91 protein-coding genes, 10 tRNA genes, 2 rRNA genes and 2 pseudogenes (1 of these 105 running past the window's edge) are annotated in these 115,343 nt (G+C 49.2%); 83 read left to right on the forward strand and 22 right to left on the reverse strand.

Going from position 1 to position 115,343, the window contains the following annotated elements; translation table 11 throughout:
- Window positions 1-212: 212 nt before the first annotated feature.
- The 13 genes from LDO05_RS05570 to LDO05_RS05630 all read left to right on the forward strand — a co-directional run bounded on the left by LDO05_RS05570 (window position 213) and on the right by LDO05_RS05630 (window position 5,681).
- Window positions 213-3,140, forward strand: a 23S ribosomal RNA gene (locus tag LDO05_RS05570).
- Window positions 3,141-3,306: 166 nt separating this feature from the next.
- Window positions 3,307-3,423 (forward strand): 5S ribosomal RNA (gene rrf / locus LDO05_RS05575).
- A gap of 12 nt (window positions 3,424-3,435) precedes the next feature.
- Window positions 3,436-3,511, forward strand: a tRNA-Asn gene (locus LDO05_RS05580).
- 51 nt (window positions 3,512-3,562) lie between these two features.
- Window positions 3,563-3,637, forward strand: a tRNA-Glu gene (locus tag LDO05_RS05585).
- A gap of 142 nt (window positions 3,638-3,779) precedes the next feature.
- Window positions 3,780-3,855: transfer RNA gene (locus LDO05_RS05590), tRNA-Val, on the forward strand.
- A 14-nt stretch (window positions 3,856-3,869) separates the two neighbouring features.
- Window positions 3,870-3,943, forward strand: a tRNA-Met gene (locus LDO05_RS05595).
- A gap of 37 nt (window positions 3,944-3,980) precedes the next feature.
- Window positions 3,981-4,057: transfer RNA gene (locus tag LDO05_RS05600), tRNA-Asp, on the forward strand.
- Between the two features lie 19 nt (window positions 4,058-4,076).
- A tRNA-Lys gene (locus LDO05_RS05605) sits at window positions 4,077-4,152 on the forward strand.
- 36 nt (window positions 4,153-4,188) lie between these two features.
- A tRNA-Leu gene (locus LDO05_RS05610) sits at window positions 4,189-4,272 on the forward strand.
- 3 nt (window positions 4,273-4,275) lie between these two features.
- Window positions 4,276-4,350: transfer RNA gene (locus tag LDO05_RS05615), tRNA-Gly, on the forward strand.
- 6 nt (window positions 4,351-4,356) lie between these two features.
- A tRNA-Arg gene (locus LDO05_RS05620) sits at window positions 4,357-4,433 on the forward strand.
- Window positions 4,434-4,453: 20 nt separating this feature from the next.
- Window positions 4,454-4,532, forward strand: a tRNA-Leu gene (locus tag LDO05_RS05625).
- A 186-nt stretch (window positions 4,533-4,718) separates the two neighbouring features.
- The gene (locus LDO05_RS05630) at window positions 4,719-5,681 is read left to right on the forward strand and encodes a tyrosine-type recombinase/integrase (protein WP_251377893.1); all 963 of its coding nucleotides are present in this window, start codon (window positions 4,719-4,721) and stop codon (window positions 5,679-5,681) included.
- 193 nt (window positions 5,682-5,874) lie between these two features.
- Here LDO05_RS05630 and LDO05_RS05635 read toward each other — a convergent pair whose 3' ends face one another.
- The 3 genes from LDO05_RS05635 to LDO05_RS05645 all read right to left on the reverse strand — a co-directional run bounded on the left by LDO05_RS05635 (window position 5,875) and on the right by LDO05_RS05645 (window position 8,732).
- Entirely contained in the window at window positions 5,875-6,456 is a 582-nt protein-coding gene (locus LDO05_RS05635; RefSeq protein WP_251377894.1) for a hypothetical protein, read from the reverse strand.
- A gap of 48 nt (window positions 6,457-6,504) precedes the next feature.
- A complete protein-coding gene (locus tag LDO05_RS05640) occupies window positions 6,505-7,785 on the reverse strand; it encodes a S1 family peptidase (RefSeq protein ID WP_251377895.1) in 1,281 nt (426 codons plus the stop codon).
- Between the two features lie 599 nt (window positions 7,786-8,384).
- On the reverse strand, window positions 8,385-8,732 hold the full coding sequence (locus LDO05_RS05645; RefSeq protein WP_251377896.1) for a restriction endonuclease: 348 nt from the start codon (window positions 8,730-8,732) through the stop codon (window positions 8,385-8,387).
- Between the two features lie 38 nt (window positions 8,733-8,770).
- Here LDO05_RS05645 and LDO05_RS18960 point away from each other — a divergent pair.
- A pseudogene (locus tag LDO05_RS18960) lies at window positions 8,771-9,334 on the forward strand (M15 family metallopeptidase); the annotation flags it as partial.
- A gap of 2 nt (window positions 9,335-9,336) precedes the next feature.
- A complete protein-coding gene (locus LDO05_RS05655; RefSeq protein WP_251377897.1) occupies window positions 9,337-9,516 on the forward strand; it encodes a hypothetical protein in 180 nt (59 codons plus the stop codon).
- 59 nt (window positions 9,517-9,575) lie between these two features.
- Here LDO05_RS05655 and LDO05_RS05660 read toward each other — a convergent pair whose 3' ends face one another.
- Both LDO05_RS05660 and LDO05_RS05665 read right to left on the reverse strand, forming a co-directional pair.
- Complete coding sequence (locus LDO05_RS05660) at window positions 9,576-9,917, reverse strand: hypothetical protein (protein WP_251377898.1); 342 nt, start codon at window positions 9,915-9,917, stop codon at window positions 9,576-9,578.
- A gap of 489 nt (window positions 9,918-10,406) precedes the next feature.
- Window positions 10,407-11,648, reverse strand: a complete 1,242-nt coding sequence (locus LDO05_RS05665; protein WP_251377899.1) for an alpha/beta hydrolase family protein — start codon at window positions 11,646-11,648, stop codon at window positions 10,407-10,409.
- A 318-nt stretch (window positions 11,649-11,966) separates the two neighbouring features.
- On the opposite strand from LDO05_RS05665, the gene LDO05_RS05670 reads away from it, so the two are divergent.
- The 8 genes from LDO05_RS05670 (at window position 11,967) to yajC (ending at window position 19,645) form a co-directional block, all read left to right on the forward strand.
- A complete protein-coding gene (locus LDO05_RS05670; RefSeq protein ID WP_251377900.1) occupies window positions 11,967-12,650 on the forward strand; it encodes a BofC C-terminal domain-containing protein in 684 nt (227 codons plus the stop codon).
- 148 nt (window positions 12,651-12,798) lie between these two features.
- Window positions 12,799-13,302 (forward strand): crossover junction endodeoxyribonuclease RuvC, encoded by a 504-nt coding sequence (gene ruvC, locus LDO05_RS05675; protein ID WP_251377901.1) that lies wholly within the window; start codon window positions 12,799-12,801, stop codon window positions 13,300-13,302.
- Window positions 13,299-13,916 carry a Holliday junction branch migration protein RuvA gene (gene ruvA, locus LDO05_RS05680; protein ID WP_251377902.1) on the forward strand — a complete coding sequence of 206 codons (618 nt, stop codon included), beginning with the start codon at window positions 13,299-13,301 and terminating at the stop codon, window positions 13,914-13,916. The genes ruvC and ruvA overlap by 4 nt, the downstream gene beginning before the upstream one ends.
- A 30-nt stretch (window positions 13,917-13,946) precedes the next feature.
- Window positions 13,947-14,951 (forward strand): Holliday junction branch migration DNA helicase RuvB, encoded by a 1,005-nt coding sequence (gene ruvB, locus LDO05_RS05685; protein WP_251378623.1) that lies wholly within the window; start codon window positions 13,947-13,949, stop codon window positions 14,949-14,951.
- A gap of 41 nt (window positions 14,952-14,992) precedes the next feature.
- A complete protein-coding gene (locus LDO05_RS05690; protein WP_251377903.1) occupies window positions 14,993-17,086 on the forward strand; it encodes a SpoIID/LytB domain-containing protein in 2,094 nt (697 codons plus the stop codon).
- 9 nt (window positions 17,087-17,095) lie between these two features.
- Window positions 17,096-18,124, forward strand: coding sequence for a tRNA preQ1(34) S-adenosylmethionine ribosyltransferase-isomerase QueA (queA, locus tag LDO05_RS05695; RefSeq protein WP_251377904.1), 1,029 nt, complete (start codon window positions 17,096-17,098; stop codon window positions 18,122-18,124).
- Window positions 18,125-18,141: 17 nt separating this feature from the next.
- Window positions 18,142-19,287: a tRNA guanosine(34) transglycosylase Tgt gene (gene tgt, locus LDO05_RS05700; protein ID WP_481857021.1), complete on the forward strand. Its 1,146-nt coding sequence runs from the start codon at window positions 18,142-18,144 to the stop codon at window positions 19,285-19,287.
- A gap of 37 nt (window positions 19,288-19,324) precedes the next feature.
- Window positions 19,325-19,645: a preprotein translocase subunit YajC gene (gene yajC / locus LDO05_RS05705; protein ID WP_251377905.1), complete on the forward strand. Its 321-nt coding sequence runs from the start codon at window positions 19,325-19,327 to the stop codon at window positions 19,643-19,645.
- A 68-nt stretch (window positions 19,646-19,713) separates the two neighbouring features.
- Here yajC and LDO05_RS05710 read toward each other — a convergent pair whose 3' ends face one another.
- Window positions 19,714-20,526 carry a phosphatase PAP2 family protein gene (locus LDO05_RS05710; protein ID WP_251377906.1) on the reverse strand — a complete coding sequence of 271 codons (813 nt, stop codon included), beginning with the start codon at window positions 20,524-20,526 and terminating at the stop codon, window positions 19,714-19,716.
- 97 nt (window positions 20,527-20,623) lie between these two features.
- Window positions 20,624-21,013: a TIGR04086 family membrane protein gene (locus LDO05_RS05715; protein ID WP_251377907.1), complete on the reverse strand. Its 390-nt coding sequence runs from the start codon at window positions 21,011-21,013 to the stop codon at window positions 20,624-20,626.
- A 221-nt stretch (window positions 21,014-21,234) separates the two neighbouring features.
- Here LDO05_RS05715 and LDO05_RS05720 point away from each other — a divergent pair.
- A pseudogene (locus LDO05_RS05720) lies at window positions 21,235-21,420 on the forward strand (YetF domain-containing protein); the annotation flags it as partial.
- A gap of 37 nt (window positions 21,421-21,457) precedes the next feature.
- On the opposite strand, the gene spoVB reads toward LDO05_RS05720, so the two are convergent.
- On the reverse strand, window positions 21,458-23,035 hold the full coding sequence (spoVB, locus tag LDO05_RS05725) for a stage V sporulation protein B (protein WP_251377908.1): 1,578 nt from the start codon (window positions 23,033-23,035) through the stop codon (window positions 21,458-21,460).
- A gap of 240 nt (window positions 23,036-23,275) precedes the next feature.
- On the opposite strand from spoVB, the gene LDO05_RS05730 reads away from it, so the two are divergent.
- From LDO05_RS05730 to LDO05_RS05755, 6 genes are all read left to right on the forward strand, one after another.
- Window positions 23,276-23,533 carry a post-transcriptional regulator gene (locus LDO05_RS05730; RefSeq protein ID WP_251377909.1) on the forward strand — a complete coding sequence of 86 codons (258 nt, stop codon included), beginning with the start codon at window positions 23,276-23,278 and terminating at the stop codon, window positions 23,531-23,533.
- Between the two features lie 97 nt (window positions 23,534-23,630).
- A complete protein-coding gene (secD, locus tag LDO05_RS05735; protein WP_251377910.1) occupies window positions 23,631-24,887 on the forward strand; it encodes a protein translocase subunit SecD in 1,257 nt (418 codons plus the stop codon).
- Complete coding sequence (gene secF, locus LDO05_RS05740) at window positions 24,877-25,791, forward strand: protein translocase subunit SecF (protein WP_251377911.1); 915 nt, start codon at window positions 24,877-24,879, stop codon at window positions 25,789-25,791. Before secD ends, secF begins: the two co-directional genes overlap by 11 nt.
- A gap of 95 nt (window positions 25,792-25,886) precedes the next feature.
- Window positions 25,887-26,846, forward strand: coding sequence for a cation diffusion facilitator family transporter (locus tag LDO05_RS05745; RefSeq protein ID WP_251377912.1), 960 nt, complete (start codon window positions 25,887-25,889; stop codon window positions 26,844-26,846).
- A 34-nt stretch (window positions 26,847-26,880) separates the two neighbouring features.
- Complete coding sequence (recJ, locus tag LDO05_RS05750; protein ID WP_251377913.1) at window positions 26,881-29,289, forward strand: single-stranded-DNA-specific exonuclease RecJ; 2,409 nt, start codon at window positions 26,881-26,883, stop codon at window positions 29,287-29,289.
- Window positions 29,290-29,349: 60 nt separating this feature from the next.
- Window positions 29,350-29,862, forward strand: a complete 513-nt coding sequence (locus LDO05_RS05755) for an adenine phosphoribosyltransferase (protein ID WP_251377914.1) — start codon at window positions 29,350-29,352, stop codon at window positions 29,860-29,862.
- 147 nt (window positions 29,863-30,009) lie between these two features.
- Here LDO05_RS05755 and uraA read toward each other — a convergent pair whose 3' ends face one another.
- Entirely contained in the window at window positions 30,010-31,299 is a 1,290-nt protein-coding gene (uraA, locus tag LDO05_RS05760) for a uracil permease (protein WP_251377915.1), read from the reverse strand.
- Between the two features lie 346 nt (window positions 31,300-31,645).
- Here uraA and LDO05_RS05765 point away from each other — a divergent pair, with 346 nt between their 5' ends.
- The 15 genes from LDO05_RS05765 to LDO05_RS05835 all read left to right on the forward strand — a co-directional run bounded on the left by LDO05_RS05765 (window position 31,646) and on the right by LDO05_RS05835 (window position 52,893).
- Window positions 31,646-33,820: a RelA/SpoT family protein gene (locus tag LDO05_RS05765; RefSeq protein WP_251377916.1), complete on the forward strand. Its 2,175-nt coding sequence runs from the start codon at window positions 31,646-31,648 to the stop codon at window positions 33,818-33,820.
- 16 nt (window positions 33,821-33,836) lie between these two features.
- Window positions 33,837-34,283 (forward strand): D-aminoacyl-tRNA deacylase, encoded by a 447-nt coding sequence (gene dtd, locus LDO05_RS05770; RefSeq protein WP_251377917.1) that lies wholly within the window; start codon window positions 33,837-33,839, stop codon window positions 34,281-34,283.
- A 186-nt stretch (window positions 34,284-34,469) separates the two neighbouring features.
- Complete coding sequence (locus LDO05_RS05775; protein WP_251377918.1) at window positions 34,470-34,979, forward strand: type 1 glutamine amidotransferase domain-containing protein; 510 nt, start codon at window positions 34,470-34,472, stop codon at window positions 34,977-34,979.
- A 50-nt stretch (window positions 34,980-35,029) separates the two neighbouring features.
- The gene (locus LDO05_RS05780; protein WP_251377919.1) at window positions 35,030-35,512 is read left to right on the forward strand and encodes a hypothetical protein; all 483 of its coding nucleotides are present in this window, start codon (window positions 35,030-35,032) and stop codon (window positions 35,510-35,512) included.
- Window positions 35,513-36,342: 830 nt separating this feature from the next.
- Window positions 36,343-37,587: a histidine--tRNA ligase gene (gene hisS, locus LDO05_RS05785; protein ID WP_251377920.1), complete on the forward strand. Its 1,245-nt coding sequence runs from the start codon at window positions 36,343-36,345 to the stop codon at window positions 37,585-37,587.
- 510 nt (window positions 37,588-38,097) lie between these two features.
- Window positions 38,098-39,876, forward strand: a complete 1,779-nt coding sequence (aspS, locus tag LDO05_RS05790; protein WP_251377921.1) for an aspartate--tRNA ligase — start codon at window positions 38,098-38,100, stop codon at window positions 39,874-39,876.
- Window positions 39,877-40,040: 164 nt separating this feature from the next.
- Window positions 40,041-41,066, forward strand: a complete 1,026-nt coding sequence (locus LDO05_RS05795) for a LacI family DNA-binding transcriptional regulator (RefSeq protein ID WP_251377922.1) — start codon at window positions 40,041-40,043, stop codon at window positions 41,064-41,066.
- Between the two features lie 161 nt (window positions 41,067-41,227).
- Window positions 41,228-42,529 carry a sugar ABC transporter substrate-binding protein gene (locus LDO05_RS05800; protein WP_251377923.1) on the forward strand — a complete coding sequence of 434 codons (1,302 nt, stop codon included), beginning with the start codon at window positions 41,228-41,230 and terminating at the stop codon, window positions 42,527-42,529.
- A gap of 86 nt (window positions 42,530-42,615) precedes the next feature.
- Complete coding sequence (locus LDO05_RS05805) at window positions 42,616-43,926, forward strand: carbohydrate ABC transporter permease (protein ID WP_251377924.1); 1,311 nt, start codon at window positions 42,616-42,618, stop codon at window positions 43,924-43,926.
- Window positions 43,923-44,762: a sugar ABC transporter permease gene (locus LDO05_RS05810; RefSeq protein WP_251377925.1), complete on the forward strand. Its 840-nt coding sequence runs from the start codon at window positions 43,923-43,925 to the stop codon at window positions 44,760-44,762. The genes LDO05_RS05805 and LDO05_RS05810 overlap by 4 nt, the downstream gene beginning before the upstream one ends.
- Window positions 44,763-44,809: 47 nt before the next feature.
- On the forward strand, window positions 44,810-46,576 hold the full coding sequence (locus LDO05_RS05815) for an alpha-glycosidase (RefSeq protein WP_251377926.1): 1,767 nt from the start codon (window positions 44,810-44,812) through the stop codon (window positions 46,574-46,576).
- Between the two features lie 39 nt (window positions 46,577-46,615).
- Window positions 46,616-49,081 carry a glycoside hydrolase family 31 protein gene (locus LDO05_RS05820; protein WP_251377927.1) on the forward strand — a complete coding sequence of 822 codons (2,466 nt, stop codon included), beginning with the start codon at window positions 46,616-46,618 and terminating at the stop codon, window positions 49,079-49,081.
- Between the two features lie 66 nt (window positions 49,082-49,147).
- On the forward strand, window positions 49,148-49,897 hold the full coding sequence (locus LDO05_RS05825; protein ID WP_251377928.1) for a tRNA threonylcarbamoyladenosine dehydratase: 750 nt from the start codon (window positions 49,148-49,150) through the stop codon (window positions 49,895-49,897).
- Window positions 49,898-49,900: 3 nt separating this feature from the next.
- Window positions 49,901-50,548 (forward strand): YdeI/OmpD-associated family protein, encoded by a 648-nt coding sequence (locus tag LDO05_RS05830; protein WP_251377929.1) that lies wholly within the window; start codon window positions 49,901-49,903, stop codon window positions 50,546-50,548.
- Between the two features lie 197 nt (window positions 50,549-50,745).
- A complete protein-coding gene (locus LDO05_RS05835; RefSeq protein WP_251377930.1) occupies window positions 50,746-52,893 on the forward strand; it encodes a HelD family protein in 2,148 nt (715 codons plus the stop codon).
- Between the two features lie 91 nt (window positions 52,894-52,984).
- Here the strand turns inward: LDO05_RS05835 and LDO05_RS05840 are convergent, their stop codons facing one another.
- Entirely contained in the window at window positions 52,985-53,335 is a 351-nt protein-coding gene (locus tag LDO05_RS05840; protein WP_251377931.1) for a CD3324 family protein, read from the reverse strand.
- 608 nt (window positions 53,336-53,943) lie between these two features.
- On the opposite strand from LDO05_RS05840, the gene LDO05_RS05845 reads away from it, so the two are divergent.
- Window positions 53,944-55,257: a replication-associated recombination protein A gene (locus LDO05_RS05845; RefSeq protein WP_251377932.1), complete on the forward strand. Its 1,314-nt coding sequence runs from the start codon at window positions 53,944-53,946 to the stop codon at window positions 55,255-55,257.
- Window positions 55,258-55,488: 231 nt separating this feature from the next.
- On the opposite strand, the gene mnmA is transcribed toward LDO05_RS05845, so the two are convergent.
- The gene (mnmA, locus tag LDO05_RS05850; protein ID WP_251377933.1) at window positions 55,489-56,628 is read right to left on the reverse strand and encodes a tRNA 2-thiouridine(34) synthase MnmA; all 1,140 of its coding nucleotides are present in this window, start codon (window positions 56,626-56,628) and stop codon (window positions 55,489-55,491) included.
- Between the two features lie 228 nt (window positions 56,629-56,856).
- Here mnmA and cymR point away from each other — a divergent pair, with 228 nt between their 5' ends.
- From cymR to LDO05_RS05935, 17 genes are all read left to right on the forward strand, one after another.
- Window positions 56,857-57,276 (forward strand): cysteine metabolism transcriptional regulator CymR, encoded by a 420-nt coding sequence (cymR, locus tag LDO05_RS05855; RefSeq protein WP_251377934.1) that lies wholly within the window; start codon window positions 56,857-56,859, stop codon window positions 57,274-57,276.
- A gap of 225 nt (window positions 57,277-57,501) precedes the next feature.
- Complete coding sequence (locus LDO05_RS05860) at window positions 57,502-58,272, forward strand: YheC/YheD family protein (protein WP_251377935.1); 771 nt, start codon at window positions 57,502-57,504, stop codon at window positions 58,270-58,272.
- 185 nt (window positions 58,273-58,457) lie between these two features.
- The gene (locus LDO05_RS05865) at window positions 58,458-59,609 is read left to right on the forward strand and encodes a cysteine desulfurase family protein (RefSeq protein WP_251377936.1); all 1,152 of its coding nucleotides are present in this window, start codon (window positions 58,458-58,460) and stop codon (window positions 59,607-59,609) included.
- A gap of 74 nt (window positions 59,610-59,683) precedes the next feature.
- Window positions 59,684-60,205, forward strand: coding sequence for a PRC-barrel domain-containing protein (locus LDO05_RS05870; RefSeq protein WP_251377937.1), 522 nt, complete (start codon window positions 59,684-59,686; stop codon window positions 60,203-60,205).
- 13 nt (window positions 60,206-60,218) lie between these two features.
- Window positions 60,219-60,428, forward strand: coding sequence for a hypothetical protein (locus LDO05_RS05875; RefSeq protein WP_251378625.1), 210 nt, complete (start codon window positions 60,219-60,221; stop codon window positions 60,426-60,428).
- 191 nt (window positions 60,429-60,619) lie between these two features.
- Entirely contained in the window at window positions 60,620-61,687 is a 1,068-nt protein-coding gene (locus tag LDO05_RS05880; protein WP_251377938.1) for an AI-2E family transporter, read from the forward strand.
- A 366-nt stretch (window positions 61,688-62,053) separates the two neighbouring features.
- Entirely contained in the window at window positions 62,054-64,681 is a 2,628-nt protein-coding gene (gene alaS, locus LDO05_RS05885) for an alanine--tRNA ligase (protein WP_251377939.1), read from the forward strand.
- A 133-nt stretch (window positions 64,682-64,814) separates the two neighbouring features.
- Complete coding sequence (locus LDO05_RS05890; protein ID WP_127200453.1) at window positions 64,815-65,075, forward strand: IreB family regulatory phosphoprotein; 261 nt, start codon at window positions 64,815-64,817, stop codon at window positions 65,073-65,075.
- A gap of 33 nt (window positions 65,076-65,108) precedes the next feature.
- Window positions 65,109-65,525 carry a Holliday junction resolvase RuvX gene (gene ruvX, locus LDO05_RS05895; protein ID WP_251377940.1) on the forward strand — a complete coding sequence of 139 codons (417 nt, stop codon included), beginning with the start codon at window positions 65,109-65,111 and terminating at the stop codon, window positions 65,523-65,525.
- A gap of 12 nt (window positions 65,526-65,537) precedes the next feature.
- Window positions 65,538-65,852, forward strand: coding sequence for a DUF1292 domain-containing protein (locus LDO05_RS05900; protein WP_251377941.1), 315 nt, complete (start codon window positions 65,538-65,540; stop codon window positions 65,850-65,852).
- Window positions 65,845-66,147, forward strand: coding sequence for a DUF1292 domain-containing protein (locus tag LDO05_RS05905; RefSeq protein WP_251377942.1), 303 nt, complete (start codon window positions 65,845-65,847; stop codon window positions 66,145-66,147). The genes LDO05_RS05900 and LDO05_RS05905 overlap by 8 nt, the downstream gene beginning before the upstream one ends.
- Before the next feature lie 120 nt (window positions 66,148-66,267).
- Entirely contained in the window at window positions 66,268-67,299 is a 1,032-nt protein-coding gene (gene mltG / locus LDO05_RS05910; RefSeq protein WP_251378626.1) for an endolytic transglycosylase MltG, read from the forward strand.
- Window positions 67,300-67,320: 21 nt separating this feature from the next.
- Complete coding sequence (locus tag LDO05_RS05915; RefSeq protein ID WP_251378627.1) at window positions 67,321-68,253, forward strand: peptidase U32 family protein; 933 nt, start codon at window positions 67,321-67,323, stop codon at window positions 68,251-68,253.
- A gap of 12 nt (window positions 68,254-68,265) precedes the next feature.
- On the forward strand, window positions 68,266-69,600 hold the full coding sequence (locus tag LDO05_RS05920) for a peptidase U32 family protein (RefSeq protein ID WP_251377943.1): 1,335 nt from the start codon (window positions 68,266-68,268) through the stop codon (window positions 69,598-69,600).
- Window positions 69,601-69,819: 219 nt separating this feature from the next.
- On the forward strand, window positions 69,820-71,985 hold the full coding sequence (locus tag LDO05_RS05925) for a methyl-accepting chemotaxis protein (RefSeq protein ID WP_251377944.1): 2,166 nt from the start codon (window positions 69,820-69,822) through the stop codon (window positions 71,983-71,985).
- A 131-nt stretch (window positions 71,986-72,116) separates the two neighbouring features.
- Complete coding sequence (locus LDO05_RS05930) at window positions 72,117-73,910, forward strand: peptidoglycan D,D-transpeptidase FtsI family protein (RefSeq protein ID WP_251377945.1); 1,794 nt, start codon at window positions 72,117-72,119, stop codon at window positions 73,908-73,910.
- 70 nt (window positions 73,911-73,980) lie between these two features.
- Window positions 73,981-75,381, forward strand: coding sequence for a polysaccharide deacetylase family protein (locus LDO05_RS05935; RefSeq protein ID WP_251377946.1), 1,401 nt, complete (start codon window positions 73,981-73,983; stop codon window positions 75,379-75,381).
- A 55-nt stretch (window positions 75,382-75,436) separates the two neighbouring features.
- Here LDO05_RS05935 and ilvD read toward each other — a convergent pair whose 3' ends face one another.
- Window positions 75,437-77,122: a dihydroxy-acid dehydratase gene (gene ilvD, locus LDO05_RS05940; RefSeq protein ID WP_251377947.1), complete on the reverse strand. Its 1,686-nt coding sequence runs from the start codon at window positions 77,120-77,122 to the stop codon at window positions 75,437-75,439.
- A 213-nt stretch (window positions 77,123-77,335) separates the two neighbouring features.
- Window positions 77,336-77,599 carry a KGG domain-containing protein gene (locus tag LDO05_RS05945; protein WP_481857022.1) on the reverse strand — a complete coding sequence of 88 codons (264 nt, stop codon included), beginning with the start codon at window positions 77,597-77,599 and terminating at the stop codon, window positions 77,336-77,338.
- A gap of 183 nt (window positions 77,600-77,782) precedes the next feature.
- Between LDO05_RS05945 and LDO05_RS05950 the strand changes: the two genes are divergently transcribed.
- The 3 genes from LDO05_RS05950 to mgrA all read left to right on the forward strand — a co-directional run bounded on the left by LDO05_RS05950 (window position 77,783) and on the right by mgrA (window position 80,514).
- A complete protein-coding gene (locus tag LDO05_RS05950) occupies window positions 77,783-78,550 on the forward strand; it encodes an HAD family hydrolase (protein WP_251377948.1) in 768 nt (255 codons plus the stop codon).
- Between the two features lie 70 nt (window positions 78,551-78,620).
- A complete protein-coding gene (locus tag LDO05_RS05955) occupies window positions 78,621-79,376 on the forward strand; it encodes an NAD-dependent protein deacylase (RefSeq protein WP_251377949.1) in 756 nt (251 codons plus the stop codon).
- Between the two features lie 139 nt (window positions 79,377-79,515).
- A complete protein-coding gene (gene mgrA / locus LDO05_RS05960) occupies window positions 79,516-80,514 on the forward strand; it encodes an L-glyceraldehyde 3-phosphate reductase (RefSeq protein ID WP_251377950.1) in 999 nt (332 codons plus the stop codon).
- Between the two features lie 77 nt (window positions 80,515-80,591).
- Here mgrA and LDO05_RS05965 read toward each other — a convergent pair whose 3' ends face one another.
- The gene (locus LDO05_RS05965; protein ID WP_251377951.1) at window positions 80,592-81,464 is read right to left on the reverse strand and encodes an AraC family transcriptional regulator; all 873 of its coding nucleotides are present in this window, start codon (window positions 81,462-81,464) and stop codon (window positions 80,592-80,594) included.
- A gap of 151 nt (window positions 81,465-81,615) precedes the next feature.
- On the opposite strand from LDO05_RS05965, the gene LDO05_RS05970 reads away from it, so the two are divergent.
- From LDO05_RS05970 to LDO05_RS06015, 10 genes are all read left to right on the forward strand, one after another.
- Complete coding sequence (locus LDO05_RS05970; RefSeq protein WP_251377952.1) at window positions 81,616-82,794, forward strand: galactokinase; 1,179 nt, start codon at window positions 81,616-81,618, stop codon at window positions 82,792-82,794.
- Between the two features lies 1 nt (window position 82,795).
- Window positions 82,796-83,785 carry a UDP-glucose 4-epimerase GalE gene (galE, locus tag LDO05_RS05975; RefSeq protein WP_251377953.1) on the forward strand — a complete coding sequence of 330 codons (990 nt, stop codon included), beginning with the start codon at window positions 82,796-82,798 and terminating at the stop codon, window positions 83,783-83,785.
- 10 nt (window positions 83,786-83,795) lie between these two features.
- On the forward strand, window positions 83,796-85,388 hold the full coding sequence (locus LDO05_RS05980) for a UDP-glucose--hexose-1-phosphate uridylyltransferase (protein WP_251377954.1): 1,593 nt from the start codon (window positions 83,796-83,798) through the stop codon (window positions 85,386-85,388).
- Window positions 85,389-85,544: 156 nt separating this feature from the next.
- On the forward strand, window positions 85,545-86,708 hold the full coding sequence (locus LDO05_RS05985; protein WP_251377955.1) for an iron-containing alcohol dehydrogenase: 1,164 nt from the start codon (window positions 85,545-85,547) through the stop codon (window positions 86,706-86,708).
- Window positions 86,709-86,932: 224 nt separating this feature from the next.
- A complete protein-coding gene (locus LDO05_RS05990; RefSeq protein WP_251377956.1) occupies window positions 86,933-89,116 on the forward strand; it encodes an alpha-galactosidase in 2,184 nt (727 codons plus the stop codon).
- Window positions 89,117-89,266: 150 nt separating this feature from the next.
- Entirely contained in the window at window positions 89,267-90,109 is an 843-nt protein-coding gene (gene glcT, locus LDO05_RS05995; RefSeq protein WP_251377957.1) for a glucose PTS transporter transcription antiterminator GlcT, read from the forward strand.
- A gap of 239 nt (window positions 90,110-90,348) precedes the next feature.
- Window positions 90,349-92,463: a glucose-specific PTS transporter subunit IIBC gene (gene ptsG / locus LDO05_RS06000; protein WP_251377958.1), complete on the forward strand. Its 2,115-nt coding sequence runs from the start codon at window positions 90,349-90,351 to the stop codon at window positions 92,461-92,463.
- A gap of 78 nt (window positions 92,464-92,541) precedes the next feature.
- The gene (locus tag LDO05_RS06005) at window positions 92,542-92,817 is read left to right on the forward strand and encodes an HPr family phosphocarrier protein (RefSeq protein WP_127200431.1); all 276 of its coding nucleotides are present in this window, start codon (window positions 92,542-92,544) and stop codon (window positions 92,815-92,817) included.
- Window positions 92,810-94,528 carry a phosphoenolpyruvate--protein phosphotransferase gene (gene ptsP / locus LDO05_RS06010; RefSeq protein WP_251377959.1) on the forward strand — a complete coding sequence of 573 codons (1,719 nt, stop codon included), beginning with the start codon at window positions 92,810-92,812 and terminating at the stop codon, window positions 94,526-94,528. The genes LDO05_RS06005 and ptsP overlap by 8 nt, the downstream gene beginning before the upstream one ends.
- Window positions 94,529-94,762: 234 nt before the next feature.
- Window positions 94,763-96,307 carry a Ppx/GppA phosphatase family protein gene (locus LDO05_RS06015; RefSeq protein ID WP_251377960.1) on the forward strand — a complete coding sequence of 515 codons (1,545 nt, stop codon included), beginning with the start codon at window positions 94,763-94,765 and terminating at the stop codon, window positions 96,305-96,307.
- On the opposite strand, the gene ppk1 is transcribed toward LDO05_RS06015, so the two are convergent.
- Window positions 96,267-98,360 carry a polyphosphate kinase 1 gene (ppk1, locus tag LDO05_RS06020; RefSeq protein ID WP_251377961.1) on the reverse strand — a complete coding sequence of 698 codons (2,094 nt, stop codon included), beginning with the start codon at window positions 98,358-98,360 and terminating at the stop codon, window positions 96,267-96,269. The two genes, LDO05_RS06015 and ppk1, sit on opposite strands and share 41 nt — an antisense overlap.
- 324 nt (window positions 98,361-98,684) lie before the next feature.
- Here ppk1 and LDO05_RS06025 point away from each other — a divergent pair, with 324 nt between their 5' ends.
- The 4 genes from LDO05_RS06025 to LDO05_RS06040 all read left to right on the forward strand — a co-directional run bounded on the left by LDO05_RS06025 (window position 98,685) and on the right by LDO05_RS06040 (window position 106,480).
- On the forward strand, window positions 98,685-99,335 hold the full coding sequence (locus tag LDO05_RS06025; RefSeq protein WP_251377962.1) for a 50S ribosomal protein L25: 651 nt from the start codon (window positions 98,685-98,687) through the stop codon (window positions 99,333-99,335).
- Between the two features lie 147 nt (window positions 99,336-99,482).
- Window positions 99,483-105,122: a WIAG-tail domain gene (locus tag LDO05_RS06030; RefSeq protein ID WP_251377963.1), complete on the forward strand. Its 5,640-nt coding sequence runs from the start codon at window positions 99,483-99,485 to the stop codon at window positions 105,120-105,122.
- A 186-nt stretch (window positions 105,123-105,308) separates the two neighbouring features.
- On the forward strand, window positions 105,309-106,043 hold the full coding sequence (locus LDO05_RS06035; protein WP_251377964.1) for a DsbA family protein: 735 nt from the start codon (window positions 105,309-105,311) through the stop codon (window positions 106,041-106,043).
- A 2-nt stretch (window positions 106,044-106,045) separates the two neighbouring features.
- Window positions 106,046-106,480, forward strand: a complete 435-nt coding sequence (locus LDO05_RS06040; RefSeq protein WP_251377965.1) for a disulfide oxidoreductase — start codon at window positions 106,046-106,048, stop codon at window positions 106,478-106,480.
- A 183-nt stretch (window positions 106,481-106,663) separates the two neighbouring features.
- On the opposite strand, the gene LDO05_RS06045 is transcribed toward LDO05_RS06040, so the two are convergent.
- Window positions 106,664-106,984, reverse strand: a complete 321-nt coding sequence (locus tag LDO05_RS06045) for a hypothetical protein (RefSeq protein WP_251377966.1) — start codon at window positions 106,982-106,984, stop codon at window positions 106,664-106,666.
- 192 nt (window positions 106,985-107,176) lie between these two features.
- Here LDO05_RS06045 and LDO05_RS06050 point away from each other — a divergent pair, with 192 nt between their 5' ends.
- Together LDO05_RS06050 and LDO05_RS06055 are read left to right on the forward strand one after the other, a co-directional pair.
- The gene (locus LDO05_RS06050) at window positions 107,177-107,620 is read left to right on the forward strand and encodes a zinc ribbon domain-containing protein (protein WP_251377967.1); all 444 of its coding nucleotides are present in this window, start codon (window positions 107,177-107,179) and stop codon (window positions 107,618-107,620) included.
- A gap of 11 nt (window positions 107,621-107,631) precedes the next feature.
- The gene (locus LDO05_RS06055; protein ID WP_251377968.1) at window positions 107,632-108,057 is read left to right on the forward strand and encodes a hypothetical protein; all 426 of its coding nucleotides are present in this window, start codon (window positions 107,632-107,634) and stop codon (window positions 108,055-108,057) included.
- A gap of 153 nt (window positions 108,058-108,210) precedes the next feature.
- On the opposite strand, the gene LDO05_RS06060 is transcribed toward LDO05_RS06055, so the two are convergent.
- From LDO05_RS06060 to LDO05_RS06075, 4 genes are all read right to left on the reverse strand, one after another.
- Entirely contained in the window at window positions 108,211-110,124 is a 1,914-nt protein-coding gene (locus LDO05_RS06060; protein ID WP_251377969.1) for an ABC transporter permease, read from the reverse strand.
- A complete protein-coding gene (locus tag LDO05_RS06065) occupies window positions 110,099-110,869 on the reverse strand; it encodes an ABC transporter ATP-binding protein (RefSeq protein ID WP_251377970.1) in 771 nt (256 codons plus the stop codon). Before LDO05_RS06065 ends, LDO05_RS06060 begins: the two co-directional genes overlap by 26 nt.
- A 263-nt stretch (window positions 110,870-111,132) precedes the next feature.
- Entirely contained in the window at window positions 111,133-112,119 is a 987-nt protein-coding gene (locus tag LDO05_RS06070) for a sensor histidine kinase (protein ID WP_251377971.1), read from the reverse strand.
- On the reverse strand, window positions 112,116-112,820 hold the full coding sequence (locus tag LDO05_RS06075; protein ID WP_251377972.1) for a response regulator transcription factor: 705 nt from the start codon (window positions 112,818-112,820) through the stop codon (window positions 112,116-112,118). The genes LDO05_RS06070 and LDO05_RS06075 overlap by 4 nt, the downstream gene beginning before the upstream one ends.
- Window positions 112,821-112,968: 148 nt before the next feature.
- Here LDO05_RS06075 and LDO05_RS06080 point away from each other — a divergent pair, with 148 nt between their 5' ends.
- Window positions 112,969-113,316, forward strand: coding sequence for a hypothetical protein (locus tag LDO05_RS06080; RefSeq protein ID WP_251377973.1), 348 nt, complete (start codon window positions 112,969-112,971; stop codon window positions 113,314-113,316).
- An 88-nt stretch (window positions 113,317-113,404) separates the two neighbouring features.
- On the opposite strand, the gene LDO05_RS06085 is transcribed toward LDO05_RS06080, so the two are convergent.
- Both LDO05_RS06085 and LDO05_RS06090 read right to left on the reverse strand, forming a co-directional pair.
- A complete protein-coding gene (locus tag LDO05_RS06085) occupies window positions 113,405-114,820 on the reverse strand; it encodes an IS1182 family transposase (RefSeq protein WP_251378628.1) in 1,416 nt (471 codons plus the stop codon).
- 248 nt (window positions 114,821-115,068) lie between these two features.
- Window positions 115,069-115,343: the 3' portion of a peptidoglycan recognition protein family protein gene (locus LDO05_RS06090; RefSeq protein WP_251377974.1), read on the reverse strand. 640 nt of this gene lie beyond the right edge of the window; the window shows 275 of its 915 coding nt (coding positions 641-915); the start codon falls outside the window, past its right edge; the stop codon is at window positions 115,069-115,071.

Consider the following 115,343-nt stretch of genomic DNA (forward strand, 5'->3'; position numbering starts at 1 on the left):
ACATGGATTTGATATGATAATCTTCCGGCCGTAAGGTACGGAACTTGATCCTTGAAAACTAGATAACGAAACGAATTTGCGTAAATTAGAATTCCTTTAAGCTGAACTTGTGCAAACAAGTGAAGTATCTAAGGTAGCGCGAAGGGGTTTTCGTTTTTGGGATCCTTTGCGATCTGTGCAACAGAGCCCAAAAATGAACCCCCGGAGCATATGGTTAAGCTACTAAGAGCACACGGAGGATGCCTAGGCGCTAGGAGCCGAAGAAGGACGTGGCGAACAACGAAACGGCCTCGGGGAGCTGTAAGCAAGCTTTGATCCGGGGATGTCCGAATGGGGAAACCCGGCTGTGGTAATTCGCAGTCACTCGTAACTGAATACATAGGTTGCGAAGAGGCAGACCAGGGGAACTGAAACATCTAAGTACCCTGAGGAAGAGAAAACAAGAGTGATTCCGTCAGTAGCGGCGAGCGAACGCGGAACAGCCTAAACCAAGGGGCTTGCCCCTTGGGGTTGTGGGACGTCTCACATGGAGTTACAAAGGATTAGGGTAGGCGAAGAGGTCTGGAAAGGCCCGCTAGAAGAGGTAAAAGCCCTGTAACCGAAAGTCTAATCCCTCCGAGACGGATCCCGAGTAGTGCGGGGCACGTGAAACCCCGTATGAATCCAGCAGGACCATCTGCTAAGGCTAAATACTCCCTAGCGACCGATAGTGAAGCAGTACCGTGAGGGAAAGGTGAAAAGCACCCCGGAAGGGGAGTGAAATAGATCCTGAAACCGTGTGCTTACAAGAAGTCAGAGCCCGATCTAGGGGTGATGGCGTGCCTTTTGTAGAATGAACCGGCGAGTTACGTTCCCGTGCAAGGTTAAGGTGAAAAGCCGTAGCCGCAGCGAAAGCGAGTCTGAATAGGGCGACTTGAGTACGTGGACGTAGACCCGAAACCGTGTGATCTACCCCTGTCCAGGGTGAAGGTGCGGTAACACGCACTGGAGGCCCGAACCCACGTATGTTGAAAAATGCGGGGATGAGGTGGGGGTAGCGGAGAAATTCCAATCGAACTCGGAGATAGCTGGTTCTCCCCGAAATAGCTTTAGGGCTAGCCTCGGAATTAAGAGTTATGGAGGTAGAGCACTGATTGGGTGCGGGGCCCGCCAAGGGTTACCAAGCTCAGTCAAACTCCGAATGCCATCAACTTCTGTCCGGGAGTCAGACAGTGAGTGCTAAGATCCATTGTCAAAAGGGAAACAGCCCAGACCATCAGCTAAGGTCCCCAAGTGTGTGTTAAGTGGGAAAGGATGTGGAGTTGCACAGACAACCAGGATGTTGGCTTAGAAGCAGCCACCATTTAAAGAGTGCGTAATAGCTCACTGGTCGAGTGACTCTGCGCCGAAAATGTAACGGGGCTAAACACACCACCGAAGCTATGGCTTGATGCTTTGCATCAGGGGTAGGGGAGCGTTGTATGTAGGTTGAAGGTGTACCGTAAGGAGCGCTGGACAGCATACAAGTGAGAATGCCGGTATGAGTAACGAAAAGATCAGTGAGAATCTGATCCGCCGAAAGCCTAAGGGTTCCTGAGGAAGGTTCGTCCGCTCAGGGTAAGTCGGGACCTAAGGCGAGGCCGAAAGGCGTAGTCGAAGGACAACAGGCCCAGATTCCTGTACCACCGTAATCCGTTATGAGCGATGGGGTGACGCAGCAGGGTAGTGACGCGGACTGATGGATGTCCGTCCAAGCAGTGAGGCTGGTGTGTAGGCAAATCCGCACACCGTAAGGCTGGGCTGTGATGGGGAGCGAAAATTACAGTAGCGAAGGTCATGATCTCACACTGCCAAGAAAAGCCTCTAGTCAGGAGAAGGTGCCCGTACCGCAAACCGACACAGGTAGGCGAGAAGAGAATTCTAAGGCGCGCGGAAGAACTCTCGTTAAGGAACTCGGCAAAATGACCCCGTAACTTCGGGAGAAGGGGTGCCCCGGTAGTGTGAATAGCACGAGGGGGCCGCAGTGAAAAGGCCCAAGCGACTGTTTAGCAAAAACACAGGTCTGTGCGAAGCCGTAAGGCGAAGTATACGGGCTGACGCCTGCCCGGTGCTGGAAGGTTAAGGGGAGTGGTTAGGGGTAACCCGAAGCTATGAACCGAAGCCCCAGTAAACGGCGGCCGTAACTATAACGGTCCTAAGGTAGCGAAATTCCTTGTCAGGTAAATTCTGACCCGCACGAATGGCGTAACGACTTGGGCGCTGTCTCAACGAGAGATCCGGTGAAATTTTAATACCTGTGAAGATGCAGGTTACCCGCGACAAGACGGAAAGACCCCATGGAGCTTTACTGCAGCTTGATATTGGACTTGGGTACGATTTGTACAGGATAGGTGGGAGCCTAGGAAGCCGGAGCGCCAGCTTCGGTAGAGGCAACGTTGGGATACCACCCTGATCGTATCGGAGTTCTAACCTGGTACCGTGAACCGGTATGGGGACAGTGTCAGGTGGGCAGTTTGACTGGGGCGGTCGCCTCCTAAAGAGTAACGGAGGCGCCCCAAGGTTCCCTCAGAATGGTTGGAAATCATTCGAAGAGTGCAAAGGCATAAGGGAGCTTGACTGCGAGACTGACAAGTCGAGCAGGGACGAAAGTCGGGCTTAGTGATCCGGTGGTACCGCATGGAAGGGCCATCGCTCAACGGATAAAAGCTACCCTGGGGATAACAGGCTTATCTCCCCCAAGAGTCCACATCGACGGGGAGGTTTGGCACCTCGATGTCGGCTCATCGCATCCTGGGGCTGAAGTAGGTCCCAAGGGTTGGGCTGTTCGCCCATTAAAGCGGTACGCGAGCTGGGTTCAGAACGTCGTGAGACAGTTCGGTCCCTATCTGTCGTGGGCGTAGGAAATTTGAGAGGAGCTGTCCTTAGTACGAGAGGACCGGGATGGACGCACCGCTGGTGCACCAGTTGTTCCGCCAGGAGCACAGCTGGGTAGCTACGTGCGGAAGGGATAAGCGCTGAAAGCATCTAAGCGTGAAGCCCCCCTCAAGATGAGATTTCCCAATTAGTAAGACCCCTTGAAGACGACGAGGTAGATAGGCTGGGGGTGGAAGTGCAGCAATGCATGGAGCTGACCAGTACTAATCGGTCGAGGGCTTATCCAACACAGCTTCACGAAGTGTAACTTCGGAAGTGACACAATCTAACACGCACAATTCGTTTCGTATCTAGTTTTCAGGTGATCAAGCCTGAGGAGAAGATGTGGGTTTTTATTAAGGCCAGATATTTTCTCGCAGCGATTTCGAGAAGCGAAAGCTTCGAAAAATCATGTTTGGTGGCGATGGCGGAGGGGTTCCACGCGTACCCATCCCGAACACGACCGTTAAGCCCTCCAGCGCCGATGGTACTTGGACCGCAGGGTCCTGGGAGAGTAGGACGCCGCCAAGCGATTAATTTTATTCCCTGATAGCTCAGTTGGTAGAGCACTCGACTGTTAATCGAGTTGTCACAGGTTCGAGTCCTGTTCGGGGAGCCATTCACACAGATTAGTCCAGGCTGATCTCATTATCAGCTTGGATTTTATTATGGCCCGTTGGTCAAGGGGTTAAGACACCTCCCTTTCACGGAGGTAACAGGGGTTCGAATCCCCTACGGGTCACCACTTTCATTAAACAGCTTCATGTGGGGATGAGAACCCATCAGGGTTCGTCGAAGCATAGGCTTCGGTAGGAATACATCGCAGTCTCGTTTGAAGAACGAGTATCCCCTACGGGTCACCACTTTCATTAAACAGCTTGATTTATGGAGGCTTAGCTCAGCTGGGAGAGCATCTGCCTTACAAGCAGAGGGTCGGGGGTTCGATCCCCTCAGCCTCCACCATATTGTACTACTGACGCGGGGTGGAGCAGCCCGGTAGCTCGTCGGGCTCATAACCCGAAGGCCGCAGGTTCAAATCCTGCCCCCGCAATTAATCCCAATTAATAATATGGGATTCACTAAAGTGTGGAGCCGTGGTGTAGAGGCCTAACATGCCTGCCTGTCACGCAGGAGACCGCGGGTTCGAATCCCGTCGGCTCCGCCATTATAGTTCTTATTATTAAGAGCCATTAGCTCAGTTGGTAGAGCACCTGACTTTTAATCAGGGTGTCGAAGGTTCGAGTCCTTCATGGCTCACCATTTACCTTGAATATCAGGGTGAACAGTGTTACTTGTGCGCGTGTGGCGGAATTGGCAGACGCACTAGACTTAGGATCTAGCGTCTTTGACGTGGGGGTTCAAGTCCCTCCACGCGCACCATTTGCGGACGTGGCTCAGCGGTAGAGCATCGCCTTGCCAAGGCGAGGGTCGCGGGTTCGATTCCCGTCGTCCGCTCCATATTTTGCGCCCTTAGCTCAGCTGGATAGAGCGTTTGACTACGAATCAAAAGGTCAGGAGTTCGAATCTCTTAGGGCGCGCCATTTTTACTTTAATCTCATATGCCGGCGTGGCGGAATGGCAGACGCGCTCGACTCAAAATCGAGTGGGAAACCGTGGAGGTTCGAGTCCTCTCGCCGGTATAAAAAAAACGCAAGATTGACGGGGATTTAAACGCTGATTGGACGCTATGTCTGATCGGCTTTTTGCGTTTTAATAATGCGCATTGATATTACGCACTTATCCACAGGAACCGCGCTCGACTAAAATCGATTACGCGAGTCGATTCGGCAGCCTCAGCGATACTTAACGGAGGGTGTTGTATTGGAATGGCACGTAGAAAAAACGCATTAACCTTTGAGGACTTAACACCGCAAGCTCAGCCGCTTTATGTCGTTGATGATTTCGATAGTGCGGCGCATTTATTTTTGCGAGACGGGAAGATACGCAATATAAGTAAGCATACGCTTGCTTTTTATCGGCGTGAGTTTAACGTGTTTAGGAAGGCACTTGAGGAGCAACATATCTCAACTGATCCGGGCAAATTAACGGAAGATATCTTAAAAGAGAACGTTATACTGTACATGATGGAGAACGGACAGAAAGAGACGTCAATTAACTGCGTTCTTCGAGCGCTCCGAGCGATGTTCAATTTCCTTGTATGGGAGGGCTACTTGCTACAAAGCCCTATGCATAAAATGACGCTTATAAAGCAGAAGAGAACGGTAGTCAGTACGTTCACTCCGGACCAATTACGCCTACTTATCGCTCAACCGGACCAGAAGACGTTCGTAGGGGTCCGTGACCGTGTAATCATGATGCTTTTTTCGGAGACAGGTGTCCGGGTTCGAGAGTTAAGCGATATTAAAATTTCGGACATAAACTGGCGCGATGGCGTAATTAAGATCGACGGTAAGGGATATAAGCAGCGGCTAGTACCGTTTCAGTCGGTCATGCGCAAAGAATTAGGTAAGTATCTTACGCTGAGAGGTAGTCTCGATCACGACACGTTATTCGTTACGATCGACAATACGCCGCTGACTGTCCGCCAAATTCAGGAACAAATAGCATTCTACGGACGCAGAGCGGGCATTACAGGCGTGCGTTGTTCGCCACATACGCTGAGGCACACTTTTGCCAAGATGTCCGTACAGAACGGAGCAGACGTGTTTGCGCTGCAGGCGGTGTTGGGCCACGCAACGTTAGATCAAGTACGGACGTATGTTAATATGTTTAGCAACGAAGTACGTGACCAACACCGTAAGTTTAGCCCGCTTGAGAAGATGTATTAATCCTAACGCTCAGTCCTTCGGGATTGGGCGATTTTTGCTCTAGATACGTTTTTAAACGAAAAAAGACCGCACGATGGCGGTCGGTAATACCGTAAGTACTACTCTAGAAAAATATACTTTTTATGCTCGAATAGCTATAAACAATGAGGAAGTCCTTCTTGTTGGTAATCCTCAGGCTGGACTTTAATAAATTTTAATTATTACTTAAAGGGATATTTTTAGTTTTACTCTGAATAACGTTTATAACTTCCCCGAACCTTTTTTTTATGTCAGCGACCTGCTTATCTGAAAAGTCACCTCTAATTATAATTTTTTCACTAGGCGCGCTAAATGATATTGAATTCGATGAGCTTTCACTACTTATAGAGCCAACGTAGTCAGCCACTTTAGGTACAAGATTACGAAGCGTCTCGGGATTATATTTTGCCTTTTTTATTGTTATCTTATTTGCAAGTTTCTCTTTAAGAGTACTCAAGACAGATTGTAATTCTAAAGCATTCTCTTTATATATCAAGAAAACAACTTTTGGATTATTTTTATCTGTATTGTCAAAATAGTATTCCCCTTGTTTACTAAACAAGTTCGGTTTATCGCTATATACTTTTTTAATGGTCTCTTCAACAATAGGGATAACTTCTCTTTGAAAAGTGATTAACATCTGTGATTCATTCTTCTTCGGTTCTTTGGCTGTAGCATTTTGTACTGTAAAGCTAACCGAGCCTAATACAACAGCAGCTACGCTCAAAGCTAATATGATAGCGGTAGGTTTCCGCATATAAACGCCTCCTTGTTAAACACATTATCCTAAGTTGCGGAAACTATACTACTGACCTTGCAAATTAGATATGCTTGTATCGTATGTCTTATTATATTGATAAAATGTACTACCAAGCAACGTGGTCGCGTACCAAGCCGGGGTTATGTGTCCAACTTTCCCATAATATGTACCACCAGATACGTAATCCTGTGTGGCACCAGAAACTACACCTACCAAAGCATAATCAGAAGCTCTGTATACTGTAGCTCCACTATCACCTGATCCCGCAAAAACTTGAGTAGTTCCGTTAATAAGGTATCCACTTAATACATTTGCATAAATCACTTTGTGATAGAAGCTACTATCACTATATTTCACTATCGAGTCCGCTTCGCTAACTGTAGCACTTGTTATACCTGTATTTGCGCCTGATTTATTAATGACTAAGCCCGCTTTTATTCCACTGTCACCCACTGTAATAAATGGCCTTAATTGTCCGTCGATTGCTCCACTTCCGTTGTTTTTAGTATAAAATCTGCTCGTAACATTAAAACTAGTATTCGTAAGTCGGATAAGACCTAAGTCATATTTTGAAGTAGCGTTATATCCACTCCAATGCTCGTATCCTAGAGTAGCCCACCCGTCAGAGAAATTTCCCTCAATTATTGCACTCGATGCTCCACTATTAACACAATGGCCGGCCGTTACCATATATGCTTGATTATTTTTTGTAGCTATATAACCAGAGGTACACCCGGCTCCCTTAATATAAATGGCCTGCCCTCCCCCTAAACTACTGAAAGGATAGTCTCTTGCATACAATGGTATATTTTCAACTTTCTCCTTTTTGATATCTAACGAATCGGCTCCGAATTTCTCCTTTAGTGCTGAGATTTGATTATCTGTTAGATCAGCTCTTATATTGATATCCTCATTTGGTACATCATAACCGATAGCATACGATCCTTTATATGATTGACTATCTAAGTATTTGGCTATGGCCTCGGGCAACTCATGTAGAGTCTCCGGGTCTTTCTTTGCTATTTTAAATTTTACTTTTACTCCGAGTTTTTCTTCAAGTTCTTTACGAACAGCTTTTATTTCCTTCTTTTCTTCCTTGCTAACTAAAAAAACAACTTTAAGATTTTGAGTATCTGAGTTATCAAAGTAGTACTCCGCTTGATTTTTAAGCAGTTCTGAGTCAACCCCTAAAGTAGTCTCAGTATCTGAAAGAGCTATTCGTTTAGGGAACTGTTTTGATAGAGCAGAATCAATTACAGGAATGACTTCCTTTTGAAAATCAATTATTTTTTGAATCTCCGCATCGCTGCTAGCTGTAGCCTCCACTTGCTTAACAGGATTAAAAACAAGAACTGAAATTACAAAAAAAACCTAAAAAGGCATAAATCAACTTACGTTTAAGCATTAATTCGTCTCCTTTACATTTGTTGGATTAAGACCCACGAAAAAGAATATAATATAAAAAGTAATATATCTACTGGATGATTATGGTACATGTGAAATATTAACCCTCTTACACATAGTAGAAACCAAACGTTTCTAGATTTGTCGAATCTTTTATTGTATTTGAAGTAAGAATTAAGCGTATTTGTCTAAATTGTCCGCAGGTCAAACGTCGATACAAGGGAAGTATACGGGATGGGTCACGTGATTCAAGTTCTTCGGGGAAAAAGGGTGGGAGAAGTAGCTCGTACCATTTAGCGATCTAGCATCTGCTAATACGAACGAGAATTTTAGTATACGTATCGCTTAAAACTACTCCCTTTTCGTCTGCATGCAGTTGCTTTAATGCGTCTTGATTGTTAAGAATATCAAAAATAGCGTAAACATCCTTTGCACCAAACCACGTCCGCCTCCGATCGTTACCGCTATTACTTCAGCGGATAACTCGTAGGCGTTTATTTATACGCTAGTTTTCTGTTTAGCTACGGCTGTCTTTCCCGCATCTGCAGTAGCATTTCGACCAGTTCGTCCCTACCGATAAGCCGGACGCCGTTGGATTTCGCAAGTTTATACGCCTGGTCCGTGTAGTCGCGGTTGGTTACGACCCACCCGGCCGTAGCGCGGTAGTGCGCAATAGCTCCGTGAACTTCCTGGACGGCTTTCAGCCCCACGTTCTTACTGTAGCGCTTGGCCTGAACGACAACTCGCTTTCCATCCTTCGATAAAACCAAGTCAGCCCCGTAGTCCCCTGACGCCTGCGTCACTTCGGCCTTATAACCTTGCGATCGGAACAAGTGGCCGAGATATTTCTCAAAATCAACGCCGTCCATCCTATCAATTTCCGCTATGCCCGATCGTTTAAGACGCAGGGCTCCGAACAATTGCGGATCAGGACGGTCTATACGCGAAGGGACGGACGAAGCCTGGCGCTATTGTCACGAATGCTCGTGGAGGCTACTCGTATCACAACTTCGGTATTGCGATCGACTTTGCGTTGCTACTACCGGACGGAAAGTCCGTGTCTTGGGATACGAAGAGGGACGGGGATGGCGACGGTGTTGCGGACTGGGACGAAGTAGTTGCGGATGCGAAGCGGATCGGCTGGGCGTGGGGCGGCGATTGGCGCACATTTACGGACCTACCGCACTTCGAAATGACATTCGGACTGTCTACCGCTGACTACCGCGCAGGCAAGCGTCCATTAAAGGCGCATCTTGACGCGGCTATTCAGCGCATAACAAAAGAGGAGGACGCGGACGTGAAGAAAGACGAACTTGTAACCGTTAAGGTGGGCGGCAAGAAAATCGCGGACGGCGTAGTGGACTGCGGTATTACGTACATACCGATCCGGGCCGTAGCCGAGGCGCTTGGGGCTAACGTGACATACGACGCGAAGACGAAAACGGTAACGATTACGAAAGCGGGTGCGTAACGGTGAAGAAACGCTTAACAAATCCGGTATTTATCGCTGCTTTCGTCGGGCTTGCGTATCAGATCCTCGTTAAATACGGAGTAGCTCCGGACTTTGGTACGTGGCAGATCGTAGTTGATCTCGTCTCGTACGCGTTGATCGGAAGCGGCGTGTATAGTACGTTTAAGGAAACGAATAAGTAACGACAAAAGGGCGCAGTCTCTTCGGAATGAATCCGGAGGAACTGCGCCCTTTTTTCGTTTTACGTATTAGCTGGCGTTTCGTTAAGTTTATTTAAAATAGCATGACCGCGCTGATTTACTCGCTCCGCGACTCCTTCAACGCTGCTTTTCGCTCCCTTAATAGCGTCAATTATAAAAATTGTACTAGCTACCAGCGAGGATATGAGTGCCGCTACTATCAAGCCTACACCTCTTGTGGCGATAATAATATAATTGTACGCGTCCCCTCCGACAATATGACCTGCCTTACTACCGCTGAGGTTGTAACCCGAGTTATAGTCGCCATAGTGATACATAGTGACTATTCCAAAGATCAGTAGTCCAGCAGCAATAAGATATAAAATTACAGCAATACCTTTCATTTAATTCGCCCCTATTTAATAATTTAATAGGTACATTTTACCACATGTATGAATAAATGCCTATATATCTTAGGTGCAATCTCCTATGTACTTTTAACTCTGCCTGGCCAAAGCTCAAATGTTAAAAACACTTTTCTTCTATTATATATGTTAACGCGCTAAGCACTCCGTGAACTTGCGTTTTCACCAGCCATCACGTTATAATACCCATACGTTGAGGCGCGCTCGACTCGCAGCCGCGCTCGATTCGATTACCGTGGATTTAACGTATGATTGGCCGTAGTAGTGTGCGGAAAACCGAGTAATACGCGTACAAACAGCGTGAATCCCGCGGTCTTGCAAGGATCATTCCGGAATGGCAGACGCGCTCGACTCAAAATCGAGTGGGAAACCGTGGAGGTTCGAGTCCTCTCGCCGGTATACATTTAGTTGAACTCCAAGGATATTATCCTTGGAGTTTTTCTATGTTCAGTCACCAATCTGCTTGTCTTACTCCTTATAGTTCAAATGCTTCACAAAAAAATTGAGGGTTTGTTCATTAATCGATCGTTGAACCTCTCGGGTATCAAAGCGCCCGTTCATCCAAGAGAGTACAGGGGAGATAAGATAGAAGTCGCTAAAGGTGAGATGATCCGCATGAGGAATAAGGAGCTCCTGTCCTCCATTCTGAAGTGCCTGCTGCTTGCGAACAGGAATTTGCTGAAGAACCTTATATTCGTCGCGTGTTAGTCCGTTTGCAGCAAGCACGCTGTCGGAAGGATTGGTCAACAGATCATTGCTTGTAATAGGTGGGTCAGAGCTCATGAATAAGAAGGGTCTCGGCAGGCCGCGGCCTAAATCCCCTGTTCCAAAAAAAGTTCCATCCATATTGATGGCTGCCTGTACGCGTTTGTCGGTAAGCATGACTTGGGCTGCATTAGCTCCTCCAAAGGAGTGGCCCAACATTCCGATCCGCTGCAGATCTAATCTCCCTCTAAACATACTCTGTGAATTCTCCCGATTAAGCTGTTCCAGCTTGTCAATCACGAACTGTGTATCCTTAACCCAGATGTTGCTGACTAGCTGGTCCCAAGCAGCTAGGTCGGCGTAATGAGGCAGGTTCGGGTCAACACCAATATATTTACCTCCTGGGAACACGGTTGTTAATGATCCGTCCGTATGTTCTACAGAGACTACAATAAATCCATGGCTGGCAAGGTCCACGGTCTGAAAGGTATTCGTATACCGCCCTCCAGGAAATCCGTGTGAGAATAGAATGACCGGATAGCTGGTTGCCCTCTGAGCAACAGGTACATTCATATAGGCCGGGGTATGAACAAGTCCAATGTAATCTAATAAAAATTCGGGTATAGCATAGGCCTGACTGAGGCCCTCAGCTAGATTCCCCAGGTCGGGTGAATAGGGAGCATGGGCTGCGTCCTCGGTGTGATCGGCCGGATACCATACTTGGATATTCAAGCCCCGATTCCGTGAGGGGTCTTTCCAGTGATACTGAGTGGTTCCCACGGCGTATGAGCCGGTTGGTGTCTCGAAGTGAAAGACAGGCAGGGCCAGAGGAGGCAGGAAGGTGACCAAACAAATGAGCACAAGCAGAAGGAGCTTTCCAAATGTCCGCGGCTTATGACTTGTTACCGGGATAATAGATTCACTGGACTGTGGATGTCTGCCCCGGAATAACTTATTGAGCGCAATCATGACCAGTACTAATGTAATGACGTAGTTGGGAACCATTTGCCATCTGTAACTTTCGAACATAAGTTGCAGGGAGGCAGCAGTTAAAGAAATAGCTGCGAACCACACCGACACCGATAGAGAAGTTCTTTTGAATGTTCGCACAAGTAAGACAGCAAGAAAGATAAAATTAAGAGTAACCAAAATCAGTTCAAGGGCACGCATAAGATGCCTCCTTCAGTGCAATGTGCTTTTGATTATGCACTATGATTATAAACCGTACTTAAACGGGTCCCTACAGGCGATAGAGAGCCTGCTGTATATTACGTCAACTCCAAGGCCACAATAAGAAATAAAGCTTGTAAGAAGGGGATTGTCGTGAATATTTTCCGGATTAAGAAGTACTTCAAGAGACGCTGGAGAAGATGGAGAAAGGCGATATGGACGATATCCGCATGCGGTATTGTGGCTTGGCTGGCTTGGCTGGGTACGCCGCTCTCAGGTCAATTAGAGGCTGTGATGACCCGGGAAGAGCCTGCTGTTCTTGAGACTCTGGCAGACCTCCAGACGGCTTCTGAGCAAGTTCCGTCTAAGGAGTTTAGACAAGCCATTAATGATATTGATCGGGTCAGAACCGTCCATTTGAATAAAATATACACTTGCGGGGAAGAAAGTCAGGTACTCGGTAACCTGAACGGCAAGGAAATAGCCGATCTGCAGAACAAGCACCCGGACTGGACTGGCCATGTAGACCGAGAGGGGCATGTGTGGTTCGATCATCACATTCGGGATCTGTCTGACATATGTAAGAGGTCGGGATATATTGGACTGGATTCCAAAGGGAACCTTAGTCTTTTTGAAGGACCACCCAAGGATGAGAAGGTGATGCGCACCTTTTTCCAACTGGATATCGAATCCATGGAGAGCGCGCTGCCTAAAGAGGTAGTGTATCAGCTCAAGCAAGGAATCAGGATTGAGGATGTTGAGGAGTATAACAGCGTATTGTCGACTTTTAGCGACTACGCCACGACTTCGTCGCAGAAGGTAATGAAGCTGAATTAATGCTGACCGAATGAAGAGACGTGATGAACGTCTCTTTTTTGTGCTGGAGATGAATCAGATATTAACTTTTTCCGCTACACACGTCTATCTTTTGTTATAATAGAGTGAATACATATGTTCGCTTTATGAACTATAGGAGAGATTGCGTTTGCGTATTTTAGGTATAGACCCCGGAATTGCGATAGTCGGTTTCGGTTTCATTGATAAACAGGGAAGCAGATGTGTACCGGTTCAATATGGATGTATTCAGACCGAGAAGAATACGCCGGAAGAAGAACGTCTGCTGCATGTATATGAAGGAATTGGCCAACTCATGGACAAGTACAAGCCGGATGCGGTGGCGCTGGAGAAGCTGTTCTTCAATCGAAATGTTACAACAGCTATGTCAGTCAGCCAGGCCAGGGGCGTGCTTGTGCTGGCTGCCATTCAGAGAGGACTGCCGATTGGGGAATATACCCCAATGCAGGTGAAGCAGGCCATTGTAGGCTATGGTAAAGCTGAGAAGAAGCAGGTTCAGGAAATGACCAAAATCTTCCTGAAGCTTCAAGCCGTCCCCAAGCCTGATGACGTTGCGGATGCACTGGCGATAGCTATTTGCCATGCGCATTCCAGCACACTAAATTCGAAGATAAACGAGGTATTACGTTCATGATAGATTATTTAAAGGGACATATTGTCCACTATGAAACAGAGTATGTCGTTATGGATGTGCAGAATATTGGCTACCGGGTGTTTTGTCCTAATCCTTATGCTTTTGCCAAAAGTGACGATGTGGTTACAGCTTATATTCATCACCATGTGCGGGAGGATGCGATTCTTCTATTTGGCTTCCCTACAAGGGAGGAGCAGAAGCTGTTCCGCAAGTTGATTGAAGTATCAGGAATTGGGCCGCGCGTGGCCCTGGGTATTCTTGCCGGAGGCACGCCGGACAGCGTGGTAGCGGCGATATATCAAGAGAACATCACCTTTCTTACCAAGCTCCCTGGCATCGGGAAGAAGACAGCTCAGCGGATTATTCTTGATCTGAAGGACAAGCTGGACGGGATTGCGAATACCCCATTGTTCGTTCAGGTGGATACCGGGCAGCACGATCTGTTCAATCCGGTCTCAACAGGCTGGCATGAAGCCAAAGAAGGATTGAGAGCGCTAGGTTATACGGACGCCGAGCTCGACAAGGTATGGCAGACCCTGAAAGACGGAATTGTGCCGGACGAGCCAGTTGACTCGGTAATGAAGAAAGCTCTCAGAATGCTGTATGCGGGATAAGGACGGACAGATAGGGGGAGTACAGTAATGATGGATGACCGTATTATATCGGCGAATTTGATGATGGAAGATCAGGCGGTTGAGTTAAGCCTTCGTCCCCGATATTTGGCTGAGTATATTGGACAGGATCAAGTTAAAGAGAATCTGAAGATATATATTGAAGCGGCCAAGATGAGAAAAGAAGCCCTGGACCATGTTCTGCTCTATGGCCCGCCGGGACTCGGCAAGACAACCTTGGCCAATATTATTGCCAATGAGCTCGGCGTGAACCTTCGGACCACGTCCGGACCTGCGATCGAACGGCCGGGGGATCTTGCTGCCCTGCTGACGAACCTGCAGGAAGGGGATGTGCTCTTCATCGATGAGATTCACCGTCTCCACCGGACCGTAGAGGAAGTGTTGTATCCGGCTATGGAGGATTTTGCGCTGGATATTATGATCGGCAAAGGACCCAGTGCCCGTTCAGTCAGATTGGATCTTCCACCCTTCACGCTGATAGGGGCAACAACCCGTGCGGGACTGCTGTCGGCACCGCTTAGAGACCGTTTTGGCGTGGTCAGCCGCTTGGAGTTCTACACTGTGGATCAGCTTAGTTATATTGTGAGCAGGGGGGCTGATATTCTTAGTATCGAGATTCTTGGAAATGCGGCGGAGGAAATTGCCCTCAGATCCAGAGGAACCCCGCGTATTGCTAACCGTCTGCTTAAGAGAGTCCGGGATTATGCCCAGGTGCGTGGAGATGGAATTATTACGGCGGAGATAGCTAATGAAGCGCTTAGAATGCTGCAAGTAGATCCTATGGGGCTCGACTTGATTGACCATAAGATGCTGAGAGCGATGATCACCAGCTTCCGCGGAGGACCGGTTGGACTGGATACGATCGCAGCGACTATAGGGGAAGAGAGCCAGACGATTGAAGATGTATATGAGCCATATCTGCTGCAGATCGGATTTCTCCAACGGACCCCGCGTGGACGTATGGTTACTGCTGCTGCTTATGCGCATCTTGGACTGCCAATGCCTGAGAAGTTGTAATCATTGAGGAGACCACACTGCTGAGGAGGATTACCATAACCATGGAGCAATCACGGAACAACAGCAAGCTGTTAAAGTTAGGAAAAAGCATACTGGCAGGAGTACTGTTACTCGGTATGGTGCAATCATCTGCTTATGCGGCATCCACAACGGACACGGTCCGTGTCGCTTTGTTCGTGGATGCTGGAAGTACTTATAAATCTACGGTGCCAGCGGTAACCTTTGTATCCTCATCGGCCTGGACGGCTGTTCCCAAGGGAGATGGAGGATCTTGGGTGAAGCTTGCGGCAGGGGAGAAAGCGAGATTCAGCCTGGATGGGTTCAAGGTCAAGGTGATGGAGACTTCAGACTGGACAAAGGCGGCGGATGCAGCGAAGAAGCTTCAATCCACTACCGACAAACCACTGGTCTTCTCCATGAATCAATCCGGGGCCACGATGTATCAAATATACATTGGTCCTTATATTTCAGCTTCGGAAGCTCAGAAAGCTGCAGCAAGATCAGCGAAGACACTTGGATTGAGCGGAGCGGCTGCTCCGGAGGTCAAGGGTGGGCTGTATCTATCTGCGGGGACATTTGCAAATCAGCAGGAAGCGGATCAACTGAGGGAACGGATTGGATCTCAAGGTACTGACGCTGTAGTCGTACTGTCCGGTCCGGGGACATACGAAGTATGGGTTGGCGATGCTTCTACTTCTGAAGAACTCGACCAATTGGAATCCCAGCTGATTACAAGGGTTCAGGGACTAGCGCTCCAGCCAGCCAATCAGAGCGGAACAAGCGTCATTCTCCGGTCTGATGTTACTTTAAATTTATCCAATCCATTACCAGTCAAGCACTTCTCGGTGAACGGGAGCAAGGCTGAGCTGTGGATTCAAGGCAGTGATTCTGCTTCAGGCAGTATACAGCTGGTGGAACGCTCCTCCCGCAAATATAGAGGCGGCTTCGAGCTTAGCCGTGTGAACGGTCAGCTGGCAGTGGTAAATGAGCTGCCCTTGGATAAGTATCTCTATTCCGTAGTAGGAGGAGAGGTCTATTCATCTTGGCCGCAGGAAGCGCTCAAAGCTCAGGCTGTGGCTGCAAGGTCGTATGCCCTATATCAAGGGACTGCCAAGTTCAAAGTAGCGGGACTTGTAGATACGACCTTAAGTCAGGCGTATAACGGAATTGAGAAAGAAGCGGCCAGTATTATAAAGGCGGTTGACAGTACTTCGGGTGAAGTTCTTAAGAGCAACGGAAAGTTGATCGAAGGCTTGTTCTCTTCCAACAGCGGGGGGATGGCGGCAGATTCTACTGAAGTGTGGAAGAATGTAGACGCTACGTACCAGGCTGTAAAAAGTGAAGGAGATAAGGCCGCCCAGGCAGGGCTCAAAATGTGGTATCATGTTCAGCTTGCGAATGGCAAGACCGGTTATATCCGTGAAGATAATACAAAGCTTACGGGAACCAGGAATCCAGCTGGCCTGCCTTATCTGACTGTAACAGCGATGGATACGAATGTAAGGGCTCTTCCGGTTATACAATCAGGGGAGACTGCGGTAGCCAAGATGAGCCCTGGTGATCAGGCTGTTGTGCTTGAGAAGGTGGATCAGTCCAATGAATACGCCTGGATCAAGGGTCCTTTTACCTCGGATCAGTTAATTCAGTCTCTCAAAGGGAGAACGACAACCTCCGTCAGCTCGCCTATCGTATCACTGGAGGTGGCTCAGCGCGGACCTTCCGGTCGTGCTATTCAAGTGAAGGCGAACGGACAAGCCCTTGATGTGAAGTACCCGGATCTGTACCGTTCCGCGCTCGGCAGCCTGCCAAGTACCCTGTTTGATATTACCGCAACCGGAAGTTATACTGTACTAGGTGCCGGGAATAAGACGGGTACAGGCACAGCCCAAGCAGGTACTAAAGTTCTCTCCGCATCAGGTACTCAAAGTATAAGTGGGGGGGACATGGTTGTCCTTAGCGGCTCGGGTGAAGCCAGGGTCGTAGATGATAGCAATGCGTTCATGTTCACTGGACGTGGCTACGGTCACGGGATCGGGTTGTCTCAATGGGGCGCTAAAGGAATGGCTGATGCCGGCAAAGATTACAGAACAATTTTGCAGCACTATTACCAAAATGTGACTATAACGAAGGAATGAAGCAGCGTCATGAACGTAGACTTATATGATTTCGAACTACCCGAAGAGCTTATAGCCCAGACTCCTCTGCTTGAGAGGACGTCTTCACGTCTGCTTACCCTGAATAAGAAGGATGGAAGTACTGAGGATCATGTTTTCTCCGACATTTTGGATTACTTGAATCCTGGTGATACGCTTGTGCTTAATGATACGCGGGTTATTCCAGCCCGGTTGTTCGGGGTGAAGGAAGATACAGGAGCCAAAGCGGAGGTTCTGCTGCTTAAGAGCCTCGGTGATGATCAGTGGGAAGTTCTTGTCAAGCCGGGCAAAAGATTAAGAAAAGGCTCCGTAATCGTATTTGGTGATGAACTTAAGGCAACAATTATTGAAGAAGGCGAGTTAGGCGGGAGGGTTCTAAAGTTCTCTTACCAGGGAATATTCAATGAGATCCTGGATCGACTCGGTCAAATGCCGCTTCCCCCTTATATCAAAGAAACGCTTGAAGATAAAGAACGCTACCAGACGGTATACGCCCGCCATGAGGGCTCTGCTGCAGCTCCTACTGCAGGCCTTCACTTTACAGAGGAGCTTCTGGAACGGATTCAAGCCAAGGGAATTTCAATTGCCTTTGTAACTCTGCATGTGGGACTTGGAACATTCCGGCCGATGTCGGTTGACCGTGTTGAAGACCATGTTATGCATGAAGAGTATTATATTCTTCCACAGGAGACGGCGGACATTCTAAATGAGACACGGGCCCGGGGCGGCAGAGTAATTGCCGTGGGAACTACCTCTGCAAGAACGCTGGAGACCGTAAGTCAGATTTGTGGTGACGGCCCCATTGTGAAGAGCAGCGGCTGGACACAAATTTTTATATACCCTGGCTACATATACAGTCTTGTCGACGCTCTGATTACGAATTTCCATCTTCCTAAATCAACGCTGGTTATGCTGGTCAGCGCATTGGCAGGGAGAGACCATATATTGAACGCATACCGGGAAGCGATTGAGAAGAAATACCGTTTCTTCAGCTTCGGGGATGCCATGTTTATTTACTAAGCCTTAGAGGATGGTTGATGATATTGACAGCAGCTGTAACTTACGAACATATTAAGACATGTAAGCAATCCGGTGCCAGGTTGGGCCGGGTCCATACTCCCCATGGGATTATTGAGACACCTACCTTTATGCCTGTAGGAACTCAGGCTACCGTGAAGACAATGAGTCCTGAAGAGCTTAAAGAGATGGAAGCGAAGATTATTCTCAGCAATACGTACCATCTGTTCCTTCGCCCGGGACATGAGATTATTCGTGAAGCTGGCGGACTCCATAAATTCATGAACTGGGACCGGGCTATTCTGACTGATAGCGGAGGGTTCCAGGTTTTCTCCTTAAGTGAGATGAGGAAGATCACTGAGGAAGGAGTTCATTTCCGTTCCCACCTCAGTGGGGAGAAGCTGTTCCTATCCCCGGAGGTAGCGATGGAGATCCAGAACGCTCTCGGTTCTGATATCATGATGGCGTTCGACGAATGTGCTCCTTATCCGGCTGATCATGAGTATGTAAAGAAGTCTCTTGAGCGTACCTCCCGTTGGGCTGAGCGGTGTCTTGAAAGCCATGTAAGACCTCACGACCAGGCTCTATTCGCCATTGTGCAGGGTGGGATGTATGAGGATCTGAGAAGACAGAGTGCTGCTGATTTGACTTCCCTGGATTTTCCGGGGTATGCTATTGGTGGACTGAGTGTAGGTGAGCCCAAACATCTGATGTATGAGGTGCTGGACTACACCGTACCACTGCTTCCTGCGAATAAGCCCAGGTATCTAATGGGCGTCGGCTCTCCGGATGCGCTTATTGAAGGCTCAATTCGGGGTATTGACATGTTCGATTGTGTGCTGCCAACTAGAATAGCCCGTAATGGCACAACAATGACAAGTCAGGGACGGCTTGTTGTTCGCAATGCGAAGTATGCTAATGATTTTGGACCCTTGGATCCGGAGTGCAGCTGTTATACTTGCCGAAATTATTCCCGCGCTTACCTGCGTCACCTAATTAAGGCGGATGAGACTTTCGGACTCCGGTTGACGACATATCATAATCTGCACTTCCTGCTCGATCTTATGAAGAATGTGCGTCAAGCGATCATGGAAGACCGGCTTCTTGATTTCCGGGACGAATTCTTCGAACAGTACGGTTTGTTAGACAACGACAAAGGCTTCTAAAGGGGATTTTTACTAGAGAAGAAAGGGGGGAACATATATGTTTCAATATGCAGCCGCGGCCGCAGCGCCAAGTCAAGATTTGTACAGCATTATCATTCCTTTTGTACTGATGTTTGTTGTATTCTACTTCCTGTTGATTCGTCCGCAGAAGAAGAAGCAGAATACTAGAAAGAACATGCTTAGCGCTTTGAAGAAAGGCGACAGAATCGTTACAATCGGAGGTCTGCACGGTACGATTACCGAGCTTACAGATGATACAGTTGTGATCAAAGTGAACGATGTAACTAAGCTTACATTTGAACGAAGCGCTATCAGCCACAGCATTAGCACAGCGGATACTTCGGGGTCTGCCAGCTAATAACATTAAGAGCCTGCTCTAATTAGAGCAGGCTCTTTTGTTGATGCAGCACTATTTACGGACAATCGTTATATAGATGATTCCGCGTTTAGAGGCAGCCTTGCCGGCTGGGCTGACCGCTGAGCCCATTTTACAGCTAGGGTTGTGGCTATAGCGGCCAAGACGATACCTCCGATCATGTCCGTGAACCAATGAATACCCATGTAGAAGATAGCAAATACAATAATAAAAGCACTCACACAGGCTGCAAGCGCCCATCGGCGATTGCCGGAACGAACGGCAAGAATAGCCATCGACACCGAAATAGACGTATGAAGGCTCGGGAAGCAGTTGTTAATCCCCGATAGTGGCCGGTAAGCCGCATCAAAATTAGGGAATACCTCATACATATAGAATTGTGCGCCTGAAGGAGCATAAGACCACACTTCATTAATAGGGAAGTACAGGTAGAAAGGGATGGCCACGAGATAATTTATAATTACTGTATAACATACCGCATGAACAAAAACCGTATTTTTGCCACTTGCATAAATGCCTAATGAAGCAATAAGAAGTGCCTGAAAAACAATAACATAAAAAAACGCGGTGACTTCAGTTATCCACTGGGCATGGAAGAATTGTTGAAAATGCTGTACAAAGTGTCCTTCTATCGCAAAAAACCAGGGAGTAAAATCGGTTGTTGCGCCCAAGGCAGCTTCCCATTTAAGCTCGAAACTGTTAACGAGCAGAACACCGAGCATCAAGGCAAACAAAATCAGGAATTTTCTGGACGTTAAAAGCTCTCGAATGAACGCGTAAGCTGCCACAAATGGATTCCTCGCGGAGCCAAACCAGATAAGCAGTATAGTCACACCTGCTGTGAACAGCGAAACGGTTGTCATGGAATGATAAAGCAAAGCTGATTTTTCCCCCTTATATTTAACACATTACATCAGTTTAACATATTTCGGGGGAATCAGAAATAACGTGGAATTTGTGTTACCTGCGTAAATTCACACCCATGACCCCTCCTGCCATTCCAATTAAAAATGCGGGGATTAATAAGATGAAATCGTTCAGAATAAGCTGGGAATCCAAGGCCAGGAAGCTGATAAGGAGTACAATAACACCGTACAGACAACCAACCAGCCCTCCTTGATACCAGCCCCTCCGGCCTGATCTTTTGCCGGCGGCAATTCCTCCGAACCCAATGGAAGCTGCATGAATCAGGTAGGTGTATACGGATAGGTTATCCTCCTGCATTTGGCCTAAATGAAGAAACAGAGACAGGATTAGTGCCCCAATCATCATCCACAAAAAACTGTACCAGAGGCCGGACACGGTCGGGTGAGAGATGCGAAACGGAAGCAAACGGCGCTTGTACTCCATGAATAGCTCCTCCTCAGCTCAAGCTTTGATATTCCATTCTATGGCCAAGCCTGTTCTGATATGACCATAGGGTTGGGTTATTTGATTTTTCTGTAAAATGCACCGCTATTTAATGAATTTGTGTCTGCATTAGCCGTAAGGGGACGGGAAGAATACATGTACTTGGAAATCCGAAATAATAAGCTGGATAGGGAGGAACAGATGTGCCTGCACAAGTTAAATATGCCTCGCTGCCTTTACCCCTGATTATGAATGGAAAAGTACTCGATAAGAACCTGGAACAAATCAGCCAAACACGCTTTTGGTTAAAAAACCAAATTCAATACCAAGGTCTGAAGCACTTTAAGGAAGTCGAGCTGTGCACGGTGGATCATAGAGGCAAAATGTATATTGTTACGGGTGAGTAAACACATTATTTCATTCAGCTCTATCAAGATGAGAATGTCATGCGAACCATCTGCCGATAAAAGGCACCCTCTGCAAATCACTGCGGTCGACAAGTCTGAGCAGAGCTACAAGGAGGAGATACAGGATCCCGCCGAGTACAGCGGATGCTGTGAATTTAAGCCAAATGTGAGAACCCAATGAGACTTGATGATAAATGAGGCTGACTGCTCCAGCCATAATGATCATGACTGCAGAGACTTTGAAGAAATCCAGCCAAGGCACATGATACTTAAGCGCAACAGCTACAGTACCCGCATGCAGAAGCGTCACGATAACAATGTTGACAATAATGGCTATGATGGCTCCATAGATGCCCAGCGCCGGATTCGATGCCAGATAGAGAATCAATCCAATTTTGACTACTGCACCGATTAAAGTATTTATTAAGGCCCTTCCAGGCTGATCTAGTGCTTGGAGAGCTGCCTGAAGCGGTCCCTGTAAATAAATAAGCAGCGCAAATGGAGCCATCAGCTTCAACATGCCAGCAATTTCGCTATTCTTATACAGCAATAGGCATAAGGGTTCAGCCATCACGTACATAATTACGGCAAAAGGAGCCCCCGATACCAAGGCCAGCTTGATGGATTGATGGAGCCTCTTGTGAATGGTCCGCATATCTCCGCGTGCTTGAGCTTCCGCAAGGGAAGGAACCAGGGACACCGACAGGGACGAAGTAATGGCTCCGGGAAGCAGTAGAAGCGGAATAATCATTCCTTGAAGCGCACCATACTGAGCCGTTGCAACAGCCGTAGCTATTCCGGCTATGGCAAGACTTTGCGCGGTGGTAATGGATTCAAGCAGGTAGGAGAGTGAGCCTACCAATCGCCCTCCGGTCACAGGCAAAGCTATGCCGAGGATCCGCCTTAATGTTCTCGGGACCGAGCCTGCATGCTGGGGAGGCCGAAGTTCTGTTGGAAGCCCTTCGTCCTTACTTCGTTCTTGAGACTTCAATCTTCTCATCTGCCACAGGAGCACCAGCATGCCAACAATTTCACCCGCTACGACCCCAAGCATGGCCCCGGCTGCTCCATAGGCCACACCCATTGGGAATAACAAATAGGAGAACCACAGTACACATAGAATTCGGGTTAGGGTCTCCATAATGGAGGAGGTCGCCGAAGGTATCATATTTTGCTTGCCCTGGAAATATCCCCGATAGACCGACGACACTGCGATAATTACGATCATTGGGCTCATACTGATAAAAGTATGATAGACCCGGCTGTCCGGCAGAAGGTTCCGGGTAATCCATGAGGCTCCGAACAGACACAAGAATGTGAATAAGAACCCAGCGCTTATCGAGAAAATAAGACTCGTCCGAAGTATGGCTCTGGATCTGTCCGGCTGCCCGGCCGACTCCGCTTCAGCTACAAGCTTACTTACCGCAAGTGGTATTCCACCCGAGATGATCGTGACTATAACCAGAAAGAATGGATATCCCAGCTGATACAAGCCCACACCTTCAGCGCCGATAATACGTGGTAGAATAATCCGGGGAATAAAGCCAAGAATACGATTGATCAGACCAGCCGCAAGAAGAATCATCGTCCCATGGATAAAAGATTGCTTGTTCACATTTCTCCCTCTTCCCCCATGTGTCATAGTCTAGATTTCAATACAGACATGCTCTAACTTAACCATATGCGGTACCTGTCCGGGTTCATGACACCGCTCTGTGAATCAGTGGCTCCGACGCATTTCGCGCTGAATCAGGATATGGCGAAATACCTGGACTTGTCAGGCAGGAATTAGTAAGATGAAGTGGAAAGTAATAGACATGAACTACAGAGATGTGGTTGAGAAGGAGGGACTCCCATGGGCGAAGACGATATCACCGAAGCGCAGCTGGTCCAGTCTATTGAGCAGCTTTGCCGGAGCAAAGCGGAGGAATTCCATTTGATTGGCTACGAGCACGTTACCCATACGGATATCTGGGATTGTATCAGTTCGAAATATGAGAAGACAGGAATACCGCCTCTTCACCAGCTTGTTAATGACATTATGTCACTGAAAGCGACACAGTTCATGAATTTTTTAACGCTTTCCGCCTATCGTGGATCCCGTTTTGATTAATGGGATTTTTTTTGTCCGGCAATATTTGATAAATTGACGGTCTTTTCCCACGTGCTATAATAGGAATATTGAGAATGAAAGGGGAACATAGAACGGGATGAAAAGAATCATCACATTCCTAGTCGTTGTGGTCGTGACCACTGCGGTTATGGTAGGGACAACCCCCAATTTGCTAAAAGACATTAATCTTGGTCTGGATTTAAAGGGAGGCTTCGAGATTCTGTATGAGGCTACACCGATTGAAGCCGGTGGCAAGGTTACGAAGGAAGCTTTGCAGGAGACCGCCAAGAGCATTGAGAAACGGGCAAATAAGCTCGGAACAAGTGAACCTGATGTTACTACGGAAGGGACGGACCGTATTCGTCTGAAAATGCCTGGTGTAACCGATGAGAAGGTTGTTCGCCAAAAGATGCAGGAACCTGCGACACTTACGTTCCGAAGCAAAGATGGAACAGAGAAGAACCCGGATCAATATAACAAAATTGAATTGTACGGGAATGAGTTCGCAGAGGGTGGTGCTTCCTATCATCCGGACCAGCTGAATCAATTTTATGAAGTCAGTATTAAAGTTAAAGATAAGTCGAAGCTCGCAAATATCACTACGCGTCTCCTAAATAAGGAGCTTGCGATCTTCATGGACGATACACTGCTCTATGCTCCTGTGGTACGAGCTGTGCTTTCCGACGGAACGGCCTCAATCAGCGGGAACTACACCAAGGACCAGGCCAAGGATTTGAGTGACAAGATTAATCTGGGCGCGTTGCCGCTTAAATTGACCGAGAAATATTCGCAAAGTGTAGGCGCTACGCTGGGTAAGCAGTCATTGCAGCAAACCCTGCAGGCAGGAATTATTGGGTCATTAATTATTTTGGCCTTTATGGTTCTGGTGTATCGAATCCCAGGATTGGTTGCCAGCTTCACACTGATCGTATATATTTGGCTGCTTATTGTCTTATTCTATTTTGCAGGTGTGACTCTGACGCTGCCGGGTATTGCCGCGTTTATCCTGGGTATAGGTATGGCAGTAGATGCCAACATCATTACTGACGAGCGGATCAAAGAAGAGCTTAGAAACGGCAAGAGCCTTCTGTCTGCGGTTAAGGCCGGCAGCAGAGTATCCTTCCGTACTGTTATGGATGCGCATGTAACCACCTTTATTGCAGCCGCGGTCATGTTCGGTCTGGGTACCGGCGCGGTTAAAGGCTTTGCATTTGTATTGATGCTCGATCTGATTGTCAGCGTAATTACGAACATTTACTTCTCCCGATATCTCCTGCATCTACTGGTTAAGGGGAACATTATCAAGAGCCCCAAAATGCTTGGTGTAAAGGAGAGTGAAATCAATGCGCTCTAAATGGAATTATGACTTTGTTAAAGCGAGCAAGTTTTTCTATATTTTTTCTATTGCGTTAACGATTGCGGGAATCATTAGCCTTGCCGTATTCAAGCTGAATTATGGGGTAGACTTCCGTTCGGGCTCCAACGTGGATGTGAAGATTACCAAGAATGTGACCAAAGAGGACATTGAGAAGGTGCTTATTGAGACCAAGCTTAATCAAAAGGATGTTCACATTACTCCCGGTACGGGACGTGTCAATATCCGGTTCCCTGAGGTGCTGACACCCAATCAGGAATCTGAGCTTAAAGCTGCTCTGATCAAAGATGTCGATAAGAACGCATCGGCAGAAGTTAACACGGTGGATCCTGAAATGGCCCGTGAGCTTCAGCGGAATGCGATTTACGCGGTATTGCTCGCAAGCTTAGGTATTATTGTATATGTCACAATCCGCTTTGAATGGCGGTTCGCGGTGGCCGCGATTGTTGCCCTGCTGCATGATGCGTTTCTGGTTATCAGCATATTCTCTATCCTCCGCTTGGAGGTTAACCTTACCTTTATCATTGCGGTCCTGACCATTGTAGGTTATTCCATCAATGATACTGTCGTAATATTTGACCGTGTTCGTGAAAATATGCGTTTTGCCAAAATTAAGACACATACCGATCTGCATGATGTCGTGAACAAGAGTATTTCACAGACTATGACGCGTTCAATCAATACAGTATTTACTGTATTCATTGCCTCTGTATGTTTGCTCATTTTTGGCAGCGAGTCGATCCGTATGTTCTCACTTGCCATGGTTATAGGACTTTTGTGCGGTGCGTATTCATCCATTTTTATCGCGAGCCCGCTATGGTATGTTCTTAAAGGCTTGCAGAAGAATGTTAAATCCAAACCGTCCAAAACAACGACTAATTAACTGATCCGCCAGAGCAATAGAGAAGGCCGCGTCTGCGTGTGACGCGGCCTTCTGCTCTCTCGCGGTCATGTCAGTGACCTTAGGAGGAGGATTTTATGACCAGCAAGTATAACGCTCATTCCGAAGCTGCTGCATGGACCGATATTATCAATAACTCTGTACTGGCTGTGTTGAAGGGCGTTGTGGGGCTGCTCTGTGATAGTAAAGCTTTGATAGGGGATGCGCTCTATTCCGCTTCCGAAGCGGCCGGAGGAGTATCCAGGAGTTTCCAGCTCCGCGGGTTCAAGGAACGAAGTGCTCAGGGCGAACGTGATAGGAAGTCACTTAAGGGCAGCGATCCACTTCTCACAATCTTATTCGTCGTCCTGCTGCTGATGGGTGTCTTGCAATTAGCCATCTCTGCCATCAGACAGATGTCTACTGGGAACGTAACCGCTCCGGATTATATAACTGGAGTGACAATAGTTATTGCAGTAGCCCTCAAAGAAGCGGTATTCCTGTATCAATACCGGCAGCTTAAGAAGGATGGTAAAGAACAGGAAGGGGCCTTTCTGGAGACCCGGCGTTTCTCGTTGTACTCTTCTATGGCTGTACTTATCGGAGTATTCGGGTCTATGGCCGGTGGCGCCCTGGAGATCGAAGGTCTGCTGTATCTGGATCCGGCTGCCGGACTCCTGATTGCCTGCTTCGTGTTGTGGCGGGCATACCGTATGGTTGTGACGTCACTCTATGGTTCGTTGGCACAAGAACTTCAGGATGAAGATGCAGCCAGTTTTGTAGAGACTGTACAAAGGGTGCATGGTGTAATTATGGTGCAAGCTCTTAGAGCACATGAGCAGGGGCACTACGTTAGAGTAGAAGCTGAAATATGCGTGAACCCCCGGATCACGGTTATAGAAGCAAAAGACATTGCTAACCGTGCCAGAGCTCTGCTGATGCATCGTTTCTCCCATATAAGTGACGTGGCTATCCACGTTGTTCCTTATGACCCGGTCTATCCATATAAGTCAAATCATGAGAATACCAATACAGACATGCCTACCTTGCTTCAATAGCAATCCCGGTTTGTTGTAAGGAGGGAGTTAGGATTTGATCAAGTCCAAATATAATTGGAAATGTCAGCAGTCAGAACGGCAAATGGCTGAGCAGCTAGCAAAGGATATGAACATATCGGTTGTTTTTGCTGAGCTGCTTGTTCGTCGTGGATTGGCAGATCCCGAGTCGGCAGACAAATTCATTCGCGGAAGCCTTGGTGAGCTGCATGATCCTTACCTGTTAAGCGGGATGAAAGCTGCTGTTCCGAGAATTCAGCGTGCTGTCGAGACAGGCGAGCATATTCTTATCTACGGGGATTATGACGCGGATGGCGTATCATCCACTTCGCTAATGATAAGATTAATGAGCCATTTGGGTGCATCGTACGAATATTACATTCCTCATCGGTCCAAAGAAGGGTACGGGCTGCACATTCATGCTATTGATGAGGCCAGGAAGAGCGGAGTATCCCTGATTATTACCGTGGACACCGGAGTAAGTGCTGTCGAACAAATTCGTCATGCAAATACACTGGGGATAGACGTGATTGTAACGGACCATCACGAGCCCCCGGCCGAGCTTCCCGAAGCCTATGCGCTGATTAACCCTAAGCTTCCAGCCTGTCCATATCCCTTTAAAGGACTGGCCGGTGTTGGAGTAGCGTACAAGCTGGCTTCTGCCCTTGTTCGGGAAGTGCCGGAAGATTGGCTGCAGTTAGTGGCTCTGGGAACTATTGCAGATCTGATGCCTCTGATCGACGAGAATCGTGTTCTGGTCAGCAGAGGGCTGCAGTCCATGACGGACCAGCCGATCATTGGGGCAGCCGCATTGCTTAGGGTAGCCGGAGGGAAAGAAAATACGGTTAACTCGACTACCGTAGGATTCAGCATGGCGCCTCGTATCAATGCGAGCGGCAGACTTAGTCATGCCAAGCGCGCAGTGCGCCTGCTCACCACGGAAGATCACGATGAAGCAGAGGAAATTGCAACCGAGCTGGATCTGCTGAATCGCGAACGTCAGCAGATGGTAGAGAAGATGGTACAGGAAGCTGCGGAGCGGTTGGACCAAGCAATCTCAACAGGTAAGAAGATTCCTGACGTTATTGTGATTGCGGGAGAGGGCTGGAATGTGGGTGTCGTAGGAATTGTCGCATCCAAAATTCTGGAGAGGTATTATCGTCCGACAATTATCCTTGGGATTAATCCTGAGACCGGGGAATGTAAGGGCTCTGCCCGTTCCATCCCTGGCTTTGACTTATATGAAGCCCTTATTGAATGTGCAGATCTTCTGGACCATTATGGAGGACATACAGCAGCAGCAGGAATGTCCTTGCATAGGGAGGCGCTGGAGGATTTTGAGCGGCGGCTGAATGATTATGCCGCAGCCATTTTGAATGAAGAGCATTTCGTTCCGGTGATTACAGCCGATCTGGAATGTACATTGAACGAGATTACGATTCCCTTAATAAGAGAATTGGAAGCCATGGCTCCTTTCGGTATGGATAATCCGTGCCCCCGCATGATTATAAAGGGAGCATCACTGGTTGAGAGCCGCAAGATGGGAAGAGAGAGCAATCATCTGAAGCTCAGCTTAAGGCAGAATGGTGCTGTTATAGAAGCGATAGCTTTTGGTAAAGGTTATCTTGCAGACTTTCTTACAGAAAGCGCGCGTATTGACCTTGTAGTTGAAGCCGGGATCAACGAGTGGAATGGTTCTGTCAAGCCTCAGTTGATGATACAGGATTTGGCTGTTTCTCATTTGCAGATCTTTGACTTCAGGTCGCCCTCCTCTCCACTCAGCATCATGGATGATTTCATGAAGAAGCTGGAAGGTCTGGGATCGGGGCAATCTGCGAGGGCCGCTGCTGTATGCAGGCAGCCTTCCGCCGAGCGATACCGAAGAAATTTGGTGGATTCCATGCTTTGGGTATATGATGAAGAGACTGGGGTAACTTATTCTTCCGGTAATTCAGATCATGATATAGATCATTCCTTGGTCACTAGTCTGTTCATGCTGGAGCTTCCGGAGACAGCGGAGCAGCTTGATTCCGTATTGACTTCATTCCCGCAGCTGGAGCGTGTTATATTAGTTCATGGACAACAGGACAAGCATGAACGGGTTGAGATTCCTACAAGAGACAGCTTCAAACAGGTATATGCCTTGATTCGTCAGGTATCATCTGCACCCGTGCCGGAGGAGCAGCTTCTGAGCCGCTTGGTTCATCAGACAGGAATGTCTAACCGAATGATTAGACTAACCCTTGAGGTATTTGAAGAGCTCCAATTCTTGAATAGAGATAACGGGAGAATTGTGCTTAATCCGACTCCGTCCAAACAGCCGCTGGAAAGCTCGCTTCGATATAGAAGGATAAGTTCAGTGGCTGAAATGGAACATATGCTGTTGCACGGACAAGTTGCTCAAGTGGCAGCATGGATGATAGCTAGAAATACCGGGGTATCCTGAATTAGACTGGTACAGGCTGCCTACACTTAAGATGTGTTAAGACTAGAAGGAGAGATTATAATGAATTTCAAAGATTACATCCGTGTGATACCCGATTTCCCACAGCCGGGGATCAGCTTCAAAGATATCACAACACTTCTGAACGACGGGGACAAATACCGTCAGGCCATTGATGAACTGAAGACCATGATCTCTCATATGAAGATTGATCTGATTGCGGGTCCCGAAGCTCGCGGCTTTGTGGTTGGCGCACCGCTTGCTTATGCTTTGGGTGTTGGTTTTGTGCCTATTCGCAAGAGCGGCAAGCTTCCTTCTGATACGATTGAGATCGAATATGATTTGGAGTATGGCAAAGACCGTCTGGCTATGCACAGCGATGCCATTAAGCCAGGTCAAAATGTACTGATTGCCGATGATCTGCTTGCAACAGGAGGTACGATCTCTACTTCTGTTCAGCTGGTTAAGCAGCTCGGAGGCAACATTGCCGGAGCCGCATTCCTGATCGAGCTTGCAGATCTGAACGGACGCGCGAAGCTGCCAGGTGTGGACATCGTTTCACTGGTTACCTATTAATCACTGGAAATAGACGGGATGACTTTCCCGGGAAATATTCATCCTTCGAGTTCATTCAACCGCTAAAGCGGTCAAGAAATAGAGCCCGTTACGAACAGAACATTCTGTTTGTAACGGGCTCTATTTCTATATCTATAGGGTTAACACTTAATGCTGGGCTTCTTGCTTGTCATTCGAGAGCCCCAGCACTTCAATGAGCTTGAAGAACAAGGCGAACAGGATCCCGACAATGGTGGCTAATGCCATTCCCTTCAATTCAACCGTACCGATGGTAAGCTTGGTGCCGCTAATTCCAATAACAAGGATTACGGTGGCAAGAATCATGTTGGTTGCTTTGGAGAAATCAACCTTTTGTTCCACGAAAATTCTAAGGCCTGACGCCGCAATTACACCGAAGAGAAGTAAGGATACCCCGCCCATAACAGGAGTAGGAATGTTGGCTATTACTGCCGAGAACTTGCCTGAGAAGGACAGCAGGATCGCGAAGATCGAGGCGCCTCCAATGACGTAGATGGAGTACACTTTTGTAAGGGCCATAACTCCAATATTCTCACCATAGGTTGTATTTGGAGTAGAGCCGACAAATCCCGATAAGACAGTTGAGATCCCGTTGCCGAACAGTGAACGATGAAGTCCCGGGTCTTTGGATAAGTCCTTGCCAACGATATTGCTGGTTACTAGAAGGTGTCCGATGTGCTCCACTATAACAACCAGGGCAACAGGAATAATCGTGATAATCGCCGACCAGTCCCATTGGGGAGTTGTGATTGTTGGAGAGGAGAACCAAGCAGCTTCGGTAATCTTCCCCGTATTTACCCTTCCTAATGAGTAAGCGAGCAAGTAACCTGCGATAATTCCGATCAGGATGTGAATAATCTTAGGGAAACCTCTGAACAAAACAGCCCCCAGAATAGTAATTCCCAAGGTTACGAGGGAAATGAGGATCGAAATCATGTCAGGTATCCAAGGCTTGGTTGGATCCGGATTAATAATTCCAGCCATGCCTGCTGCTACCGGAACAAGTTCAAGACCAATAATGGCCACGATGGCTCCCATCGCCGCAGGCGGGAACACTACATTGATCCAGGAGGTGCCCGCATATTTCACCAGAAGACCTACCAGGACGAATATAATCCCAGTAACAATAAAAGCACCCAAGGCCATACTGTACCCATTTCCAGGATGAGCTTTCAAGACAACAATTACAGGGGAGATAAAGGCAAAGCTTGATCCCAGATAGGCAGGGATTCTACCTTTACATATAAGGATGTACAGCAGAGTTCCGATCCCGTTCATGAGCAGGATCATCCCAGGATCCACTCCGAACAGATTTGGCACAAGCACCGTACTGCCGAACATGGCGAACAAATGCTGAAGGCTCAGTAAGATCCCGGGGCCAAAAGGCACTTTCTCATTTACTTGTATTTCGCGCTGCAAAATTAAAGTCACTCCTCTTTATTTAGCTTAAGCTTATAGGGAATCAACTAAAGAAATGAACGTGTGGATTCTGGGAACTGTATATATTGCTAAGAAACCAATCACGCAGTCTTTAGTCCAATCCGTATAGTCTGTGCATCTTTAATAGATTAATGACATCGTCGACATTTTACAACAACAAAAATCAAGAAAATCCTTTGTTTCTAGCAAATTACCTGCCGTATTGAAGGCTCAAGAGTTGACGTGGTACCTCCCAAGCGTCATAATTATAGAAAATAAAAATAGGGATACGGCTTCGTGAAGATGCGTATGCCTTGTTACCAGGAAAGGACACGAAAAGGATTCAATGGGCATTGAGCGATTACTCGAGAAGGCATCTGCCTACATTAACGAACAGGATATGATCTGTATCAGGGAAGCCTATGATTTCGCTGAACAAGCCCATCACGGACAAGTGCGGAAATCGGGTGAACCTTATATACTGCATCCGCTCGCGGTTGCAGAAATCGTCGTGGGCATGCAGATGGACTCCCTGTCCATTATCGCAGCCTTGCTTCATGACGTCGTGGAGGATACCACCGTATCCCTTAAGGAAATTAAGGAGAAGTTCGGCAGTGACTGTGCCATGCTCGTGGACGGCCTGACGAAGCTTGAACGAATCCGGTTCCAATCCAAGGAAGAACAGCAGAATGAGAACTACCGCAAAATGTTCATTGCGATGGCACAGGATATCCGGGTCATCGTTATTAAGCTTGCGGACCGGCTGCATAACATGCGGACGCTCAAATATCAGTCTGAGGAGAGCCAGCGCAGAATCGCCTATGAGACGCTGGAGATCTTTTGCCCGATTGCCCACAGACTCGGTATCTCTGCTATAAAATGGGAGATGGAGGATATTGCCTTAAGGTATCTGAATCCCCAGCAGTATTACCGCATCGCGAATCTGATGCACAAGAAGCGCGCCGAGCGTGAGGAATATATCGAGAACGTCATTTCTCGAATATCGGAGAAGCTGGCAGAGATGGGGATCTCGGCGGATCTGTCCGGCCGTCCCAAGCACCTGTACAGTGTCTATAAGAAAATGTCCACGAAAAACAAGCAGTTCAACGAGATATACGACCTGCTTGCGATTCGTATTATTGTAGATAATATCAAAGATTGTTACGCTACTTTGGGAATTATTCATACCTTGTGGAAGCCGATGCCTGGCAGGTTCAAGGATTATATCGCCATGCCAAAAGCGAACATGTACCAGTCACTCCATACTACGGTGGTTGGACCAACGGGAGAACCGACTGAAGTGCAGATTCGTACTTATGAAATGCATAGAACCGCTGAATTCGGTATCGCGGCTCACTGGGCTTACAAAGAGGGTTCGGACAATGCGGGTCCACAGAATAAAATGCCGTTCTTCAGAGAAATTCTTGAGCTTCAGCATGAAGCCAAAGATGCTTCCGAATTCGTAGAATCGCTCAAGATGGACTTCTTCTCGGATCTTGTCTTTGTATTTACCCCGCAGGGAGAAGTTATTGAGCTCCCCGCCGGGTCTGTGCCGCTCGATTTCGCTTACCGGATCCATACCGAGGTAGGGAACAGAACCATTGGAGCCAAGGTGAACAGCCGAATCGTTCCGCTTGACCACAAGCTGAAGACGGGAGACATTGTTGAAATCCTGACTTCCAAGCACTCTTACGGGCCGAGCCAGGATTGGCTCAAGATCGCCCAGTCTTCCCATGCGCGGAGTAAGATCAAGCAGTGGTTCAAAAAGGAGAAGCGGGAAGAGAACGTGGAGAAGGGACGGGAAGCGATCGAGCGTGAGCTCAAACGCGCAGGAGTTGATCCATCCCAGTACATGTCTGATGACAAGCTGATGGAGGCGGCCAAGAAATTTGCCTTCAACGATGTGGAAGACATGCTGTCGGCAGTTGGCTTCGGCGGCCTTACCGCCTCCCAGGTATGTACCAAGGTTACAGAGAAGCTCCGGAAGGAACAGGATGAGGCCGGTATTATTCAGTTGACCTCGGAAGTCAAGGAGATGAAGTCGCCTTCTGCCGAGAAGAAGCGGCCGACGAACGGGGTTACGGTTAAAGGGATTGATAACTTGCTTGTGCGGTTCGCCAGATGCTGTAATCCGGTTCCCGGTGATGATATTGTTGGTTATATTACACGCGGCCGCGGTGTCTCGGTTCACCGGACTGACTGCCCGAATATTCCTTCCCAGGAGGATGGGGAAGAAGCGGCAAGAGTCATTGAGGTGGAGTGGGAAGAATCCATTGAGGCCAACTACAGCGTGGATATTGAGATTACCGGACACAGCCGCCGTGGACTGCTAAATGAAGTGCTTCAGGCTGTCTCGGAGAGCAAGACGAATATGTCAGCCGTATCCGGACGTTCCGACAAGAACAAGATGGATTTGATTCACATGACGATTCTGATCCGCAATACAGAGCATTTACAGTCTGTAGTCGATAAAATCAAGCGGATCAAGGATGTTTATACCGTTCACCGGATTATGCAATAAAGGGGCAGCTTAAGACATGAAAGTGGTCATACAGAGATGTAAGCAGGCTCAGGTTACAATTCGAGATCATGTAGTGGGGGCAATCGGACCGGGACTGATGCTGCTTGTAGGCATCACCCATGATGATACGGAGAAGGATGCCGTATATCTTGCTGATAAAATTGCCGGACTCCGGATTTTTGAAGATGACGATGAGGAAATGAATCTGAGCGTTCAGGATATTAAGGGAAGTATCCTCTCGGTCTCGCAGTTCACCCTCTATGGGGATTGCCGCAAAGGCAAACGTCCGAACTTCATGGCTGCAGCCCGGCCTGAGACGGCTGAGGTGCTCTATGAGCGGTTCAATGAACTGTTAAGGGCTAAAGGCCTGGAAGTGCAGACTGGCCAATTTGGAGCGGATATGGACGTGGTGCTGACTAACTGGGGACCCGTTACGATCATCCTGGAGAGTCCGCAAGCTTAAGTGGCTTAGTCTTGATTGTAGTAGTTGATAACTTGAATTGGAACCGCAGCTCCTTCGGGAGGGCGGTTTTTTTGTTATCTCTGTGATGGGAACTATAGCGAAGAACAAACCGGGATTGTTATAAAGGGCAGTTAATCGGGTAATAACAAAGCGAAGAACTGTTACGGAAAGGAGATTGACAAAACGATGAGCAAAGTAGCATTTTTACTAGCCAACGGGTTTGAAGATTCCGAAATGCAGGTTCCTTATGACGAAGTGAAGAAAGCCGGACATGAGGTTGATATTATAGGTTTGAAAGCAGGGGAGACCCTGAAGGGCAAGCAGGGCAAAGCGGAGTATACCACGGATAAAGCCGTCTCTGATGCAAATTCGGCGGATTACGATGCTGTTGTTATTCCGGGAGGTTCATCTCCGGAGAATCTTCGGCTTGACTCGGGAATTCTGAGCTTTGTGAAGAAGGCTGACGAGGCTAAGAAACCAATTGCGGCCATCTGCCATGGGCCTCAGATTCTGATCAGTGCCGGACTTGCCAAAGGACGCACGTTAACCTCCTATCCACCTTTGCAGGATGATCTCGTTAATGCGGGAGCAAATTTCGAGGATAAAGAGGTCGTTGTCGATGGTAATTTCATTACATCGCGCACCCCCAAAGATGAACCTGCATTTGTTCGGGAAATATTGAACAAGCTAGCGTAAGACCGGGGCCATTAGCCTCACCACCCAAATGTGACAAAGGAGCGATTAATATGAGTAAACATATTCAAGCGTATTTTGAGACGGAAAGCCAGGCTGAAGGGGCCAAGACAAGTCTGCTCTCTTTCGAAATAGAGCATTTGGAGACTGGGGCCCTGGAGAACACACTCACAAGCAACAACAATCTCCTTGGACCGGTGATCTCGGCGAATAACCTTGGCACAACCATTGTCGGAGGGGCTGTTCTGGGCAGCGGAGCATATGGCGCTTCGGGATTCACAGGGACTAATGGACCTCAAGCGGTTCTCCCACTGGCTGCCTTGAATGACGAGGCTTCCAACCACAATGATACCGGGTATGTGGATACCGGGAGAGATGAGCATCAGCGTGACCGCAGGGAAGATACTCAAGTATCCTCCAAATCTAACGTTGACGATCTTAAATATGTACTTAGTGCCACGGTCAAAGAGACAGAAGTAGACAGTGTGATTAACAAGCTTCGCTCTCAAGGAGCTTATGTAGAGCTGCTTGATTAATGGAACGGTTCTTTTGCTGCAAAAGACCTGCTTAAGGGCCTTCGACTAACCCCTTCAGCATCAGATACATGAAAAACACCTCTAAGCAGACCTCTAACACGGGTTAGGGAAGATCAGCTTGGAGGTGTTTTGAGTTTGGGTTTGGATTAACTGGGATGCTAAAAAAAAAACGTCAAATCACAGTAGTTTATAAAGCGCTTTCTTTTGTGTAATATACTTGTAATCTGCGTTTCATGATTCCTTAACAAAGTGTGTCTATAATAAAAACATGACCCCCTTTTAATATATCATGACTGGACCTGCGGCGATGCCGACAGGTTTTTTTCTTTCCAAGAGTCTTGACTTTGTGCCTTACGTTTCTTACAATGAAAAAAACTTCTATGTACCACGAATCATACGATAACTTCAATGACGGGACCAAGTAATCCAGCTCCAAGCCCACAGAGAGGAATTTCATGACCTTATACATGTTAAGTGAAGCATTCACTTTAACTAGGTCAGGCTGCAAGAATTCCGGTGATGACTGTATGAAAAGACCTCCCAGAGAATCGTCAGTGAACAGGGAAACTCCTCAGTAGCTGAAGACGTAGGCGGGCGTTAACCGTATAAAGCGGATACCTTAGGTTAAGACGTTCTTCTAATCAGATTGCTGATTGGAGACAGGGTTGTCCGGAATGTGGGTGGCACCACGAGTGATAGGATATCCAGTCTCTCGTCCCTGTTGTTATAACAGGGGTGGGGGACTTTTATTTTTTTGCGGAAATTGAGTTAAGCTAGGTTATAACAGGCTTGCTCAACCGTTATTACGATAATCAAGTGGAGGATAGACCATGGGCTTTCAAAAACCAACAGGCACACAGGATCTGCTGCCCGGCGTTGTGGAGCGGTGGCAGTTCATGGAAGAGAAAGTAAGGGATCTGTGTCGGCGCTTTAACTACCGGGAGATTCGCACACCGATATTCGAGATGACGTCTCTATTTGAACGAGGTGTTGGTGAGACAACAGACATTGTGGAGAAAGAGATGTACACTTTCCTTGATAAAGGAGACCGCAGCATGACGCTGCGTCCAGAAGGTACCGCGGGAGTTGTACGTTCTTATGTGGAGAACAAGCTGTACGGGGAGCCTGATGTGAGCAAGCTGTTCTACATTGGTCCGATGTTCCGTTACGAGCGTCCACAAGCGGGCCGTTACCGCCAGTTCCATCAATTCGGGATTGAAGCCATTGGGGCGATTGACCCTGCAATTGATGCGGAAGTGATCTCGCTGGGGTATGAGCTGTGCAGGGAATTGGGACTTCAAGGGGTGACAGCGGAGATTAACTCGGTCGGCAATCCAGGAAGTCGTGCAGACTACCGCGAGAAGCTGATTGCTTTTCTGACGCCTATGAGGGAAACCCTCTGTAAGGACTGTCAATCCAGAATTGACCGTAACCCTTTGCGGGTACTCGATTGCAAGGTGGACCAGGATAAATTCACAAATGCACCGTCTATTCTGGACAGTCTGGATGAAGAAAGTCAGAGTCATTTCGAGCAAGTGAAGACCTATTTGACCTCAATGGGGGTTGATTACAGAATTAACCACCGTCTGGTACGCGGGCTTGATTATTACTCTCTGACTGCGTTCGAGTACAAAGCCCAAGGTATTGGTGCTATTGATACGGTCGGCGGCGGCGGGCGTTACAACGGACTGGTCGCTGATATTGGGGGACCAGACCAGCCTGGAGTAGGCCTCGGTATTGGCCTGGAACGCATCCAGCTTATTCTTGAGAATCAGAACATTGAGATTCAAGGGGCCAAGCCGCTAGATGTCTATCTTATTGCCCTCGGCGAGGAAGCCGACAAGGAAATCACCAGGCAGCTGTTCAAGCTTCGTCAAGCGGGAATCTCTGCAGAGAGAGACTATTTGGGCCGCAAAATGAAAGCCCAGTTCAAGTCGGCTGACCGTATGCAGGCCCGCTACACCGCCATTCTGGGGGATGATGAGCTGGCCCGCGGCGAGATTGCTGTTAAATTCATGGAGACCGGCGAGCAGCGCACCGTGAAGCTGGAAGACCTGGCGAACGAGCTGAAGTAGGTATCGCAAAGCTCGTTCTTGTGTTAGCACCCCAGCGAATCCCGTAGGGAGAGCGCTCCAAGCACGAGGTAGCACTAAGAAGCTCTGCACAGCAGACCCCAGTGAATCCCGCAGGGAGAGCGTTCCAAGCACGAAGCAGCACTAAGAAGCTCTGCACAGCAGCCCCCAGCGAATCCCGTAGGGAGAGCGCTCCGCGCACGAAGTAGCACTCAAAGTTACAGCACCAACGTAGAGCGGGTCCCAACGGGACGGCAAGCGGCTATTACGTCAACATATACACTAATGCACCAAAGAACTATCACCATCCGCCGGGCTTTTCCCAGTATCCAAGTACGAGCAAAGCCAAGCGGGTCCCGTCAGGGACGACAAGCGAATCCATGCTCTCCCCGACCAAGAGACCGCCTCTCTGGCTCCCTCATCAATATTGAGGGTGTCCAGAGGGCAGAGCCCTTGGGGCCCTCCCTTCTAGGGAGGGTTTGGGAGGGTCCACCACCTAAGGAGGAATTACAAGTGAAAAGAACTCATCAAAGCGGCTCTCTGAGCAATGCGAACATTGGAGAAACAGTTACACTGAACGGCTGGGTGCAGACCCGCCGGGATCTCGGAGGCGTGCTGTTCATCGACCTGCGTGACCGCAGCGGGATCGTACAGGTCGTTTTTAACCCGGCATACTCTGGAGAAGCTCTTCAGATTGCAGACCGTGTGCGCAGTGAATATGTCATTGCCGTTCAAGGTAAGGTCGTGAAGCGTGATCCTGAGACCGTGAATCCGAACCTGCCAACAGGTGAAATCGAAGTACAGGTTACTGAGATTGAAGTGCTTAACGCAGCCAAGACACCTCCGTTCTTCATCGAGGATGGAGTGGAAGTAGACGAATCTGTACGTCTGAAATACCGTTATTTGGACTTGCGTCGTCCTGAAATGCAAAAAACGCTGTTGATTCGCTCCAAAGCGGCTAAGGTGTTCCGCGACTTCCTGGATAAAGAGCAATTCATCGAGGTGGAGACGCCGATTCTGACCAAGAGCTCACCAGAAGGCGCGCGAGACTACCTCGTGCCAAGCCGGGTACATGCGGGGGAATTCTTCGCGCTTCCTCAATCTCCACAGCTGTACAAGCAGCTGTTGATGGTGTCAGGTCTTGAGCGTTATTACCAGATTGCCCGCTGCTTCCGTGACGAAGACCTTCGGGCAGACCGTCAGCCTGAATTTACGCAGGTCGATATCGAGACTTCCTTCCTGTCACAGGACGAGCTGCTGGGCATGATGGAGCAGCTGGTAGCCCGTGTGTTCAAAGAGACAATTGATGCCGATATTGAGACCCCGTTCCAGCGCCTGAGCTATGCTGATGCTATGGGCAAATACGGCTCGGACAAGCCGGATCTGCGTTTTGGTCTGGAGCTGATCCAGGTTAGTGATATCGTGGCAGCAAGCGGGGTTAAAGTATTTGCTTCCGTTATTGAAAAAGGCGGCGAGGTCAAAGTTCTGAACGCCAAAGGCTGCGGAACGTGGAGCCGTAAGGATATCGACGATCTTGGCGTGTTCGCTGGACGTTACGGTGCGAAGGGCCTTGCGTGGATTCAGGTCAAAGATGGCGAGTTCAAAGGGCCAATCGTCAAGTTCTTCACACCGGAAGAGATCGAAGCAATTAAAGAGCGTACAGGAGCGGAAGAGGGAGATTTGCTGCTCTTCTCTGCGGATACGAAGAAAGTGGTAGCGGATGTTCTGGGGAATCTGCGTCTCAAGATTGGACGCCAGCTGGGATTGATTGACGACAGCAAATTCAAATTTGCCTGGGTCGTGGACTTCCCGCTGCTTGGTTGGGACGAAGAGCAGAAGCGTTATGTGGCTGAACACCACCCGTTCACAAGCCCGCGTGAAGAAGATGTGGCTCTGCTCGATACAGATCCGGGCCAAATTCTTGCCCAAGCGTATGACCTTGTTCTTAATGGTTATGAAGTGGGCGGAGGGTCCATGCGGATCTACAAACGAGAGATTCAGGAGAAAATGTTCAAGGCACTGGGCATTTCCACAGAAGAAGCCCAAGATAAATTCGGCTACCTGCTGGATGCATTTGAATATGGCACCCCTCCACACGGAGGTATGGCCTTTGGCTTCGACCGTCTCGTTATGCTCCTGACGGGCCGTACGAACCTGCGTGAGACTATCGCATTCCCGAAAACAGCAAGTACAACAGATCTGCTGATGAACGCTCCTTCAGAAGTGGATGCAGCGCAGATCGATCAGCTTCACATCAAGCTGGCGAAGAAGCCGGTTGAAGAGAAGAAATAAATCAGGCAAGCTTACCCCTCGGATGATGAGACTATCATTTCGAGGGGTTTTTCTCTGCTCAGAGGTTCAGGCATCCGATCTCATCAAAAAGTAATTGACAATATTTTCTCGTGATGATTTAATCTAAATAGTTAGTGTAACGTTTAATCAGATTAGGAGACAACATGAACAATAAGGTATCAATCAAAGACATTGCCAGAATTGCAAGCGTATCCATCGCAACCGTATCGAATGTGATTAACGGTACGGGGAGAGTGTCAGCCAAGACTATCAGTAAAGTGAACAAGGTCATACAGGAACTGCAATATGTGCCCAGCGCTTCCGCACGCAGCTTAAAGGACAAAAATTCCCACCTGATAGCGATTGTGGTTCCTTTTATTGAGAAGGGTATGCTGCAGGATAATCCTTTTTATTGGGAACTTGTACGCGGTGTGGAGAACGGGGCGAGAAATTCTGAAGTACAGGTGATTCTGGTAGGTATTGAGGATGATGAAGACTTCGCCTTTGTACGTCAGCGTCACCTGGACGGACTGATTGTAGTTGGTGGATATGAGCATTCCGAGGTGTACCGCAAAATAACAGCGATGGGAATCCCGTGCGTTTTTCTCGATAGCCATCTTACCAGCCCGGAATTCTATCAGGTAGATCTGGATGATGAAGTAGGAGGGTATCTGGGGACAAGACACCTAATCGGACTTGGCCATGAGGTTATCGGTGTGCTTACCGGGAAGCTGGAAGAAGGCGGGGTTAATTATCTCCGTTACCAAGGATATCTGCGGGCTTTGAAGGAAGCTGGCATCCAGAGCAATCCGAAGCTTGTTTTTGAGCAAGCCTCTTCTATTCAGGGCGGTTATCATGCGGCTCAGCGGATAGGCAGCTCCAAGGAGAGAATCAGCGCCATTTTTGCTTTCTCCGATGTAACCGCTATAGGATTGATCCGCGGGCTGCACGATATTGGACTCCATGTTCCGCGTGATATTTCAGTCGTGGGTTTTGATGATAACTTTTATGCGAATTACATGATTCCTTCATTGACAACCATCAAGCAGGACGTGGTGGGCAAGGGCCAGGTCGCGGTATCGATGCTTCTGGATCAAATCAATGGGAACGCATCTTCCGTGGAACGAAGTGTCGTGCTGCCGGTAAGTCTTATCGTTCGCCAAAGCACGATTCCCTTTCAAAAAATATAGTTATTTTGCTATATTTTTTATACTATGATTAAACGTTTAATCCAATCGATTATTTATTCAGGGGGTGATTTTTCACTTGATTTGAGATCCATACAGATGTACACGCAATAAATTTGCTTTATTCTTTCTCATTTTATCAATTTCTGAAGGGTGGTTATTTCATGAAGACAAAAAAGTGGAGCATCTTGTTATTATCAATCATTCTAGTGTTCAGCCTGGCGGCATGCTCAGCTAAAGGGAACAGCGGGAATACCGCAAAGCAGCCGAACCAGACAGAAGGGACCGCGGTTACTGCTGAAGGACAGGAAGAGTTGACCCCTGAACCGGGAGCCAAGCTGTTAGTGTGGGATGGCAAGGATGGGGTTCCTTTTCTGAGCGAAATAGCTAAGGAATTTAGTGCTAAATACAACATTTCAGTTGAGGTTCAGGAACAAGGAGCGCCCGAGCAGTTGAAGAAAATGAAAACTGACGGTCCGGCGGGACTTGGTGCCGATGTGCTTGTACTTCCTCATGATAATCTCAGTGAGGCTGTGGCGGGCGGATTCGTGCTCCCTAATGATTTCTATGAAGCACAGACACGGGAGGAATTTCAAGAAACTGCGGTTAACGCGGTGACCAAGGATGGCATTCTGTATGGATATCCGCGGAACATGGAGACTTATGCCTTGTACTACAATAAGAGCCTGGTGAAAGAAAGCGATCTGTCCAGTTGGGATAACATCATCCGCTTCTCTAAGGAGTTCACAGATGTTAAGAGTAAGAAATATGGATTTATGATGCAGCTGAACAATCTGTACTTTGCATATCCATTCTTCTCCGGCTACAAAGCTTATATCTTCGGCAAAGACAATACCGATCCAAGCGACATTGGTCTGAATAGCCAGCAAGCCGTTGAGGCGATGAAATATTATCAATCCATGCGCGAAATTCTTCCTATGGAAGCTGCCGATGCAACCACGGATGTAAAAACGGCTTTATTCCAGGATGGCAAGCTTGCGATCAATCTTGACGGGGTGTGGAATATCGGCAATTTCTCCAAATTACCGTTTGAAGCTGGGATGGTCCCGCTCCCGAAATTCCCGAATGGGGAGACTCCAAAGACCTTTGCAGGTGTCAAAGCTTATTATGTAAGTGCTTATAGCAAGTATCCGAATGCAGCGAAGTTATTTGCGAGACATGTTACAACCCACGAAGCCCTGCTCAAAAACTTTGAAAAGACCGGATTTATCCCCGCACGGAAAGGGATGGAGGAGGAGCCGGTAATCAAGAAGAACCCTATGGTAACTGGCGCTATTAAGCAATTTGAGAATTCCGTGGCTATGCCGACCTTGTTCGAAATGCAGCAGGTATGGGCACCCATGGCCAATGCACTGGAGCTAATTTGGAAGGGCCAAGATCCCAAGACTACGCTGGATCATGCGGTTGAGAGCATGAAGGAAGGAATGAAGACTCTACAGAAATAATACTTCCTGTTTCAGGAATGGCGTCATCTTAGGGGCTTACCTCTTGGATGACGTCCCCACTTTAGTCATACGGGAGATGAGTCATAATGATCCAGCACAGAAAATGGGCGGCAGTATTATCGCTAATCGGGATGGGACTCGGACAAGTCTACAATCGCCAGTATATAAAGGGACTGTTGTTATTTGTATTATATTTGCTTGGCCTGCGTATAGCCCTATATATTCCAGGGGCAGTCTGGGGGCTTACAACACTTGGCGAACAGGCGGATCATCTGGAGAAAGTGGGAAGGCTGTATGTCAATGTACGGGGGGACCATTCCATATTTCTCATGATTGAGGGCATGGTTGTAATTTTGGCAGCCCTAGTACTGCTTTTTGTCTATATAACGAACGTACGTGATGCTTATTTGGTTGGTAAGCTCCGTGAGAGCGGCGCAGAGGCACCCCATTTCAGAGAGACCTTGCATCGGATTACCGGAATTCACTTTCCTCATCTGGTCATCTCCGTGCCAATCCTGCTGGTAATTTTCTTCACGGTCATGCCGATTTTGTTCATGATTCTCCTTGCGTTTACGAATTACTCCTCCCCGAATTACCTGCCGCCGGCCAAGCTGGTGGATTGGATCGGTCTTGGCGGATTCCAAGATATTTTTACGATCAAAGCCTGGAACCGCACGTTCTTCGGAGTCGTATTCTGGACGCTAATCTGGACCATCTGTGCAACGCTTACGACGTTCATCGGAGGATTTGTAGTAGCCCTGATGGTACAGAAGAGGGGGATCCGGTTCAAAGGATTCTGGCGTACCTTATTTATTATTCCTTACGCGATTCCGCAGTTCATTTCCCTGCTCATTATGAGAAATATGTTCAACGGTGAATTTGGGCCAATCAATAAATACTTGAGATATTTCGGCCTGAGCGATCTGCCATGGCTGACCGATCCCTTTTGGGCTAAATTAACGGTCATTATGGTAAATGTCTGGATCGGATTCCCGATCACGATGCTCATGGTGATCGGTATCCTTTCTACGATATCAAGAGATTATTACGAAGCTGCCCAAATTGACGGAGCCAGCCCGTTCCAGCAATTTAGGGCGATTACTTTCCCTACGGTCATGTTCTCTTTTGGGCCGCTGCTGGTCATGTCTTTTGCCGGAAATATTAATAATTTCAACCTAATCTATCTACTGACCAATGGAAATCCGGCCAATCCGGGTTACCAGTCCGCCGGGGATACAGATATCCTGATTACCTGGTTGTACAAACTGACCATGGATACCGGTAAATACAATTATGCGTCAATCATTGGAATTTTCATCTTCATCCTTGTGGCATCCTTTGCCATTGTGAACATTCGAAGAACCAAAGCCTTCAAGGAGGACGATCTTAACGTATGAGAACAGGAGCCAAATTCAAGAGCCGGATCGGGAATCTCGCTTGTTATGCCGGCCTCATTCTTATTGGAATCGCTTGTATATACCCTGCCTTATGGGTAGTCATGTCTTCGTTCAGGCCGGGGACCGCGCTCTACAGTGATCAATTAATTCCTACAGTCTTTACACTCCAGCATTATCAGGATTTGTTCGATACGTACCCGTTCGGCCAGTGGTTCATCAACACGGTTAAAGTGGCCTTCTTCACCATGATCTTCAGTACTTTACTGGTTACTATTACGGGATATGTATTCTCCCGGTTCAGATTCCGAGGACGCAAGAACCTGATGCTCAGCCTGCTGGTAATCGGGATGTTCCCCGGCTTTATGAGTATGATCGCGGTTTATATTTTGCTGATGCAGCTTCAATTGCTTAACACGCATTTCTCCTTAGTTCTCGTATATTCTGCGGGGGCACCTATGGGTTTCCTGTATGTAAAAAGCTATTTCGATACGATTCCCCAAAGCTTGATTGATGCCGCGCGCATCGATGGTGCCGGTCACTTCACGGTATTCCGCAGCATCATGCTGCCCTTGTCCAAACCGATGCTGGTTTTCATTGCTTTGACCTCCTTCACAGGCGGCTTTGTTGATTTTATATTTGCCAATATGGTGTTAAGCACGCCGGAGAAGCAGACGCTTGCGGTTGGACTCTTCCAAATCGTACAGGGTCAATTCGCGACAGAGTTCACGCTGTTCGCGGCTGGTTGTGTTCTGGTCGCTGTCCCGCTAACCCTCTTGTTCATTGTTCTGCAGAAATTCCTGGTTGAGGGACTCACGGCCGGAGCTGAGAAGGGCTGATCTTGGAATTCTAAGCAGCGGATCTGGAAAGGAACGGGTGAATCCTGATGTTGAAGGAAGCGGTGTATCACAGGCCCGGAGAGTGCTGGGCATATGGATATGATCCACATACGGTTCATTTGCGTCTTCGGACGAGTAAGGGGGACCGGTTAGCGGTACAGGTGCTGTACGGGGACAAGTGCACACCGTGGGCTCACATGCTGAAGGCCGAAATGAAGCATTTGTCGTCGGATGAGCTATTTGACTATTGGCAGGCTGAGGTCCATCCCCCGTATGGAAGATTGTCCTACGGCTTTGTTCTGATAGAAGGCAGCGAAAGGGTGTGGTATACGGAAAGGGGCTTCCACCAGAGTGAGCCCAAGGAACATTTGGGGCTGTTCGAGTTCCCTTTTCTGCACCCGATTGATGTACACACACCGCCAGAATGGGTCAAAGAATCGGTATTTTATCAAATTTTCCCGGAGAGATTTGCCAATGGGGATACGGACAACGACCCCGGACAGACGGAACGATGGGGCGGCAAGCCGAGTTATACCAACTTTTTTGGCGGGGATTTGCAGGGCGTGCGTGATCATTTGGACCACCTGACAGAACTGGGGGTGAATGCGATTTATTTCACTCCGATCTTTGAATCGCCAACCAATCATAAGTATGATACCCGGGATTACTACAGGGTTGATCCGCATTTCGGGACAACAGATACGCTGCGCGATTTGGTCAAGGACTGTCATGCCAAGGGGATCAGAGTCATACTTGACGGCGTGTTCAATCACTCGGGCATTACTTTTCCATTCTTCCAGGACGTCCTGGAAAAAGGACCGGATTCGAAATATTATGATTGGTTTCATATCCAGGAATGGCCGCTGCAGGTCAATGACGGAATCCCTACGTACAGGACCTTCGCCTTCGAGAGAACGATGCCCAAACTCAATACTGCGAATCCGGAGGTCAAGGACTATCTCCTGAAGCTTGGGCGTTACTGGATTGAAGAGACGGATATAGATGGCTGGCGCCTGGATGTCGCCAATGAGGTGGACCACGCCTTCTGGCGGGATTTCCGCCAAGCAGTCAAAGAGGTCAAGGCTGACGCCTATATCCTTGGAGAAGTGTGGCATGACGGGATGATGTGGCTGCTCGGGGAGCAATTTGACGGTGTCATGAATTATCCGCTATGTGATGCGGTTCTTGATTTTTTTGTATTCGGACATGATGATGCTTATTCATTCGCAGCCAAGATAGGCGGTTATTTGGCCCGCTATCCGAAGCAAGTGACAGAGTCGTTGTTCAACCATTTGGATACCCACGATACCGCACGGCTGCTAACCCTTTGTAAGGGCGATATCCGTAAAATGAAGCTGGCAGTAGTCTTCCAATTCACTTATATTGGTGCGCCAAGCATTTATTACGGTGATGAGATTGGGCTTGCCGGGGAATTTGATCCGGATAACCGCCGGCCTATGATCTGGGAGCGGGAACGTCAGAACCGGGAGCTGTATGACTTCTACCGCACCCTGGCTGTTCTTCGCCGCAGCCATTCCGCGTTATTCAATGGAGAATTCCGTATTCGTAGTGCCGAGAGGGACTCAAATGTGCTTGTCTATGAACGGCAGCATGGATGTGAACACTTAATTGTCGCGATGAACAGGGGATCTGAACAGGCGGATGTCCATGTATCTTGGGGATCCATGCGTTGGCATGACGTATTCGGCAGCGAGGAGACGCAGCCCATAGATAGACCCAGCCAGCATACCTTGGGTGCCTATGAATTCAGAGTTTGGCTGAACCAGGAACAGGATACCTGTCGGACAAATTAATAGATCTCAATTAGAAGTAAAGGGGAGTGGGGACAGAGCATGCATACCAGTGAAGAGATTCATCCAGATCAGGTGGGCGCAGAGCACACGCAGGCATACCGGAGCTTGGGTCCCGTTACGGGCAGCATTTCTCATGAAGCAGGTGTTACAGTCCACGGGGAAGCAGGTAATCTGAGCCTGTGGAGACTCTCACCACAAGTACTGAGAATCGCGTGCGCCCTGCAAGCCGACTCAGCGCAGATGGTCCCGACAGAGGCGCTCATTCCGCAGCAGCCTCAGGAAGATTGGGAAGTCACTGATTATCAGTCGAAACTGGTGGTTCGTACGGGAGCATTCCACGTGGCACTGGATAAGGAGACCTTGTCTGTGCAGATCAGACAGGGTTCAGAGCAGGACTACGGAGAATACTCGTTCTCTTTCTCCGGATCACGGCTCCGCTGCCGGGGGAAGTTGAAGGAGGAGGCCGCTATCTTCGGACTAGGCGAGACAACCGGATATCTGAATAAGCGCGGTGACCGTTATACCATGTGGAACTCGGATGTCCTCGACCCTCATGTGCCTGACATGGAATCGCTGTATCAATCTATTCCACTGCTGATTCATCATTCTGCTGAAGGCTCGCTGGGTCTGTTCATTGACCATCCGGGAAGGATGACGATTGATATGCGGGAATCGAATGATTATTACGATGTGGAGACCATGAATGGGGAGATGGATCTGTATATTATTGCAGGCAAGGATCTCCGCGGGGTTGTCACTTCCTATACGGGGTTGACTGGACGTATGCAGATGCCTCCATTATGGTCTCTGGGTTACCAGCAATCCAGGTTCAGCTATATGAATCAGGAGGAAGTGCTTGATCTGGCCAGAACGTTCCGGGCGAAGCAGATTCCGTGTGATGCGATCTATCTGGACATTCATTATATGGATCATTACAAAGTATTTTCATTTGACCCTGTTCAGTTCCCTGATCCGCAAGGAATGATAGAGGAGCTTAAAGAAATGGGTCTGCGTATTGTGCCTATTGTCGATCCTGGTGTCAAAATGGATGAGGGCTACACCATATATGAAGAGGGGTTGGCGGAGCGGCACTTCTGTAAGTTCGCGGACGGGGAAGCGTATATCGGGAATGTCTGGCCGGGCCCGAGTGTGTTTCCTGATTTTACGGAGAAAAGGACCCGGGAATGGTGGGGGGCTCTGCACCGGTTCTATGTTGAACACGGGATCAGCGGTATCTGGAATGATATGAATGAGCCGAGTGTCTTTAATTCTCCCACAAAAACCATGGACGAAGAAGTTGTTCATGGCAACAATGGTCAACCGAGAACTCATGGAGATTTACATAATATATATGGAATGCTCATGTGTAAGGCAACCAAGGAAGGGCTGGATACCCTGCTGGAGGGAGAGCGTTCTTTTGTCTTGACCCGTGCGGGATACGCTGGAATTCAGCGGTATGCGGCTGTGTGGACCGGGGATAACCGCAGCTATTGGCAGCACATGGAGATGTTCATGGCGATGGGAATGAATTTGGGGTTGTCAGGTGTGGCCTTTTGCGGAGCCGATGTCGGGGGATTTATGCACCACGCTTCGGGTGAACTGCTGGTCAGGTGGACACAGCTGGGGGCATTTACCCCGTTTTTCCGGAATCATAGCGCCATTGAGACGAGACAACAGGAGCCTTGGACTTTTGGTGAGCAGGTAGAGGAGATATGCCGGACATTTATCGAACTGAGGTATTCTCTGCTGCCTTACCTCTACTCCTTGTTTCATGAAGCAGCACAGACTGGGCTCCCTGTCATGCGGCCTTTGGTGCTTGAATATCCGCAGGACGAACGTACATTTAACCTGTCAGATCAATTCCTGCTTGGGAATCAAATGCTTGTTGCGCCGATCTACAGACCGGGTGCGGAGCACAGGTCCGTCTATTTGCCGGAAGGGGTGTGGTACGACTACTGGACCGGATCCAGATACGAGGGAGGCCGTCCCTATTTGGCGCGAGCGGGACTTGATAGAATTCCACTCTTCGTCAAATCCGGAGCGGTCATTCCGATGACGAGCGGACTCCAGCATACCGGGGAGGCGGTCTGGTCCAAGCTGAACGTTCATATCTACGGCCGGGGAACGGAGGGACATGACGGACAAGTGCTTGCAGGCGAGTACATGCTGTATGAAGATGACGGGATCAGCCGCGCCTACCAGACAGGGGAATTCAGCTGCCTGCATATAAGCTTTGAAGAAGCGGACGGTGTGCTGGAGGTCAACACCAGTTACAATCATACAGATGAGGCCGTCGCAGGGAATGAACGGGAGCTTCTGTTCACCATTCATCAGCTGTCATTCGTACCCGTGCGTATAGTAGGCTTGAGCGAGGTTCCGAGCCTCCCGCATCTTGAGGTGCAGACGGCAGGATGGTATTATGACAGACAGGGCCATCATCTGTCTGTCAAAGTGCCGTTCAGAGCCGGGCACGAACACGGAGTCAAGATCTCCGTCAATGGATGATACCCTGCCATGATTCATTCTTACGATGAAGTAATGAATCTAACGTATATGGGGGGTTGAAAGTACATGCTTCATCAATTTTCACGCACAGAGCTGGCCATCGGCCCAGAGGGCTTGGATATTCTAAAGAATAGTACAGTTGCAGTTCTAGGCATCGGCGGCGTGGGTTCCATCGCGGTCGAGTCACTGGCCCGGGCTGGAGTCGGCCGGATTATCCTGATCGATAAGGATGTTGTAGACATTACGAACGTGAACCGTCAGATTCATGCCTTAACCACTACGGTAGGTCAGAGTAAAGTGGACCTGATGTGCGAGCGGGTCAAGCTGATTAATCCAGAGTGTGAGACCGTGGCGCTCAACATGTTCTATACAGAAGAGACGTACGAAGAACTGTTCCAATATGAATTGGATTACGTGCTGGATGCTTCGGATACAATTATTTATAAAATACATCTGATTAAAGAATGCCGCGAACGTGGTATTCCAATCATTTCAAGCATGGGCGCCGCCAACCGGATGGACCCGACCAAGTTCCAGGTTGCGGACATTTCGAAGACCCATATGGACCCGATGGCCCGGGTGATCCGCGGCAAGCTGCGTGAGATCGGGATCAAGAAAGGTGTCAAAGTGGTGTTCTCGACTGAGCCGCCGGTTAAGCCAAGGGAAGACGTTACTCAGAAAATCGTCTCTGAAAATGCGCCGGACCGCCGCAAAGCCAAGCAGCCTCCAGCCAGCATTTCCTTTGTTCCTCCTGTGGTTGGCTTGATTATGGTAAGTGTAGCGATCCGTGAGATGTTAGAGACAGGCAGGAACTAAGAGATGAACGAATCGCTCGCACGCAAACTGAGGCTTCCTGCCGAGGGTGAACTGCTCATCATGAATCCGCCGGATGGTTACCTGGAAGAACTGGAGCTGGGTGATAAAGCTACAAGGTATCCAGAACTAGGACATAGCTGTGACTTCGTTCAGGTATTTGTTCACTCTGTCCGGGAAGTGGATGAACTTGCTCCAACCGCAATTCGCGCGATCAAAGAAGATGGATTGCTCTGGTTCTGTTACCCAAAAGGCGGAGCCAAGGCAGGCACAGACCTGAACCGGGACAAGGGCTGGGATACGGTAAAAGCTCTGGGATACGAGGGTGTGTCGCTCATTGCGATCGATGACAAGTGGTCCGCCATGCGTTATCGCCCCATGGGAGCTGTAGGCTCCGTTCCAAGAAAAAGCAGGAATACTGGAAATCCAGCGCAGAAGGCTGTCAAGCTACCAGCTGCACCGGAGCTCATGCCTGCCGATTTACAGACCTTGCTGGGTGAATCGGCTCAGGCTGCCGCATTCTTCGCTGGCCTTGCTCCTTCACACCGCAAAGCATACATTCAGTGGATTGAGGAAGCGAAGCGGCCTGAGACGCGTGAAGCCAGAGTTCGCAAGACCATTGAGAAATTAACCCAAGGCCTGAAAAGACCCTAAAGTTAAATTCAGATAAGTTGAACTTAGGAATTACAATGGACAACAGATAGCTCAAATTATATAGACAGCTGAAATTTTGACGACCGCTCCCTTGGATATAGCCGGGGGAGCGGTCGTTTTTCTCGGTCGCTTTTTAACAAGCTGAATGGTATACTTAAAATCCTTTTTTACAAAATTTATCTTAGGAGGTAACTGAAATGGAAGATTTTCAAAGTGCCTATCAAGAAGAGAAGGCGCGGCTTGACCGCACGCTGGACACGATCGATAAGGAACTGGTGAGGTTGCGCGGCATTCCTGTGTACACCGGGCATGACTATACCGAGCAGGTGCTGGAGGCCGGGCGGGATCAACAGCGCAGACAGCTGTCCCAGTCCGGGCAGGAGCCGTATTTCGGACGGCTTGACTTCGAGGAGAAGGGCGGAACGCGCACCCCCTTGTATATTGGCAAAGTAGGAGTAGGCGGGGAGACCGCTCAGCCTATCGTCATTGACTGGCGGGCTCCGGTAGCCAGCTTGTTCTATTCATTTACCGGTGGGGATTCGGCTGTCTACGAGGCTCCGGAAGGGCTGATCGAAGGACTCGTATACCTGAAGCGTAACATTGTAATCCGCAAGCAGATTCTTGAACGGGTAGTCGATACATACAACTCGGAAGAGGAAGGTCCTGCCGTGTCGGATGAATTCCTGCTCTACCGGCTGGGAGAGAACAAGGACAACAAGCTGCGGGACATCGTCTCTACTATTCAGGCGGAGCAGGATCAGATTATTCGCGCAGGCAGGAACAGCGCGTTAATTATTCAGGGCGTAGCTGGGAGTGGGAAGACGACCGTAGCCCTTCACCGTCTGGCTTACCTGCTGTACCAGTACAAGGAGCAGATATCTGCGGGGAAAATGATTATTTTCGCCCCTAACCGCATGTTCATCAATTATATTTCTGAAGTGCTTCCTGAGCTTGGTGTCGGGGACATTCAGCAGAACACGTTCAGCGACTGGGCCTCCAATGTGCTGGGTCTGGATGAGGCTCCAAGCGATGGTCCTGAAGCTCTGACGGAGTGGTTCGATCATAGATCGCAGAACCGTCTGGACGATCATGAGCTTCCGGGAAGGTTCAAAGGGTCGCTCTTGTTCCGTGATCTGCTAGACCAGTTCGTACAGCAGCTTGAAGCAGCTTGTCTGCCTGAAGAAGACTTCATGCCATGGGACGGAGCGAAGCTGCCCTTGACCACAATCAAGCTGTGGTATGAAGAAGAGTATAAGCCCTATCCCCTTGCCAGGCGCAAGGAACGGGTGCTTGCCCGGATTCACCGGTGGGTGGAGATGGAGCTGAAGGGAGCACCATCGGCAGCTGCGCTGAAGGAACGTAAATCCAGAGCTGCGCAGCGGGAGAAGGCTTATGCCAAGAAATGGCCGGATCTCTCCCCGCTGCCCTTGTATAAAGCTTTTATCGGGGCCAAGAAGATGCAGGGTCTTCAGCTTGAGAATATGGGGGCAGGGATCCCTAAGTCTATACTCAAAGTGACTCAGGCCAATCTGAAGAAGAATATTATTAAGGAAGAGGACCTCCCGGCACTTCTGTATCTGTTCACCCGTGTGGATGAGATCGATGGGAACCTCCGGTTCGATCATATTGTAATCGACGAAGCTCAGGATTTCTCCCCTTTCCAGATCGCTGTGCTGGACCGGTTCTGCAAGGGTCATTCTTTTACGATCCTTGGCGATTTATCGCAGGGTATCCACTATTACAAAGGCGTGCGGGAATGGAATGAAATGCAGGTGCTCTTCAAGCCGGAAGAGACAGCTTATTTCGCGCTCACCCGGAGCTACCGGTCTACGATGGAGATCATTTCTTTTGCTAATAATATCCTGAGACAGGGGGTAGGCACGGATCTATTGGCGGTACCTGTATTCCGAAGTGCGGATCCGGTGAAGGTGATCAAGGCATCCGGAGCTGAACGCCTTCCTGTAATCAGGAGAGCCCTTGACCGGATTCAGAAGGGGCCATACAAGACAGCAGCCCTGCTGACACGGAATCTGAATGATGCCCAGCAGCTTCATAAGGAACTCAGCGGTCTAGGTTATGATCTTAACTTGATTGATGGACGAAAAAGTGAGTACGAGGGAGGCATATCGGTTCTTCCTGTATATCTCTCCAAAGGGCTGGAGTTCGACGCGGTAATGGTTACGGATGTGGATGAGGAATATTACGGGCAGCAGGATGCCAAGCTGCTGTATGTTGGAGCTACCCGGGCGCTGCATGAATTATGGCTTCTGCATGGAGAGAAGCTCCCTGCCTATGTGACAGTAGATGATCCGGAGATTGCGGTTACGGCTTGGCCGGAGAATTAGATATGCACTGAGTAGGTAAAGTGAAGGGGCCTTCCCAATAGGATGTGATAACATCCTGTCAGGAAGACCCCTTATTATATTAGTGAAGTGCTTAAGACCGGTAAGCTGAACTCAGCTTGCCTCCACTGCTGAACCCGCCATTCACAGCCTGCTTTTGCTCCGAATGCCTGGCTGCCGAGCGCATTTTGGTAATGATTTTACGAATGCTGTCTATAGATAAATGATAGGCTTCGGCTAGCTCAGGTGCTGTGAGCCCTCCGCAGTAAGATTTGAAGATTTCTTCATTCCGGCGTGCGATCAGCTTGCGTGATCCACTGACCTCGCCCCATGGGGCCCGTTTGCTCTCGAGCTTGGGCACATATACGAGTTCGCCCTGAATATAATGCTGCAGTTCCTTCAGCAGCCTAGGGGGAAGCACATCCTTCCCGTTTCTGTAGTTCACGTTCAATTTCCTCCCTAAATCGTTGTCCGTCTCCATTGTTCTTAGCGATAAAAGTCAGCATTGCCGTGATCCTCCTTTCGTAATTTGAATGATTGTACTTATGGATTGCTTATGTTATATGCCTGAGACCTGAATGTAAAAATAATAATTATGCCTGAACTACCGGGAAACTTCGAATGCCACACAGTATCTTAATCATTCTCAGCACCTCTTTCCAGAGTTATGTAATTTATATTAAGAATAACTTATTATTCAGCGTAAATTCAACCAATTCAGTTTGATAGGAACCTGCTGTGGGTCCCAGATAACAACATTATTATAATTAAAAGGGAGGCTCTATGGCCTCCCGACTCATGGTTCCGCTTACGCGGAAGCCACCTCATTTACTGTGATCAATTCGATCAGCCCCCTTTCCCAGCTGTTTTTGTCGGCCCGACACCTATATTAACTCATATCCCCGGATAGGAATAAAGTGAAAGAATGGTTATAAATGTTCTTTACGGTTTCTTTTCAGGCAAGTGACAAACATCAGTTCGGAAAATAGGCTGCATTATGATAAAATAACAGAGAAATAGGCACACGGAAGTTAGGTAAGGATGTGAGTATTCATGGATTTATTCTCATACGGACAGGAATCGGACCCGGGGACGAGGCTTCTAGCCGACCGGATGCGTCCGGGTACTCTGGATGAATATATTGGACAGGAACATATTGTAGGACAAGGCAAGCTGCTCAGGAGAGCCATAGAGGCTGACCAGGTCTCTTCCATCCTGCTATATGGACCGCCAGGCTGCGGCAAGACGACTTTAGCCCACATTATCTCGAACCATACCCGGGGTGAGTTTGTGCGGCTGAACGCGGTGGATGCCTCGGTTAAGGATGTCCGGGCAGTTATCGAGAAGGCGCAGACGGACAAGTCGCTGTATGGTACGAAGACCATACTCTTTCTTGACGAGGTGCACCGCTTCAACAGCTCAAGACAGGATGCGCTGCTGCCCGCAGTCGAGAAAGGCACTATTATCTTCATCGGAGCTACAACAGAGAATCCGTTTCACTATGTGAACGGAGCCTTGCTCAGCCGCTCCACGCTGTTCCAGCTTGAGCCGCTGACCAAGGAGCATTCGCTGATTGCTATGCGCAGGGCACTGGCTGATTCGGAGAAGGGCCTTGGCTATATGAAGCTGCAGGTGGATGAGGAAGCGCTGGAGCACATTGCCTGGGTATCGAACGGCGACATCCGCAGAGCGCTCAACGCGCTGGAGCTGGCTGCACTGACGACCCCGCCTCAGGCGGACGGCACGGTGCATATCACTCTGGACGTGGCGGAGGAATCCATCCGCCGTCCGATTGTCAAAGCCGACGAATCGACACAGTACGATGTCTTGTCGGCCTTCCACAAGAGCATCCGCGGCTCCAGCGACGCGGCGCTCTTCTGGTTCCTCTATGCCGTCGAGAAGCTCGGCATGGACCCTATGGTATTCCTGCGGCGGCTGATCGCGGCCAGCAGTGAAGACATCGGCCTGGCTAATCCCCAGGCCATGGTGCAGGCGGTTAGCGCGCTTGACGCATACCGCAATAACGGCTGGCCGGAGGCCAAGCTGAACATTGCTCAGGCGATTCTGTTCGCGGTGGAGAGCCCGAAGTCGAATGCGGTGTATACCGCAATCTCCAAAGCCATGGATGCGATGGACCGCATGCAGTCCGCCGAGGTTCCGCTGCATCTGCGCGATGGCCACTACACAGGCGCAGTGAAGCTCGGACACACAGGATATAAGTATCCTCACAATTATCCGGGCCATTATGTGAAGCAGGACTATCTGCCGCCCGAGCTGGCCCGGACCGTCTTCTATGAAGCGACGGAGCAGGGGAATGAGAGCAAGATCAAGCATAATCAGGAGCTAAGACGTCAGCAAGGCCGGTAGAGCGGGCGGGGCAGCAGAACCACTAAGATCACCTAATTACCGGACTACCGACACCAATTACCAGAACAACAACAGAATCACCAGAAAGACCAAAACCACAGAACCAGCGGACGACCCTCAATCAACAGACGATCTGATCTTTGGAGGACGGCGGGCCGAGTAATTCCTCATCCTAATCATAAAGAAGCCATTCCCTCAGAATTCTTCTCTGAGCTGGAATGGCTTCTTTACTTAGTTATTCATATGAAGTTCAGGCTGAACCACTTTCTCTACAACATCGATGGTTCCGCCACCCAGACATATGTCACCATCATAGAATACGACGGCTTGGCCTGGAGTGATCGCTTTCTGCGGTTGATCAAAGATTACATGAACGCTGCCGTCTTCGCGAAGGGTCAAGGTGACGCCTTGGTCCGGTTGACGATAGCGGAATTTGGCTGTGCAGTGATAGGAGCTCTTCGGCAGATGCTCTTCACCCGCGATCCAGTTCACCCCGGAGGCAATCAGGCTAGTGGAGTACATGCTCGGATGCTTGTCTCCCTGGACAACGTAGAGGATGTTATGCTCAAGATTCTTATCCGCAACGAACCAGGGCTCTCCAGTTCCTGAACCTGTTCCGCCAATTCCCAGACCTTGACGCTGTCCGAGCGTGTAGTACATCAGTCCATCGTGACGGCCTTTGACCTCGCCAGTAACAATATCCACCATATCCCCGGATTTAGCCGGCAGGTATTGACTCAGGAATTCGCGGAAGTTGCGTTCCCCGATGAAGCATACGCCCGTGCTGTCCTTCTTCTTGGCCGTGTAGAGTCCGGCTTCTTCAGCAATCCGGCGGACTTCTGGCTTAGGCAGATGTCCGATCGGGAACATTGCCTTGGACAGCTGATCCTGATTGAGAGCGTTAAGGAAATAAGTCTGATCTTTGTTGGAATCGACACCGCGCAGAAGCTCGAAGCGGCCATCCTTCTCAACTACCCTGGCGTAGTGTCCGGTCGCCACATAATCTGCGCCCAGGTCCAGCGCTTTGTTCAGGAACTCGCCGAATTTGATCTCGCGGTTGCACATGACATCCGGGTTGGGAGTCCGCCCGCGCTTGTATTCTTCCAGGAAGTAGGAGAATACTTTGTCGTAGTATTCTTTCTCGAAGTTAACTGAATAATAAGGGATGTCGATCTGTTCACAGACGCGGCGGACATCTTCCGAATCGGCCTCAGCCGTACAATGCCCGAATTCATCGGTATCATCCCAATTCTTCATAAATATGCCAACGACGTCATAACCCTGCTGCTTGAGCAGAAGAGCGGTAACGGAGGAATCAACGCCTCCGGACATGCCGACAACAACCCTAGTATCACTGTTTGCTTTGGACATGAATATCACTCCTTTAACAGTTGTTATAAAATGTAAAAAATCTAAACAAACATCGCGATTTCTTTTCCAAAATCGCTGGAGATATGTTACGATAAACTGAGGTCAAAGATCGGAATAGGGCGATATAAATAATTCATATTTGTGAATTAGTTTGCCCCGTTTCTTACTTTTATAGGTTCAAAGATCTATTATATAAAGATTACGCGAAAATTGAAAGAGGTGGCTTCTTTGAAAATATCCACAAAAGGGCGCTATGGATTAACAATTATGATGGAACTCGCTGCTAAATTTGGCGAAGGACCAACCTCCTTGAAGAGTATTGCTGAGAAGAATCAGCTTTCTGAACATTATCTTGAGCAATTGATCGCTCCACTTCGTAATGCCGGGCTAGTAAAGAGTATCCGCGGTGCATACGGCGGGTATATTCTGTCGCGCGAGGCTGCTGATATCACAGCCGGTGACATTATCCGGGTGCTTGAGGGCCCGATCTCTCCAGTAGACTTTACCGAGGAGGACGATCCTGCCAAGCGCGATTTGTGGCTCCGCATCCGTGACAGCATTGCTGAGGTGCTGGATTCGACTACTCTTGACAATTTGATTAATTTTGAAGAGCGGGGCGCCAAAGAGAATTACATGTTCTATATCTAGATCTGCATCTAGCCCCCCCCTCACTAACCTGTAAATTGATAATTAGAATACGTTGGAACTAGTTTAGCAGCCCATTCGCAGATTAGAGTGGGCTGCTTTTGTTATATCAGCATCTCTGCCCAAGAATGGCGTTCCAATGAAAATTAGAGGCGGTTATATCTTACGGGCTTCCCCCTATCGGGCATATATTGCTGTATAAGTCATACACGAGGAGATGGGGACGAAGTGCCATTTCGAAGAATACAGAGCAAATTACTCAAGGACAGAGCAATGCGGAGATCCCCCTTGCTGCACAGTCATCTCCCCGAGACCCTTCCTTATCATCCTGATGTGCTTAAGAGGATGCTGGATCGCCATGCGGTGGTATTTGTTAAGCCTGATCTGGGAAGCCAGGGAAGAGGAATAGTGAGATTGAAGCGGATCAAGCATGGAGGAGTTCACATCTCATGGGGACTTAGCAGCAGGAGAGTGAACCGGAAATACATGGTCCGGGCACTTCACCAAAGACTTCGTCCATATCAGCCTTATCTGGTCCAGCAGGGTCTTCAGCTTACCAAGTATCATCACCGCTTAATGGATATTCGCGTCTTCCTTCAGAAGCCGGGATCTAAATGGCTAATCTCGGGTAAAGTAGTGCGGGTTGGAGCCGCCGGAAGATTTGTGACCAATTACAGCCAGGGCGGGCGGCCGGTCCATCTGTCCAAGGTGCTGGATTCCATTTATCGTCATGACCAGCAGAGGACAGAGGCGGCAATTCAGAAAATTGATCAGTTAGCTTACCATGCAGCTGCGGCTTTGAGCGGCAAATTTCGGGGGATTCGTGTTCTTGGGATTGACATCGCATTAGACCGTACTGGCCGGATCTGGATCATTGAGGCAAATACAAGGCCTGGCACTCAGCTGTTCAAGCAGCTCAAGGATCAGTCCATGTATCGAACGATTGTCGCCAGATATCAGCGTATTAAGTATATGAATAGAATTCATAGACGGAAATAAATTGTATGGGGATCGGGAATCCCCTGTTCTTGTGTAGTACGACAAACTTCTCGCCCAATGCGAAAATAGGCGAAGGAATGTTCTTGATTATTTAGGATAACCTCTATACAATAAGGTCTCGCGAAGATACGAATTTGTGGGCCTCCAGGCAAGAGTGTCTACATCTAATAAGGGTGAATTTAACGTTGAGAAATATATATCTAGATCATGCGGCCTCCACCCCGATTCATCCGGAGGTAGCGGAAGAAATGCTGCGCGTCATGCAGGGACAGCATGGGAATGCATCCAGCATACATGCATTCGGCCGTGCGGCCAAACGTACAGTTAACGGGGCACGGGATATTCTCGCTGCCTCTTTGCACTGCCGTCCTGATGAGCTCGTGTTCACCTCCGGCGGTACGGAGAGTGATAATTTGGCTCTCTTTGGCGCGGCGGCGGTGAGCAAGAAGAAGGGCAGACATATAATTACAACTGCAGTGGAGCATCACGCTGTGCTGCATGCATGTCAGCGGCTGGAGGAGAATGGATATAAGGTTACCTACCTGCCTGTCGATTCACGCGGCTGGGTGGATCCGGCGCAGGTCAAGGAGGCTATTACAGAAGACACGATCCTGATCAGCGTAATGTACGCCAACAATGAAGTGGGAACCGTGCAGCCCATTGCCGAAATCGGGGAGATAGCCCGCGGGCAGGATATTATTTTTCATGTGGATGCTGTCCAGGCGTTCGGCTCACTTGAGATCTCTTGTGAGAATCTTCCTGTGGATCTCATGAGCTTCTCGGCTCACAAAATCAACGGACCCCAGGGAACCGGGGCGCTCTATGTGCATCGTAATATTGTGTTAGAACCGCTTCTGTATGGTGGACTTCAAGAGAGGAAGCGGCGTGCAGGGACCGAGAACCTGGCTGGGGTGTCCGGCTTCGCCAAGGCTGCAGGGCTCACTGTATCCAATCTGCCGGCCAAGCAAGCTAAGGATGAAGAGATGCGGCACACTTTCTTGAATGCTCTTGACCGCTTCGTGGGCAAGGAACATTACGTCCTTAATGGGCACCCCACATCCAGGCTGGCCCATATTGTTAATGTCAGCTTCCCGGAAGTGGGCACAGAGACGATGCTGATGAACCTGGATATGGAGGGAATTGCGGTGGCTAGCGGCTCTGCCTGCACATCAGGGTCACTCGAGCCTTCTCACGTTCTTGAAGCTATGAAGGTGCCTGAAAATGTTTTGCGCTCCGCGATTCGTTTCAGCTTTGGTTTGGGTAATACTAATGAAGAAATGGAATACGCGGCCAAAAAAGTTGGAACTATTCTGGACCGTATACGTAGTAGGAAATAGGTCTTCGTTCTTTTACTACTAACCGGCAGGGAGCGTGTCTTCGTTTTCAAAGGTTGAGGAGGGATCCTAAGGCCATGAGACTGCAAGAATTGATCGGATTGTCCGTATTTGACGTGGAGGAAGGCAAGCAGATTGGGAAGGTTCTGGATGTCCTTCTAAGTAGTGACTGGAAGATCGAAGGTATTGAACTGGAGAGCAAAGGCCTCTTCTCATCCAGCATCAAAGCAGTGCTATGGGAAGATATCGTCGCTTATGGCGAAGATGCCGTCATGATTCGTAATCAGCAGGCTGTCCGCAAGATGGAGGCCGAGAATATACAGCTAACCTTTGTCCTTGGTAACAGTAAGCTAAGAGAGCTTCCAGTTCTTACAAGCGATGGTGTTATGATCGGGCATGTCAGTGATGTTTATTTTGACCAGGATTTGGGCAACACAATAGTAGGATTGGAAATTAGTGATGGGTTTATTTCTGACCTGATGGAGGGCCGTAAATGGCTGCCTTTTACTTCAGACATGACCAAAGGCGAGAGCGCGATCATTGTGCCTCCTTTGAGTGAAGAAAGGCTTGAAAAAGGGATATATACTGCTAACGAATAGGTGTGATACGATGATGAAGTGTCCAAATTGTAGCTCAAAAGATATAGGCAAGATTGGTTCCCACCAGTTCTATTGCTGGGGCTGCTTTATTGAACTGACTGTGAACGGAGAGAAGATGTCTGTATACCAGGTGGAAGAAGACGGAACGCTGAGTTCTCTGGATGATCTCTTCTTCGGTGAGGAAATGATTCAGGACTTTCCTCATATCCACGCATCCTCGTAAGGAATTCCGTTCCCGTACATATGAACTGCTCATAGCCGCTTTGCCTCTGCTCCCTCGTTGGAGCTTTCGGGCAGGCGGCTTTTCTTTATCCGCAATTTTAACCCGACTTGTCCCTGCACCTGATTATTTTGCATACCCGGCGCATATACTCTCTACATACAGCTAGTCCGTCTAGAGGGAGGGAACTATGAATGGAACCATTCTGGAACAGCAAGATGTTCCGCTATGGCCTATGGGTGCTGCTGGGGCTAATTATTGTGTATTTCCTGTGGCTGCTGAAGCCGGTGATCATACTTCTCTTCAGCTTTCTGAAAGTGATCTTCGCCCCGTTCATCATAGCGTTGATTATTTCCTATGTGCTGAATCCGATTGTGAAGCTTCTTGGTGAACGCAAAGTCCCCCGTACGGCGGCCGTTCTATTGATCTATGCCGTATTTCTGACAAGCCTGTCGGTGATTCTTGCTAATATGATTCCCATGTTCATGAATCAGCTGGAGGAGCTTGGTGAGCATCTGCCTGAGCTTACCCTGCACACTCAGCAGATTATGAACAGCTGGGACACTTCAATTTTGCCGAACGGCATACGCATGGGAATGAATAACTGGTTTTTTCAATTTGAGCAAAAGCTTGCTGCCGGGATCTCCGATTTCATGAACAATATAGGCGCGACGATTGGCGTGATTTTTAATGCGTTCATCATTCCGTTCCTCATCTTCTATATGCTTAAAGACTTCGAGGTAATTGAGCGGATGATCATTACCTATCTCCCTCATTCCAGACGGAAGTCCATCGTGATGCTGATGAAAGAAATTGACGAGGCACTCGGAAGCTACATTCGTGGCCAGCTCCTTGTCTGCGTAATCATAGGAACCTTTGCATATATCGGGTATATGATTATCGGCATGCCTTATGCACTGCTCCTCGCCAGTATGGTAGCGGTCTGCAATATTATTCCCTACCTGGGTCCGTTCCTTGGTGCCGCTCCCGCTGTGCTGATGGCGTCGGCCATCTCCTGGCGAATGGTTCTGATGGTCATCGTGGTTAACACGATCTGCCAGATGCTTGAGAGCAATGTAATATCCCCTCAGGTGGTAGGAAGAACACTGCATTTGCATCCGATGTTCATTATTTTTGCCCTGCTGGTAGGGGGCGAGATTGCCGGCATTCCGGGGCTTATTCTGGCGGTTCCCTGCTTTGCCGTTCTCAAGGTGGTTATCCAGCATTTCTATGCATACTATGTCCGCAGGAAGACGGTGTAGGGCCGATTGACAGCCTGACAACGGGCTTATATACTTGAATGTATATGTCAAATCGTTGATGAGATAAAGTACGTTCAGGCCCGGATTCCCAGAGAGAAGGTTCCTTCGTTGCTTCAGGTGCGCAGCACCAGGCAGACGTTGGCTGAGAGAACCTGAATTTCGGTTGTACGGAAAGCAAATCTCGGAGAGCGGGTTAAATCCGCCGGATGGCTATCGTTAACAGCCAATCAAGGCGATCGTTCTTAAGTACCCGGGATAACCGGAATAACAAGAACGTTAACCAGGGTGGTACCGCGAGCTAATCGTCCCTGAACTTCAGGGGCGTTTTTTGTTTTTTTATATAACCGTTTAGGAGGCTGTTCCATCATGAAAGCAAGTGAAATTCGTTCCAAATGGCTGCAATTCTTCTCATCCAAAGGGCACAAGATTGAACCGAGTGCCTCACTCGTTCCGCATAACGATCCATCGTTGTTGTGGATTAACGCGGGCATGGCACCGCTTAAGCCGTATTTTGACGGTCGTGTGAAGCCTGAGAACCCGAGACTTGCCAATTCGCAGAAATGTATCCGCACCAATGACATTGAGAATGTCGGCAAGACCCGCCGTCACCATACGTTCTTTGAAATGCTGGGTAACTTCTCAATCGGAGATTATTTCAAAGAAGAGGCGGTAACCTGGGCTTGGGAATTCCTGACCAGCAAAGAATGGATCGGCTTCGATCCAGAGCGTCTGTCCGTAACGGTATATCCGGAGGATGAAGAAGCATACAAGCTGTGGAATGAGAAGCTGGGCCTGCCTGCTGAGCGCATCGTGAAGCTTGAGGACAACTTCTGGGATATTGGCGAAGGACCTTGCGGACCATGTACCGAGATCTTTTACGACCGGGGAGAAGATTATGGGGATCTGTCTGATCCGGAATGTTACCCTGGCGGGGAGAATGAACGATACTTGGAAGTGTGGAATGTCGTATTCTCTGAATTTAATCATAATAAGGACGGCTCATACACGCCGCTGCCGAACAAGAATATTGATACGGGTGCAGGTCTTGAGCGTTTCGCCTCGATTCTGCAGAATGTGGCTTCTAACTTTGACACGGACCTTTTCCAGCCGATTATTGCTAAGACCAGTGAGATTTCTAAAGTAAAGTACGGAGAGAACACGGAGAACGACGTGGCCATGAAGGTCATTGCCGACCATATCCGTACGGTGTCTTTCGCAGTGGCTGACGGTGTGCTTCCATCCAACGAGGGCCGGGGATATGTGATTCGCCGCCTGCTTCGCCGCGCTGTCCGCTACGGCAAAATGCTGGGTCTTGACCGGCCGTTCATGTTCGGCCTAGTCGAGGTGGTAGGCGAGATTATGGGCAGTTACTATACAGATATAGTGACTAAGCGGGAGTTCATCGAGAAGGTCGTTCGTACCGAAGAGGAGCGCTTCCACGAGACTCTTACGGACGGCTTGGCTATTCTGGCCACGATCAGTGAGGAAGCCAAGTCAGCCGGCAGCAGCGTCATCAGCGGACCGGACGCGTTCAAGTTATACGACACCTACGGGTTCCCGCTCGATTTGACCGAGGATTATGCGGCCGAGCACGGACTTGCTGTAGATCGTGAAGGCTTTGAAGCCGCTATGCAGCAGCAGCGTGACCGGGCTCGTGCAGCCCGCCAGGATAGTGGAAGCATGAAGGTTCAAGGCGGCGTCCTCTCCGATTTCACGACTAAGACCGACTTTGTTGGTTATAATGAGCTTGTTGCGGACTCTAAAATTGTAGCCATCGTAGTTAACGATGCATTTGTAGATCTAGTATCCGAGGGGGAGTCTTGCCAGATTATCCTGGATCAGACTCCGTTCTATGCGGAGAGCGGGGGTCAAGTCAGTGACAAGGGCGAGATCCGCAGCGCTTCCGGCAATGCGAAGGTAGAAGGTTTGTTCAAGGCTCCCCATGGCCAGTTCGTTCACACGGTTACCGTTCAGTCCGGTGAACTGCGTACAGGAGAGACCGTAACAGCAGCAGTGGACCGTAGTCTGCGCTCAGATATTATCAAGAACCATACCGCAACCCATCTTCTTCATAAAGCGCTGAAAGAAACTTTGGGAGATCACGTGAATCAAGCGGGTTCATTGGTTGAGCCTGGACGTCTGCGGTTTGACTTCTCTCATCTTGGCAGCATAACCCAAGAGGAGCTCGCGGAAATTGAGCAGCGTGTGAACGAACAGATCTGGAACAGTCTGGATGTTATTATCGAGCTGAAGCCGATTGATGAAGCCAAAGCAATGGGGGCCATGGCCTTGTTCGGGGAGAAGTATGGAGATGTGGTCCGTGTTGTTCAAGTTGGCGGATACAGCCTTGAGCTGTGCGGAGGATGCCATGTTGAGAACACTTCGCAGATCGGTCTCTTCAAATTGATCAGTGAGAGCGGAATTGGCTCAGGCGTAAGGCGGATTGAAGCGGTAACCGGCCGTCAGGCTTATGAATATATGGACAGCCAGCTGGATGTTCTTAAGCAGGCTGCATCCCTGCTGAAATCTCATGTCGGCGAAGTGCCGAAGCGGATCGAGGCTCTCCATCAGCAGGTGAAGGACCTAAGCCGCGAGAATGAATCGCTGCAAGGCAAGCTCAGCGGAATTGAAGCCGGCGCACTGACAAGTCAGGTGAAGACAGTTGGCAGCACCCAGCTTCTCGCAGTCCAGGTACAAGCGAGCAGCATGGATGCTCTGCGTACGCTTGCAGATGAATTGAAACTTAAGCTGCCCGAAGCCGTACTTGTGTTAGGGGCTGCTGTCGAAGACAAGGTGAACTTTGTAGTCGCTGTGCCTCAGCAGGAAGTGAAGCGGGGCCTCCACGCGGGCAAGCTGGTCAAAGAACTCGCGGCTTTATGCGGAGGCGGAGGCGGAGGCCGTCCGGATATGGCTCAGGCCGGCGGCAAGGATGCATCCAAATTGGATGAGGCGCTGAAGCTTTCTGTTCAGTTGATTGAGGCCTCAGCAGTATAGAAGTTCCATATTCAGGATAGGCAGATGTCTCAAATATTTCCTTAAGCGCCCTTGAATATGTTATAGTTAAGAAGGCAGGCTGTAACGCTTGTAATCTCCCGCGGGCAATTGTTCGTAGAAGTGAGGTGTCATCTTGGACTCCATGGATAAAACAGTCAAGTTCAACGTCACAGGCGATGAGCATGAGGCTTCGGCTCAGGAAATTCTTTTATCGGTATATGCAGCGCTTCAGGAGAAAGAGTACAATCCGATTAACCAGATCGTTGGTTATTTATTGTCGGGTGACCCTGCATATATTCCAAGGCACAACAACGCTAGAAGTTTGGTACGTAAGAAAGAGCGGGATGAATTAATCGAGGAATTGGTTAAATATTATTTGGCCGGCCACAGGTAAGCCGCTCTGTTCTGCAGAAATAGGAGAACAGAAATGAGAATATTAGGCTTGGATTACGGGGACCGCAGAATCGGAGCATCCGTCAGCGATGCTTTTGGATGGACTGCCCAGGGGCTTGAGACGATCGAGCGCAGGGGTGACGAATCTGAACTGAAGCGGATTGCCGAGCTTGTGAAGGAATACGATGCTGAGGAAATTGTCGTCGGACTTCCGAAGAACATGAACGGTACAGTAGGTCCCCGTGGTGAAATTTGCATGGAATTTGCCGCTCGATTGCGGGAAATTCTAGGATTACCGGTTCACCTTTGGGATGAACGGTTAACAACGGTCTCGGCACAGCGAACGCTGCTGGAGGCTGATGTCAGCCGAAAAAAACGCAAGCAGGTCGTGGATCAAATCGCTGCGACACTGATATTGCAAAATTTCTTGGATTCTAAGAGCAAAAGGTGAGGGTGATGGCAAATGGCTAACGATCGCATGAATAACGAAGAAGAACCGGAAATTATCTACATCCCTGATGAAGAGGGAAATGAAGAAGAATTCGAAGTTATTATGAAATTCGAAGTGGATGGTTCTGACGCAAAGTATATGATGGTCGTTCCTCTTGATTCCGAAGAAGAAGACGAGGATAGCGAAGAAGTGTATGCTTTCCGCTTTGAAGAAGACGGTGAAGATCTGAAGCTGTTCACGATTGAGAGTGATGAGGAATGGGAGATTGTTGAAGAAACCTTCAACACCCTGCTTGACGAATTGGGCGGTGAGGAAGAACATGACTGAGTTTTCCGCTGAGCATGTGACTTGGAGCTCCCGAGTTAAGGAAGCTTTCGGACCCGTAGTTGAGCTTCAAGACGAGCAAGGCCACACCTCGTATTACCGTGTTGAGCGGGAATTCGATATCGGCGGCCAAGCCTATGTTGTTCTTCTTCCTGATGAAGATGGCAAGTCAGCAGAGCCTGAGATCCTTAAGATCATTACGTCGCAAGAAGGTAATCTGGAACTGGTTACCATTGACGACGATGATGAGTGGGAGAATGTGTCTGAGCTGTACGATGAGCTTACCTTCCCTGAGTAGCCTATACTCTTATTTTGATTAATCCTGCTTTGTTATAGCATGTTACAAGAAGAGCGGAATTTACCGCTCTTTTTGTATGGTATAGAGGAGTTGAATTTTTTGAACAAATTCGTACGGCGGCTGTTCACCATTTGTCTTGCACTCTTCGTCATTTTGGGTGGTGTGGCGGTCTATATTTACAACCAGATGCAGCCTGTAGATCCTTCCTCAACAAGTGTGAAAGTGGAAATAAAATCTGGAGCAGGGACGGCCAGGATTGCCGACATTCTCAAGCAGGAAGGGCTTATCAAAAACTCCTTGATGTTCAAGGTCTATTTGAAATTGAAATCAGAGGGAGCCAAATTTCAAGCCGGTGTCTATGAATTAAGTCCGGGTATAACTTATGACCAAATTATCGAAAAGCTTAATCGTGGCGATGTCGTGAAAGCGGACATGGTCCAATTTACGATACCTGAAGGTTATACGGTTAAGCAGATGGCGGATAAATTAAGTCAGGAAGGCATTGTGAACAAGGACCGCTTCCTGAAGCTTGCTAAAGATCCGGCAGATATTACCGTTCCGCTGCTTCATGAATTCCCTGCTAACGGCAAGCAGATCTACAGGCTTGAAGGTCTGTTGTTCCCGGAGACCTATGAGCTTAAGAAAGGCAGCAGTGAAGCCGATATTATGGCCCGGATGCTTGAAGAGCTGCAAGCGAAGCTGGACAGCATCCCGGATTGGAAGGTTAAGCTTGAGAAGAGAAAGCTGACGCTGACTGAACTCATGACGGTGGCTTCGCTTATCGAGCGTGAAGTTGTAGTTGATACCGAACGCAGACGGGTGGCTAGCGTTATTTACAACCGCCTTGAACAAGAGATGAAGCTTGAGATTGATGCCACAGTTCAGTATTTGCTCGGCAAGCCGAAGGAACGTCTGCTGAATAGTGATCTGAGGAAGAAGAACAGTCCGTATAATACTTATTTGTACAAAGGTCTTCCACCTGGTCCTATTGCCACTCCAAGTGTGAAGTCGATTGAAGCGGCGCTTGAGCCGGAGACTACGAATTATTTCTTCTATGTGACGAAGAAAGATGGCTCACAGGAGCATTTATTTGCCAAGACGTATGCGGAGCATCTGAAGAATATCCAACATAGCAATTCTACTGCTAAATAAAACCGAGGTGTTATTTACATGATAGGGAACAAACCTGAACTTCTGGCAGCCGCGGGCTCTATACAGGAGGTTAAGGAGTATATTGCCGCCGGAGCTAACGCGGTGTTGATAGGTGAAGACAAGTTTGGCATGAGGCTGCCGGGAAGTATGTCCATTTCCGAGATTGGAGAGGCCGTCCGTGCCGCACATGCTGAACAAGCGAAAGTGTATGTGAGTATCAATAATCTGATCAGTAATGAAATATTGGACGAGCTTCCGGGGTATGTCCAGGCACTTAATTCAGCAGGGGTGGATGGAGTCGAGTTCGGCGATCCGGCGGTATTGCGTGCGGTTCAGCAGTATGCTCCGGGTCTGAAGCTGCACTGGAATGCAGAGATGACTTCAACCAATTATGCAACAGCCAACTATTGGGGCTCTAAAGGCGCTGTCCGGGTCATATTGGCACGGGAGCTGAACATGGACGAGCTTACGGGAATGAAGCCTCATCTGCAGTTAGAGGCAGAGGTTCAAGTTCATGGAATGACTAACATATACCACTCTAAGCGCAAGCTGGTACAGAGTTATATGACACATCAAGGAAGGCCTGTAGAAGGGGAGAATCTGGGGCTGGATCGGGGTCTATTCCTGATTGAAGCAGAGCGGCAGGACGAGAAATTCCCGATCTATGAGGACAGCAACGGAACTCATATTATGAGCTCGGACGATATTTGTATTCTTGAGGATCTTCATATTCTGCTGGAAGCTGGTCTGGATTCCTTGAAGATTGAGACAATTCTTAAGCCGGTTAGTTATAACCGCATCGTTATTGGAGTATACCGGACAGCGATTGATAGTTATTATGCGGATCCTGAAGCTTATGAATATCAGGAGTCATGGATGGATACCATTCGTGCAGTCCAGGACCCTGAGCGTGAGCTTTCATTCGGATTCTTTTACAAAGAACAGGTGTATTAAGGGGGGAACGAGATGCATACAACAGAGAAGCACATACCGAAATTTACTGGCAAACGTTACCGCTTGGACAAACCGGAACTGCTTGCACCGGCAGGGAATTTGGAGAAACTGAAATTTGCCATCCATTATGGGGCAGACGCCGTATACATCGGAGGACAGAAATACGGCCTTCGTTCCAACGCCGACAACTTCAGCTTTGAGGAAATGAGAGAGGGCGTGGAGTTCGCCAAGAAGTACGGAGCTAAAGTATTTGTAGCGACGAATATATATGCCCATAACGAGGATGTAGCCGGAATTGAAGAATATCTGCGCAATCTCCATGAGGTGGGGATCTCCGCCATTATCGCCGCTGATCCGATCATCGTAGATACAGCCCGGAGAGTCGTACCTGAATTGGAGGTCCACTTAAGCACCCAGCAATCCACTCTGAACTGGCAGGCCGTGCAGTTCTGGAAGGAAGAGGGACTTCCTCGTGTTGTGCTTGGCCGGGAGACGAGCTTTGAAGAGATTGCCGAGATCAAGAACCATGTGGATATTGAGATTGAAGCCTTCATTCATGGGGCCATGTGCTCTTCCTATTCTGGGCGCTGTGTATTGTCGAATCATTTCACAGACCGGGATTCCAATCGGGGGGGATGCTGCCAGTCCTGCCGCTGGAAATATGATCTGTTCGAGGATGGCCGTCCTGAGCAGGTATGGGTGTCCGAGGAAGAAGCCAGAGACAGCCGGGTTCTGCAGCAATTTAATCTGGGTGTGAACCAGCATCCATTGTTCAGCGAAGAGGATAATTCCTTCACCATGTCTTCCAAAGATCTCTGCATGATTGCGCACATTCCTGATCTCATTGATGTGGGTGTAGACAGCTTCAAGATTGAGGGACGAATGAAGTCCATTCACTACGTAGCTACCGTTGTTAATGTGTACCGGCAAGCTATTGATGCTTATATGGCAGACCCAGAGAATTATGTTCTTAGGGCGGAATGGATTGAAGAAATGAATAAGGCGGCGAACCGTCCCCTGAATACAGGATTCTTCTATGACACTCCGGACCATGAGGATCATATCTATGAACCAGAGGAAAAGGCTGCGCCATACGATTTCGCCGGACTCGTGCTTGATTATGACGAAGAGAGCAAGATGGCTACCATTCAGCAGCGCAACCATTTCAAGCCTGGACAGGAAGTCGAATTCTTCGGTCCCGGCGGCTCTGTATTCAAACAGACAGTAGGGCAAATCTGGGACGAGGATGGCAATGAATTGACTGCTGCGCGGCATCCTCTCCAGCGGATTAAGTTCAAAGTAGAGCAACCGGTGCGATATTTTGACATGATGCGGAAAAAGAAGTAACTATATTTAAGGACCCTTCTCACTTTTTGAGTAAAGGGTCTATTTTTTTTACTCTCATCTGCCGATAATATATATAGGTCCATTCATAGAATATAACATTCCATTTTACCGGGAAGATCTCCCGGAATAATCGTGATAACGCAGGCAGTTGAATGATTAATGGCAGGACTGGCCAACAAGTGGGATGACTCTAAATATGAATTTGGTGGGGGAACGAATATGAGATTAGGTCCAAACAAGAATAAGACAGAGAAAAATCAGGCACGGAAGGCTTTTGTCAAAATCGATAAGAACCAAATGATCAGACTTGGCAAGAAAGCGGTTGCAGCAGTTCGGAACATTAAGCTAGGGCCCTTGGATCCATCAAAGTCTGTAGGTGTACGTCTGTTCTTAATCTTCTTCGTTGCGATTATGTTTTTTGTTCTGACTCTCGGTATTATATCTTACCAGATGGCTAAAAGTACGATTGAGAATACAGCTAAAAATGCGAATCAGCAAACTATTATTCAGACATCAGAAAAGCTTGACATCATCCTCAAACAATATGAGAATGATATCCAACGCGTATATATGGAGACAGAGGTTCAAACTAACCTGGTTAATATCGGGAAGAAGGCTACCAGCGAGTATGACCGGTTCACTCTGTACAATACGATTTCTAAGAGATTCAAAGACTGGATTTTCACAACAGAGGGTGTACAAGGCATGTACTTGATTCCTATTGATGGTTCATTCAGAGGAATTAGCGCGGGTCCTGTTGACCAGGAGCTTCTGGAAGATTTCAAGAAGAAGTATCCAGGTAAAGAATTCTCCGATAGAGGTATTACCAAATGGGTGAGAGTGGACAAGAACGTAGCAACGAATACGGAGCCCGTATTCCGGTTAATCAAGACAATGACTACGATTGGTGGAGGAAGCAAGAGCTATTATCTGGTTGCCGATATCAGGACACAAGTGCTTAACGATCAGCTTAAGAAAATAAGCTTGGGTGACGATTCCAAGGTTCAGCTTCTGTCTCCTGATGGCAATATAGTAGCTTCATCGATTCAGGAAGAAAACAACAAGAAGACAGAATATACCGTGATCAATGGAGAGAAGAACAATTCTGGAAGCTTGTTCACCGAGAATTCCAAAGATCAGTCAGTCCTGGCTGCATATAATACACAGGTAACCTCAGGCTGGAAGGTGGTTGGTATTCTTCCAACGGCCAACTTGGTGAAAGACGCCAAAGGCATACTCCTCACCACTTTCATTTCTGCTGTAGTCGTGGCATTGATTGCGATTCTAATCGGGATCTGGATGGTTAGAATGATTGCCCGTCCACTTGGCAACATGAAGAACCTGATGCGGGAGGGTGCCACAGGAAATCTTAGTGTTCGTGTGACTCACAAGTCCAGAGACGAGATTGGCCAGCTGGCAGCAAGCTTCAACCTGATGATGGAGCATATTACTGAGCTTGTGAAGCAGACCAATGCCTCCGCTCAGGAAGTTCTGGACACAGCTAATGATCTCAGCAAGGCTTCTGACAAGACGGCCATGTCTGCTAGAGAGATTGCTATCGCTACAGAAGAAATTGCCAATGGAGCAGGAAGCCTGGCCACTGAAGCCGAGCGTGGAAATGCGCTGTCAGAGGATATTTCCAACCAGATGTATATCGTTATTGAAGCGAATCAGTCCATGCAGGAATCTGCCCGCGCAGTTGAGAAATCAAGTCATATGGGAACAGAGTTTCTAAATAATCTTATGAGTAAAACAAATTCAACAGCGGAGATTACCCAGTCCCTTAGTCAGAAGGTAGATTCGCTCAAGAACAGTACCTCTTCGGTTCTCAAGGTACTCGAGGTTATGCAGAATATCACGAAGCAGACCAACATTCTGTCCCTTAACGCAACGATTGAGGCGGCAAGAGCGGGAGCTGCCGGCCGGGGATTCATGGTTGTGGCCGATGAGATCCGTCAATTAGCAGAGCAGTCGCGTCAATCGATTACCATGGTTGCAGAGATTACGGACCAGATCCAGGATGAAATGAATCAGACGGTGACCGCGCTCGCGGCAGCTAATCCGTTATTCGCGGATCAGATCAGCTCCGTGAAGGAGACAAATGAGATCTTCGTATCCGTGCAGCAGCAAATGGAGAGCTTCCTGGACAAGCTCGGCTCCGTAACCGAATCCATCGACGGGCTGAACCAATCCCAAACGGTACTATCTGATGCTATGGCCAATGTCAGTGCTGTAGCCGAGGAGTCCTCAGCCACATCAGAGGAGGTAGCATCACTCAGTAACGAGCAGCAAAGTGTGGGACAACAATTGGTCCAATTGTCCGATAAGCTGAGCAATGTCTCGAACGGCTTAAAAGAATCTCTCTCGAAATTCAGAGTCGAATAAATTATTAAAAACAGTCCGGCCTACCACTCGAGGTAGGCCGGACTGTTTTTATGTTTTTTTGCCCCTGCCGAGTATTCAGCCTGTCCCAGGAAATAATAGGGTTAACACCTTTAGGGAAGGGGCGTATTTGTATGTCTCTAGTTCATAAGAAGCGAATATTCTATATTATGCTGGCACTTACAGCGGCTCTTGGAGTGCTTATCATCAGGCTAGGTTACCTGCAGATCACAGCGAATGGGCATCACTGGACCCGGGGAGGGCACAGCTTGAATGAAATGGCAGTACGGCAGCGCAGGAAGGGAATTGAGCTGGATCCTGGCCGGGGTCAATTCACAGATAATCAAGGAAGAATGCTTACCGGGAGTGTAATATGGACGCCGATCCTGTTCCCGGTAAGTCTTATGCCCGGGAAGGGAGCCATGTCTGAGCTTGCAGCTATATTGCAGACAACCCCAGATAAGCTGGCTAGCGAATGGGCTGACATAAAACAGCCAACGCCATGGCAAGATAGTGAAAGCGATGGGCCTATTCATCTCAGCTCTTCAGCTGTGCAAAGATTGTCTCGCTTGAAGGTTCAAGGTATCGAGGCGCTTCCGATTGTCAGGAGATACACTTCCGGTGTAACAGGAAGCCAGTGGCTTGGTTATGTCTCCGAGCAGCCTGATACCCTTAAGGGTTTACATGCTGGCCGCGGATTGCTCCGCCCTCTTCCTTTGAGTTTGAAGGTAGGAGGCGCGGGGCTTGAGAGAACCTTTGACTATTTCCTAAGAGGCGGGGAGGCAACGGAAGCATATGTAACTGTAGACGGATATAAGAGGCCTATGAAGCAGGTCGGAGTCCGGATCACTGGGCCGGACAGCCCCTATTATCCTCTGCAGATCAGGACAACGATTAACAGGGAAATCCAGAAGGAAATAGAGAAGCTGACAGAGCAGAAAAAGCTTGCGGAAGGAGCCGTTGTGGTTCTCGATGTGAACAATGGGGACATTGTTGCTATGGTATCAAGACCCTTTTACGACCCTAATCATATTGATCTAAAAGGGGAACAGTGGAGCAACCGGGCAGTTAAAGCCAGTGTTCCCGGCTCCATATTCAAGACGGTAATTGCTGCTGCCGCCCTTGAAGCACATGCGGCTGATCCGCAGGAGCAGTTCTTGTGTAAAGGGGAATATGGTAAGTATCATCTCTCCTGCTGGAAGCCGGAAGGACATGGGCCTATTACGTTGGAGCAGGGTTACATCAACTCGTGCAACACGGTATTCGCTGCCCTGGGAGAGCGGCTCAGTGCCTCTCAGATTGAGGAGACAGCACATCGTCTAGGGATTGGACGGAGTATTGGCTGGCAGGAGAAGCATTTTCTGGGGGCACAGGACATCAAGCAAATTGATCAGGAAGAAGCCGGATTAATCTTCGATCCTAAGGGAACGCTGCCGGATTCAGGTGTCCGTGCCCAGACTGCAATAGGCCAGAGGGATGTGCTTATGACCCCTTTGCAGGCAGCCAACCTGGTTGTTACCCTTCTTCATGATGGAACAGTACTCGCCCCCCGTCTCGTTAGTGAAATCAGATATGCTGACGGAAGTCTGCTTGCGGCTCTCCCACCACATACTGCGGCTTCCCAGTCGGGAAGAATCTCTTCACGAACGGCCCGAACTCTGCTTGGCTGGATGCGTGGAGTCGTCACTGATGGGACAGGAAGAATGCTTCGTAACCATGTATGGGAGCTTGCAGGCAAGTCGGGAACAGCCCAGGTTATACGGAATGGGCAAAAGCTGAATGATCAATGGTTCATGGGATACGGACCGGCAGGTAAGCCAAGGTATGCTGCGGCTGTGCTTGTCCAAAGTAAAAAACCAGGAGCAAAGCATCAGGCGACCGAGCTGTTCTATGAGCTAATGGATATAATAGCAAAAAAACTCGCCTAAATTTAAACGTCATATGATAAAATAGATTAGATACAAGGTTATGGTGAGAAGAAAAGTGGGGAGAAGCGACATGGAGACTTTGCTGCTGTGGTTATTCTACATTTCAACGTTGTATGCCTTTATACCGGGATTAATCAGCCGCATGTTCGGATTTCGTGTCTTCAGAAGAGGCAAGGGAGAGCATGAATTTGCCCTTACTTTCGATGATGGGCCTGATCCGGTCTATACTCCGCAGCTGCTGGATCTATTGAAGAAATATAATGCGAAAGCCACATTCTTCGTTGTTGGTTCAAATGCGGAGAAGAATCCGGATATCATCAAAAGGATGTACGACGAAGGCCATCTTATCGGCATTCACAACTACGTTCATAAAACCAATTGGCTTATGCGTCCAGGTACGGTGAGGAAGCAGATTAGGCGTACAGATAAGATTATTCATGAGATCACAGGATTTAATACACACTACTATAGACCGCCTTGGGGCATCGTGAACTTGTTCGATTTCTCAAGAAAGAACGATATTCAGATCGTCCTGTGGTCCTCCATGTTCGGAGACTGGAGATATCGGCTCGGCGCTGACAGTCTGGCCCGGAGAATGCTGAATAAGCTCGCTCCCGGCGAGATATTCCTGCTTCATGATTGTGGTTCCACTTTAGGGGCCAACACGGATGCTCCTGTGAACATGATGAGTGCTCTGGAGCAGGTGCTTCAGACTGCGGAGGAGCAGGGACTGCGAAGTATCAGGATCGATGATATGATTGCCCAGTCCGGCGGAGCAGCCGTGAAGCAGGGTGCGGTTAGCCGCACTCCAGCTGCAGGACCCATCAAGCTCTCCTGGTTCAAGAAGTGTGTTGTGTTCTTGTGGCTGCTGTGGGAGAAGATTTTTCATTTTGTATTTCAGCTTAAGACAACGGACAAGGAGGACCCCATCTTCCATTTCCGGGCCCGAACTTATCATGGCAACCCGGTTGACATGCGTGACGGCAGCCGGCTGGAGAGAGGGGATCAGATCCTCGAGTTGCATTTTGATAACAAAAAGTTATTTGAGATCGGGTCAACTTCCAAATCTTCCGTTCAGCTGGCCATTCACATGATTCGAGCAGTAGAAAAGGCGCTGCCAGAGCTCGCCAGGTATATTGCAGGGCACCCTGAATTAGGTCAGATTAAAGCTCTGTATGGAGTCAGCATGATCCATCGTGGACCTGAACAATTTGGCTTCACGGTATCTGATCTGCCTCAGGGATTTTTTGCAAGATCTTCAACGGCCTATTTAAAGCTCCTTATGAGTGTTATTCATCCTGCAGGACAGCAGCGACTGAAACGTCATTCCGAGCAGCTGATACCCAAGCTGATTGTGATGCCGATGAATCTGCTGCTTAGCCGCTACGCGGTAAGTGGATCCCATCGTCAAGCTGCCGATCCGGATTCCGAACCCTCGGAGCCTGTATTGGAAGCAACGATCTCATATTGACACATCAAATAAACCCTTCATCCATTGGATGAAGGGTTTATTTATTAGTTATCTATTAGATCTTCAGAACGCCGCCATTGCTTGCGTTGGTTACAAGCTTGGAATAGCGGGCCAGATAGCCAGTCTTGACTTTCGGTTCGAAGCCCTGCCACTTGGTTCTGCGTACAGCCATTTCTTCTTCGGAGACGTGAAGTTCAATCTTGCGATTGTTAAGATCCAGCTCGATAATATCGCCATCCTCAACAAATGCAATTGGTCCGCCTTCAGCCGCTTCAGGTGAGATATGCCCAATACTGATTCCGCGGGAAGCCCCTGAGAAGCGTCCATCGGTGATCAAGCCGACTTTGGCGCCAAGGCCCATACCTGCGATTTGGGAGGTAGGAGCAAGCATTTCAGGCATTCCTGGTCCGCCTTTAGGACCTTCATAACGGATAACCACGACATTGCCTTCCTTAACCTTGCCATTAGCGATGCCTTCAAGAGCCTGGTCCTGGGAATCGAAGCAGATGGCAGGACCTTTGTGATATCCGCCAACGGACGCATCAACAGCGCCCACCTTGATTACTGAGCCTTCAGGAGCAAGGTTGCCGTACAGGATAGCCAGACCGCCGCGCTCGGAGTATGGATTGTCGATGGCATGTATAACTTCAAAGTCTTGAATCTCACAGCCTTCAACATTCTCACGGATCGTCTTGCCGGTTACGGTGATCCGATCACCGTGGAAGGCGCCTGGCTTCTTGAGAAGCTCGTTGATAACCGCGCTCACGCCGCCAGCCCGGTGTACATCCTCGATAAAGTAATTGGATGCCGGAGCCAGCTTGGAGATGTGTGGAACCCGGTTGGCCACTTCGTTAATTCTCTCCAGCGGGTAATCAATGCCGGCCTCTTGCGCCAGTGCCAGGGTATGAAGCACTGTATTGGTGGAACCACCCATAGCCATATCAAGTGCAAATGCATTGTCGATCGCTTCCACGGTGACAATGTCACGAGGCTTAAGGTCAAGCTTGATCAGCTCCATCAGCTGCTTGGCAGATTGTCTTACGAAATCACGGCGTTCTTCCGATACCGCAAGAATAGTACCGTTACCCGGCAGTGCGATTCCAAGCGCTTCCGCAAGACAGTTCATGGAGTTCGCCGTGAACATGCCTGAGCAGGAACCGCAGGTTGGACAGCCGAATTGTTCAAGCTCAAGAAGTCCGGCATCGTCGATCTTGCCTGCCTGGTAAGCACCCACACCTTCAAATACCGATGTAAGGGATAGCTTGTTACCTTTGCTGTCTACGCCGGCTTTCATTGGACCGCCGCTTACGAACATGGTTGGAATGTTCACGCGGAGAGCGCCCATCATCATTCCCGGTGTGATCTTGTCACAGTTCGGGATACAGACCATTCCGTCGAACCAGTGCGCGGATACTACCGTCTCAAGGGAATCGGCAATGATCTCACGGCTTGGCAGAGAGTAGCGCATACCAATATGTCCCATGGCAATCCCGTCATCCACACCGATGGTGTTGAATTCGAAAGGCACACCGCCTGCTTCACGAATCGCTTCTTTCACAATCTTGCCAAATTCCTGCAGGTGCACGTGACCAGGCACAATATCAATATAAGAGTTACATACTGCAATGAACGGTTTATGGAAATCCTCTTCTTTGACGCCTGCTGCACGCAGCAAGCTGCGGTGAGGAGCGCGGTCGAAGCCTTTTTTAATCATGTCTGAACGCATTTTTTTATCTGCCATGATGTCGGTTATCCCCCTGTATCCTATATAATTTAAGAATGTAATCCGCTAAAGCTTTATTTCAAAGTCTATCATATGTATCGTGTTTTTTCTAGCAATTCAGCTGGGGTTCTCAAGGAATATAAAAGACTGACAGCCAAACCAGGGAAGGTTCGTATGTCAGCCGGGATTTGGAAAGCAGCTGCTGAGGTTGCGGATTACCGTTCAGCCAGACTATTTACTGGCTTTGCTGCGGGCTTCGCCGCCTTTTTTGCCAATTTGACGATAGAAATCCTTGTCATGGGACTCTGAAGTGGCTTCGCCGCCCTTTTGCCCAATTTCCTGGTAGAATTCACGGCTGTGCTTCTTGGATGTAGCTTGTCCACCTTTTTGCCCAATTTCCTGGTAAAATTCTTTACCGTGATTTTTGGCTGTAGCTTCGCCTCCCAAACGCCCTGCTTCTTCCCGACTCAGCTTACCTTTGTTGTTACGTGCCATCAAAAATCACTCCTCAGATGTAGTTAGTTATTAATTGCGTTATTTTGTATTTACCACTTTATTGGTAACTGAAACATAAAATTGCTTAAAATGGAAAAAGTAATTTATTTAAAATTTGCGCTATGTAACAGGCTTGTAAGCGCTGTAAAATGAAACGTAGATGATAAGTTAGGAGGAAGACTTATGCCCGTACTGAGAGCACAGGGATTTTCCAGACCAATTACAAGCATGCTGTTCGATAAGGATGGCACTCTTCTGGATATGCTGATGCTGTGGGGACGCTGGGCCGAGGGTGTGAACCGGCAGATGGCGGACAAGCTTGCTGAGCTGGGCGGCACGATTCCTGGAGGACTGCCCGGGCTGCTTGGCACCATTCTGGATGGGCAGGGGAGAGTAACCGGTTATGACAAGACCGGACCGCTCGCCATGGCCTCGGAAGAAGAGACTCTCGGACTTCTTGCCTGGCAGCTGTACTCAGCTGGCATTCCGTGGAATGAGGCGCTCAAGGAGGTTAGGGACATATGCCGGTCAGCAATGCATCAGGTTAGAACAGGCGGAGAGGTACAGCCGGTGGAAGGTCTTAGAGCCCTGCTTGAGCAATGCAGATCAGCAGGGGTGAAGCTGGCTGTTGTCACAACCGACTGCACCGCGAATGCGCGTCAGCATTTGGAAGCAATGTCGATCGGACATTATTTTGACAGTATAGTAGGCCGTGACAAGGTTACTACTGGAAAGCCGGCGCCGGACCTGGTCAGGCTGGCATGCAGGGAGCTGGGCACCTTGCCAGAGGAGGCAGTGGTCATAGGGGACAGCAATGCGGATATGCAGATGGGACGGGCGGCTGGTGCGGCGGTCACGATCGGTTATGGTGAAGGAGAACAGTCAAGGGCGTATCTGCTTGATGCCGATGTTGTGATCTCCAGTTATCTGGAGCTGGATATCGAGCCCTAGATTTATCCATAGTACTTGGCTACCGTACAGGAAACAGGATGAATAGAAGATAAGGAGGTCATTATGAATTATGGACACACTGAAGCTGGATATGCTGGCGAAATGGGTCGATGCAAGCTCCCGGGTTGTCTTTTTTGGTGGAGCGGGTGTCTCGACCGAGAGCGGCATACCTGATTTTCGCTCCGCGGCAGGAATCTATCAATCTGAACACAATTCTCCATATACGCCCGAGGATATATTGAGCCGCCGCTTTTTTGACAGGCATCCGGAGATTTTTTATGACTTCTATAGATCCAAAATGCTGCACCCTGAGGCGCAGCCCAACCCGGCTCACCGGTTGCTGGCAAGTCTTGAACGCCAGGGCATACTTGATATGGTCATTACCCAGAACATAGACGGGCTGCATCAGTTGGCAGGCAGTACCCGTGTGCAGGAGCTGCATGGTTCAATTCACCGGAATCATTGCATGGATTGCGCCCGTTTTTATACATTGAAGGATGTATGCAGCAGTAAGAACGTAGTTCCAGTATGTACAGTCTGCGGCGGCGTGATTAAGCCGGATGTTGTACTCTATGGTGAGAGCCTGGATGATGAGGTTATTCAGCAATCCGTGCTGGCGATCCAGCGGGCGGATCTAATGATTATTGGCGGGACTTCTCTGACCGTACAGCCTGCCGCCAGCATGGTGTCCTACTTCTCTGGGGGGCATGTGGTTCTGATTAATGCTTCCTCAACGGCGTATGATCACAAGGCGGATCTGTTAATAACAGATCCAATTGGGGTCGTAATGGAGACCATGGCACAGAGCCTGAAGCTTAAGATCTGACTTTGATAACGGTCTCCTGCAAGAAAACGGTTTCTTGCCAAAGAGCCAGTGTAAGACTATGATTTGAAGTATAGCTTAAGAACAAAGGTCCAATTAAGTAAATATGCTGCACAGCAACAACAGAAAGGTAGGAGAAAGCATGGTATACACAGCAAGTGAAGACCGCTATGAGAGCATGAAATATAACCGTGTGGGCAGGTCCGGCCTTAAGCTGCCGGCGATTTCTCTGGGGCTTTGGCATAATTTCGGCGGCACCGACAGGTTCGAGAACGGAAGGGAGATGATCCGAAGAGCATTTGATCTCGGCATCACTCATTTTGATTTGGCAAATAATTATGGTCCTCCTCCGGGTTCGGCCGAAGAGATGTTCGGACAGGTTCTGAAGAAGGATCTGGCTCCTTACCGGGATGAGCTGGTCATCTCCTCGAAGGCAGGCTACTACATGTGGCCTGGACCGTATGGCGAGTGGGGTTCCCGCAAATATCTAATATCAAGTCTTGATCAGAGCCTGAAGCGGATGGGGCTTGAGTACGTGGACATATTTTATTCACACCGGTTCGACCCGGATACTCCGCTTGAAGAGACGATGATGGCGCTGGATCACATTGTGCGCTCAGGTAAAGCCCTGTACGCCGGGATCTCGAGTTACTCTGCCGAACAGACCGCGGAGGCGATTGCCATCCTCAAAGAGCTTGGCACGCCGCTTCTTATCCACCAGCCGAATTACTCGATGCTTGACAGGTGGATCGAGAACGGGCTGCAGGATGTGCTTGAAGAGAATGGGGTGGGAAGCATTGCATTCTGTCCTCTAGCCCAGGGCATGCTTACTTCGAAGTATTTGAACGGGATTCCCGAGAATTCCCGGGCAGCCAGTCCAACAGGAGCCCTGCAGGAGAACCAGATCACCCCGGAAGCTCTTCGCAAAATACGGGCATTGAACCAGATCGCCGCATCCCGCGGTCAGAGTCTGGCCCAGTTCGCTCTTGCATGGGTGCTGCGCGGAGGTAAGGTGACCTCGGCCCTTATCGGAGCAAGCCGGGTAAGCCAGATCGAAGAGAATGTGGCGGCGCTGAGCAATTCCGATTTCTCAGAGGAAGAGCTGGCCCGAATTGAGACCATACTGAAGACAGAGAGTTAAGAAGCTGCAATTCCATAGGTGTTCATTCACAGCCGTCCCCCTTGTACAAGGAGGGCGGTTTTTGCTGATTCATGGAGCTATTCATCGGTTGATTCTGCTTCGGATACTGACTTGCGGTAGCTGCTTGGCGATCTCCCCTGCAGGCGGCTGAACTGGCGGGAGAAATAGAGCGCATCGGGCAGACCTACGGAGGCCGCTACCTGTTCAATTGATAACTCCGGACGATCACGAAGCAGCTCCCGGGCTTTATCCATTCTTAGCTGCAGCAAATAACTAACGGGAGATACACCGATCTGCTGCTTGAAAATTCTTGACAGGTAGGCCCGGTTATACCCCATGCTGGCCGACATCTGCTCAATGGATACGGGATAGGCATATTGGCTGCTCATATACTGGATCATCTGCTTGACCACCTGCTGCACCCTTGACTTTCCGCTGGCATACCCCGATTGTACCCTCAGCTTCTCTTCAGCTTCGGCCATTATCATATAGAGACACCCGAGCGAGGTGAGATCCGCATGGCTGCTGTTCTTGCGGAACGCCCGGAGTACGGATTTCAAGAGCCCGGGTATAGCGCTGTCCCCGGAGGAGCGCAGTACCGGCTGCTCCAGCCGGAAGCCGGCACGCAGGACAAGCTCATCCGCACCGGTACCGGCGAAGGCAATCCAGCGGTAACGCCATGGATCAGCTGGATCGGAGACATAGCTGACCAGCTGATCAGGGTGGATCAGGAATCCTTCGCCAGCCTTCAGATCAAAGGCGCTGAACTCAGTACGGTAAGTTCCGCGGCCCTTTTCCACAAAATGAAATAAATAAAAGTTATAAACCTTGGGTCCAAGATGATGATTAGGAGGGGTCTGACTCTCTCCCGAGAATAGTACATGAAGCTCGGCCGTGCCCGAATATAAAGGGTTAGCTGCAGCGTTGTAGGTTTCTGAATTCATCAGCATGTCGCTCCTGCTCTATGAATGATTTGTATACAGTGTAGCTTTAAAAGTCACATTTATCCATATTTATCACGCATAGATGCATTTCAGCAAGAGGACCTATCTAATATAATTAGGTCATAATTTATAACCACCAAGGACGGAGTGAGCGAGCTTGAGTCAATCACATTTGCAGCAGTCATTTCTATCTGAGTTTGGGGAGAGCAGTGAGCCGATCAGGTATTTTCAGGCGCCGGGACGTGTCAATCTGATTGGGGAGCATATCGATTACAACGGAGGTTATGTGCTTCCAGCTGCTCTCGAGTTCGGGACAACTTTAGCTATCCGCAAGCGGGAGGATAACCGCATCAAGTTCAGATCGCTGAATCTGCCTTATGAAGCCGAGCTTGAAGTTCAGGATCTGGGAAAGGCCAAGACAGGGGAATGGATCGATTATCCTGTCGGTGTCATCGTGGAGCTATGCAAGCTTGGCGTGACACTGGCCTCGGGTTATGAATTGATGTTCGAAGGCCAGATCCCGAATGGTGCAGGCCTCTCCTCATCGGCATCTCTCGAAGTAGTTACGGCATATGCCTTGTTGTCAATGGAGGAGCAGGAGCTTAGCCGGGTTGATATCGCTGTGCTGTCCCAAAAGGCCGAGAACCAGTACGTTGGCGTCAACAGTGGAATCATGGATCAATTCGCAGTGGCCAATGGGGCAACAGATCATGCCATTCTGCTTATGTGCGGTACGCTGGAACACCGCCTGGTTCCTTTTGTGACAGGTTCTTACAAGCTCGTGATCGGAAACACGAACAAGCGCCGTGGCTTGGTTGACTCGAAATATAATGAACGCCGGACGGAATGTGATCAGGCACTGGAGTTTATTAAGACGAAGCTGCCGGATTTGAATTACTTGGCGGACCTTAGTCCCGAAGAGTTCTCAGCCTATGGATCTGATCTTAAGAATCAGATTCTGCAGAACAGAGCCAGACATGTCGTTGAAGAGAATGCGAGAGTACTTCTTTCTGTGGAGGCTCTTAGCAGGAATGATCTCCATCTATTCGGACAATACATGAACGAGTCCCATGATTCCCTGCGTGACCTGTACGAAGTAAGCTGCCGGGAGCTGGATGTTATGGTGGATGAAGCGAGACGGATTCCCGGGACACTGGGTTCGCGGATGACAGGGGCAGGGTTTGGCGGCTGCACAGTCTCTCTGGTTCATGAGGACGATGTAGCTCGATTCATAGAGCAAGTTGGGACAGCTTATGAGCAGCGTACCGGTCTTCGGGGCGAATTCTATGTATGCGGAGTCGGCAACGGTGTACATGAATTAAAGGAGGACAATTAACATGGCTATTCTCGTAACAGGCGGTGCAGGCTATATCGGTTCACATACGGTAGCTGAGCTGCTGGCGCGTGGAGAGGAAGTTGTCGTCATTGATAATCTCCAGTCCGGACATAGGGAATCTCTTCTGGGCGGCAAGCTGTATGAAGGGGACTTAAGAGACAAAGGCCTGCTGGCCAAATTATTCTCAGAGAATGAGATTGATGCGGTTATCCATTTCGCTGCGAACTCCCTGGTGGGAGAGAGTATGCAGAAGCCGGTCAAATACTACGATAACAACGTCTATGGCACGCTGTGTCTGCTTGAAGCGATGGAAGAAGCCGGTGTCCGGCGGATTGTATTCTCATCTACAGCAGCCACTTACGGAGAACCCGAGAAGGTGCCAATTGTGGAGACGGACCGCACTGAGCCGACCAATGTCTACGGGGAGACCAAGCTCACTATGGAGCGCATGATGAAATGGTTCGAGCAGGTTCTTGGCATCAAATACGTGTCTCTCAGATACTTCAATGCGGCTGGTGCTCATGACAGCGGCAGAATTGGCGAGGACCATCGCCCGGAAAGTCACCTTGTCCCGTTGATTCTGCAGACGGCGCTGGGCCAGCGACAGGAGATTGCCATCTTCGGTGAGGACTACCCGACTTCTGATGGAACCTGCATTCGTGACTACATCCATGTAAGCGATCTTGCTGACGCGCATGTGCTTGCTGTACAGCATTTGAGAAGCGGAGCGGAGAGCAATGTATTCAACCTGGGTAATGGCCAGGGCTTCTCGGTCAAAGAAGTGATTGCTAAGGTTAAGGAAGTGACGGGCGTAGATTTCAAGGTTACCGTTCATCCCAGACGCGCAGGGGATCCGGCCGTGCTTGTAGCTTCCTCGGAGAAAGCCAGAACCGTTCTCGGCTGGAATCCTTCTCGTAGTGAGCTTGGACATATTATACAGTCAGCCTGGGAATGGCACAGTGCCAATCCGCAGGGCTATGACCCGAAGTGAGGGATGAGGCATGAGACTTGCGAATCAGCATGAACTTACAGAGGTAGAACGGGTACAGCTTGCCATTGAACAGCTGGTCCACTATGCGCTTCAACGCGGGCTTATTCAGGAGTATGATGCGGATTATAGCCGCAATCGGCTGCTTGAGCTGTTCTTGCTGGATGAGCCTTACCAGAATGAGATACATGGGGACTTGGCATGTCCGCTTCATCATTTGCTTGAAACCCTGATTGATTATGGTTGCAAGAACGGACTGGTTCCCGAGGACTCGGTGACTTACCGGGATCTGCTTGATGCCAGAATTATGGGTCATCTTATGGCCCGTCCATCCGAGGTTATCCGTTCCTTCCGGGACACGGAGCGCAGCAGCGGCATAGCCGCGGCTACAGATGCTTTCTATAAGTTGTCCGTAGATTCCAATTATATCCGTATGGACCGTGTTGCGGAGAATGTGTATTGGAGGAAGGAGACCCCGTTCGGGGAGATGGAGATTACAATCAATCTGTCCAAGCCCGAGAAGAATCCGAAGGAGATTGCGATGGCGAAGCTGCTGCCGCCTCCGATATATCCGAAATGTCAGCTATGCCGGGAAAATGTAGGCTATGCCGGCCGGCTCAATCATCCAGCCCGGCAGAATTTGCGGATTATCCCGCTGACGCTTAATGATGAGCCATGGTTTTTCCAGTACTCTCCTTATGTGTATTACAATGAACACTCGATTGTCTTCCATCATGATCATGTACCGATGAAGCTGACCAGGGACACGTTCAAGCGGCTGCTTGATTTCGTAGGCCAGTTCCCTCATTACTTTATTGGCTCTAATGCCGATCTTCCGATCGTTGGCGGATCGATTCTGACCCATGATCATTTCCAGGCTGGACGGCATGTATTCCCACTCCAGAAAGCGACGGGGCAGGCGCAGTTCCATCATCCTAATTTCAGCGGCGTTAGCCTGAGACCAGTGAAATGGCCAATGTCTGTCTTAAGGCTTGGCTGCAGCAGTCCCGAGAAGCTTCTTGAAGCGGCGAATGAGCTGTATGAGCAGTGGAAGGGATACAGCAATCCCGAGGTTGGCATACAGGCTTATTCCGAAGTGGATGGGGTACAAGTCCCTCATAATACGGTAACCCCGATCGTAAGACGCCGGGAGAACGGGGAGTATGAGATGGATATCGTGCTTCGCAACAACCGCACAAGTGAGGAGCATCCGGAGGGGATATTCCATGCACACCGGGAAATGCACCATATTAAGAAAGAGAACATCGGCCTGATCGAAGTCATGGGCCTCGCTATTCTTCCCGGACGACTCAAGCATGAGCTTGCGGGAATAGCCAGCATTCTGGCCGGGGATAATGAATTATATAACAAGGTTAAGCAGGACGGTGTTCCTGAGTTGATTACGCATGCCGCCTGGATTGAAGAACTTGCCGCCAAGCATGGCACACAGCTTGAGCCTAAGGAAGCTGAAGAGCTGCTCCGCCAAGAGGTTGGCGGTATATTTACCGAGATTCTGGGTCATGCGGGCGTGTTCAAACAGACGGAGGAAGGACAACGTGCGCTCCAGCTGTTCCTGACAAGCTGCGGATATGAGAAGTCGTCCTGACGGGGCGGCTTTTCGTTTGGACTCCGAATTTGTTTATAGGAATACAAGGAAGTATAATCACAAGTGTATTCATTTTTTGCAATTTACCAATGAAAGAGGGACGGACCCGGGGATCGCCAGGTTCATTCTATCTTCAAGAACACGGAGGGATAACAGATGGAAGCATTTGAATTTCATAATCCGACGAGACTTATATTTGGCAAAGGGCAGCTGGACGCACTGAAGAAAGAAGTTCCTAAATTCGGCAGCAAGGTCCTGCTTGTATATGGCGGTGGAAGCATCAAACGCAGCAGTCTGTACGATCGTGTTCTCCAAATTCTGAACGAGATTGGCGCCAACGTGACCGAGCTTGCCGGTGTTGAACCCAACCCTCGCCTGTCAACGGTACATAAAGGAGTAGAGCTGTGCCGGACACACGGCACCGAGCTGATTCTGGCTGTAGGCGGAGGCAGTGTGATTGACTGTGCCAAGGCCATTGCGGTGGGTGCCAAATATGAAGGGGACATGTGGGATTTCGCTGAACGCAAAGCGGCTGCCAAGGATGGACTCCCGCTAGGGACCGTGCTCACGATGGCAGCGACAGGTTCCGAGATGAATGCGGGCTCGGTCATCACGAACGATCAGACCCAGGAGAAGCTGGGCTGGGGCAGTCCTTACGCATTTCCTGCATTCTCTATCCTTGATCCGGAACACACCTTCTCATTACCTAGAGATCAGACTGTATACGGAATTGTGGACATCATGTCCCATGTGCTGGAGCATTACTTCCATGTTCCTACGAACTCGCCGGTCCAGGATGGCTTCTGTGAGACTATTCTTAGAACGGTCATCGAGACAGCTCCGAAGCTGGTTGAAGATCTGCACAATTATGAGCACCGCGCGACAATCATGTACTGCGGGACCATGGCGCTTAACGGCATTCTGAATATGGGAACCCGTGGGGACTGGGCCACCCATAATATCGAACATGCTGTGTCTGCGGTATACGACATTCCGCATGGGGGCGGCTTGGCCATCCTGTTCCCGAACTGGATGAAGCACAATCTGCAGGTGGATGTATCCCGGTTCAAACGTCTTGCGGTAAATGTATTTGATGTGGAGACCGGAGGCAAATCCGATGAGCAGATTGCCCTCGATGGTATCGAGGCCCTGCGTTCCTTCTGGAACTCCATTGGCGCGCCTAGCACATTGAAAGATTACGATATTGATGACAGCCAGCTGGACGTTATGGCTGAGAAAGCTGTTAAATTTGGTCCTTTCGGCAATTTTGCGAAGCTTGACAAGCAAGACGTGCTGGAGATCTATAGAGCTTCTCTCTAAGAATAAATAGCGGTCAAAAGGTTACTTGATAATTTAAAGAAGCAGCTCGTTCCTCATTGGAGGACGGGTTGCTTTGTTATACCAGCTCTCCAACTCTATCTGCTCTTGTGATAGATATAAATAGCTCTCCATCATTTATTCCGTTAACTCATAGATATAAGTCTATTCATTTTACAATCCAGTAATTTAGCTTTTACACGCACAGTTAGAAGGAGGATGAGAGTTTGTCTATTCAATTCGATACCAGCCGGCAAATATTCCATTTGCAGACGGATAATACAAGCTACGTGATTCAGATTGTACGCGGTTATGCCGCCCAGCTCTATTGGGGGAAGAGGATTAGAAGTATTTCTTCAGCAAGCTCGCTTCGTTATGTTGATCGCTCTTTCTCACCTAATATTGATCCTGATGATGCAGCCTTCTCTCTGGACGTTCTTCCACAAGAGTATCCGGCGTATGGACATACGGATTTCAGAAATCCGGCCTATCAGATCCAGCTTGAGAATGGGACCACCGTTACAGACCTGAAATATAACACCCACCGGATAATCAAGGGAAAGCCTCCGGTAGCCGGGCTGCCGGCCACCTATGTGGAGCAGGCTGAAGAGGCAGATACGCTCGAAATAGAGCTGGTTGATTCTGTGATTAACCTTAAAGTGATCTTGACTTACAGCGTATTTGAGAAATTGAATGCGATTACAAGATCGGTGAACTTCACAAATGAAGGCAAGCAGGATCTGAAAATTCTGCGTGCGTTAAGCATGAGTGTCGACCTGCCGGATGATCAGTACGACGTGCTGCATCTCTCCGGCGCCTGGGCTGATGAGCGAAATGTTGAGCGGAGACCCCTTACCCGTGGTCATCAATTAATCGAGAGTAGGCGGGGAGCCAGCAGCCATCAGCAGAACCCGTTCCTTGCACTGCTGCGTCAAGGAGCAGATGAGAATCAAGGCGAAGTTTACGGTTTCAGTCTGGTCTACAGCGGGAATTTCGTGGCAGGGGTCGAAGTGGATCAATACCGCACTTCCCGGGTATCGCTCGGAATTAATCCCTTCGACTTCTCGTGGCTGCTTAATCCCGGGGAGAGCTTCCAGACTCCGGAAGCGGTGACAGTCTATTCCGATCAAGGTCTTGGCGGCATGTCGCGAACCTATCATAAGCTGTACCGGACACGACTTGCCCGCGGAGAATTCCGGGATAAGGAACGTCCGATTCTCATTAATAACTGGGAAGCGACGTATTTCAACTTCAATGCGGACAAGATCGAGAGTATCGCGAAGAAGGGGAGAGAACTGGGAATAGAACTCTTCGTGCTCGATGACGGCTGGTTCGGGCACCGGGATAATGACAAGACCTCACTAGGAGACTGGTTCGTAGACAAGAGCAAGCTGCCAGGGGGACTCGAAGATCTGGTTAACCGGGTCACGAGCCTCGGTATGAAGTTCGGACTCTGGTTCGAGCCGGAGATGATCTCAGAGGACAGTGAGCTCTATCGCAGTCATCCCGACTGGTGCCTGCATGTGCCAGACCGCAGCAGATCGACAGGAAGGAACCAGCTGGTGCTCGACTTCTCCCGGGAGGAAGTCGGCGATGCCGTAATACAGATGGTATCCGCTATTCTAAGCAGTGCCCCGATCACTTATGTGAAATGGGATATGAACCGGCATATGACCGAAGTAGGCTCGCCTGATCTTCCAGCTGAGCGTCAGCGGGAGACCGCACACCGTTATATGCTAGGTCTGTACCGGGTGATGGAGGCGATCACAAGCCGATTCCCGCACATTCTGTTCGAGAGCTGCTCGGGCGGAGGCGGGCGATTTGATCCAGGGATTCTATACTACATGCCGCAGACGTGGACAAGCGACAATACGGATGCGGTCTGCCGGCTGAAGATTCAATATGGAACGAGTATAGTGTATCCAGTCAGCTCCATGGGATCGCATGTCTCGGCAGTGCCTAATCATCAGGTGCACCGTCATACCTCGCTGAAGATGCGCGGAGATGTGGCGCTTTCCGGGAATTTCGGCTATGAACTGGACTTAACGAAGTTCACACCAGAAGAAGAGGAACTTGTGAAGCAGCAGGTGGCCTTCTATAAAGAGACACGAGGTCTGATCCAGTTCGGGGAATATTATCGCTTAAGAAGCCCATTTGAGGGCAATGATACAGGGTGGATGTTCGTGTCGGAGGATCAGAGCGAGGCAATCGTCATGTACTTCAAGGTATTGGCCCAGCCTAATGCTCCGCTGGACACTCTGAGACTGAGGGGCCTTAATCCGGACTATGATTACAAAGTTAGCGGGCTTGAGCAGCCGGCAGGCGGTGATGCGCTGATGTACGCCGGTCTGAACATCCCGCGGCTTGAGGGGGATTTCCAGAGCTTGGTATGGACCTTAAGGAAGGTGTAGCCAGCCGTTGCGTTCCGGTTAATTATGGAATGCGCCGTGTTCGAATGGTAATTTCGCTCTTGACTCCTAGTTGAATTATAATATAATTAACTATCCTTATTATGTAGTTAAGGATCGAAAGATTATGGCCCCCGGTAAAGAGGTGCAAAGGTGAGCAGTCTAGAAATTGCGAAAGTACTTAACAATAACGTAATTATTGCCAGGCATCCAGAGAACGGTGAGGTCGTGGTGATTGGCAAGGGAATTGGCTTTAATCAGAAGACCGGTCACTATATTCCACAACAGTCTGTTGAGAAGATGTTCATTCTTAAGAATGCTCATGAGCAAGAGCAATACAAGCAGCTTGTCCCCCAAGTGGATGAGAAGCTGATTGAAGCGGTTAACGAGGTTATTCTGTATATATCCAAACGCACAAATGAATCTCTGAATGAACATATTCATATTGCCTTAACTGACCATATTTCTTTTGCAATCAAGCGGGCGGAACAGAAGATTATCATTCATAACCCTTTTCTGTTTGAGACGAAGGAGATCTATCCACTTGAATATGAGCTTGCGGAGTTCGCGATAAGGATCATCAACGAGAAGATGGGGATCGACCTGGGTGAAGATGAGATCGGTTTCATTGCTCTTCATATTCACAGTGCGATGACGAATCAGGATATAACCGAGGTGAAGCAGCATTCCCAGCTGATCTCGGACCTTGTAATGGTTATTGAGCAGCAGCTGGACATTAAGCTGACCCGGAATTCGCTGGATTACTCCAGACTGCTAACCCACCTGCGGTTCGCTATTGAGCGCATTCGTCAAGGGGAGAAGGTTAGCGAACCGGATAAGCTGGAGGATCTGCTTAAGCAGGAATACCCGGAGCTGTACTCTCTGGCCTGGAAATTAACCAAAATGATGGAGCAGCGGCTGCACAAGCCGGTCTACCAGGCAGAGGTGTCGTATTTGACCATGCATTTGCACCGGGTAGCCCAGAAGGACTTATAAGCAAAATTAGGTAAGTGGGAAGTATTGCGCTACCAGAAATGCGGTGCTATAATACATTCCATAAGTGGCGAATAAAATAGTAAGTCATCAGATGTGTAACTGATTCGATCAGGCATGAGTTGATGAAAGTCTTTGATTGTATTGCACCTTTCTGGGGTATTATAACCCTGAAGAGAGTGAATAGATCAAGGCTTTCAAGGCTCATGCTTTTTTATTTGCCTATATAAAGGAGGTTGCTTATGTTCAAGAAATTTTTTGGTGTCTTGCAAAGAGTAGGTAAGGCACTCATGCTTCCGGTTGCGATACTACCGGCTGCGGGACTCTTGCTCGGGATCGGTAACATGCTGATCAGTGAAGACTTCCTGAGGCTGGTGCCTGCACTGGATAATCAGGGAGTTCACGCTGTAGCGACGATTCTGATGAATGCGGGTCAAATCGTCTTTGACAACCTGTCTCTGCTGTTCGCAGTCGGGGTAGCTATCGGCTTGGCCGGTGGTGAAGGGGTAGCGGGACTAGCCGCAATTGTCGGCTTCCTTGTTATGAATAAAACGATGGGAACCGTAATCGGGGTTACTCCTGGAATGATCGGAAACAACGAGGCTTATGCCAGTGTGCTGGGGATCCCAACCCTGGCTACAGGGGTGTTCGGGGGTATTATTGTCGGGATATTGGCGGCTGCGATGTACAAGCGGTTCTTCAAGATCGAGCTGCCATCCTACCTGGGCTTCTTCGCAGGTAAGCGGTTCGTCCCAATTATGACAGCAGCAACCTCGCTGCTTATCGGATTGCTTATGGTTATTGTATGGCCGCCGATTCAGCAAGGACTGAATTACCTGTCTCACAATATGATTGACACGAACCGTACCATGGCCGCATTCATCTTCGGTGTGGTAGAGCGGGCGCTCATTCCGTTCGGTCTGCATCATATTTTCTATTCCCCGTTCTGGTTCGAATTCGGAGAATATGCGAACAAGGCAGGTCAAATTATCCGTGGTGACCAGCATATCTTCATGTCCCAGCTTCGTGATGGCGTGCCGTTCACAGCGGGTACCTTCATGACTGGTAAATTCCCTTTCATGATGTTCGGTCTTCCGGCAGCCGCGCTTGCTATGTATCATGAGGCAAAGCCGCAGCACAAGAAGTATGTGGCGGGAATTATGGGGTCCGCAGCACTGACCTCGTTCCTGACAGGGATTACAGAACCAATTGAGTTCTCCTTCTTGTTCCTGGCGCCAGTTCTGTTCGCGGTTCACTGTGTATTCGCAGGTCTGTCCTTCATGACTATGCATATTCTTGGTGTCAAAATCGGGATGACCTTCTCCGGTGGATTGATTGACTTCCTGATCTTCGGTGTAATCCCGGGCCGTACCCCTTGGTATCTGGTTATTCTCGCAGGTGCGGTATTCGCGGTCATCTATTACTTTGGATTCCGGTTCATTATCCGGAAGTTCAATCTCAAGACACCAGGGCGTGAGGAAGCGGCAGAAGGCGAGAACGCCGCAGATACCGGTACTGGGACCGCTGTTCCTGTTACCAATGATGATCTTCCAAGCAATATTCTTGGAGCGCTTGGTGGCAAGGAGAATATTGCCCATCTGGATGCTTGTATCACACGTCTTCGTGTTGAAGTCAAGGATAAAGCCAATGTGAACAAGGATCGTCTCAAGAAGCTCGGCGCGTCCGGCGTACTTGAAGTGGGTAATAACGTACAAGCCATCTTCGGTACACGTTCTGATACGATCAAATCTCAGATTCAGGATATTATGAATGGCAAAACTCCTGCTCGTCTCCCGGATGCCGATGATGTTGGTGAGAGAGCTACGAACTTTGATGCGCCTAGTGTAAGCGGTAAGCCCGCTGAAGCTGAGCAGCAGGCTGCTCAGGATGGCGATGCGATTATTAAAGAAGATGTAGTTGCTCCTGCGAATGGTGAACTGATGGACATTACCAAGGTTCCAGACCCTGTCTTCTCCGAGAAAATGACAGGCGACGGATTCGCCATCCTTCCTAGTGATGGAACGATCTGCTCGCCAGTATACGGTAAAGTGTTCAATGTATTCCCTAGTAAGCACGCCATCGGAATCATGTCCGACGGAGGCAAGGAAGTGCTTGTTCACATTGGGGTGAATACAGTGAAGCTCAAAGGTCAAGGCTTCAAGGTTCTGGTGCAGGAAGGCGATCTCGTATCGGCAGGACAGCCGATTATGAAAGTGGATCTGGAATATGTGAAGGCTCATGCGCCTTCGATTATTTCTCCGATTATTTTCTCCAACCTGCCTGAAGGTTCATCGGTTACCCTGAACAAATCGGGTCTGGTGAAGAGCGGAGAGAACAACATTATCACCATCAAGTAAGACTTTTGTAATGAAGCCAAGTTACCTCATAAGATGAAGTAACAACCTATATTATTAAAGAAAGTGGGATGTATGACTATGCAAAGAAACTTTAAAATTACGGATGAAGACGGTATCCATGCACGCCCGGCTACAGCATTGGTGAACACAGCCAACAAATTCAAAGGGGCTGAGTCCTTCGCTGAAGCAAAAGGCAAGAAAGTGACACTGAAATCCATTCTGGGTGTTCTGTCTCTAGGTCTCGAACAGGGCGATATCATTACTCTTTCTTCTGAAGGCGAAGAAGCTGAAGCGGCGCTGAGCGCACTCTCCGATATTATGGTAAGCGAAGGGCTAGGCGAAATTAATGATTAAGATTGAGGGGATTGCAGCATCTGCTGGCGTTGCGATTGCCCGCGCCTTCAAGCTTGAGCACCCTGATTTCACAATCAATAAGCAGTCTGTAGAGAGCCCAGATGCCGAAATTGCCCGCTTTGACAATGCCCTGGCGAAATCACAACAGGAGCTCGAAGCCATTAAGGAACGCACCCGCGCCGAGCTTGGCGAGAAGAAGGCGGAGATTTTTGAATCCCACCTCCTGATTCTGAATGATCCCGAGCTTATTGACCCGGTTCGTTCAATGATCACGACTGAACAGGTTAATGCGGAATACGCGCTGAATGAGACTGCGTCCCAGTTCATATCCATGTTCGAGAACATGAAGAGTGCTTATCTGCAGGAACGCGCTGCGGATATGCGTGATGTAACCAAGCGCGTGCTGACTCATCTGCTCGGATTGACTTATGTCAATCCGGCAGAGATTAGCGAAGAGGTTATTGTCATTGCAGAAGACCTGACACCTTCAGATACAGCTCAATTGAATCGTAACTATGTGCTTGGCTTCACTACGAATATTGGTGGACGGACTTCCCACTCTGCGATCATGGCCCGTTCTTTGGAGATTCCTGCAGTGGTGGGTACCAAGGAAGTTGTTGAGAAAGTGAACAACGGAGATTTGATCATTGTGGACGGGCTGGATGGTCAGGTCATGATTAATCCGACTGAAGAGGTAGTCTCAGAATATAGAGCGAAGCAGCTGAAGTATCAAGAGCAGCGTGCGGAGTGGAACAAGCTGCGTGATCAGAAGTCAGTCTCTAAAGATGGTGTTCATGTCGAGCTTGCAGCGAATATCGGTACGCCGAATGATGTTGCAGGGGTTATCGATAACGGCGGTGAAGCCGTAGGTCTGTACCGTACTGAATTCCTGTATATGGGCCGTGACAAGCTGCCTTCTGAGGATGTTCAGTTCAATGCTTACAAGACAGTTCTTGAGAAAATGGAAGGCAAGCCTGTAGTTGTCCGCACACTGGATATCGGTGGAGACAAGGAGCTTCCTTATCTCGAGCTTCCGAAGGAAATGAACCCTTTCCTTGGATTCCGCGCGGTACGCCTGTGCCTGGATCGTACGGATATCTTCCGTACGCAGCTTCGAGCACTGCTTCGGGCAAGTGTGTACGGGAATCTGCGGATCATGTTCCCTATGATCGCCACCCTTGGTGAATTCCGTGAAGCCAAGGCCCTGCTGCTTGAAGAGAAGCAGAAGCTGATTGCAGAAGGAATCGAAGTCTCTGAGAACATTCAGCTCGGCATCATGGTCGAGATTCCTTCAACAGCGGTTTTGGCCGATCAATTTGCCAAGGAAGTAGATTTCTTCAGTATCGGTACGAATGACCTGATTCAATACACTATGGCTGCTGACCGGATGAATGAGCGGGTGTCCTATCTGTACCAACCGTACAATCCAGCCATTCTTCGTCTGGTCAAGATGGTTATTGACGCGGCGCACAAAGAAGGCCGCTGGGCGGGAATGTGCGGTGAGATGGCTGGTGATACGACAGCGATTCCACTCCTGCTGGGACTTGGACTCGATGAATTCAGTATGAGTGCCACCTCTATTTTGCCGGCGCGTTCCCTTATCTCCAAGCTGTCCCAAGCGGATATGAAGGAGCTTGCGGCTAAAGCACTGGAACTCCAGACCGCTGAACAGGTTGTGGAGCTGGTGAGAGAGATTGAAGCCAAGCTGTAACGACGGGTGTAATCCGTTTTAACTTTTTCCAACTGCGTTATGAATGAATATAGGGGACTTCCCTGGCCGGTATCTTAGGATACCGGTTTTTTTGTTATTGGTGAATTGGGTTTATTTTTGATTAGGGATAGGCTAGAGTGGAATGGGGAAATCTGAATATTTTATATAATCGCTGATTTAGCCTGATTTAATGGGTTTATAATGAACTTATACCTACTTACAAGGAGTATACATATGCATATGAACGACAAGCGCAGCACCGTGGGCATTATTGATATTGGTTCCAACTCGATCCGGGTTGTGGTGTATGAGGTGACTTCTTCTGGCGACTACCGGGTTGTTCATGAGAGCAAGGAATCTGCCCGTCTTAGTGAGAAGATTAGTGCGGATGGCAGAATGGAGCATGAGGGTATTCTGTCTATAGTTCCCGTGCTGAGTGAATTCAGGAATATATGCCAGTCTTATGAATGCGGGCGTATTCGTGTCGCGGCGACAGCGGCAATCCGCAATGCGGTCAATGCAGACGAGATCGTAGATACGCTGAGCAAGCATACAGGTCTCTCGATTGAGGTGTTGTCGGGAACGGAGGAGGCACTCTACGGATTCCTTGGGGTAGCTCAGGGAATTGGGGTTTCGGATGGATTCATTATTGACATTGGCGGGGGGAGTACGGAGATTACGCTGTTCCGGAATCGGGAACTGCTTCATAGTGTCTCATTGCCTTTTGGCGCCGTAAATGCGAACTATAAATTCTCCACGTCAAGCGGATGGACATCGCTGTCTAGTCTTGGGCTGATCCAGGAACTGCGGGAACTGATGCGTCAGCATGACTGGATCTCGAATCATCCCGGGCTTCCGCTCATTGGACTTGGCGGGACCATTCGATCACTAGGCAAGCTGGATCAGCGCAGAAACAAGTATCCTTTGCCAATGACCCATCACTATGTACTTGAAGAAGACAGCGTGAATTACTATGCGGAACATCTGCCCTCAATTCCGGTAGATCAGCGCAGAAGGCTGCCTGGATTATCCAAGAACAGGGTGGATCTCATTGTGCCCGGTGTGCTGATTCTGCATACGATCTTCAGCTGCATTAAGGCCAAATATTGTCTAATCAGTGGAACGGGATTGCGTGAGGGACTCCTGCACGACGTGTTGAAGACCAGGCTTCCTGAGGCTTCGGAAGTCGTTGACCGCCAAGTCCGCTCGCTGCTTTCTTTTCAATCGGCGGTCTCTCCCCGTCATCTGAATCACGTTCACCAGTTATCAGTGCAGCTGCTTAACGAACTGAATCCCGCCATGGATGAGGCGCTTGCCGGACGCATTCTTCATGTGTCTGCCATGCTTTATAAGATAGGCGCCTCGCTGTGGTATCACCAGTATGAGAAGCATACATTCTACTGGCTGCTCAATGCGCCTCTGGGGGGATTAACCCACCGGGAGATTGTGCTTATTGCGCTGATTGCGGAATTCAGAGCGAAGAACGGGAAGCAGACAAGCGCGGAGGTCTACCAGAACAGTATTCTAAAAGAAGAGGATACGAAGTTAACCGCCCGGCTTGCCGCTCTGCTGCAGGTAGCGATCGCACTTGATGCGAGCGAGACTCAGCCCGTTACTTCCATCATAGCTAAGAAGGAGAACAAGACTCTAACATTGAAGCTAAACTGCCGCAGCCAGCCCTTTATTGAACTCAGGGAACTGGATGCGGCAGCGAAGGTCTTTCAGAAAGCCTGGGATATTAAATTGAAGTGGGAAATTCAGACTTCTTCCAGGTACTAATATCAAGAGCTGCAAATTGGCTGCGGCAGGACGGGAGATCGCTTGCGATTCTCTCGTATTTGCCATTCGGCAAAAGCTGCTTGGCCTTCACATTATCAGCCAGGGAGAGGCTTAGAATCTGGATGACCATATTGCGGGCAGCTTCTTCATATACCGGGCACATAAGCTCAATCCGGCGGGTCAAATTCCGGGTCATCCAGTCCGCACTGGAGATCCAGACTTCGGGCTGGCCGCCATTCTCAAAGTAGTATATCCTTGAATGCTCCAGGAACCGGTCGACAATGCTTCTTACGGTAATGTGGTCGCTGAGACCCTCAACTCCGGGCCGCAGGCAGCATACACCGCGTATAATCAGATCAATCTGCACCCCGCTTTGTGAAGCAGAATATAGGGCGTCTATCATCTCCTGGCTCGACAGGGAGTTCATCTTGGCGATGATTCTCGCCGGTCTTCCGCTGCGGGCATGCTCCGACTCTCTCTCGAAGAGACGGATGAGCTTGTTCTGCATATTGTCAGGTGCAAGCGTCAGGGATTGCCAGTGATGCACGGCAGAGTATCCGGTAATTAGATTGAACAGCTCCGAGGCATCCTCGCCAATGGAAGGATGAGTGGTGAACATACCGATATCGGTGTAGAGTCTGGCGGTGATGTCATTGTAATTGCCTGTACCGACATGTACATATCTCTTAAGATCAGGACCTTCCTGACGAACGATAAGCAGAATCTTCGCATGGGTCTTGAGCCCCACAAGCCCATACACCACATGACAGCCTGCTTTCTCTAAAGTCCGGGCCCAAGCGATATTCCGCTCCTCATCGAACCTGGCCTTCAGCTCAACAACAACGGTAACCTGCTTCCCGGATTCGGCTGCGTCCGCCAAGGCGCGAATCAGCGGCGAGTTCCCGCTTACCCTGTAGAGCGTCATCTTGATGGCCATGACATGGGGATCTTCCGAAGCCTGGACAATGAAATCAGTCACGGCATCAAAGCATTCATACGGGTGGTACATCAGCACGTCCCGTTCCTTAAGCACCTCGAAGAAATCTTCATTCTCCTCGAATTCCTTCGGATAGGGCGGCTCATCCTGCGGGTAACGCAGCTTGGGGCTTCCTTGCACTGAACCGGTGAAATGACGAAGGAAGGTCAGGTCCAGCGGACCCTCAATCTCGAATACAGCATCTGTAATCTCAAATTCATCCTGAAGCAGCTCAAGTGCATAGGGATGAAAGCCTTTCTGAACCTCCAGGCGGACGGGAGCACCCCAGCGCCGCTTGCGCAGCTCCTTCTCAATTTCTTCAAGCAGATCCTCCGCGCCTTCCTCATCAATGGTCAGATCCGCATTACGGGTAACCCGGAATTCATGGACCGCAAGGGGAATATAACCGCTGAACAAGGTATGGATATGATGCTTGATCAGCTCCTCAATAAGAATAAAGGACTGCTTCTTGCTGTTCGAGTGCTGGGGAAGCGGCACGAACCGCGACAGATTGGAAGGGACCTGCACAACTGCGAAATAAGGCTCCTCTTCTGGATTGTCTCCATCCCGCTTCAAGACAACCGCCAAATATACGAACAGATTATGAACCAGTGGAAAAGGCCGGCTCTGATCTACCGCCATAGGTGTAAGTACCGGGAAGATAATGTCATGATAATAGTCTTCCATCGATTGGCGCTGTGCCTTGTTCAGATCTTCATATTTCAAGAGCTGTATATGCTCTTTGGTGAGCTGCCGCATGATATCGCGGTATGTACGGTACTGGGTGTGCACCATTTTGGAGATGCGGGAGACCAGGCGTTTGTACAGGCCGGCCGGAGTGTAGCCTGTAAAATCCTTTTTGGCATAACCCGCACGCATCTGATCCTGGATGCCTGCCACGCGGACACTCATGAATTCATCCAGATTGCTGGACACAATGGATAGGAACTTGGCCCGCTCAAGCAGAGGGGTTCCAGGGTCCTGGGCTTCCTGCAGCACGCGCCAATTGAACTCGATCCAGCTTAAGTCCCTGTTAAGATATCTTGAACCATCATCTTTATTATTAATATGTGTCATCTGTCCAACGACCTCCGCAAAATTACGCTAATAACCTTATTCCTACATTGTACTATTCTGCAACTGAGAAAAAAGCTGACTTTTGTAAAATCCATGTAAAATTTATTAAGGAATGTAAAGCGAAACGACCTCCAGAACTATTTTTTACCCAAAAAGTGAAAGCTTTGCCTCAAATATGGGTAAATAAATGATATAGCCCTTGCTATGTGCCGGTTGAGTATGTCCGAATCGCGGAATATTGAACCGGACGGTGGGCTGCCGAGAATATACAAGAGTGACCGGCGTGGCTTTAGGCTTCGCCAAACTTTGAGGAGGTCGTGGAGAATGAGTGCAGAACATAATGTGAAGCTTAATGCTGAGAAAAGAGCAGGATCAAGCGGCTCTTTGCGTCAATTAAGAGAGAAGGGGCGTATTCCGGGCGTGATCTATGGATCCCAAATCGGAAATATCTCCCTGCATGTGGATGCTAAGGACCTGCAGAAGGTGGCACGCACAGGCCGGTCAGAATTTTTTGAGCTTTCGATTGCGGGTGGTGACAGCTTTCCGGCCCTGATCAAGGATGTTCAGCAGCGGGGCGGGAAAGTGGTCCATGTTGACTTCCAGCATGTATCGAAGAATAAGCCGATCCGGGTGAAAGTGCCGATCCATTATATTGGTACTCCTGAAGGAACCAAGACAGGCGGCATTCTACAGACACAGGAGACCGAGCTTGAGGTCGAAGGTCTTCCGGATTCCCTCCCGGCAGGGATTGATATCGAGGTTACCGGACTTGGAACGGGAGACAAGCTGACGGCTGCGGATGTGAAGCTTCCGGCAGGGGTAACCCTGATTACCTCCGAGGATGCGCTCCTGGCCTCGATTGTTCTTCCGCGCGCAGCACTTGAAGCAACGCCGGAAGAAGGAGCCGATGCCGCAGCTGAGGGCGATGGAGCTGCTGAAGCGGCAGAGACAGACAATAAGAGTGATGAGGCCTAAGCTGGCCCAATCATATACTTGGTAATGGAAGGACCGGAGCGGAAGCGCTCCGGTCCTTTTTGGTGTTGGTGCTTGAGGGAAGTGACAAGTGCCTAATTCGCTGCATATGATATCGCAGACGAAAGCACCCAGGAAGGAGAGATCGGCTTGAAGAAAGGGAAAGTCACCAAACCGGTTAGAAGCAGACAGCTTAGTTACCGGGAAGAAAACCCCGAGTTCGATGAGATGGATCTGCTTGAGAAAGCCAGGGCCAGAAGCAAGATGGAGAAGCATAACGAGGTGCATTTGTCACAGGCCTTGGCGCCTGTGGAAGAGAAGCCCCATCCCCAGCCTCAGCCTCAGCATCAGCCTGTAGAAGACAAGGCTGTGCCCAAGGAGGAAGTTGTTAGTTCCAGTGTGGATACGAAGGTTCAAAGTCCGCCTCCTGTAAAGGAGCAGCCTCCTTCACAATCCGGGCGCACGGGGGAGTCCTGGGCAACGGTCCGCCATCCTGTCGTCTATACGGATGATATTTCGGATTCGGCAGTCACGGGGGAGAAGATAGCGCCTTACACGATAGATGCGACTAAGATCAAGTATGGCTCTATCGGTACCGCTTGGCTGGCCGACTATGCGGTAACCAGTCTGAATATTGCGGAAGGCGCGGTAACCGGGTCAAAGGTTGCCCCAAATTCATTAACAGGTGAGCACTTTATAGACAGCTCGATTCAAGGGCAAAAGATTGCGTATGGTACCCTTAGCGGAGAGAAAATCCAGGATGGAAGCATCTCGGCAGATAAGCTGGCGGACAAAGTAATCAGCGCTGATAAATTGGCAGATGGCTCGATCGGCAGCCGGCATTTAAGCGGAGGGCTGATTACAACAGAGCTTCTGCAGGACCAGGCAGTGACCTCCGAGAAGATCCGAAGCGGCTCGATTCAATCCATTAATCTGTCAAATGGAATTATTGATACTTCCAAGCTGAGCGAACGTTCTGTTACAGAGTCCAAGCTTCAAGATGGAGCGGTCACTGGCTCCAAGCTTGCGGAAGCTAGTATAGAAGCAAGGCATATTGCTCTGCACACGATCACCTCCGAACATTTGGCGTCAGGGATCAGTGCTAGCGGACTGCTCGCTCCCGGAAGTGTAGGGGCTTCAGAGCTGGAGGAGGAATCCGTGCTAGGCCGTCACATCAAGGAGCAGTCCATCGAATCCCGGCACATCGCGCCCGAATCCATATGCCGTAATCACTTTGCAGCGGGAAGTGTGGGGGAAGAGCAGATCGGCTCCGGGGAGATTGAAAGCCGTCATATCGCGGATCGAAGCATCATCTCTACGAAGCTGGCGGATCAGTCTGTCGGAACTGCGCAGATTGTGGAACAGGCGGTAACGTCCTCCAAGATTGCTGATCAAAGTATTCTCCCCCACAAAATTGCTGACGAAGCGGTAATCACCCGGCATATTGGGAAAGAGGCTGTTCACAGTGCCCAGCTGGCGGCCGGTGCGGTGGGGTCCGAACACATCCAGTCAGGCTCCCTCCGGGAGAGCCACCTTGCCGATAATTCCATTCATGAACGTCATATTCAAGCAGGCTCCATAATCAGCGGTAAAATAGCTGCAAAAGCGGTGCTCGAGTCCCATCTCGCCCAGAATGCCGTAGCTGAGCGGCATATTCAGCCGGGCAGCATTTCAGAGGATAAGCTGGCCGATGCCAGCGTGTCCGCAGACAAGATCGCTGGGGGCGCTGTGACCGGTGCGGCGGTGAGCGGGAAAAGTATTTCTTCCGAGCATATCGCATTTGAAGCCATTCATGAGGCTCATCTTGCTGAGAACAGCGTGAACAGCAGTGCGATTCAAGAAGGAGCTGTCGGCTCCGAGCATATTGAGCAGGGTGCTATACGTGCCGAACATCTGAAGAGAGCCTCGATTGGCACAGCAGCTCTGCAGCATCGGTCAGTCACCAGTGAGATTATTGATTCTGGAGCTATTAAGGATCATCACCTGGAGGCAGGTTCCGTATTCCAGCATCATCTGCAGAATCATGCCGTAACTTCCCTGAAGCTCTCCCCGGAGAGCGTATCCACGGACAAAATTAATGATCTAGCGGTTACGACCGGAAAGCTTGCCGAGGGCAGCGTGACTTCGTCCAAGATCCTGCCTGCATCCATCCTGCCTGCCCATCTGGCAGACCGTGCGGTAGGTGAGGATGCGCTGGCTGAGAACGCGGTGCACTCCAGACATGTTGCGCCTGACTCCTTAGGGGCAAAGCATCTTGTCAGCGGATCTGTACTCAGCCGCCACCTTGCTGAGAAGGCAGTGACAGAGTCAGCACTGGCACAGGAGTCTGTCACCGCAGACAAAATTGCGGAAGCAGCTGTTAATACTCAGCATTTGGCTGAAGGGAGTGTAACCTCCTCCAAGATCGCTTCGGGAAGTGTACAGTCACACCATTTGTCCACAGGGCTTATTCAGTCTGATCTGCTGGCTGAGGGAGCAGTACACGCTGACCATATCGCACAAGATGCCCTGCACTCAGGCCATCTTGTCTCGGGCGCGGTACAGTCACAGCATATTGCGGAAGGAGCTGTTGGCCCAGCTCATCTCGCTGCCGGAGCTGTACAGTCTAATCACCTTGGCGAAGCCTCGGTAGGTGCCGGACAGATTGCTCCCGGAGCTGTTCATGGAAGGCATGTAGCTGCAGGAAGCCTGGCAGGTTCCAGCTTAGAGAACGATGCGGTAAGCTCGGAGAAGATTGCGGAAGAAGCTGTGAAGTCCCTTCATCTTGCAGATGGCAGTGTGACTTCAACCAAGCTAGCCTCAAGCAGCGTGCAGTCTCATCATTTGTCCAGCGGGCTGATTCTGCCCCATCTCCTGGCAGAAGGCGCTGTTCATGCCGAGCATATTGCTTCTGACTCGCTGGGCTCCGCTCACCTTAGACCCGGTTCGGTTACGTCGACACATCTAGCCGAGGACTCGGTTGGCTCCGGGCATATCAGGACAGGAGCCATTCAAGACGATCATATCTATGAAGGGGCTGTAGGCACAAGCCACATTGCCTCGGGGGCAATTCAGTCCAGGCATATTGCCTCTGAAGCAATCACGGGCTCAGCTCTGGAGAATGGAGCTGTAAGATCGGAGAAGATTGCTGGTGAAGCGATTCATACCTTCCATCTTGCGGAAGGCAGCGTAACTTCCTCCAAACTGGCTACAGGCAGTGTAAGAGGATATCATCTGCAAGCGGGTATCATTCATTCCAACTTATTGGCAGAAGGTGCTGTTCATGCCGAGCATATTGCTCCGGAGTCGCTTGGATCCCATCACCTCGCCGCCCAGACGATTCAATCCAGGCATATGGCGGAAGATGCAGTCGGCTCCAGCCATATCAGAACGGGGGCTGTGCAGTCAGGTCACTTGGCAGAAGGAGCCATAGGGGCTGAGCACCTGGCAGACGGGGCTGTTGAGCCGAGACATCTTGCCGCTGGATCAATTACAGGGGCTTCACTGATGAATGGAGGAGTGGGCGCTGAGAAGATTGCCGCTGGAGCGATTGGTACCCCTCATCTTGCCGAGGGGAGTGTTACATCAACCAAGCTTGCCGAGGGCAGCGTACGATCAGAGCATCTGGCAGAAGGCCTGATTCATTCGGGGCTTCTCGCGAAGGAAGCTGTGCATGCTGAACATATCATTGCAGAGTCCCTCGGCTCTTCCCACTTCGCGTCAGGCGTGATCCAATCCAGACATATAGCGGCAAGCTCGATAGGTTCTGATCATCTTAGAATGGAATCCGTGCAAGCCGAGCATCTTGCGGAAGGCTCGATTGGACCTAATCATATCGCTGAAGGGGTTATCCGTGCCAAGCATCTTGCTTCAGAAGCTATATCCGGCTCCATTCTGGAAGAGGCTGCGATCAGCTCGGCTAAGATTGCACAGGAAGCTGTTCAATCGCATCATCTGGCGGAAGAGAGTGTAACCTCCTCCAAGCTGGCTCCAGGCAGTGTGCAGACCCGGCATCTGTCGGCAGGCTCTATCCAATCCGATCAACTGCAAGAAGGAACCGTGCAGTCCCAACATATATCGCCCGAAGCGGTTGTCGCAGGCCATCTGGCATCCGGTACCATCCAGACCCGGCATCTCGCGGCAGGTACGGTAGCTTCTGATCATCTGCAGTCAGGCATCATTCAACCGGAGCATGTGGCAGAAGGCTCCATAGGTTCTGTTCACATCGCTTCAGGCGCAATTGAGGCTAGACATCTTGCAGCCGGTACAGTAGCTTCAGATCATCTCCAGCCAGATATCATCTATCCTGAGCATGTGGCAGAAGGTTCAATTATGTCCGGCCATATTGCTTCTGGTGCGATTGAAGCCAGACATTTGGCAGCCGGTGCGGTCTCTGGGACGATCCTGGAGGAAGGCGCAGTTACTTCCGAGAAGCTGTCTGAGGACTCAGTCAGCGCACGACATCTGGTTGAAGGAAGTGTCATCTCTTCCAAGATCGCAGAGGAATCCATCCAGTCTTATCACCTCTCCCCAGGCGTGATCCATTCGGAATTAATTGCAGGCCGTGCTGTGAGGTCAGCGAACATGGATCTGGCTTCTATTCATTCCGAGCACATTAACTTCGGAGCTGTGCAGGAGATGCATCTTGCGTCTCAGGCGGTCTCCGGAGCAGCGATTCGTGACGGGGCAATTACATCTATGAAGCTGGCGGATGGGGCAGTAGAGGCCATACATTTGGCAGATGGGAGTGTGAATCCATCTCATATCTCAGATGGTGCTATTCTTCCGGTGCATTTATCAGCGGGATGTGTTCTGGAGACGTCACTGGGGGAAGAATCGGTGCAATCACGCCATATTGCAACCCATTCAGTGGGCACCGTTCATCTGCAAGCCGGAGCTGTCCACGAATATCATCTGGCCGAGGGAGCGATCTCAGGTCAATCTTTGCAGGATGAGTCGATTGGTGCAGAGAAAATATCCGGTAGTGCGATTCAGTCGTACCACTTGGCACCAGAATCAATCGGACCTGATCATTTACAGTCTGGTTCCATACTGGGACACCATCTAGGCGTGCAGGCTATTTCCGGTAATTCGCTTCAGAACGGTTCAATCAGCTCGGAGAAGCTTGCAGCAGGCGCGGTTCAATCCAAACAGCTTGCGGCCAATAGTGTCGACAGCCGGCATATCGCCAAAGAAGCGGTGGCTTCCGGACACATTCAACGTGGTATTATTAACAAAGCACATTTCTCCAAGGAGCTGTTGTCTGGCGGTCTGCTTCCCGAGGGCGGGATTCAGGGGACGCATCTTGAAGCAGCAAGCATTTCGCGGGAGCATTTACAGGAAGACTGTGTAGACGAAGCGGTACTCCAGAATGATTCGGTAAGTGCGGACCACATTAAGCCAGTATCCATCCAAAGCTATCATTTGGCCGAGGAAAGTGTGCAGTCGCATCATCTTGCCGAAGGGACGGTAGCGGCTAGGCACTTGGAGCCTGGAACAATCGGGCTGGATCAGTTATCTGTCACACCTGTACAAAGCCGGAGAGGCATTCATGCGATCCAGCAGTTTGGCATGTCAGTCTTCTTGCTCCAAGGGCAAGAGGATCAGGCGGAGTTGACCATAAAGTTCGATGAACCGTTCGGCGATTCCAACTATACCTTGGTGGCGATGACGAATCAGCCTTCCATCTATGCATCGCTTAAGTCACGTTCCGGGGACTCAGCCGTCATTGAGCTGACCCGGCAGACGGGCGGGGCGCAGATCTACGGATTTGTTACCTGGATTGCAATTGGAAGCTTGAGTAATTCATAAATTGAGTAGATTTTAAAAACTGTCACATTTATAGGGCCGTCCCGGTATACTGCTGAAATTGGCGGGGGATTAGGCCCTTTTTTTTATGCGTAATTAATACTTCTTGAGAAATGGAAGAAAAAGAGCCATTTTAAAGCGCTTTAATGCTTGACGAAACGTTATTTACTAACTAGAATTTGTGGCAGTATGTTAATAGAGAAAGAGGGGATTACACTGCAGCCTAAGAAGAAAACGACAGCCTTGTCACAACGCAAACGGGAAGAGCAGCTACAGAAGCAAAGAATGAAGCGGCTGATCTGGTTCTCATCCGTTGCCGTTCTCTTAATTTTGATTATTATTGTGTTCAGTATCAAACCGAAACCAGCCAAAGCAGATATTCCTTACGATACCCTACCGGTGTTGGGGAATAAGGATGCCAAGGTGAAGGTGGTTGAATTTGGAGATTACCAATGTCCGGCTTGTAAAGATTTCACCGAGCAGGTTAAGCCGAAGCTCGTTAAGGATTATGTCGACAAAGGTCAAGTGGCCTTTTATTTCATGAACTTCTCCTTCCTTGGAGAGGAATCCAATCTGGCTGCCTTGGCTGCCCAGGCCGTGTATCATCAGAGCAATGAGGCATTCTGGAAATACTATGAGGCGCTTTACCACGATCAGGGGACTGAGAACAGCGGCCGGATCACACCGGCATACCTTGTGGAATTAGCCAAGAAAGAGAATCTGCAGATTGACTACAACAAGCTCCAGCAGGATATTGACAGTAAGAAATATCAGGATGAAGTGGACAGGCATAATGCCAAGACCGATGAATTAGGAGTTCAATCTACTCCTACCGTGCTCGTTAACGGTACACAATATACCGGTCACTATCTGGATTATGACAGTCTTAAGAAAGATATTGATAAAGCGTTGAAAGGTGAGTAGCCATGAGCGAACAGCCGGTACGTTCCGTAATACGAGAATACGCCCTATATCTGGCCTGGTTGGTGTCCGTCGTTGCGACCGTTGGTAGTCTGTATTTGAGTGAAGTCATGTTATTTGAACCGTGCCGGTTGTGCTGGTTCCAACGGATATTCATGTATCCGCAGGTGATTCTTCTCGGCATCGCGGCCTATCGGTCAGACCGGAATATAATCCGCTATCTGCTGCCTCTTAATATTGTTGGAGGCTGTATCTCCCTGTTCCACTATGCTGACCAGAAGATCCCCGGCTTCTCGAAGATTGCGCCCTGCCGGGTGGGAGTGCCCTGTAATGTGGATTATCTCGATTGGTTCGGTTTCATTACGATTCCCCTGATGGCACTTGTCGCCTTCATTCTTATCACTGTGTTCCTGATGCTCGGAAGAGAGCGGGCAGAGTGAAGAGAGCCGCAGAGGCTTGAGCTTACCCGGCAAGACCAGACCTGGATATCAAATTAAATACACAACAAGAAAGAGAGCCTCTGGGGCTCTCTTTCTTGTTCCAAGTTCCAAACGAGGGTGCCACCATGGATATCTTATACATACTCTCGACAAGTGTAATTCTCAACTCCTCCAGTACTGCGGCTAGAAGGGCGGCGTCTGCTCAAGCAGCTTGAACCGCTTGAGCTGGTCCCACAGCTGCTCCTGCTTCAGGATGGCCACCTGCTTTTGGCCGATAAGATCAAAATGGGGATAAGGCTGGCGCTGATGAATATATTTGGGATTAAGACCATGCTGCCCGCACCAGTCTCTAAGCTTCTGGAGATCCGAGCAGCCTACCTTGGTAACGGTCGTTATTCCAGGCCATCTCGGTTCGAGCCAATAGTGGGTAAGGTAGGCAATTTCACCGCGTCTAACTTGATTTTTCCAATCGTTAAGCTCTTGCCTGCTAACGCCAAAGGCCATTTCGTTTCATTCCTATCTGCTCTGGAGTTCATTTGTTAGCCTTCATTATAGCAAGGTTTATCTTGCTTTTCATGCTGGTGGGAGGGTAGGATTAGTCTAATCATGCCGATATTGGAAGGATTTGAGGGACAGATGTCGAATGATTGATAGTCAGGTGAAAAAATACTTTGTGACCATAGGGAGGAAGTCGACTTGAGTTTTCTGAATAAATTTAAGGCCGGCGTTGCTGAAGCAGGCAATAAGGCCAAGAATGTGGTCGAGATCAATCGGTTGAAGATGCAGAACAGTTCTATGCAGAATGAGATCAATGGTCAATACGAGGCGATGGGCAGAATTGTATTTGAATCCATGGAACAGGGCACTTGGCCTATCTCCAAAGAGCAGGTATCCAGTCATACGATTCGTATTCAGGAGCTTCAGCTGGCGATTGAGCAGAATCTGCTGCATATTGCGAATATCAATGACTCCAAGACCTGCAAGGCATGCGGGGCATCGAACAATATCGAGGCCAAGTTCTGTAATCACTGTGGACACACATATGAAGTGAACCATAACAGTACAGTAGAATATGGGACTGATTCCAAGGCAGAGATTCAAGAAGGCGGCCATTCACTGCCAGATCAGACAAAACGTTAGGGGGAACAATTTTGCAGCAATTTTCAGTTGTTTTACAGGAGCTTCGCAGGTGGTTCGAATCATTCGGATGGTATCGTCAATTAAGGAAGTATGATCTGCACTTGTTATTTGGAGGGCTTGGAGTTGGATTTCTGTATCAGATTCTGATACTTATTCTCCCTTATCAAAGCACCTCGGGACTGATTACGTTATTCTATACAGTACCTTTATTGGCACTGGCTCATCAGGCCTTTCTTCTCGGAGCCTGGTTAACGCTGACTTCCGGGAATGTAAAATATTTGCCGTATGCGCTGTGGCTTCAGGCCGTACTCATCATTTTCCCTTTCAGCCATATTTCATTGTCGAACTTAATCCCGGCTGCTGTGTACGCTCTTCTTGGATACTTTGCATTTAAATATACCGCATCCTCATACGCGAGCAAATCAGGTACTCTGTAGGCAGGAGTAACCTGATTCATTAGACAGGGGACGTCCCACAAGATCTTGAAGATCTTGTGGGACGTCCCCTGTTGTTGGTTAAGGAGCTCGTTATGTCTCCGAAGCGCACTAGCACTGCACTAGGCTGCGAACGCGGCTCTCCGGGCTGCTGAACTAGATCAGCTTCCGGTACAGCTGTCTCAGATAACGCGAGCGGGTAATCAGGAAATAGACAATCTGAATGAACAGGAAGGAGGCAAAGATCGCAATCGCATACTCGAAGACCGAGTAGGTGATCAACTGCTGAAGGGCGGTCATCGCTACGGCGCTGTGAATCATCGCCAGTACTATGGGCAGGAAGAACATCAGGCTCAGCTGCCGGGTCACTGTTTTATTAAGCTCCTTCCGGCTGAGACCAACCTTGGCAATCATTTTGTACTGCTCCTCGTCTCTCTCCGAATCGGCATACAGCCTGAAATAGATGAAGCTGGCTGCGAAGGTGAAGAAGACAATGCCAACAAGTCCGCTTAAGATGAACAGTATGCCGTTGATTTGCCTGGCTTTAATCCAGCTATCCACCAGGGAAGAGAAAGTGTAATGTTCAAAATCCTCTGGAAGCAGCTTTTTGAGATGGTTTGAGACCTCCCGGCTCTTCTGCCAGTCCTTTACAACAAAGTGATAAGCCTTGTTAATATTCTCTTGGATCTGCTTGGCAAAAATCGTCTTGAAGGCCTTATCCGTAACGATATACAAATTCCCCGAGTCAGGAAGAAGGACGTAATCCAGCGATTTTAGGACCTTAAATGTTCCAGAATATTCTTTCCAGATTGCTTGGAATTCTAATTCAGGAATACCATCCCGCTTGTAAGCCTTGGCCTGGGTCACTGTAGCTGGTGCCAGAATGGCTTCCTGATCCCGCAGTTGTTCGGCAGGATGACCCAGCGCCTTCGCAAGGCTGTTGTAGTCGCTTAGCTTGATCAGGGTCAGATCGTTGTCGGTATTGCCGGGTGAGACTGTGCCCATCTGATAAGGGAAGCCGCCCTTGGTCAGCTCCTGCTGGATCAGACGGACATGTTCTTGTTCTTGTGTATTCCCGTAATAAGAAGAGTATCTGAACGAATACGGATTAGTCATCTCGGCAAGACCCGGTGCCCCAATCGCCAGACAAGTTCCGATACCGGTGAAGGCAACCGCAGATATAATCGAGACCATGAAGAACATGATTGCATTGTCTTTCATCCGGTAGGCCAGCTCCGAGAAGGTCAAAAGGTTAGTTCGGCGTAAGAACAAACTCTTGTTTCTCTTGAGCATGCGAATAACATACACACTAAGCTGCGTGAACAGGAAATAAGTGCCCAGAATAACGAGCCCTACACCAGCAGCCAGAAGGCCGAGACTGAAGACCTGCATGAGTACAAAATAGAAGACACATCCATAACCCGCAGCAATCAGAAGGACGGCAAGGAGAGCGAGCTGCCAGGAAGCCTTCGGCTCCGGCTTCGGCTTGTCGGAGGACTTGATCAGCTCTACCAATTCCACCTTGCGTACCATCAGGGAAGTGAAGAGCGAGATAACTACGAACATGACAGCGAACGCGGCAGCGGTCAACCAGATTGCCTGAAGCGGAATGTAGAATCTAAGCCCCCGTTCAATTGCCAGCAGGTTCGCACAGACGAGCAGAATAAGCTTGGAGAATATCAGGCCTGCTGCGATACCAGTGAGAATAGAGCCGAAGCCAATCAGGATATTCTCGATGAACAGCAGCTTATGCAGCTGCCTCTTCGACATGCCCAGAAGCATGAGAATCCCGAACTCCCGCTTGCGCAGCTTCAGGAAGGCACTGACCGAATACAGCAGGAAGAAGAATGAGAAGATGAAGACAATATATTGGGAGATTCTCATGCCTATACTCGCGAGCATACTCATTGTTCCGCTTGTGGAGGCCAGCTCTCCCTGGAGATCGGGATGGAAGAGAAGCAGCGCATACACGAAGAAGATCATGACCGCGAAGGCACTGCTTAGGAAGTGCGCAATGTAGGTCCGTTTATTGCGGATAACATTGTTAAATGCGAATTGTCTGAAATTCATCTGCATTCCCTCCCATAAGCGACAGAACATTAATAATTTTCTGATAAAAGGCCCCGCGGTTGTCCCCATAATGAATTTCATTGTACAGCTGTCCATCCTTGATAAAGATGACTCTGTTACAATAGCTGGCCGCAACCGGGTCATGGGTGACCAGCATCATGGTTGTGCCGTCCTCCTGATTGCGCTTCTCCATAATTCCCATAACATCGCGGGCCGCCTTGGAATCCAGGTTGCCGGTAGGCTCATCGGCCAGCACCAGCTTGGGCTCATGAATCAGGGCTCTGGCAATCGCGGTCCGCTGGGCCTGACCTCCCGAGATTTCATAGGTACGCTTATCCAGTATTGAGGTAATGCCCAGCTTCTCGGACAGCTGGTCTACCCGGGCGTTCATCTCTTTCAAGTCCATTCCGTCCAAGGCAAGAGGAAGCAGGATATTCTCTTTGACGGTGAGCGTATGGAGCAGATTGAAAGACTGGAACACGAATCCTAGCTCCCTGCGGCGGAAGACAGCAAGCTGGTCGGCAGAGAGGGTATGCGGGTTGCTGCCATTAATCAGCACCTCGCCCGAGGTGGGAGAATCAATAGTGGAGACGAGGTTCAGCAGAGTGGTCTTGCCGCTGCCGGAAGGTCCCATGATGCCGACAAATTCGCCTTGACTGACGGATAACTGAATTTTGGATAGGGCCTCGTAGGATATGGCACCTTTATATATTTTGCTGAGATTATTCACTTTCAAAATTTCCATAATTAACGGGGTCCCCTTTCACTGGATACATCACAATCAGATATGGATGAAGCTTAAGAGATAACGTGCTGTCCACGGGAATAGTTACAGAACTTCAGGTTGCAGCCCGATATCTGTTCCCATTGTAAGGCCGTGCAGATTTTCGTCCTATCGATCAATCTTTCAGAAAGCTGACAATGCTGTAAGATTAGATTGCGAATCTGTTAAGTGAACATGAGCAAAACCCCGCATCCACTGGAATGGGGGGAATAATATGCAGCAGTTCATGTATTTGTATGGGGAAATCGAATCCGTACAGTCGTTCCGCGGGATAAGGCGGATTCCAGTTCAATTGCATAACCCAATCTGTCCGCAACTTCTTTAACCAGGTATAGCCCCATCCCCGTAGATTCCTTATAAGTCCGGCCGTTCTCTCCGGTGAAGAAAGGACGGAAGACGCGTGCCAGATCGGACTTAGGAATTCCGATTCCCGAATCCCGAACCTCAAGACAGAGGTCAGTCTCATGGCAGAATGCTGTGAATGTAACGGTGCTTCGGCTGCCCGCTGAATATTTAATTGCGTTGGAGACGATCTGCTGCAGCATGAACCGGAGCCATTTGGCATCAGTCTGGACTGTGTATGTATCCGGAATCTGATTATCGGGGTAGACACTGCTGCGGATAAAATACAGCTTGTTCTCATGTATAACATCCTGAACAATATCCCGTAGGCGGGCCTTGTCCACTTGGAAGTCCTGCTCGAATGTCTCAAGCCTCGCCATATACAATACCATCTCAAGCCCACGACTGATCCGGTCAGCTTCCTCAGCGATATTCTCAAAAGTGGAATCTTCCTCGTTCTGAGTGATCAGCTCGATGACCGAGAGGGGGGTCTTCATCTGGTGCACCCATTGATTCATGAACACCAAGTGCTCCTGCTGATGCTTCTCGTATCTTGTAAGCTGGTCTTGATAATGTCTGAACTGAATATCCAGCAGATTGCTGACAGCCGAGGATAACGGGGCAGCGTCACCAGCGTGGATGGAATCCTTAAAGGCTGCTGGCGGGTGGGCCAGACGCTTATATAGAAGCCGGTGGGTGAAATACCTGTATCCGAGATAAGCGGCGAACAGGCAGAAGCTGAGAAAGCACGCATACAGCGCAGTCAGCGGATGATTATAGCCGTCATACCAATAGACCAGCAGGATCAGAAGTTGCTGGGCAGTCCAGAACAGGAAGAGGGGGACGTGCTCGCGTACGAACAGCTTCATGGCGCGGACTCATCCTTCCAGGTGACATTAAGGCGGTACCCAACGCCCCGAAGCGTCTCAAGGGAATCCTCAATTCCAAGCTCAGCCAGCTTCCTGCGCACCCTCGTAATATTGACACTCAGCGTATTATCGTCTACGAACGAATCGTCCCATAGCTTATCCAGAATTTTCGTCCTGCTGATGGACCTAGGACTTCGTTCTAGCAGCGCTTCAATAAGAACCGCTTCTTTCTTGGTTAACGTTACAGTCTGGTCCCCAAGCTTCAATTCCATTCTCTCCGGGAAAAGAATCAGTCCGGCCTGGGCTACCGTACGCTCTTCCAATTTGGCGGCATAATCCCCATAGACTCGCCTTAGCTGGCTGCGGATCTTGGCCATGACGACTTCATAGTGAAAAGGTTTGGTTATATAATCGTCGGCTCCGTTCTCCAGTGCCCGCACCTGATCCATCTCTCCGCTGCGTGCCGAGATGAAGATAATCGGACAGGTGGACAGGGTGCGGATCTGACGGCACCAGTAATATCCGTCAAAGCTGGGCAGATTGATATCCATCAGTACAATGTGAGGTTCTATTCGCTTGAATTCATCTAACACATGTCCAAATTCGTCAATAGCGGACGCCTGATCTCCATATTTCTCGATATGGGATTTCAGGAGCTGGGCGATCTTGGGGTCATCTTCCACAATCATTATCGTATACATCACTAGACTCCTTTTTTTTTAAGCCAAATGTCTCACGTAATAACCAAACATACCCATATTATACATGAAGGAGAATCCCGTGAATTCAATTACATGTCTAAACCTCGTCATACTACGCATAGGTATGGGTAGAGGAGGAGAGTGGGATATGGACAAGAAGGTGGAGCTTTATTTTGAGCTGAAACAGCAGCATAAGGAAATTGAACAGCGGCTTGCCGAGCTTCGGAGGGAGATAACCGGTTATCTGGGTGAACACAACTTCACCGAGCTTGACATTGGGGGCTACAAAGTCAAGCTGGTTCAGCAGGAGCGCAAGGAATACGATGAGAACAAATTGTATCAGGCTCTTCCTGATCCCGAGCTGTGGCGGCTTGCGTCAAGACCGGACACCACGAAGATATCCAGCCTGCTTAAGCTAAATGTCCTCTCCGAGACCCAGCTGCAGGATACTTATTCAGTTAAGCCAATCACCTTGCTGCATGTGGAGAAGAAATAACGGGTTTAGGGACGTACGCTATTATAGATGATGAGAACAGAATCCTTTTAATAAGGATTCCAGATTGCAGACAAACTCCTTGTTCCCGTTAGGAACACAGGAGTTTGTCTTTGTTTTTTCTGTAAGAGATCATAAATAAAGCGAAATATCGCTTTGAGCCACCGGACTTCCAGAGCCAGGTGGCTAACTTTTTGAGGTTCATGCAAGCAAAAACGAGCATCGCCTGCATGGAAACTTTACGAAGTCCTCGTAAAGTCGTCCAGCGCATGCCATGCTTTTCCTTTAGATCTGCAAATACGCGCTCAATCGTTTCCTTGCGCTGTGAGTAAATTTGTTTGTTTTCATCGGTATGCCGAAGGTGGTCTGCTTCTTCCAGATAGTCAGCCCAAATATGGCGGCTAATTCGCTTAGTGAAGTCCTTGCTTTCGGTACACTGACTCAAGAAGGGGCAGTCTTTGCATATTGTGGGATCGGAACGATACATCTTGTACCCTTCCCGGTTCGTCAATTCATAGGTTAGAAACTCATGGTTCGGACAGATATAGGCATCGTAGTGCTCATCGTATACGTAATCATATTTCTTGAAAAAGCCATCCTTTGTACGAGGTCTTGTGTATGGCATAACAGGCCGTATCCCGTCATCGATCAGCAATTTACTAATGTAGGGAGTCTTGTATCCAGCGTCAACTGCTACAGCTGTGGGCTTGCCCAGAGACTTCTTTACGAGCTCAAGCACATCCTCAAACACCTGGCTGTCATGTACATTTCCTGGAGTTACTTTCGCACCCAGAACAAAGCCGTTGCGGTCGCAGGCCGTATGAAAACTGTAGGCAAATACACGTTCTTTTTCGCCCTTTACAAATAGTCCGCTCTCAGGGTCGGAGATGCTTGTTTTTGTTTCTTTCAGAGCGGACTTAGGCTTTTTTCCGAAAGGCTTCTTCCCATGCTGGATCCGGTCTTCATTAATCTCTTTATCAAGCTGCTCTTGGTACTTTTTGCTTTGCTCCTGTACCATCGTTTTTTCATATTTATTTTTGTTGGCGTTTGCCTTCACATGCGTTGCATCCATGAAAAGCACGTCAGGCTCTACAAAGCCATGCCCTAAAGCTTCTTCCAGAATACGTGCAAAAATGGATTCAAAAATATCCGTGTCCTTAAACCTGCGAACATAGTTTTTACCAAAAGTGGTGAAGTGGGGAATGGGCTGGGTGAAGTCATAGCCGATGAACCAGCGGTAAGCTACGTTCGTTTCAATTTCCCGAATGGTTTGGCGCATGGAGCGAATGCCAAATAGATACTGGATAAGCACGATTTTAATCAGAACTACGGGATCGACACTCGGACGCCCTGTAACCGCACTGTATTTATCTTGAACCAGCTCGTATATAAAACTAAAATCGATCGCATTTTCTAACTTGCGAACCAAATGATCCTTAGGCACAAGGTCGTCTAGCGCATTCACAGAAATCTGAAAGCGACCTTCATAATTATTTTTACTAATCATCATTTACACCTCGAATCAACCTTTTCCTTGACTTATTCTACAAAAAAAGTCTGTAGACCTGCTCCTTTCGGAACTTTGTCTACAGACTGAAATGGAGATCTTAGGATCTCCATTTAACTTCTAACGTTTATCTTCAACTACATGCTTTTCCGTATTGTAAACTCTTGATCTACCTGCTGAATGTATATCTACTCGTGAACTGCGCTTCTTGTGCCAAGTTTCTCCTTCAAGATGAAGGAAACCTAAATTTACTTATCAAAAATTCCAACACGGTCAAGCACAGTCACCAATGCATAGAAGTCGGCGCTACGTCCATTGGGTGTATTAACAACTGGATTTCCACTTTTATCTTTTAGCTTGGTTAACTTGTCTATAGATTTCTTAGCATATGATGGAATATCCATACTGTTGGCATGAACAAGTTCAGCAACTTTTTGCTGCAAGTCAGCGAATGCTTTCTTTTCATCTGCTGTCATTGGTTCATCATCCTTTTTAATATTTTTATTAGATGGAACAGGAGCGG

This window comes from Paenibacillus sp. YPG26 (assembly GCF_023704175.1).
Classification (GTDB): Bacteria; Bacillota; Bacilli; order Paenibacillales; family Paenibacillaceae; genus Fontibacillus.

What these genes read in the sequence shown, in the direction of transcription:
- ptsG (WP_251377958.1), top strand. Translation starts at nt 90,349, where the DNA reads ATGTTCAAGAAATTTTTTGGTGTCTTGCAAAGAGTAGGTAAGGCACTC.
- LDO05_RS05690 (WP_251377903.1), top strand. Translation starts at nt 14,993, where the DNA reads ATGGAGCAATCACGGAACAACAGCAAGCTGTTAAAGTTAGGAAAAAGC.
- LDO05_RS05930 (WP_251377945.1), top strand. Translation starts at nt 72,117, where the DNA reads ATGTCTCTAGTTCATAAGAAGCGAATATTCTATATTATGCTGGCACTT.
- mgrA (WP_251377950.1), top strand. Translation starts at nt 79,516, where the DNA reads ATGGTATACACAGCAAGTGAAGACCGCTATGAGAGCATGAAATATAAC.
- secF (WP_251377911.1), top strand. Translation starts at nt 24,877, where the DNA reads ATGCGCTCTAAATGGAATTATGACTTTGTTAAAGCGAGCAAGTTTTTC.
- LDO05_RS05630 (WP_251377893.1), top strand. Translation starts at nt 4,719, where the DNA reads ATGGCACGTAGAAAAAACGCATTAACCTTTGAGGACTTAACACCGCAA.
- ruvB (WP_251378623.1), top strand. Translation starts at nt 13,947, where the DNA reads ATGGATGACCGTATTATATCGGCGAATTTGATGATGGAAGATCAGGCG.
- LDO05_RS05825 (WP_251377928.1), top strand. Translation starts at nt 49,148, where the DNA reads ATGCTTCATCAATTTTCACGCACAGAGCTGGCCATCGGCCCAGAGGGC.
- LDO05_RS05925 (WP_251377944.1), top strand. Translation starts at nt 69,820, where the DNA reads ATGAGATTAGGTCCAAACAAGAATAAGACAGAGAAAAATCAGGCACGG.
- yajC (WP_251377905.1), top strand. Translation starts at nt 19,325, where the DNA reads ATGTTTCAATATGCAGCCGCGGCCGCAGCGCCAAGTCAAGATTTGTAC.
- secD (WP_251377910.1), top strand. Translation starts at nt 23,631, where the DNA reads ATGAAAAGAATCATCACATTCCTAGTCGTTGTGGTCGTGACCACTGCG.
- queA (WP_251377904.1), top strand. Translation starts at nt 17,096, where the DNA reads ATGAACGTAGACTTATATGATTTCGAACTACCCGAAGAGCTTATAGCC.
- LDO05_RS06085 (WP_251378628.1), bottom strand. Translation starts at nt 114,820, where the DNA reads ATGATTAGTAAAAATAATTATGAAGGTCGCTTTCAGATTTCTGTGAAT.
- LDO05_RS05800 (WP_251377923.1), top strand. Translation starts at nt 41,228, where the DNA reads ATGAAGACAAAAAAGTGGAGCATCTTGTTATTATCAATCATTCTAGTG.
- LDO05_RS05965 (WP_251377951.1), bottom strand. Translation starts at nt 81,464, where the DNA reads ATGCTGATGAATTCAGAAACCTACAACGCTGCAGCTAACCCTTTATAT.
- LDO05_RS05805 (WP_251377924.1), top strand. Translation starts at nt 42,616, where the DNA reads ATGATCCAGCACAGAAAATGGGCGGCAGTATTATCGCTAATCGGGATG.
- dtd (WP_251377917.1), top strand. Translation starts at nt 33,837, where the DNA reads ATGAAAGTGGTCATACAGAGATGTAAGCAGGCTCAGGTTACAATTCGA.
- alaS (WP_251377939.1), top strand. Translation starts at nt 62,054, where the DNA reads ATGAAAGCAAGTGAAATTCGTTCCAAATGGCTGCAATTCTTCTCATCC.
- ruvA (WP_251377902.1), top strand. Translation starts at nt 13,299, where the DNA reads ATGATAGATTATTTAAAGGGACATATTGTCCACTATGAAACAGAGTAT.
- LDO05_RS06065 (WP_251377970.1), bottom strand. Translation starts at nt 110,869, where the DNA reads ATGGAAATTTTGAAAGTGAATAATCTCAGCAAAATATATAAAGGTGCC.
- ilvD (WP_251377947.1), bottom strand. Translation starts at nt 77,122, where the DNA reads ATGGCAGATAAAAAAATGCGTTCAGACATGATTAAAAAAGGCTTCGAC.
- LDO05_RS05795 (WP_251377922.1), top strand. Translation starts at nt 40,041, where the DNA reads ATGAACAATAAGGTATCAATCAAAGACATTGCCAGAATTGCAAGCGTA.
- LDO05_RS05815 (WP_251377926.1), top strand. Translation starts at nt 44,810, where the DNA reads ATGTTGAAGGAAGCGGTGTATCACAGGCCCGGAGAGTGCTGGGCATAT.
- hisS (WP_251377920.1), top strand. Translation starts at nt 36,343, where the DNA reads ATGGGCTTTCAAAAACCAACAGGCACACAGGATCTGCTGCCCGGCGTT.
- LDO05_RS05645 (WP_251377896.1), bottom strand. Translation starts at nt 8,732, where the DNA reads ATGGACGGCGTTGATTTTGAGAAATATCTCGGCCACTTGTTCCGATCG.
- LDO05_RS05945 (WP_481857022.1), bottom strand. Translation starts at nt 77,599, where the DNA reads ATGGCACGTAACAACAAAGGTAAGCTGAGTCGGGAAGAAGCAGGGCGT.
- LDO05_RS06060 (WP_251377969.1), bottom strand. Translation starts at nt 110,124, where the DNA reads ATGAATTTCAGACAATTCGCATTTAACAATGTTATCCGCAATAAACGG.
- galE (WP_251377953.1), top strand. Translation starts at nt 82,796, where the DNA reads ATGGCTATTCTCGTAACAGGCGGTGCAGGCTATATCGGTTCACATACG.
- LDO05_RS05905 (WP_251377942.1), top strand. Translation starts at nt 65,845, where the DNA reads ATGACTGAGTTTTCCGCTGAGCATGTGACTTGGAGCTCCCGAGTTAAG.
- LDO05_RS06070 (WP_251377971.1), bottom strand. Translation starts at nt 112,119, where the DNA reads ATGAAGCTGTTCGTACGCGAGCACGTCCCCCTCTTCCTGTTCTGGACT.
- LDO05_RS05900 (WP_251377941.1), top strand. Translation starts at nt 65,538, where the DNA reads ATGGCTAACGATCGCATGAATAACGAAGAAGAACCGGAAATTATCTAC.
- LDO05_RS06045 (WP_251377966.1), bottom strand. Translation starts at nt 106,984, where the DNA reads ATGGCCTTTGGCGTTAGCAGGCAAGAGCTTAACGATTGGAAAAATCAA.
- ruvX (WP_251377940.1), top strand. Translation starts at nt 65,109, where the DNA reads ATGAGAATATTAGGCTTGGATTACGGGGACCGCAGAATCGGAGCATCC.
- LDO05_RS05810 (WP_251377925.1), top strand. Translation starts at nt 43,923, where the DNA reads ATGAGAACAGGAGCCAAATTCAAGAGCCGGATCGGGAATCTCGCTTGT.
- LDO05_RS05845 (WP_251377932.1), top strand. Translation starts at nt 53,944, where the DNA reads ATGGATTTATTCTCATACGGACAGGAATCGGACCCGGGGACGAGGCTT.
- LDO05_RS06040 (WP_251377965.1), top strand. Translation starts at nt 106,046, where the DNA reads ATGAGCGAACAGCCGGTACGTTCCGTAATACGAGAATACGCCCTATAT.
- LDO05_RS06035 (WP_251377964.1), top strand. Translation starts at nt 105,309, where the DNA reads ATGTTAATAGAGAAAGAGGGGATTACACTGCAGCCTAAGAAGAAAACG.
- LDO05_RS05935 (WP_251377946.1), top strand. Translation starts at nt 73,981, where the DNA reads ATGGAGACTTTGCTGCTGTGGTTATTCTACATTTCAACGTTGTATGCC.
- LDO05_RS05870 (WP_251377937.1), top strand. Translation starts at nt 59,684, where the DNA reads ATGAGACTGCAAGAATTGATCGGATTGTCCGTATTTGACGTGGAGGAA.
- LDO05_RS06015 (WP_251377960.1), top strand. Translation starts at nt 94,763, where the DNA reads ATGCATATGAACGACAAGCGCAGCACCGTGGGCATTATTGATATTGGT.
- LDO05_RS05920 (WP_251377943.1), top strand. Translation starts at nt 68,266, where the DNA reads ATGCATACAACAGAGAAGCACATACCGAAATTTACTGGCAAACGTTAC.
- LDO05_RS05765 (WP_251377916.1), top strand. Translation starts at nt 31,646, where the DNA reads ATGGGCATTGAGCGATTACTCGAGAAGGCATCTGCCTACATTAACGAA.
- LDO05_RS05980 (WP_251377954.1), top strand. Translation starts at nt 83,796, where the DNA reads ATGAGACTTGCGAATCAGCATGAACTTACAGAGGTAGAACGGGTACAG.
- LDO05_RS05985 (WP_251377955.1), top strand. Translation starts at nt 85,545, where the DNA reads ATGGAAGCATTTGAATTTCATAATCCGACGAGACTTATATTTGGCAAA.
- LDO05_RS06080 (WP_251377973.1), top strand. Translation starts at nt 112,969, where the DNA reads ATGGACAAGAAGGTGGAGCTTTATTTTGAGCTGAAACAGCAGCATAAG.
- ptsP (WP_251377959.1), top strand. Translation starts at nt 92,810, where the DNA reads ATGATTAAGATTGAGGGGATTGCAGCATCTGCTGGCGTTGCGATTGCC.
- LDO05_RS06075 (WP_251377972.1), bottom strand. Translation starts at nt 112,820, where the DNA reads ATGTATACGATAATGATTGTGGAAGATGACCCCAAGATCGCCCAGCTC.
- LDO05_RS05880 (WP_251377938.1), top strand. Translation starts at nt 60,620, where the DNA reads ATGGAACCATTCTGGAACAGCAAGATGTTCCGCTATGGCCTATGGGTG.
- LDO05_RS05715 (WP_251377907.1), bottom strand. Translation starts at nt 21,013, where the DNA reads ATGGAGTACAAGCGCCGTTTGCTTCCGTTTCGCATCTCTCACCCGACC.
- LDO05_RS05820 (WP_251377927.1), top strand. Translation starts at nt 46,616, where the DNA reads ATGCATACCAGTGAAGAGATTCATCCAGATCAGGTGGGCGCAGAGCAC.
- tgt (WP_481857021.1), top strand. Translation starts at nt 18,142, where the DNA reads ATGATATTGACAGCAGCTGTAACTTACGAACATATTAAGACATGTAAG.
- LDO05_RS05710 (WP_251377906.1), bottom strand. Translation starts at nt 20,526, where the DNA reads ATGACAACCGTTTCGCTGTTCACAGCAGGTGTGACTATACTGCTTATC.
- ppk1 (WP_251377961.1), bottom strand. Translation starts at nt 98,360, where the DNA reads ATGACACATATTAATAATAAAGATGATGGTTCAAGATATCTTAACAGG.
- LDO05_RS05635 (WP_251377894.1), bottom strand. Translation starts at nt 6,456, where the DNA reads ATGCGGAAACCTACCGCTATCATATTAGCTTTGAGCGTAGCTGCTGTT.
- LDO05_RS05755 (WP_251377914.1), top strand. Translation starts at nt 29,350, where the DNA reads ATGAATTTCAAAGATTACATCCGTGTGATACCCGATTTCCCACAGCCG.
- LDO05_RS05660 (WP_251377898.1), bottom strand. Translation starts at nt 9,917, where the DNA reads ATGAAAGGTATTGCTGTAATTTTATATCTTATTGCTGCTGGACTACTG.
- LDO05_RS05745 (WP_251377912.1), top strand. Translation starts at nt 25,887, where the DNA reads ATGACCAGCAAGTATAACGCTCATTCCGAAGCTGCTGCATGGACCGAT.
- LDO05_RS05730 (WP_251377909.1), top strand. Translation starts at nt 23,276, where the DNA reads ATGGGCGAAGACGATATCACCGAAGCGCAGCTGGTCCAGTCTATTGAG.
- LDO05_RS05955 (WP_251377949.1), top strand. Translation starts at nt 78,621, where the DNA reads ATGGACACACTGAAGCTGGATATGCTGGCGAAATGGGTCGATGCAAGC.
- LDO05_RS05875 (WP_251378625.1), top strand. Translation starts at nt 60,219, where the DNA reads ATGAAGTGTCCAAATTGTAGCTCAAAAGATATAGGCAAGATTGGTTCC.
- LDO05_RS05775 (WP_251377918.1), top strand. Translation starts at nt 34,470, where the DNA reads ATGAGCAAAGTAGCATTTTTACTAGCCAACGGGTTTGAAGATTCCGAA.
- LDO05_RS05835 (WP_251377930.1), top strand. Translation starts at nt 50,746, where the DNA reads ATGGAAGATTTTCAAAGTGCCTATCAAGAAGAGAAGGCGCGGCTTGAC.
- mnmA (WP_251377933.1), bottom strand. Translation starts at nt 56,628, where the DNA reads ATGTCCAAAGCAAACAGTGATACTAGGGTTGTTGTCGGCATGTCCGGA.
- LDO05_RS05950 (WP_251377948.1), top strand. Translation starts at nt 77,783, where the DNA reads ATGCCCGTACTGAGAGCACAGGGATTTTCCAGACCAATTACAAGCATG.
- LDO05_RS05665 (WP_251377899.1), bottom strand. Translation starts at nt 11,648, where the DNA reads ATGGTTCCCAACTACGTCATTACATTAGTACTGGTCATGATTGCGCTC.
- LDO05_RS06025 (WP_251377962.1), top strand. Translation starts at nt 98,685, where the DNA reads ATGAGTGCAGAACATAATGTGAAGCTTAATGCTGAGAAAAGAGCAGGA.
- LDO05_RS06005 (WP_127200431.1), top strand. Translation starts at nt 92,542, where the DNA reads ATGCAAAGAAACTTTAAAATTACGGATGAAGACGGTATCCATGCACGC.
- LDO05_RS05830 (WP_251377929.1), top strand. Translation starts at nt 49,901, where the DNA reads ATGAACGAATCGCTCGCACGCAAACTGAGGCTTCCTGCCGAGGGTGAA.
- LDO05_RS05780 (WP_251377919.1), top strand. Translation starts at nt 35,030, where the DNA reads ATGAGTAAACATATTCAAGCGTATTTTGAGACGGAAAGCCAGGCTGAA.